At 63.5% G+C, this 111,002-nt stretch carries 121 protein-coding genes, 1 tRNA gene and 1 riboswitch (2 of these 123 cut by a window edge); of the genes, 48 read left to right on the top strand and 74 right to left on the bottom strand.

Going from position 1 to position 111,002, the window contains the following annotated elements:
- From FJ970_RS14870 to FJ970_RS14845, 6 genes are all read left to right on the top strand, one after another.
- A protein-coding gene (locus tag FJ970_RS14870; RefSeq protein WP_140759055.1) for an alpha-2-macroglobulin family protein crosses the window boundary here: on the top strand, positions 1-2,364 show its final stretch. Its footprint begins 3,135 nt before the window's first position; 2,364 of the gene's 5,499 nt are visible here — the last part of the coding sequence; its start codon lies beyond the left edge, outside the window; the stop codon is at positions 2,362-2,364.
- Positions 2,365-2,534: 170 nt separating this feature from the next.
- The gene (gene pbpC / locus FJ970_RS14865; RefSeq protein ID WP_140759057.1) at positions 2,535-4,625 is read left to right on the top strand and encodes a penicillin-binding protein 1C; all 2,091 of its coding nucleotides are present in this window, start codon (positions 2,535-2,537) and stop codon (positions 4,623-4,625) included.
- Positions 4,626-5,050: 425 nt separating this feature from the next.
- Positions 5,051-6,079: a sulfate ABC transporter substrate-binding protein gene (locus FJ970_RS14860; protein WP_140759060.1), complete on the top strand. Its 1,029-nt coding sequence runs from the start codon at positions 5,051-5,053 to the stop codon at positions 6,077-6,079.
- A gap of 23 nt (positions 6,080-6,102) precedes the next feature.
- Entirely contained in the window at positions 6,103-6,954 is an 852-nt protein-coding gene (cysT, locus tag FJ970_RS14855; protein WP_140759061.1) for a sulfate ABC transporter permease subunit CysT, read from the top strand.
- Complete coding sequence (gene cysW / locus FJ970_RS14850) at positions 6,947-7,831, top strand: sulfate ABC transporter permease subunit CysW (RefSeq protein WP_140759063.1); 885 nt, start codon at positions 6,947-6,949, stop codon at positions 7,829-7,831. The genes cysT and cysW overlap by 8 nt, the downstream gene beginning before the upstream one ends.
- 12 nt (positions 7,832-7,843) lie before the next feature.
- Complete coding sequence (locus FJ970_RS14845) at positions 7,844-8,884, top strand: sulfate/molybdate ABC transporter ATP-binding protein (protein ID WP_140759065.1); 1,041 nt, start codon at positions 7,844-7,846, stop codon at positions 8,882-8,884.
- A gap of 66 nt (positions 8,885-8,950) precedes the next feature.
- Here the strand turns inward: FJ970_RS14845 and FJ970_RS14840 are convergent, their stop codons facing one another.
- Together FJ970_RS14840 and FJ970_RS14835 are read right to left on the bottom strand one after the other, a co-directional pair.
- The gene (locus FJ970_RS14840; protein ID WP_140759067.1) at positions 8,951-9,427 is read right to left on the bottom strand and encodes a GNAT family N-acetyltransferase; all 477 of its coding nucleotides are present in this window, start codon (positions 9,425-9,427) and stop codon (positions 8,951-8,953) included.
- Positions 9,427-9,708: a DUF1778 domain-containing protein gene (locus FJ970_RS14835; RefSeq protein WP_140759069.1), complete on the bottom strand. Its 282-nt coding sequence runs from the start codon at positions 9,706-9,708 to the stop codon at positions 9,427-9,429. Before FJ970_RS14835 ends, FJ970_RS14840 begins: the two co-directional genes overlap by 1 nt.
- A 244-nt stretch (positions 9,709-9,952) precedes the next feature.
- Here FJ970_RS14835 and FJ970_RS14830 point away from each other — a divergent pair, with 244 nt between their 5' ends.
- The 3 genes from FJ970_RS14830 to FJ970_RS14820 all read left to right on the top strand — a co-directional run bounded on the left by FJ970_RS14830 (position 9,953) and on the right by FJ970_RS14820 (position 12,803).
- The gene (locus tag FJ970_RS14830) at positions 9,953-10,939 is read left to right on the top strand and encodes a sulfate ABC transporter substrate-binding protein (protein ID WP_140759071.1); all 987 of its coding nucleotides are present in this window, start codon (positions 9,953-9,955) and stop codon (positions 10,937-10,939) included.
- A 252-nt stretch (positions 10,940-11,191) separates the two neighbouring features.
- Complete coding sequence (locus FJ970_RS14825) at positions 11,192-11,641, top strand: RrF2 family transcriptional regulator (protein ID WP_140759073.1); 450 nt, start codon at positions 11,192-11,194, stop codon at positions 11,639-11,641.
- A gap of 10 nt (positions 11,642-11,651) precedes the next feature.
- Positions 11,652-12,803, top strand: coding sequence for a hypothetical protein (locus FJ970_RS14820; RefSeq protein ID WP_140759075.1), 1,152 nt, complete (start codon positions 11,652-11,654; stop codon positions 12,801-12,803).
- Here FJ970_RS14820 and FJ970_RS14815 read toward each other — a convergent pair.
- The 7 genes from FJ970_RS14815 to FJ970_RS14785 form a co-directional block, all read right to left on the bottom strand.
- Positions 12,798-13,346: a gluconokinase gene (locus FJ970_RS14815; protein ID WP_140759077.1), complete on the bottom strand. Its 549-nt coding sequence runs from the start codon at positions 13,344-13,346 to the stop codon at positions 12,798-12,800. The genes FJ970_RS14820 and FJ970_RS14815 overlap by 6 nt on opposite strands.
- A 2-nt stretch (positions 13,347-13,348) precedes the next feature.
- Positions 13,349-14,335, bottom strand: a complete 987-nt coding sequence (locus tag FJ970_RS14810; RefSeq protein ID WP_140759079.1) for an ABC transporter permease — start codon at positions 14,333-14,335, stop codon at positions 13,349-13,351.
- Entirely contained in the window at positions 14,332-15,312 is a 981-nt protein-coding gene (locus FJ970_RS14805) for an ABC transporter permease (protein WP_140759081.1), read from the bottom strand. Before FJ970_RS14805 ends, FJ970_RS14810 begins: the two co-directional genes overlap by 4 nt.
- Positions 15,309-16,856 (bottom strand): sugar ABC transporter ATP-binding protein, encoded by a 1,548-nt coding sequence (locus FJ970_RS14800; protein ID WP_140759082.1) that lies wholly within the window; start codon positions 16,854-16,856, stop codon positions 15,309-15,311. Before FJ970_RS14800 ends, FJ970_RS14805 begins: the two co-directional genes overlap by 4 nt.
- Positions 16,857-16,934: 78 nt before the next feature.
- The gene (locus FJ970_RS14795; RefSeq protein ID WP_140759084.1) at positions 16,935-18,062 is read right to left on the bottom strand and encodes a sugar ABC transporter substrate-binding protein; all 1,128 of its coding nucleotides are present in this window, start codon (positions 18,060-18,062) and stop codon (positions 16,935-16,937) included.
- Between the two features lie 290 nt (positions 18,063-18,352).
- Positions 18,353-19,381, bottom strand: coding sequence for a LacI family DNA-binding transcriptional regulator (locus tag FJ970_RS14790; protein ID WP_140759086.1), 1,029 nt, complete (start codon positions 19,379-19,381; stop codon positions 18,353-18,355).
- A gap of 161 nt (positions 19,382-19,542) precedes the next feature.
- Positions 19,543-20,772 carry an MFS transporter gene (locus FJ970_RS14785; RefSeq protein WP_140759088.1) on the bottom strand — a complete coding sequence of 410 codons (1,230 nt, stop codon included), beginning with the start codon at positions 20,770-20,772 and terminating at the stop codon, positions 19,543-19,545.
- Between the two features lie 172 nt (positions 20,773-20,944).
- On the opposite strand from FJ970_RS14785, the gene FJ970_RS14780 reads away from it, so the two are divergent.
- The gene (locus FJ970_RS14780) at positions 20,945-21,235 is read left to right on the top strand and encodes a DUF3175 domain-containing protein (RefSeq protein WP_140759090.1); all 291 of its coding nucleotides are present in this window, start codon (positions 20,945-20,947) and stop codon (positions 21,233-21,235) included.
- 91 nt (positions 21,236-21,326) lie between these two features.
- On the opposite strand, the gene FJ970_RS14775 is transcribed toward FJ970_RS14780, so the two are convergent.
- From FJ970_RS14775 to FJ970_RS14765, 3 genes are all read right to left on the bottom strand, one after another.
- Positions 21,327-21,770 (bottom strand): SRPBCC family protein, encoded by a 444-nt coding sequence (locus tag FJ970_RS14775; RefSeq protein WP_140759092.1) that lies wholly within the window; start codon positions 21,768-21,770, stop codon positions 21,327-21,329.
- A 161-nt stretch (positions 21,771-21,931) separates the two neighbouring features.
- Positions 21,932-22,708 (bottom strand): FadR/GntR family transcriptional regulator, encoded by a 777-nt coding sequence (locus FJ970_RS14770; protein ID WP_140759094.1) that lies wholly within the window; start codon positions 22,706-22,708, stop codon positions 21,932-21,934.
- A gap of 101 nt (positions 22,709-22,809) precedes the next feature.
- Positions 22,810-23,706: an NAD-dependent epimerase/dehydratase family protein gene (locus FJ970_RS14765; RefSeq protein WP_140759096.1), complete on the bottom strand. Its 897-nt coding sequence runs from the start codon at positions 23,704-23,706 to the stop codon at positions 22,810-22,812.
- Between the two features lie 118 nt (positions 23,707-23,824).
- Here FJ970_RS14765 and FJ970_RS14760 point away from each other — a divergent pair, with 118 nt between their 5' ends.
- Complete coding sequence (locus FJ970_RS14760) at positions 23,825-24,763, top strand: NAD(P)-dependent oxidoreductase (RefSeq protein WP_140759098.1); 939 nt, start codon at positions 23,825-23,827, stop codon at positions 24,761-24,763.
- A gap of 22 nt (positions 24,764-24,785) precedes the next feature.
- On the opposite strand, the gene FJ970_RS14755 is transcribed toward FJ970_RS14760, so the two are convergent.
- A complete protein-coding gene (locus tag FJ970_RS14755) occupies positions 24,786-25,568 on the bottom strand; it encodes a FadR/GntR family transcriptional regulator (protein ID WP_140759100.1) in 783 nt (260 codons plus the stop codon).
- Positions 25,569-25,753: 185 nt separating this feature from the next.
- Positions 25,754-26,743 carry a sugar-binding protein gene (locus tag FJ970_RS14750; RefSeq protein ID WP_140759102.1) on the bottom strand — a complete coding sequence of 330 codons (990 nt, stop codon included), beginning with the start codon at positions 26,741-26,743 and terminating at the stop codon, positions 25,754-25,756.
- Between the two features lie 64 nt (positions 26,744-26,807).
- Here FJ970_RS14750 and FJ970_RS14745 point away from each other — a divergent pair, with 64 nt between their 5' ends.
- The 12 genes from FJ970_RS14745 to FJ970_RS14690 all read left to right on the top strand — a co-directional run bounded on the left by FJ970_RS14745 (position 26,808) and on the right by FJ970_RS14690 (position 37,254).
- Positions 26,808-27,071: a hypothetical protein gene (locus tag FJ970_RS14745; RefSeq protein ID WP_140759104.1), complete on the top strand. Its 264-nt coding sequence runs from the start codon at positions 26,808-26,810 to the stop codon at positions 27,069-27,071.
- 121 nt (positions 27,072-27,192) lie between these two features.
- A complete protein-coding gene (locus tag FJ970_RS14740; RefSeq protein ID WP_140759106.1) occupies positions 27,193-27,936 on the top strand; it encodes an ATP-binding cassette domain-containing protein in 744 nt (247 codons plus the stop codon).
- Between the two features lie 52 nt (positions 27,937-27,988).
- On the top strand, positions 27,989-28,987 hold the full coding sequence (locus FJ970_RS14735) for an ABC transporter permease (protein ID WP_140759107.1): 999 nt from the start codon (positions 27,989-27,991) through the stop codon (positions 28,985-28,987).
- A 175-nt stretch (positions 28,988-29,162) separates the two neighbouring features.
- Positions 29,163-29,990: an AraC family transcriptional regulator gene (locus FJ970_RS14730; protein WP_140759109.1), complete on the top strand. Its 828-nt coding sequence runs from the start codon at positions 29,163-29,165 to the stop codon at positions 29,988-29,990.
- A gap of 115 nt (positions 29,991-30,105) precedes the next feature.
- Positions 30,106-30,549: an SRPBCC family protein gene (locus FJ970_RS14725; RefSeq protein WP_140759111.1), complete on the top strand. Its 444-nt coding sequence runs from the start codon at positions 30,106-30,108 to the stop codon at positions 30,547-30,549.
- Between the two features lie 11 nt (positions 30,550-30,560).
- A complete protein-coding gene (locus FJ970_RS14720) occupies positions 30,561-31,349 on the top strand; it encodes an FAD binding domain-containing protein (protein WP_140759113.1) in 789 nt (262 codons plus the stop codon).
- Between the two features lie 52 nt (positions 31,350-31,401).
- Positions 31,402-31,884: a (2Fe-2S)-binding protein gene (locus tag FJ970_RS14715; RefSeq protein ID WP_140759115.1), complete on the top strand. Its 483-nt coding sequence runs from the start codon at positions 31,402-31,404 to the stop codon at positions 31,882-31,884.
- An 11-nt stretch (positions 31,885-31,895) separates the two neighbouring features.
- Entirely contained in the window at positions 31,896-33,263 is a 1,368-nt protein-coding gene (locus tag FJ970_RS33620) for a xanthine dehydrogenase family protein molybdopterin-binding subunit (RefSeq protein ID WP_140759117.1), read from the top strand.
- A gap of 1 nt (position 33,264) precedes the next feature.
- Positions 33,265-34,266, top strand: a complete 1,002-nt coding sequence (locus FJ970_RS33615; protein ID WP_135919316.1) for a xanthine dehydrogenase family protein molybdopterin-binding subunit — start codon at positions 33,265-33,267, stop codon at positions 34,264-34,266.
- 8 nt (positions 34,267-34,274) lie between these two features.
- On the top strand, positions 34,275-35,156 hold the full coding sequence (locus FJ970_RS14700; RefSeq protein ID WP_140759119.1) for an AAA family ATPase: 882 nt from the start codon (positions 34,275-34,277) through the stop codon (positions 35,154-35,156).
- 92 nt (positions 35,157-35,248) lie between these two features.
- Positions 35,249-36,367 carry a vWA domain-containing protein gene (locus FJ970_RS14695; RefSeq protein ID WP_140759158.1) on the top strand — a complete coding sequence of 373 codons (1,119 nt, stop codon included), beginning with the start codon at positions 35,249-35,251 and terminating at the stop codon, positions 36,365-36,367.
- On the top strand, positions 36,367-37,254 hold the full coding sequence (locus FJ970_RS14690; RefSeq protein ID WP_181178626.1) for an amidohydrolase family protein: 888 nt from the start codon (positions 36,367-36,369) through the stop codon (positions 37,252-37,254). Before FJ970_RS14695 ends, FJ970_RS14690 begins: the two co-directional genes overlap by 1 nt.
- 45 nt (positions 37,255-37,299) lie before the next feature.
- Here FJ970_RS14690 and FJ970_RS14685 read toward each other — a convergent pair whose 3' ends face one another.
- The 12 genes from FJ970_RS14685 to FJ970_RS14630 all read right to left on the bottom strand — a co-directional run bounded on the left by FJ970_RS14685 (position 37,300) and on the right by FJ970_RS14630 (position 51,852).
- Entirely contained in the window at positions 37,300-38,565 is a 1,266-nt protein-coding gene (locus FJ970_RS14685; RefSeq protein ID WP_140759123.1) for an ABC transporter substrate-binding protein, read from the bottom strand.
- Between the two features lie 26 nt (positions 38,566-38,591).
- Complete coding sequence (locus FJ970_RS14680; RefSeq protein WP_140759125.1) at positions 38,592-39,422, bottom strand: carbohydrate ABC transporter permease; 831 nt, start codon at positions 39,420-39,422, stop codon at positions 38,592-38,594.
- Positions 39,419-40,342: a carbohydrate ABC transporter permease gene (locus FJ970_RS14675; RefSeq protein WP_140759126.1), complete on the bottom strand. Its 924-nt coding sequence runs from the start codon at positions 40,340-40,342 to the stop codon at positions 39,419-39,421. Before FJ970_RS14675 ends, FJ970_RS14680 begins: the two co-directional genes overlap by 4 nt.
- Complete coding sequence (locus FJ970_RS14670) at positions 40,335-41,492, bottom strand: ABC transporter ATP-binding protein (protein WP_140759128.1); 1,158 nt, start codon at positions 41,490-41,492, stop codon at positions 40,335-40,337. Before FJ970_RS14670 ends, FJ970_RS14675 begins: the two co-directional genes overlap by 8 nt.
- Positions 41,489-42,325: a metallophosphoesterase family protein gene (locus tag FJ970_RS14665; RefSeq protein WP_140759130.1), complete on the bottom strand. Its 837-nt coding sequence runs from the start codon at positions 42,323-42,325 to the stop codon at positions 41,489-41,491. Before FJ970_RS14665 ends, FJ970_RS14670 begins: the two co-directional genes overlap by 4 nt.
- A 144-nt stretch (positions 42,326-42,469) precedes the next feature.
- Entirely contained in the window at positions 42,470-42,880 is a 411-nt protein-coding gene (locus FJ970_RS14660; protein ID WP_140759132.1) for a carboxymuconolactone decarboxylase family protein, read from the bottom strand.
- A gap of 247 nt (positions 42,881-43,127) precedes the next feature.
- Positions 43,128-44,624, bottom strand: a complete 1,497-nt coding sequence (locus FJ970_RS14655; RefSeq protein WP_140759134.1) for a sugar ABC transporter ATP-binding protein — start codon at positions 44,622-44,624, stop codon at positions 43,128-43,130.
- Positions 44,624-45,679, bottom strand: a complete 1,056-nt coding sequence (locus FJ970_RS14650) for a hypothetical protein (protein WP_140759136.1) — start codon at positions 45,677-45,679, stop codon at positions 44,624-44,626. Before FJ970_RS14650 ends, FJ970_RS14655 begins: the two co-directional genes overlap by 1 nt.
- Positions 45,676-47,799 (bottom strand): ABC transporter permease, encoded by a 2,124-nt coding sequence (locus FJ970_RS14645; RefSeq protein WP_140759138.1) that lies wholly within the window; start codon positions 47,797-47,799, stop codon positions 45,676-45,678. The genes FJ970_RS14650 and FJ970_RS14645 overlap by 4 nt, the downstream gene beginning before the upstream one ends.
- A gap of 247 nt (positions 47,800-48,046) precedes the next feature.
- The gene (locus tag FJ970_RS14640) at positions 48,047-49,072 is read right to left on the bottom strand and encodes a sugar ABC transporter substrate-binding protein (RefSeq protein ID WP_140759140.1); all 1,026 of its coding nucleotides are present in this window, start codon (positions 49,070-49,072) and stop codon (positions 48,047-48,049) included.
- Between the two features lie 87 nt (positions 49,073-49,159).
- Positions 49,160-50,146, bottom strand: coding sequence for an ABC transporter permease (locus tag FJ970_RS14635; RefSeq protein WP_140759142.1), 987 nt, complete (start codon positions 50,144-50,146; stop codon positions 49,160-49,162).
- A gap of 278 nt (positions 50,147-50,424) precedes the next feature.
- Positions 50,425-51,852, bottom strand: a complete 1,428-nt coding sequence (locus FJ970_RS14630; RefSeq protein ID WP_140759144.1) for a DHA2 family efflux MFS transporter permease subunit — start codon at positions 51,850-51,852, stop codon at positions 50,425-50,427.
- A gap of 115 nt (positions 51,853-51,967) precedes the next feature.
- On the opposite strand from FJ970_RS14630, the gene FJ970_RS14625 reads away from it, so the two are divergent.
- Entirely contained in the window at positions 51,968-52,969 is a 1,002-nt protein-coding gene (locus FJ970_RS14625; RefSeq protein WP_140759145.1) for an ornithine cyclodeaminase family protein, read from the top strand.
- Entirely contained in the window at positions 52,966-54,483 is a 1,518-nt protein-coding gene (locus FJ970_RS14620; protein ID WP_140759148.1) for an HAL/PAL/TAL family ammonia-lyase, read from the top strand. The genes FJ970_RS14625 and FJ970_RS14620 overlap by 4 nt, the downstream gene beginning before the upstream one ends.
- Here the strand turns inward: FJ970_RS14620 and FJ970_RS14615 are convergent.
- From FJ970_RS14615 to FJ970_RS14550, 14 genes are all read right to left on the bottom strand, one after another.
- A complete protein-coding gene (locus FJ970_RS14615) occupies positions 54,448-55,248 on the bottom strand; it encodes a 3-methyl-2-oxobutanoate hydroxymethyltransferase (protein ID WP_140759150.1) in 801 nt (266 codons plus the stop codon). The two genes, FJ970_RS14620 and FJ970_RS14615, sit on opposite strands and share 36 nt — an antisense overlap.
- 51 nt (positions 55,249-55,299) lie before the next feature.
- Positions 55,300-55,611 (bottom strand): MocE family 2Fe-2S type ferredoxin, encoded by a 312-nt coding sequence (locus FJ970_RS14610; RefSeq protein ID WP_140759152.1) that lies wholly within the window; start codon positions 55,609-55,611, stop codon positions 55,300-55,302.
- A gap of 28 nt (positions 55,612-55,639) precedes the next feature.
- Positions 55,640-56,722 carry a fatty acid desaturase family protein gene (locus tag FJ970_RS14605; RefSeq protein ID WP_227792171.1) on the bottom strand — a complete coding sequence of 361 codons (1,083 nt, stop codon included), beginning with the start codon at positions 56,720-56,722 and terminating at the stop codon, positions 55,640-55,642.
- Between the two features lie 85 nt (positions 56,723-56,807).
- On the bottom strand, positions 56,808-57,989 hold the full coding sequence (locus FJ970_RS14600; RefSeq protein ID WP_140763372.1) for an aldose 1-epimerase family protein: 1,182 nt from the start codon (positions 57,987-57,989) through the stop codon (positions 56,808-56,810).
- A 10-nt stretch (positions 57,990-57,999) separates the two neighbouring features.
- The gene (locus FJ970_RS14595; RefSeq protein ID WP_140763375.1) at positions 58,000-58,782 is read right to left on the bottom strand and encodes an ATP-binding cassette domain-containing protein; all 783 of its coding nucleotides are present in this window, start codon (positions 58,780-58,782) and stop codon (positions 58,000-58,002) included.
- A 2-nt stretch (positions 58,783-58,784) separates the two neighbouring features.
- The gene (locus FJ970_RS14590; RefSeq protein WP_227792137.1) at positions 58,785-59,789 is read right to left on the bottom strand and encodes an ABC transporter permease; all 1,005 of its coding nucleotides are present in this window, start codon (positions 59,787-59,789) and stop codon (positions 58,785-58,787) included.
- Positions 59,790-59,847: 58 nt separating this feature from the next.
- Positions 59,848-60,792, bottom strand: a complete 945-nt coding sequence (locus FJ970_RS14585) for a substrate-binding domain-containing protein (RefSeq protein WP_140763381.1) — start codon at positions 60,790-60,792, stop codon at positions 59,848-59,850.
- Between the two features lie 56 nt (positions 60,793-60,848).
- Positions 60,849-61,763, bottom strand: a complete 915-nt coding sequence (locus tag FJ970_RS14580) for a sugar phosphate isomerase/epimerase family protein (RefSeq protein ID WP_140763384.1) — start codon at positions 61,761-61,763, stop codon at positions 60,849-60,851.
- Positions 61,764-61,798: 35 nt separating this feature from the next.
- A complete protein-coding gene (locus FJ970_RS14575; protein ID WP_140763387.1) occupies positions 61,799-62,887 on the bottom strand; it encodes a Gfo/Idh/MocA family protein in 1,089 nt (362 codons plus the stop codon).
- Positions 62,888-62,922: 35 nt separating this feature from the next.
- Positions 62,923-63,984: an ABC transporter ATP-binding protein gene (locus FJ970_RS14570; RefSeq protein WP_140763390.1), complete on the bottom strand. Its 1,062-nt coding sequence runs from the start codon at positions 63,982-63,984 to the stop codon at positions 62,923-62,925.
- A 3-nt stretch (positions 63,985-63,987) separates the two neighbouring features.
- Complete coding sequence (locus FJ970_RS14565; protein ID WP_140763392.1) at positions 63,988-65,079, bottom strand: ABC transporter ATP-binding protein; 1,092 nt, start codon at positions 65,077-65,079, stop codon at positions 63,988-63,990.
- Positions 65,076-66,032, bottom strand: coding sequence for a carbohydrate ABC transporter permease (locus tag FJ970_RS14560; RefSeq protein ID WP_140763395.1), 957 nt, complete (start codon positions 66,030-66,032; stop codon positions 65,076-65,078). Before FJ970_RS14560 ends, FJ970_RS14565 begins: the two co-directional genes overlap by 4 nt.
- Complete coding sequence (locus tag FJ970_RS14555) at positions 66,029-66,889, bottom strand: carbohydrate ABC transporter permease (RefSeq protein ID WP_015317068.1); 861 nt, start codon at positions 66,887-66,889, stop codon at positions 66,029-66,031. The genes FJ970_RS14560 and FJ970_RS14555 overlap by 4 nt, the downstream gene beginning before the upstream one ends.
- An 82-nt stretch (positions 66,890-66,971) precedes the next feature.
- Entirely contained in the window at positions 66,972-68,585 is a 1,614-nt protein-coding gene (locus tag FJ970_RS14550) for an extracellular solute-binding protein (RefSeq protein WP_140763398.1), read from the bottom strand.
- 358 nt (positions 68,586-68,943) lie between these two features.
- On the opposite strand from FJ970_RS14550, the gene FJ970_RS14545 reads away from it, so the two are divergent.
- Positions 68,944-69,972 (top strand): LacI family DNA-binding transcriptional regulator, encoded by a 1,029-nt coding sequence (locus FJ970_RS14545; RefSeq protein ID WP_140763401.1) that lies wholly within the window; start codon positions 68,944-68,946, stop codon positions 69,970-69,972.
- Between the two features lie 8 nt (positions 69,973-69,980).
- On the opposite strand, the gene FJ970_RS14540 is transcribed toward FJ970_RS14545, so the two are convergent.
- The 15 genes from FJ970_RS14540 to FJ970_RS14470 form a co-directional block, all read right to left on the bottom strand.
- Complete coding sequence (locus FJ970_RS14540; RefSeq protein ID WP_140763404.1) at positions 69,981-70,421, bottom strand: aconitase X swivel domain-containing protein; 441 nt, start codon at positions 70,419-70,421, stop codon at positions 69,981-69,983.
- The gene (locus tag FJ970_RS14535) at positions 70,418-71,668 is read right to left on the bottom strand and encodes an aconitase X (RefSeq protein ID WP_140763407.1); all 1,251 of its coding nucleotides are present in this window, start codon (positions 71,666-71,668) and stop codon (positions 70,418-70,420) included. Before FJ970_RS14535 ends, FJ970_RS14540 begins: the two co-directional genes overlap by 4 nt.
- Positions 71,669-71,741: 73 nt before the next feature.
- Positions 71,742-72,809, bottom strand: coding sequence for an ABC transporter ATP-binding protein (locus FJ970_RS14530; RefSeq protein ID WP_140763410.1), 1,068 nt, complete (start codon positions 72,807-72,809; stop codon positions 71,742-71,744).
- Complete coding sequence (locus FJ970_RS14525) at positions 72,809-73,597, bottom strand: ABC transporter permease (protein ID WP_140763526.1); 789 nt, start codon at positions 73,595-73,597, stop codon at positions 72,809-72,811. Before FJ970_RS14525 ends, FJ970_RS14530 begins: the two co-directional genes overlap by 1 nt.
- Positions 73,597-74,460: an ABC transporter permease gene (locus tag FJ970_RS14520; protein WP_140763413.1), complete on the bottom strand. Its 864-nt coding sequence runs from the start codon at positions 74,458-74,460 to the stop codon at positions 73,597-73,599. Before FJ970_RS14520 ends, FJ970_RS14525 begins: the two co-directional genes overlap by 1 nt.
- Before the next feature lie 64 nt (positions 74,461-74,524).
- On the bottom strand, positions 74,525-75,586 hold the full coding sequence (locus FJ970_RS14515) for an ABC transporter substrate-binding protein (protein ID WP_140763415.1): 1,062 nt from the start codon (positions 75,584-75,586) through the stop codon (positions 74,525-74,527).
- Between the two features lie 39 nt (positions 75,587-75,625).
- A complete protein-coding gene (locus FJ970_RS14510) occupies positions 75,626-76,603 on the bottom strand; it encodes a PfkB family carbohydrate kinase (RefSeq protein ID WP_140763528.1) in 978 nt (325 codons plus the stop codon).
- Positions 76,603-77,649, bottom strand: coding sequence for an ADP-ribosylglycohydrolase family protein (locus tag FJ970_RS14505; RefSeq protein ID WP_140763418.1), 1,047 nt, complete (start codon positions 77,647-77,649; stop codon positions 76,603-76,605). The genes FJ970_RS14510 and FJ970_RS14505 overlap by 1 nt, the downstream gene beginning before the upstream one ends.
- A gap of 3 nt (positions 77,650-77,652) precedes the next feature.
- Positions 77,653-78,378 (bottom strand): GntR family transcriptional regulator, encoded by a 726-nt coding sequence (locus FJ970_RS14500; RefSeq protein ID WP_140763421.1) that lies wholly within the window; start codon positions 78,376-78,378, stop codon positions 77,653-77,655.
- A 365-nt stretch (positions 78,379-78,743) separates the two neighbouring features.
- Positions 78,744-78,908 carry a DUF3309 family protein gene (locus tag FJ970_RS14495; protein ID WP_023768317.1) on the bottom strand — a complete coding sequence of 55 codons (165 nt, stop codon included), beginning with the start codon at positions 78,906-78,908 and terminating at the stop codon, positions 78,744-78,746.
- A gap of 381 nt (positions 78,909-79,289) precedes the next feature.
- On the bottom strand, positions 79,290-79,970 hold the full coding sequence (locus FJ970_RS14490) for a methyltransferase family protein (protein ID WP_415752034.1): 681 nt from the start codon (positions 79,968-79,970) through the stop codon (positions 79,290-79,292).
- A gap of 202 nt (positions 79,971-80,172) precedes the next feature.
- Complete coding sequence (locus FJ970_RS14485; RefSeq protein WP_140763427.1) at positions 80,173-81,189, bottom strand: ABC transporter substrate-binding protein; 1,017 nt, start codon at positions 81,187-81,189, stop codon at positions 80,173-80,175.
- Positions 81,182-81,949, bottom strand: coding sequence for an ABC transporter ATP-binding protein (locus FJ970_RS14480; protein WP_140763430.1), 768 nt, complete (start codon positions 81,947-81,949; stop codon positions 81,182-81,184). The genes FJ970_RS14485 and FJ970_RS14480 overlap by 8 nt, the downstream gene beginning before the upstream one ends.
- On the bottom strand, positions 81,946-82,749 hold the full coding sequence (locus FJ970_RS14475) for an ABC transporter permease (protein ID WP_181178767.1): 804 nt from the start codon (positions 82,747-82,749) through the stop codon (positions 81,946-81,948). The genes FJ970_RS14480 and FJ970_RS14475 overlap by 4 nt, the downstream gene beginning before the upstream one ends.
- 43 nt (positions 82,750-82,792) lie before the next feature.
- A complete protein-coding gene (locus FJ970_RS14470; RefSeq protein ID WP_140763433.1) occupies positions 82,793-83,401 on the bottom strand; it encodes a YkoF family thiamine/hydroxymethylpyrimidine-binding protein in 609 nt (202 codons plus the stop codon).
- Positions 83,392-83,505, bottom strand: a riboswitch (TPP riboswitch). (Overlaps the previous gene by 10 nt.)
- Between FJ970_RS14470 and FJ970_RS33795 the strand changes: the two genes are divergently transcribed.
- Complete coding sequence (locus tag FJ970_RS33795; RefSeq protein WP_321575742.1) at positions 83,500-84,099, top strand: hypothetical protein; 600 nt, start codon at positions 83,500-83,502, stop codon at positions 84,097-84,099. Its footprint overlaps the riboswitch before it by 6 nt.
- A 187-nt stretch (positions 84,100-84,286) precedes the next feature.
- Here FJ970_RS33795 and msrA read toward each other — a convergent pair whose 3' ends face one another.
- Positions 84,287-84,805, bottom strand: a complete 519-nt coding sequence (gene msrA / locus FJ970_RS14460) for a peptide-methionine (S)-S-oxide reductase MsrA (protein WP_140763436.1) — start codon at positions 84,803-84,805, stop codon at positions 84,287-84,289.
- Between the two features lie 176 nt (positions 84,806-84,981).
- Positions 84,982-86,550, bottom strand: coding sequence for a glycosyltransferase family 39 protein (locus tag FJ970_RS14455; protein ID WP_227792136.1), 1,569 nt, complete (start codon positions 86,548-86,550; stop codon positions 84,982-84,984).
- 176 nt (positions 86,551-86,726) lie between these two features.
- Between FJ970_RS14455 and FJ970_RS14450 the strand changes: the two genes are divergently transcribed.
- Complete coding sequence (locus FJ970_RS14450; RefSeq protein ID WP_140763442.1) at positions 86,727-87,434, top strand: hypothetical protein; 708 nt, start codon at positions 86,727-86,729, stop codon at positions 87,432-87,434.
- 201 nt (positions 87,435-87,635) lie between these two features.
- Here the strand turns inward: FJ970_RS14450 and FJ970_RS14445 are convergent, their stop codons facing one another.
- Both FJ970_RS14445 and FJ970_RS14440 read right to left on the bottom strand, forming a co-directional pair.
- The gene (locus FJ970_RS14445; protein ID WP_140763445.1) at positions 87,636-87,968 is read right to left on the bottom strand and encodes a hypothetical protein; all 333 of its coding nucleotides are present in this window, start codon (positions 87,966-87,968) and stop codon (positions 87,636-87,638) included.
- A gap of 4 nt (positions 87,969-87,972) precedes the next feature.
- Positions 87,973-88,353, bottom strand: a complete 381-nt coding sequence (locus FJ970_RS14440; RefSeq protein WP_140763448.1) for a hypothetical protein — start codon at positions 88,351-88,353, stop codon at positions 87,973-87,975.
- On the opposite strand from FJ970_RS14440, the gene FJ970_RS14435 reads away from it, so the two are divergent.
- The 3 genes from FJ970_RS14435 (at position 88,352) to FJ970_RS14425 (ending at position 89,784) form a co-directional block, all read left to right on the top strand.
- Positions 88,352-88,861 (top strand): hypothetical protein, encoded by a 510-nt coding sequence (locus FJ970_RS14435; protein WP_227792135.1) that lies wholly within the window; start codon positions 88,352-88,354, stop codon positions 88,859-88,861. The genes FJ970_RS14440 and FJ970_RS14435 overlap by 2 nt on opposite strands.
- A gap of 268 nt (positions 88,862-89,129) precedes the next feature.
- A complete protein-coding gene (locus tag FJ970_RS14430; RefSeq protein ID WP_140763451.1) occupies positions 89,130-89,399 on the top strand; it encodes a hypothetical protein in 270 nt (89 codons plus the stop codon).
- 79 nt (positions 89,400-89,478) lie between these two features.
- Complete coding sequence (locus FJ970_RS14425) at positions 89,479-89,784, top strand: hypothetical protein (RefSeq protein WP_127870393.1); 306 nt, start codon at positions 89,479-89,481, stop codon at positions 89,782-89,784.
- 52 nt (positions 89,785-89,836) lie between these two features.
- On the opposite strand, the gene FJ970_RS14420 is transcribed toward FJ970_RS14425, so the two are convergent.
- A complete protein-coding gene (locus tag FJ970_RS14420) occupies positions 89,837-90,262 on the bottom strand; it encodes a DoxX family protein (RefSeq protein WP_140763454.1) in 426 nt (141 codons plus the stop codon).
- A 629-nt stretch (positions 90,263-90,891) separates the two neighbouring features.
- Here FJ970_RS14420 and FJ970_RS14415 point away from each other — a divergent pair.
- The 4 genes from FJ970_RS14415 to FJ970_RS14400 all read left to right on the top strand — a co-directional run bounded on the left by FJ970_RS14415 (position 90,892) and on the right by FJ970_RS14400 (position 92,336).
- On the top strand, positions 90,892-91,071 hold the full coding sequence (locus FJ970_RS14415) for a DUF3606 domain-containing protein (RefSeq protein ID WP_140763456.1): 180 nt from the start codon (positions 90,892-90,894) through the stop codon (positions 91,069-91,071).
- A 202-nt stretch (positions 91,072-91,273) separates the two neighbouring features.
- Positions 91,274-91,717 (top strand): GFA family protein, encoded by a 444-nt coding sequence (locus FJ970_RS14410; RefSeq protein ID WP_140763460.1) that lies wholly within the window; start codon positions 91,274-91,276, stop codon positions 91,715-91,717.
- A 125-nt stretch (positions 91,718-91,842) separates the two neighbouring features.
- Positions 91,843-92,079, top strand: coding sequence for a DUF982 domain-containing protein (locus FJ970_RS14405; protein WP_140763463.1), 237 nt, complete (start codon positions 91,843-91,845; stop codon positions 92,077-92,079).
- An 11-nt stretch (positions 92,080-92,090) separates the two neighbouring features.
- Positions 92,091-92,336: a DUF982 domain-containing protein gene (locus tag FJ970_RS14400; protein WP_140763466.1), complete on the top strand. Its 246-nt coding sequence runs from the start codon at positions 92,091-92,093 to the stop codon at positions 92,334-92,336.
- Between the two features lie 69 nt (positions 92,337-92,405).
- On the opposite strand, the gene FJ970_RS33610 is transcribed toward FJ970_RS14400, so the two are convergent.
- Positions 92,406-92,540 (bottom strand): hypothetical protein, encoded by a 135-nt coding sequence (locus tag FJ970_RS33610; protein ID WP_263489072.1) that lies wholly within the window; start codon positions 92,538-92,540, stop codon positions 92,406-92,408.
- A gap of 92 nt (positions 92,541-92,632) precedes the next feature.
- The gene (locus FJ970_RS14395; RefSeq protein ID WP_140763539.1) at positions 92,633-92,929 is read right to left on the bottom strand and encodes a hypothetical protein; all 297 of its coding nucleotides are present in this window, start codon (positions 92,927-92,929) and stop codon (positions 92,633-92,635) included.
- 395 nt (positions 92,930-93,324) lie between these two features.
- Between FJ970_RS14395 and FJ970_RS14390 the strand changes: the two genes are divergently transcribed.
- The 7 genes from FJ970_RS14390 to FJ970_RS14360 all read left to right on the top strand — a co-directional run bounded on the left by FJ970_RS14390 (position 93,325) and on the right by FJ970_RS14360 (position 96,824).
- On the top strand, positions 93,325-94,233 hold the full coding sequence (locus FJ970_RS14390; RefSeq protein ID WP_140763469.1) for an alpha/beta fold hydrolase: 909 nt from the start codon (positions 93,325-93,327) through the stop codon (positions 94,231-94,233).
- Between the two features lie 392 nt (positions 94,234-94,625).
- A complete protein-coding gene (locus FJ970_RS14385; RefSeq protein WP_181178768.1) occupies positions 94,626-94,922 on the top strand; it encodes a hypothetical protein in 297 nt (98 codons plus the stop codon).
- 35 nt (positions 94,923-94,957) lie between these two features.
- Positions 94,958-95,031 (top strand) — tRNA-Gln (locus tag FJ970_RS14380).
- A 217-nt stretch (positions 95,032-95,248) separates the two neighbouring features.
- Complete coding sequence (locus tag FJ970_RS14375) at positions 95,249-95,494, top strand: hypothetical protein (protein WP_140763471.1); 246 nt, start codon at positions 95,249-95,251, stop codon at positions 95,492-95,494.
- A gap of 304 nt (positions 95,495-95,798) precedes the next feature.
- Entirely contained in the window at positions 95,799-96,089 is a 291-nt protein-coding gene (locus FJ970_RS14370; RefSeq protein ID WP_140763473.1) for a hypothetical protein, read from the top strand.
- A 174-nt stretch (positions 96,090-96,263) separates the two neighbouring features.
- Entirely contained in the window at positions 96,264-96,470 is a 207-nt protein-coding gene (locus FJ970_RS14365) for a hypothetical protein (protein WP_140763476.1), read from the top strand.
- A 108-nt stretch (positions 96,471-96,578) separates the two neighbouring features.
- Positions 96,579-96,824, top strand: a complete 246-nt coding sequence (locus FJ970_RS14360; protein WP_140763479.1) for a DUF982 domain-containing protein — start codon at positions 96,579-96,581, stop codon at positions 96,822-96,824.
- Between the two features lie 60 nt (positions 96,825-96,884).
- On the opposite strand, the gene FJ970_RS14355 is transcribed toward FJ970_RS14360, so the two are convergent.
- On the bottom strand, positions 96,885-97,961 hold the full coding sequence (locus tag FJ970_RS14355; RefSeq protein ID WP_140763482.1) for a sensor histidine kinase: 1,077 nt from the start codon (positions 97,959-97,961) through the stop codon (positions 96,885-96,887).
- Positions 97,962-98,052: 91 nt separating this feature from the next.
- Entirely contained in the window at positions 98,053-98,292 is a 240-nt protein-coding gene (locus FJ970_RS14350) for a hypothetical protein (RefSeq protein WP_140763485.1), read from the bottom strand.
- Between the two features lie 264 nt (positions 98,293-98,556).
- Between FJ970_RS14350 and FJ970_RS14345 the strand changes: the two genes are divergently transcribed.
- Both FJ970_RS14345 and FJ970_RS14340 read left to right on the top strand, forming a co-directional pair.
- Entirely contained in the window at positions 98,557-98,865 is a 309-nt protein-coding gene (locus FJ970_RS14345) for a hypothetical protein (protein ID WP_140763488.1), read from the top strand.
- A gap of 242 nt (positions 98,866-99,107) precedes the next feature.
- Positions 99,108-100,109, top strand: a complete 1,002-nt coding sequence (locus FJ970_RS14340; RefSeq protein WP_140763491.1) for an aldo/keto reductase — start codon at positions 99,108-99,110, stop codon at positions 100,107-100,109.
- Between the two features lie 65 nt (positions 100,110-100,174).
- On the opposite strand, the gene FJ970_RS14335 is transcribed toward FJ970_RS14340, so the two are convergent.
- From FJ970_RS14335 to FJ970_RS14310, 6 genes are all read right to left on the bottom strand, one after another.
- The gene (locus FJ970_RS14335; RefSeq protein WP_140763494.1) at positions 100,175-101,257 is read right to left on the bottom strand and encodes a D-alanine--D-alanine ligase family protein; all 1,083 of its coding nucleotides are present in this window, start codon (positions 101,255-101,257) and stop codon (positions 100,175-100,177) included.
- 23 nt (positions 101,258-101,280) lie between these two features.
- Entirely contained in the window at positions 101,281-101,898 is a 618-nt protein-coding gene (locus FJ970_RS14330) for a C39 family peptidase (protein ID WP_140763497.1), read from the bottom strand.
- Positions 101,895-102,458 (bottom strand): GNAT family N-acetyltransferase, encoded by a 564-nt coding sequence (locus FJ970_RS14325; protein WP_140763500.1) that lies wholly within the window; start codon positions 102,456-102,458, stop codon positions 101,895-101,897. The genes FJ970_RS14330 and FJ970_RS14325 overlap by 4 nt, the downstream gene beginning before the upstream one ends.
- A gap of 97 nt (positions 102,459-102,555) precedes the next feature.
- Entirely contained in the window at positions 102,556-102,735 is a 180-nt protein-coding gene (locus FJ970_RS14320; RefSeq protein WP_140763503.1) for a hypothetical protein, read from the bottom strand.
- Between the two features lie 37 nt (positions 102,736-102,772).
- Complete coding sequence (locus FJ970_RS14315; RefSeq protein WP_140763506.1) at positions 102,773-103,753, bottom strand: AraC family transcriptional regulator; 981 nt, start codon at positions 103,751-103,753, stop codon at positions 102,773-102,775.
- A 236-nt stretch (positions 103,754-103,989) separates the two neighbouring features.
- The gene (locus tag FJ970_RS14310; protein WP_140763509.1) at positions 103,990-104,418 is read right to left on the bottom strand and encodes a VOC family protein; all 429 of its coding nucleotides are present in this window, start codon (positions 104,416-104,418) and stop codon (positions 103,990-103,992) included.
- A 156-nt stretch (positions 104,419-104,574) separates the two neighbouring features.
- On the opposite strand from FJ970_RS14310, the gene FJ970_RS14305 reads away from it, so the two are divergent.
- Both FJ970_RS14305 and FJ970_RS14300 read left to right on the top strand, forming a co-directional pair.
- Positions 104,575-104,829 carry a hypothetical protein gene (locus FJ970_RS14305; protein ID WP_224593108.1) on the top strand — a complete coding sequence of 85 codons (255 nt, stop codon included), beginning with the start codon at positions 104,575-104,577 and terminating at the stop codon, positions 104,827-104,829.
- Between the two features lie 180 nt (positions 104,830-105,009).
- Positions 105,010-105,915 (top strand): protein-L-isoaspartate O-methyltransferase family protein, encoded by a 906-nt coding sequence (locus tag FJ970_RS14300; protein WP_140763515.1) that lies wholly within the window; start codon positions 105,010-105,012, stop codon positions 105,913-105,915.
- A 16-nt stretch (positions 105,916-105,931) separates the two neighbouring features.
- On the opposite strand, the gene FJ970_RS14295 is transcribed toward FJ970_RS14300, so the two are convergent.
- Both FJ970_RS14295 and FJ970_RS14290 read right to left on the bottom strand, forming a co-directional pair.
- Positions 105,932-107,131: a PLP-dependent aminotransferase family protein gene (locus FJ970_RS14295; RefSeq protein WP_181178772.1), complete on the bottom strand. Its 1,200-nt coding sequence runs from the start codon at positions 107,129-107,131 to the stop codon at positions 105,932-105,934.
- Positions 107,132-107,285: 154 nt separating this feature from the next.
- Positions 107,286-107,744, bottom strand: a complete 459-nt coding sequence (locus FJ970_RS14290) for a GNAT family N-acetyltransferase (RefSeq protein WP_140763521.1) — start codon at positions 107,742-107,744, stop codon at positions 107,286-107,288.
- A 216-nt stretch (positions 107,745-107,960) separates the two neighbouring features.
- Between FJ970_RS14290 and FJ970_RS14285 the strand changes: the two genes are divergently transcribed.
- The gene (locus tag FJ970_RS14285; RefSeq protein WP_140813756.1) at positions 107,961-109,151 is read left to right on the top strand and encodes an integrase core domain-containing protein; all 1,191 of its coding nucleotides are present in this window, start codon (positions 107,961-107,963) and stop codon (positions 109,149-109,151) included.
- A 194-nt stretch (positions 109,152-109,345) separates the two neighbouring features.
- Here FJ970_RS14285 and FJ970_RS14280 read toward each other — a convergent pair whose 3' ends face one another.
- Positions 109,346-109,837 carry a hypothetical protein gene (locus FJ970_RS14280; protein ID WP_227792133.1) on the bottom strand — a complete coding sequence of 164 codons (492 nt, stop codon included), beginning with the start codon at positions 109,835-109,837 and terminating at the stop codon, positions 109,346-109,348.
- Between the two features lie 58 nt (positions 109,838-109,895).
- Between FJ970_RS14280 and FJ970_RS14275 the strand changes: the two genes are divergently transcribed.
- The gene (locus FJ970_RS14275; RefSeq protein WP_227792132.1) at positions 109,896-110,534 is read left to right on the top strand and encodes a DUF922 domain-containing Zn-dependent protease; all 639 of its coding nucleotides are present in this window, start codon (positions 109,896-109,898) and stop codon (positions 110,532-110,534) included.
- A 52-nt stretch (positions 110,535-110,586) separates the two neighbouring features.
- On the opposite strand, the gene FJ970_RS14270 is transcribed toward FJ970_RS14275, so the two are convergent.
- A protein-coding gene (locus FJ970_RS14270) for an acid phosphatase (RefSeq protein WP_140765292.1) crosses the window boundary here: on the bottom strand, positions 110,587-111,002 show its 3' portion. Its footprint extends 1,120 nt past the window's final position; only the last 416 of its 1,536 coding nucleotides appear in the window; its start codon lies beyond the right edge, outside the window; its stop codon occupies positions 110,587-110,589.

Here is a 111,002-nt window from a genome sequence, read left to right as displayed (position 1 = left end):
GCCCGCGCAATCGGCGTGAAATGGCTGACGGTCGATCCGGGCGCCAAGAAGCTTGCCGTCACGCTCACGCCGCCGGACAAGACCGTGCCGCGCCAGCAGCTATCGATCCCTGTTTCCGTGGCCGGCGTGCAGCCGGGCACAAACGCCTATGTCATGGTTGCCGCCGTCGATGTCGGCATCCTCAACTTGACCAACTACAAGGCGCCGGATCCGGAGAACTGGTTCTTCGGCCAGCGCATGCTAGGCATGGAGATCCGCGACATCTATGGCCGCCTGATCGACGGCTCCCTGGGCACCACCGGCAAGCTCAGGACCGGTGGTGACGGCGCCAACATGCAGGCGCAAGGCAGCCCGCCAACCGAAAAGCTGGTTGCCTTCTTCTCCGGCATCGTCCAGCTCGATGCCGACGGCAAGGCACGGATCGACTTCGACATTCCGCAATTCAACGGCACCGTGCGCGTCATGGCTGTCGCCTGGACCAAGGAAGCGGTCGGCCATGCCCAGTCGGACGTGATCGTGCGTGATCCCATAGTGATCACCGCCGGCCTGCCGCGCTTCCTGGCGCCTGGCGACAACGCCGTCATGCGGCTCGACGTAGCCGACACCGACGGCCCCGCCGGCGACTACGCGCTGGCGATCGACACGACGGGCGACCTGTCGACAGGCGACAAGCCCCTGCCCCAGAAGCTGACGCTCGCCCAGGGCAAGCGCCAGACCTTGGCCGTGCCGCTGATCGCAAAGACGGCGGGCAATGCCTCGCTCACCATCAAGCTGGCGCACGCCGACGGCACCAAGGTCGAGCAGACACTCTATGTGCCGGTGCGCCCGGCTCAATTGCCGGTCACCACGCGTCTTGTGGTCGACCTCAAGGGCAATGGCGGCGCGTTGCGCGTCGACAAGGAACTGCTGGCGGCCAGCCTGCTTGAGGGCGCTTCGGTCAGCGTCGGCGTTTCGCAGGCGGCGGCCTTCGACGTGCCTTCACTGCTGATGACGCTCGATCGCTACCCCTATGGTTGCGCCGAGCAGACCACCAGCCGTGCCATGCCGCTTCTCTACGTCAACGAGATGGCATCGGGCGTCGGCATGGAAAACGACCCTGACCTGCACGGCCGCGTCCAGGACGCGATCTACAAGGTCCTGAGCTACCAGTCCTCGAGCGGCAGCTTCGGTCTGTGGGGACCAGGCTCCGGCGATCTGTGGCTCGACGCCTATGTCAGCGAGTTCCTGACCAGGGCGCGGGAGCAAAAATACGACGTGCCGGCTCTGGCGATGAACCAGGCCTTGAACAACCTGCAGAACTCGCTCGGCTACGACCAGAGCGTACAGGACCGCGGCAGCGAGATTGCCTACGCCCTCTACGTGCTGGCCCGCAACAAGAAGGCCTCGATCGGCGATCTGCGCTACTACGCTGACACCCAGCTCGAAGCCTTCTCGAGCCCTATGGCCGTCGCCCAGCTGGCGGCGAGCCTGGCGCTCTATGGCGACACGCAGCGTTCGGAGGCGACGTTCAAGACCGCGCTGCAGCTCGCCAGGTCGAGCACCGACTACGACTGGTACCGCTCCGACTACGGCTCGGCGTTGCGTGACGGCGCGGCGATGCTGTCGCTGGCGGCGGAATCGAAGCCGGTGTCGACGATCGTGCCCGAGCTGATCAAGCTGGTGACCAGGAAACGCGCCGAAGCCCGCTGGACCAGCACCCAGGACGATTCCTGGATGCTGCTGGCGGCGCGTGCGCTGAAGGAGGGCAACGATTCGATCGCGTTGACCGTCAATGGCGCGCCGCATTCCGGCGGCTATTCCAACCAGGTCAACGGCTCCGACCTGGTCGACAGCCCGCTCGAAATCGCCAACACCGGCAAGACTCCGCTGCAGGCCGTCGTCACCACCGTGGCCTCGCCGATCCAGCCTTTGCCGGCCGGTGGCGATGGTTTCACCATCAGCCGCACCTACTACAAGCTCGACGGCACCGAAGCCAATGTGACGGAGGCAACCCAGAACGAACGCTATGTCGTCGTGCTCAAGGTCACCGAGCGGAACAGCTGGCCGTCGCGCCTGCTGGTCACCGACCTGTTGCCGGCCGGCTTCGAGATCGACAATCCAGGCCTGGTCTCCAGCGCCCAGCTGTCGAACTTCTCCTGGCTGGCACAGACCGACGCCGCCCATCTCGAATTCCGCGACGACCGTTTCGTCGCGGCGTTCAACCCGGCCGACGGCGACCACGACCACAATCTGACGCTCGCCTATGTCGTGCGCGCCGTGACCCCGGGCACCTACGCCCATCCGGCGGCAACGGTTGAGGACATGTACCGGCCGCAATATTCGGCCCGCACCGCCACCGGCATGATGGAGATCAAGGCGCCGTAAGGCGCTGTGAAGATGAACAGGACGATCGCGCTGCCCCTCATTGCCCTGCCGGGCATTTCTCCCCGTATAGTGACGGGGAGAAAGGGGCTAGCGTCGACCGCCGCGACAGGTCCCTTCTCCCCGTCACTATACGGGGAGAAGGTGCCGGCAGGCGGATGAGGGGCAGCACCATGCTCTCCAGAAAATTCCTTCGCGGTGCAGCCATAACGCTGGCTTCCTGCGCCGGCGTCCTTGCCCTTTCCGTCGCTTCCCTCTGGGAACTCGACCGCGCTTTTCCGCCACCATTGCCGGCGACGCTCACTGTCTCGACCGAAGTCCAGGACCGCGACGGCCAGTTGCTGCGCGCCTTCGCCACGCCGGACGGCTACTGGCGGCTCGAAACCCGGCTCGACCAGGTCGACAAGCAGTTTGTCGACATGCTGGTCACCTATGAGGACAAGCGCTTCTGGGACCATGAGGGCGTCGATGTGCTGGCGCTGGCCCGCGCCGCCGGCCAGTTCGCCACCACCGGCCATATCGTTTCCGGCGGCTCGACCCTGTCGATGCAACTCGCCCGCCTGATCGAGCCGCGCGAGAGCCGCAGCGTCGGCTCCAAGATCAAGCAGATGTTGCGCGCCATCCAGATCGAGCGGCGGCTGTCCAAACGCGAGATCCTCGAGCGCTACCTGACGCTGGCGCCCTATGGCGGCAATCTGGAAGGCGTGCGCGCCGCTTCGCTCGCCTATTTCGGCAAGGAACCGAAGCGGCTGACGGTTTCAGAGGCCGCGCTTCTCGTCGCTCTCCCGCAATTGCCGGAGAAGCGCCGGCCTGACCGCAATCTCCAGATCGCCCATGCAGCGCGCGATCGTGTGCTGAGCCGCATGGTCTCGTCAGGCCTGATCGGCGAACGCGAGGCGGCACGCGCGGCACTCGACGATGTGTCGGGGCTGCGCCGTACCTTGCCGGCGCTTGCCGCGCATGCCGCTTATGCGATGCTGCCCAGGGCCGTTCCCGGTCAGCCGCTCAAGCTGACCATCCGCAAAAGCGTCCAGCAGGGACTGGAACAGGTAGCGCGCGACGCAGCGACAAAGCTCGGGCCGCGTCTGTCCGTCGCCATGGTGCTGGCCGACGCACGCACCGGCGACATTCTGGGCGAAGTCGGCTCGGCCAATTTCTTCGATTCCAGCCGTTCCGGCTGGATCGACATGACCAAGGTCGTGCGCTCGCCCGGCTCGACGCTGAAGCCGTTCATCTACGGCCTCGCTTTCGAGCAGGGACTGGTGGCGCAGGAAACGTTGATCGAGGACAGTCCGGTCGATTTCGGTGGCTATAGGCCGAAGAATTTCGACATGGGCTATCAGGGCGATGTCAGCATCCGTCAGGCGCTGCAATTGTCGCTCAACGTGCCGGCGATCCGCGTGCTCGACGCGGTCGGCCCGGCGCGGCTGACCGCGCGCTTCCGCCAGGGCGGCGTCAACCCGATCCTGCCGGTCAACGAAGCGCCGGGCCTGGCCATCGGCCTCGGCGGCGTCGGCGTCACGCTGCGCGACCTCGTCCAGCTCTACACAGGGCTCGCCAATGGCGGCAAGACGCACTCGCTGCGCGACGGCACCGAACCGGCCAGTGCCGCGAGTTCGACAACCACCATCCTCAACGACCAGGCCAACTGGCAGATCGTCGACATTCTGTCCGGTGTGAAGCCGCCCGAAGGCGCCTTGCAACGCGGCATTGCCTACAAGACCGGCACCTCCTACGGCTACCGTGACGCCTGGTCGGTTGGTTTTGACGGCCGCTACGTGCTGGGGGTCTGGGTCGGCCGGCCCGATGCCGGCGCGGTGCCGGGCCTCTCGGGCTATGTCTCGGCCGCCCCGATCCTGTTCGAGGGCTTTGTCCGCTCTGGCCTGGCAACCGTGCCGCTGCCAGGCAAGCCGCCTGGCGCCTTCACCCCCAAGCGCGAGGAACTGCCCGTGACGCTTGCCCGCTTCGGCGCCGGCGCGGATGGCCTGGTGCAGGCGACGCCGACCGAACCCGCGCCGACCATCATTTTCCCGCCGGATGGCGCCCGCGTCGATCTCGCCACCAACTCGGCCGACGCCTCGCCACTGGTGCTGAAATTGCAAGGCGGTCGCGCGCCGTTCCGCTGGCTGGCCAACGGCAAGCCGCTCATCGGCCTCGACCGTCGCCGCACCGCGACATGGCAGCCCGACGGCGCGGGTTACTCGACGCTGACCGTCATCGACGCAGCTGGACGGGCGGCGAGTGTGAAAGTGTTCGTTGAATAGAGTGGGACAGGCGATTCAGCGCATTGGCTTTTGAGACCTGGGATAGAAGGATGGTTCGCCAGATGCCCCGGCAGGGCAGACGGGGTGCCTCGCGCAATCCTCGATTGTCGGTAGCGTTAGCTGCGGCAGCGTTCGTTGTGACAATCTCTTTCGCTGCCTTCGCCGATCCCCTTCCTGCCGGCAGCGCTTCGATTTCCCGGTGACGGCCGAGTAAACCTGCCCAACGCAACCTTGCCCGGCAACCTCGCAACCCTAGATAGGCCGGTTGGCGGGCCGACCCGGCGCGGGGCGGCCGCGAGGAAAATATTTCCCGACGCCGGGGCAGGCCGCCGAAGATTTTCTCCAGGAGGACAAAAAAGGCAACATTCAATGCATCTTATTTCTATCAATTTGGTAGATTTGGCGCGGGTTCAACGGAGGCAGAAATGACCAAACCTCATTTCCGGAAACTGTTCGGCGCACTGGTCGCCACATCTGTCCAGTTCGGCACGCTCGGTTTCGCGTTTGCCGATACCACCATTCTCAACGTGTCCTACGATCCGACGCGCGAGCTCTACAAGGCCTATGACGAGGCCTTCGCCGCGCATTGGAAGACAAAGACCGGCGAGACGGTGACCATTCAGCAGTCACATGGCGGATCGGGCGCCCAGGCCCGCGCCGTGATCGATGGTCTGGACGCCGATGTGGTGACGCTGGCGCTCGAAGGCGACATCAACGCCATCGTCTCCAAGTCCAAGAAGATCAATCCCGACTGGCGCACCAAATTCGAAAACAATTCAGCGCCTTACACCTCGACGATCATCTTCCTTGTCCGCAAGGGCAATCCTAAGGGCATCCACGACTGGAACGACCTGGTCAAGGACGGCACGCAGGTGATCACGCCCAATCCCAAAACCTCGGGCGGCGCGCGCTGGAACTATCTCGCGGCCTGGGCCTATGCCAACGCCAATGATGGCGGCGACGAGGCCAAGACCAAGGAATTCGTCGGCAAGCTCTACGCCAATGCTCCCGTGCTCGACACCGGCGCGCGCGGCTCGACCGTAACCTTCGCGCAAAAAGGCCTCGGCGACGTGCTGATCGGTTGGGAAAACGACGCCTATCTGGCGCTCGACGAGTTTGGCGCCGACAATTTCGACATCGTCTATCCGCCGACCTCGATCCTGGCCGAGCCCCCGGTGGCCGTGGTCGATGCCAATGTCGACGGCAAAGGCACGCGCAAGGTGGCCGAGGCCTATCTGAGCTACCTCTATTCCAAGGAAGGTCAAACGATCATCGCCAAGAACCACTATCGGCCGTCCAAGCCCGAACTGGTTCCGCCGGATGATCTGGCCAAGCTTCCGCCGATCAAGCTGATCACCATCGACGACCCGCTTTTCGGCGGCTGGAAGAAGGCGCAGCCTTATCATTTCGGCGACGGTGGTATATTCGACCAGATCTACAGGCCGGCCCAGTGAGCTAAAATCCAGATCGGGACGACATGACCATAGCACCCGCGCAGGCAGGGTGGCGGTTCAGACAGCCGAGCGTCATTCCGGGTTTCGGATTGACGCTCGGCTTCTCGCTTGCCTACCTCACCCTCATCATCCTCATTCCCCTATCCGGGCTGATCTGGCGCTCGGCTGCCCTCGGCTGGACCGATTTCTGGGCCATCGCCACCGACCGCCGTACGCTCAACGCACTGGAAATCAGCTTCGGCACAGCTTTCATCGCGGCTGCCGTCAATGTCGTTTTCGGCACGCTCGTCGCCTGGGTGCTGGTGCGTTACCGCTTTCCAGGCCGCCGTATCGTCGATGCCATGGTCGACCTGCCGTTCGCGCTGCCGACGGCGGTGGCCGGCATCGCGCTGACCACGCTCTATGCACCGAATGGCTGGATCGGCAAATTGCTGATGCCGCTGGGCATCAAGGTCGCCTACACGCCGCTGGGCATCGTCATCGCGCTGATCTTCATCGGCCTGCCCTTCGTCGTGCGCACCGTGCAGCCGATCATGGAAGAGATCGACAAGGAAGTTGAGGAAGCCGCCGCCACGCTTGGCGCCAGCCGCTTCCAGATCATCACCCGCGTGCTGTTTCCGGGCCTGGCGCCGGCCATCATCACCGGTTTCTCGCTCGCCTTCGCGCGTGGCGTCGGCGAATACGGCTCGGTGATCTTCATTGCCGGCAACCTGCCCTACAAATCCGAGATCGCGCCGCTTTTGATCGTCATCCGGCTCGAGGAATACAATTACCCGGCGGCGACCGCGACCGCGGCGATCATGCTGGCGCTGTCGTTCCTCATGCTGTTGATCGTCAATCTGGTGCAGACATGGAGCCGCAAGCGCTATGGCTGATCCCGAGATCAAATCCTACGAACCGTTCCATGAAAGCCGCTCGCCAGCGGTGACCGAGAGCCGGCCGGCGCGGGCCGTGCTGATGGCCGTCGTCTTCGTCTTTCTCGCCGTCTTCCTGTTGCTGCCGCTGATCATCGTCTTCAAGGAAGCCTTCGCCAAGGGCGTTGGCACCTACCTGGAATCGCTGAGCGACGCGGACACGCGTTCGGCTATTCGCCTGACCTTGCTGGTGGCGGCGATCTCGGTACCGCTCAACATCGTCTTCGGCATCTCGGCCGCCTGGGCGATCGCCAAGTTCGAGTTCAAGGGCAAAGCCTTCCTGACCACGCTGATCGACCTCCCCTTCTCGGTCTCGCCCGTCATTTCGGGTCTGGTCTACGTGCTTCTGTTCGGCGCTCAGGGGTTGCTCGGCGAGTGGCTGAAGGCACATGGCATCCAGATCTTGTTCGCCGTGCCCGGCATCGTGCTGGCCACCGTCTTCGTCACCTTCCCCTTCGTTGCCCGCGAACTGATCCCGCTGATGCAGGAACAGGGCAATGGCGACGAGGAAGCCGCCCTTTCGCTTGGCGCCAATGGCTGGCAGACCTTCTGGTATGTGACCTTGCCCAATGTCAAATGGGGCCTGCTCTACGGCGTGCTTCTGTGCAATGCGCGCGCCATGGGCGAGTTCGGCGCGGTTTCTGTGGTGTCGGGCCACATACGCGGCCTGACCAACACCGTGCCGCTGCATGTCGAAATCCTCTACAACGAGTACAACGCCGCCGGCGCCTTCGCCGTCGCCTCGTTGCTTGCCGGGCTGGCGCTCGTCACGCTGGTCTTGAAAACACTGCTCGAGATGCGCTACGGCGCCGAACTCGCCGCGACGCGCGGGCATTAGAAGGTTCATTGCATGGAAGTTCGCGTTGCCAATGTGCGCAAGGAATTCGAGCGTTTTCCGGCGCTCCACGATGTCTCGCTCGACATCAAGTCGGGCGAACTGATCGCTTTGCTGGGCCCGTCCGGCTCCGGCAAGACGACCTTGCTCAGGCTGATCGCCGGGCTGGAGCGTCCAACGCGTGGAAAAATCTTCTTTGGTGACGAGGACGCTTCGCAGAAATCGATCCAGGAGCGCAATGTCGGTTTCGTCTTCCAGCACTACGCCCTGTTCCGCCACATGACGGTTGCCGACAATATCGGTTTCGGCCTCAAGGTGCGGCACGGGCCGACGCGGCCGCCGGCAGCGGAGATCCGCCGCCGTGCGTCCGAGCTTCTCGATCTCGTCCAGCTTTCAGGGCTGGAGAAGCGCTACCCCGCGCAGCTTTCGGGCGGCCAGCGCCAGCGCGTGGCGCTCGCCCGCGCCATGGCGATCGAACCCAAGGTGCTGCTGCTCGACGAGCCGTTCGGCGCGCTCGACGCGCAGGTGCGCCGGGAACTCCGCCGCTGGCTGCGGGAAATCCATGACGCCACCGGCCACACCACCGTCTTCGTCACCCACGATCAGGAAGAGGCGCTTGAGCTTGCCGACCGCGTCGTGGTGATGAGCCAGGGCCGCATCGAGCAGGTCGGTACCGCCGACGACATCTACGACACACCGAACTCGCCCTTCGTCTACGGCTTTATCGGCGAATCGAGCTCCCTTCCGGTCAAAGTCGAGAATGGCGAGATCTGGCTGGCCGACCGTCCGATCGGATTGTCGGCGCCGCACGCGTCCGAGGGCGATGCGATGCTTTACTTCCGTCCGCACGATGTCGAACTGCTGGACGGCTGCAGCGGCTGCATCGCCGGCACCGTGGCCGCCAGCCGCCGCGTCGCCGGCACACGGCGCGTCGAGCTTGAGATCGGCGGCGAGCGTCAGCGGGTCGAGATAGAATTGCCGATTGGTCATCCGGCGGCGCAGAAGAGCCGCGTGGCATTCCGGCCTGGGCGCTGGAAGCTGTTTCCGACTGCATAGCGATCGGACCACTGTGAAATCTCGTCACCAGGGAATATCCTGGTCCAGTAGCGGTCGCTTACCCTTTCACTGGCCTTTCAACGACAACAACAAGATCATGGGATTTTTCGGGGAAGCCGCAAAGCCGTAGTGCTCGTAAAAGGCTTTCGCTTCATCCGATATGGCGTGAACAAAAATTCCGCGAATCCTGAGGATCGTCGCGGCTTGACTGGAGCGCAGGACGGCGTCTTGCAGAAGCGCAGCGCCTAGCCCTTTCCCTTGCCAGCTTGCATCCACCGCGAGACGTCCGAGCACAACCATTGGAATGGGATCTGGCATGTTGCGGCGAATAATGCCGGGCGCTTCCGCCAGATCAAGCCCGCCCGAAGACAAGCAATAGTAGCCGACAACGCGTGTGCCTTCCGCCATCACATAAGTACGTGATGCGCCACTGACCTGGTTGGCCCGTGCCCGACGGCGAAGCCATTGGTCGAGGCTTTCTGTTCCGCTTTGGAAAAGTTCGAGATCGTGGTCTTCGGCCAGCGGCGTGGGCGCCGACGGCATCAGTCCCGCCACGGCCTGGGCACGTTCATAAGGCGTGCAAAACCTTCCCCGCTTGGCGGTTCATCGAGGATGTCGAGATAATGCCGGTAACTCTCGGGATCCACCTTGATCAATGTTTGGTCGAGCAGCGTATCCTCGGCCGCACGATAAGCGACGTCGATCATGAAGTCAGAGCGGGTTTTCCCGCGTATCTTTGCGGCACGGTCAATCAGTATGCGTACGTCCTCTCGGATGCGCAGATTGACAGGCTTGGCATGGGTTTCGGGTGCGGCTTTCGCCATGGAAGACTCCTTTCACTCGTCATAACATGCCGCATACACAATGTGTATCCATTTGTCGCCTCTCTTCGGAAGAGACTGAAGAGGACGGCCTCAAAAAGATGATTCTACTTGAAAGAAAAACCTACGATGTGCCTGTTTGGGAAACGGTTTTCTAGCAGCAGCCGCCAAGCCCTGAATCTATACCTCGCCGCACCCCGGCTATGGTCCGATAATGATAGTAGAGCATGACATCCGGAGCCTTTTCATGAAGCGATTTTTCATCGGCGTTGCCGTTGCCGCCGGCCTTCTCCTCGCATCCTCCCAAGCGTGGTCGGCCGACAAGCTGCTGAATGCCTCCTATGACGTCGGCCGCGAACTCTTCGTGCAGGTCAACAAGGCCTTCATCGCCAAGCACCCGGCTGTGAGCATCGACCAGTCGCATGCCGGTACGTCGGCGCAGGCGCGTGCCATCGCTGAAGGCCTCGGTGCCGATGTCGTCACCTTCAACCAGGTCACCGACGTCGACTTCCTGGTCAAGAGGGGCCTCGTCTCGGCTGACTGGCAGAAGGATTTTCCCGCCAACGCCTCGCCCTTCTATTCGCTGCCTTCGTTTCTCGTCCGCGCGGGCAACCCCAAGCACATCAAGGACTGGAACGATCTCGTGCGCGACGACGTGCAGGTGATCTTCCCCAATCCGAAAACGTCGGGCAATGCGCGCTACACCTATCTCGCGGCCACCGCCTACGCCAAGGAAGCCTTCAAGGGCGACGACGCCAAGGTGAAGGAATTCATCACCAAGCTGTTCAACAACGTGCCGATCTTCGACACTGGCGGGCGCGCCGCGACCACCACCTTCGTGCAGCGCGAGATCGGCGACGTGCTGATCACCTTCGAATCCGAGACGCGCGGCATCCGCAAGGAATATGGCGACGACAAATTCGAGCAGGTCACGCCTTCCGTCAGCCTTCTGGCGGAATTCCCGGTAGCGATCGTCGACAAGGTCGCCGACGAGCATGGCACGCGCGATCTGGCCAAGAGCTATCTCGACTTCCTCTATACGCCCGAGGGCCAGGGCATCGCCGCCGACAATGGCTTGCGCGCACGCGACGCGGCTGTCGCGGCCAAATACAAGGCAGATTTTCCGGACGTGCGCCTGTTGACGGTGGAAGACGTCTTCGGCGGTTGGGACAAGGTCCAAAAGGAGCATTTCGCCGCCGGCGGCCTGCTCGACCAGGCTTATGGCAGCCGGTAAGTCTCCGCGTCCAGATAGAAAGATCAGGAAAGCCGGCCCGGTGGCCGGCTTTCCTTGTTTATGCAGCTGATAGGGCAAATTCGGCGCCCTTCGTGCAAAACGTTACAAAGAATCAACGCGTTTGTGCCTAACCTGCCCTCCAATGGCTTTGTTTTCGCGAAACGGCAGTGTGCGAAGGCAATGTTGTCATCATTTGCACACAAACAACCGCCAGATGCGGGGTGGTTGGGGCTTCAATGGGTTGACTCGGGCATGCTGACGAAAAAAGGCAAATACGGCCTGAAGGCCCTCGTGCATCTATCCAGTCTTCCGCTTGGCCAATTGGCCTTCGTCAACGACATCGCCGTCGCCAACAACATCCCGAAGAAATTCCTGGACGCCATACTGGGCGAATTGCGCAACGCCGGCTTCGTCCAGAGCCGCAAGGGCAAGGAAGGCGGCTATCGTCTCGCCCGCCCCGCTTCCGAGATCAAGATCGGCCATGTCGTGCGCGTGCTCGACGGGCCGCTGGCGCCGATACCTTGCGCCAGCCGCACGCAGTATCAGCGCTGCGAGGATTGCGACGAGGCGACCTGCCAGGTCCGGCACATGATGCTGGAAGTGCGCCAGGCGATCGCCGAGGTACTGGACAACCGTAGCCTCGCCGCCATGCGCGATGCCGACAATGACGATTTCCCGGTCGAGTTGACATCCCAGATCTAGAGCCGGGTGGATGAGGCTGTCGAGGCTTACGAAATCCCGAAAAGCCGCCCGCAAGCGGCCATCGGCAGCCAGCTTTCGCATCGAGATCATCGCCGACGTCTTTGTCCCCGAATATGCCGAGGACGTGCGCTTTTTCAGCCGCAAGCTGGCTGATCCCGGCAGGCTCCGCCACTTCTCCACCAGGGACCTTCGCGAAAGCCTGGTTACCCTCTTCTACCTCGCGGTTGCGGCAGCGCTGCCGGTGCGCTGGTGGGCGCCGATCTGCGATTGGGCTTCCAGGTTTCGGTTGAAGCGCCATATGCGCAAGGATTTCCGCTTCTATGCCGCCGCAACGCGCGCGGTGCTCGGCGATGGCGTCGATACACGCAAGCTGTTCGAGGCATTGCTCACGGCGCGCCATCGCCGCCGCATGCAACTTGCCGCGCATCTGGTCGCCGGCCGTTGGACGCCGAAGGTCCGGCTGGAAGGGCTCGAGGGCTTGCAGGCAGCCCTGCAACGCGGCCACGGCGCGATCCTCTGGTGCGATCAATTCACCGCCCAGACGATAATCGGCAAGCGCGCCATATACGAGGCCGGCATCGAAGCGCATCAGGTCAGCGTCAACACGCATGGCGTGTCCGAGACGGCATTCGGCCAGCGCTTCCTCAACCCGCCAATGGTTCATGTCGAGAACCGGTTCCTGAAAAGCCGGATCGCCTTCGACCGTGACGATGCCTATCAGGTCACCATCCGCATTCAAAAGATGCTGAAGCAGAACGGCGTCGTGATGATGACCAACACCATCCACGCCGGCTCGACCTTCACCGAAACCGCCCTGGGCGAAAGCGGCTGGACGCACCTTGCCTCGGCACCGGCGAATTTCGCCGCTCGAGGCAAGACGGCCCTGTTTGCCATGTCGACTTTCGAGGTGGTGCCCTTCCGGGAATACCGCGCCGTCTTGAGCCCCGAACTGGTACCGGCGGCACCGGCGCTCCCGGCCGTGGACACAACCAGGGACGGAGCCAAGAACCTGGCCCTGCAGGCACACTACATCCTGCTGAAACGCGACCGCCTGCTGCAGGCGCTGAAGCTGTGCCCCGAGCAGATGATGTCCTGGTCGCGCCATGAGCGGTTGACAGAGGCTCAGGGCGGCGTCGGTGTTGGTTTCGAGGAAGGCTCATGACCGGCGCATCGAGCGCATTGCCTGGGCGACGAGTTCGCCGATCGGCCGCGTCGCGTCGAGCGTCAATGCCCGTTCATCTTGGCCCGGCGATTCCAGGATGGCGAACTGGCTGTCGACCAGGCTTGCCGGCATGAAATGGCCCTTGCGGCTGGCGACCCGCTGCCTTGCCATCGCCGGGTCGATCTCCAGGTAAAGGAAAGTGATGTCAGGGCAAAAGCCGTGCAGGCGCTCGCGATAGCCGCGCTTCAGCGCCGAGCAGGCTGCAACTACGCCCTGTCCTTTGCCGATAGAGACCGCGATGTGCTCGCCGATCGCGTCGAGCCAGCCTTCGCGCAGCTGGTCGGTGAGCGGTTCACCACGCGCCATACGCGCCACATTCTCCGGCGGATGCAGCCTGTCACCCTCGATGAAGACGGTACCCAGCGCGTCGGCCAGCGCGATACCGACGGCTGACTTGCCGCAGCCGGCGACGCCCATCACCACGATGGCCGAAGACGCCAAACCGGAAGCGCCCGTCGGCGCCTGCGCTACGTCTTCGCCCACTGTCAGCGGCTTGCCGGCGCGCGGCCGTAAAGAAGGAGCATGGCGACGATGACGACGCCATAGATGATCTGCCGTCCCGCCTCCGGCATCTGCATGACCGACAGGATGGATTGCAGCAGTGTGATCAGGATCACGCCGGCGACCGTGCCGAGATAGGAGCCGCGCCCGCCCAGGATCGAGGTGCCACCGAGCACGACGGCCGCGATCGACGGCAGCAGATAGGCGTCACCCATCGATTGCGCCGCCTTGGAGGCGTAGCCCGCCAGCAGCACGCCGCCAAAGGCGGAGAGCCCGCCGGAGACAGCGAAGGCGATCATCACCACGCGTCTTGTGTCGATGCCTGAGAGATAGGCGGCGCGCTCGCGGTTGCCGATGCCATAGACCGCACGGCCAAAACCGCTGCGGGTCAGCACGAACACCATCGCGGCCCCGATCAGCGCCCAGATGATGACTGCATTGGGCACGCCCGGAATGGTGAACCCGGTGGCGAGGTAGCGCATGGCGCCGGTGGCCGAATCCTGCGGCGAGAAGCCGCCGGTGTAGACCACCATCAACCCTTGCGCGACGGCGTTGGTGGCGAGCGTGATGATCATCGAGGGAATGCGCAGATAGGCGACGCCGATGCCGTTGACGATACCGATCAGCACGCCGCAGAAGATGCCGAACGGGATAGCCAGCGCCACGCCTGCCAGGCCGTAGGCGGCCGCCGCACAGGCCATCATCGCACCCGCCGCCACCGACCACGGCACCGACAGGTCGATCTGGCCGAGCAGGATGACCAGCATCATGCCGGTGGCGATGACGCCGAGGAACGAGGCCACCTTGAGCTGCTGCAAGAGATATTCAGGCGACAGGAAGCTGCGCGAATAGAGGCTGCCAACCAACAGCAGCACCACGATACAGGCAAAGGCGGTCAGCACCGCCGGATCGGCGCGGCGGATGAATTTCGGCATGCGGCCGGCAATGCCGCCCAAGGTCGTCTCGCTCACAGGAACCACTCCAGCCGGTTGCGGACCCGAAACAGGGCGAAGGCGCCGAGGCTGACGGCGACCAGCAGGATAACGCCCTGGAACAGCGGCTGCCAGAGCGGATCGAAGTCGAAGACGAACAACAGGTCGCCGATGGTGCGGAAGGCCAGCGCGCCGAAGATGGCACCGATGGCGCTGCCCTTGCCGCCGAACAGCGAAACACCACCCAGCACGACCGCCGCGATCGAGAACAGCGTATAGGCGTTGCCGCTGGCATAGGCGGCCTCCCCCGTATAGGTGAAAAACGTCAGGAACAGTCCGCCGATAGCGGCCAGCAGCCCCGCAAGCGTGTAAGCGGAGAACTTGCCGCGCCTTATCGGCACGCCCGACATATAGGCAGCCGTTTCCGAAGAGCCGGCCGCGTAGGCGGCGCGGCCGAGTACAGAGCGGCTGAACGGTACCCAGATCAGCAGAACGACCGCCAGCAGCACGACCAGGCTTGCCGGCACCAGGTCGAACAGACGTCCTGTCATAGCATCGGCCAGATCCTCGTTGACCGAGCCGCCCGGAAAGGGCCGCAGCAAAAGGCCGATGCCGTAGTAGACCGCGCCGGTGGCGATGGTCGCGACGATCGGCTGCAGCCTTCCATAGATCACGATGGCGCCGTTGATCGCGCCGCACAAAAGTCCCGCCACCAGCACGGCGACGACGCCGAGCGTCGTCTGCATCGGCGTGCCCACCACCAGCCAGGAGGCCAGACAGTTGGTGAGCAGGAATATCATGCCGACGGACAGGTCGATGCCGGAGGTGATCACGACCAGCGTCTGCGCCATAGCGACGAAGGCAAGCAGCACGCCCTTGTTCGCCGCCGTCTGCACGACATTGGCGGTGAAGCCCGCCGGATGGTTCGAGGTGTAGATGACGAACATGACGATGAAGATGCCGAGCGCCAGCAATGTTCCACGCTGCTCGGCCAGCCAGTAACGCCAATCCTTCACGCTTCCGCTCCCAGGCCCACCGGGCTCTCCTCGCCATGGATGTTAAGCGCGCTCGATATCAGCGCCCTTTCGGTGATCTCGGCGCCGACCAGTTCGCGTTTGACCGCGCCGTCATAGAGAACCAGCACCCGGTCGCAGCAGCCGATCAGCTCATCATAGTCGGTCGAATAGAACAGGATCGCCGCGCCCGCGTCCGCCAGCTTGCGCATCAGCTGATAGATTTCCTGCTTGGTGCCGACATCGATGCCGCGCGTCGGATCGTTGAGCAGGATGATGCGCGGCTGGCGCATCAGCCATTTGGCTATGACCACTTTCTGCTGGTTGCCGCCCGACAGCGCGCCAACCGGAATATCGAGGCCCGCCGTCTTGATCGCCAGAAGGCCGACCATGTCGTCGATCAGCCGCTGTTCGGCGGCGCGGTCGATAATGCCGCCTTTGGACAGCCGGTCGAGTGCGGCGAAGGACAGGTTTTCGCGCACCGTCATCGGCAGCATCAGGCCTTCGGTCTTGCGGTCTTCCGGGATGAGCGCCATGCCGATGCCGTCCTCGCGGGCCGCCGCCGGGCTGGTGATCGTCGCCGGCTTGCCGTCGATCAGCACTTCGCCGGAGAGGCCACGCAGCACACCGAAGAAAGCAAGCAGCAATTCGCGCTGGCCCTGGCCATCGAGCCCGCCGAGGCCGACCACCTCGCCTGCCCTGACCGTCAGCGAGATGTTATCCAGCCGGTCGGCCCAGGACAATTTGCGCGCCTCGAGCCTGGGGGCGGCGCTGGCCGGTGCCGCCGGCGGCTTGGGCGGAAAAATATGGCTGTACTCGCGGCCGATCATCAGCTCGACCACCTCGTTGTCGCTCTTCGAGCCGGCCTTGTAGCTGGCGACATTGCGGCCATTGCGGAACACCGTGCAATGGTCGGCCAGTTCGGCGATCTCGTTCATGCGGTGCGAGATGTAGAGCAGCGCCAGCCCTTCCGAGCGCAGCCGCTTCAGCACGCCGAAGATCTTCGCGACATCCGCTGCCGTCAGCGCCGACGTCGCCTCGTCGAGGATGAGAATGCGTGGTTTGCGCGCCAGCGCCTTGGCGATCTCCACCATCTGCCGGCGCGACAGCGGCAGGTCCTTGACCAGCGCCAGCGGATGGATGTCGGCGGCGCCCGCGCGGGCAAGCGCGTCGTCGGCGATGTGGCGCTGCGCCTTGCGATCGATCATGCCGAAGCGTTTGGGCGGATCCGAAATGACGATATTGTCGGCGACGCTGAGTTCGGGGATCAGCGACAATTCCTGGAAGATGCAGACGATGCCGGCCTTGTTTGCCGCACCGGGCGAAGCGAAGGTCACTTCGCGCCCATCCAGCATCATGCGGCCTTCGTCGGGCGCCACGACACCTGCCATGACCTTGATCAATGTCGACTTGCCGGCGCCGTTTTCACCGAGGATGGCGTGGATGCTACCGGTGGAAACCGTCAGCTCGGCCTTCTCCAGCGCCCGCACGCCGCCATAGCGCTTGGAAATGCCTTCCATGCGAAAGAGTGGAGCCGCACCGTCCATCAACCCTCCCCGGGGCAATCATGGGATTTCGGGGCTGGCGCCGCGGGTTAACCCGCGGCGCCAGCGATAGCAGTGAGCCTACTGGTTTTCCTTGGTCTGGCCCATGATTTCCTGGGCACTGAAATTGATGCCGCAGGTCGGGAAGGAGTTGCCGACGAAGAAATTGTCGGACTGGTCGGGGAAGAAATCCTGGCCTGCCTTGAAGTTCGGATCCTCCACGATGGCCAGCGGCAGCTTCACCGATTGCGGCACGACATTGCCTTCGAGGGCCGCGATTGCCGTCTTGATTGCCACGGCCACCTGGGCGGGGCCGGTGCCGGCGGAAGAGCACTTCAAGCCGTCGCCGGCATGTGCGGCGCAGAACTTGCGAAAACCGTTCTCCGTCTCGCCGCCGAACGGAACGAATGGATGCTTGGCATCCATCATCGCCTGCACGATGCCGGTGTCGCCGCCCTGCCCGGTGATGCCGTCGAAGGGTCCGTTGGTGGCAATCGCGTCCGCCGTAGCTTTCTGGGCAACGCCGTCGTCCCATTTGCCGACCACCTCGGTGACTTCCCATTTCTTGCCCGAGCCGTCGAGCACCTCGTGGATGCCGGCATGACGGTCCGTGTCGACGGAAGTGCCGGCGACGCCGCGCACTTCGAGCACCTTTCCGCCGTTCGGAACATGTGAGACCAACCACTTGCCCCACAATGCGCCAAGGCCCTTCTGGTCGACATTGACGTTGATGGCATCCTTGGTGTCGAGAATGTTGTCGAACGCGACCAGCACGACCCCGGCCTCCCTGGCGCGCTTGATGACTGGCCCGAAGGCGGTCGGATTCTGCGCATTGACGACGATCGCGTCGAAGCCGGAGTCGATGAAATTGTTGATCGCGGAGATCTGCGCCGGAACGTCCTCACCGGTCGAGACAACCTTGAATTCCTTCAACTTCTTGGCGACATCCGGCTGTGCGGCATAGGCCTTGGCGGTCTGCACCATCTGGATACGCCAGGTGTTGGCGATATAGCCGTTGGCGAGCGCAATGCGATATGGGCCGGCCTTCTTGGGGAACTTGAAGAATTGCGTATCGGCTGCCCATGGGGCGAAGCAGCCCGGCTCGGCTGCCGGCCCCTTGACGATTTCTGGGCCTGCGGCCATCGCCGCTGAGCTCAACATGACGAATGCAGTGGCGGCAACGATGCCACCAACGAGTGACTTGATCATCGATATTCCTCCCAGTTGCAGTTCTGACTTGTTTGTTTAGCTGCAGTACAATGACGTTCGCCCAAGCACCTCCTACCCTGGCTCGCCATGCATGTCAGGTGGCCAGCGCCGGCCTGATCCCTCCTTTGTTGCTTCCTTAAGCAGCGCCGAAAGTATCATATTATCAATAATAAACAAGGAAAATGCTGTCGCTTATGTATAATAAACAGCGGTTCGACTTCGCGCTGGCCCGAATGGTAGCGCTACCAAGAATGTCTGTAAAGGCTGATTTCAGCAGGTTCTAAAATGTTTCAACGTGCCGTGCTCTCGCGCTGCTTCAGCTCGAAACCGAGGTCTACGACCCGCTGCTCTGGCCTGTTGCCGCCAATTGCCGCCAGCGCCATGGCCACCGCGCGCCTGCCGATTTCGTAGCGATGGGTGCGGACACTGGTGATCGAGGGAAAAGCCACCTGCATCATGTCGAGATCGTTGAAGCCGACAATGCCGATGGTCTTCGGCACGTCGATCGAAGCGCGATGGCATTCGAACAGCACACCGAGCGCGATGTCGTCGTTGTTGCAGAACACGCCGTCGAGCGTCGGCATCTTGGCAAGGGCATCGCGGAACAGTTCGCGGCCAAGCGACACGCTGGAAAGCACCGGCGTGGTGGTAATCAGGCGCGGGTCCAGCAGCCCGGCCTTCTCCATCGCCACCCGGTAACCAGCAAGGCGCCGCTGCGAGCGCGGGTCCATGCGCGCACCGATGAAACCGATCCGGCGATACCCCGCCTCGATCAGGTGCTCGGTCGCCGTCCTGCCGCCGTCGAGATGCGAAAAGCCGACCATCATGTCCACGGGATCGGGCCCGGTCTCCATCACCTGGACCACCGGGCAACCGGCATTCTCCAACAGTTTTCGCGAGGTGGGCGTCTGGTCGATGCCGGCGACGATCAGCGCTGCCGGCCGCTGGGAGCCAAACAGCTGCAGCAGACGCTCCTCCTCCAGCCCGGAATAATGCGTGTTGCCGAGCTGGATGCGGAACGGGCTGTCCGACAGGCTGTCATAAATGCCGCGCACCACCTCCGCGAAGACATTGTTGGTCAGCGAGGGCACCAGCACACCGAACACCTCGGCGCGCGCCGAGGCCAATGCGCGTGCGTTGGGATCCGGCACATAGCCAAGCTCTTCGACGGCGGCCATGATCTGGCGGCGCAACTCCTTGGAAACGCGTTCCGGCTCGCGCAGCGCGCGGGAAACGGTGATGGCGCCGACGCCGGCCTTGTGTGCCACATCCGATAGGGTTGGGCGGCCACCGCCCCGGCGCGAGCGCGGCTTGATCAAGGCCTTGGCCCATGCGCATGGCCATCGAACCGCGCGCCCAATGCGATCTTTCCAGCTGTCGCCATCTCACCGGCCTGTTGCCGCACCCATCCGCCTTGGCGTCGCGCAGTGACTGCCTGTTGTCAAGCCGAGCCACCGAGTGGCTGTGCCAGACCTTCGCCTTAGGCGGCCGCGACAGCTCTGTGCCTCGCCTTCCACATGAACAACCCGATCGCCAGTATGTTCAACAGATTCCAGGCGATGCCGTTCAGGAACGCGGCGGCGTAGGAGCCGGTCAGGTCGTAGATCCAGCCCGACATCCAGCCGCCGATCGCCATGCCGAAAATCGTCGCCATCATCACGATGCCGATGCGCTGGCCGGCCTCCTTTGCGGGCAGATATTCGCGCACGATGATCGCATAGCAAGGCACGATACCGCCCTGCGACAGACCGAAGACCAGCGACACGACATAGAGCGAGGCGAGCCCGTCGAACGGGATATAGAACAGCAACGACAGGCATTGCAGCACGGAGCCGATAAGCAAGGTTTTGACGCCGCCGATGCGGTCGGCGACAAAGCCGGACGCAAGCCGGCTGACGACTCCTGCCGCCATCATGATGGACAGCATGTCGGCGCCATGCGCGATGCCGTAGCCAAGATCCATGCAGTAGGCGACGATGTGCACTTGCGGCATCGACATCGCCACGCAGCAGCCCAGTCCCGCGACGACCAGTAGGACCTGCATAGCCGCCGGCGACATTGGAATCGGCTGCACAGTCCGGCTTCCGGGCGAGCCGGCCACCGCTGCCTCCGGAGCGCCGCGACGCAGCAACAGCACAAGCGGCACCATGGTGACGAGGCAGAAGACGCCGATGCCCGCATAGGTGAAGCGCCAGCCTTCCGCCTTGATCAGCGTCGGCATGATCGTGGGCCAGATCGCTCCGGCAAGGTAGTTGCCGGCCGCCGCCGCCGTGACGGCGACGCCGCGGCGGCGATTGAACCAGTGCGAGATATCGGCGATCAGCGGCCCGAAGATCACCGATGTGCCGACACCGATCAGCACCCCCTGGGCAAGGGTGAATTGCAGGATCGATGTCGACAGCGCGGCGAGCACGAGACCGGCGGAGAGCGCGATCGAGGAGAACAGCGCCGGGATCCAATAGCCCATGCGGTCGATGGCGCGGCCGACCAGCACATTGCCGGCGGCGAAGCCCACCATGGTCGCAGTGTAGGGCATGGATGCCGCGGCGCGGTCGACGCCGAACTCGGCCTGCACCGCCGGCAGCACCACGACGACGGCCCACATGCCGACCGCGCCGATCGTCGCCAGCAGCATCGAGATTGCAAGGCGCATCCAGGCGTAGGAACTGTCGATACCGGGACCGGGCCGGCTCAAGTCGGTTCGCGTCAAAGGCGTTTCCTGTCGGCGGTCTCAACCGCTGCTGTTTTGACCATTATCGACGCAATCTCGGCGCACGGCAGCACCACAGCAGGCAAATCCGTGACTCCAGGCCGATACGAATGCGGGAACCGACGCCGATATCTGGAGTTTCCGATCAGCAACACCGCAAAGGAGTCCAGCCATGACCGCCACCAAGCAGAAATGGTCGGCCGAGGTGACCGAGCACAGCGATGCGATGGATCTCGAGGAGCACGTCTTCGAATCCGACGACGCCAAGAAGATCGCCGCCTCGCTCAAGCGTTCGGCCGAACACAGCCACCGCCGCAAGGCCGAGCCCTTCCAGTCCGCCATGTCGATGCTGAATTTCTACATCAACAGGGCCGGAAAAAACCTGCCCGCGGCGCGCAAGAAGATCCTCGAGGACGCCAAGGACGAACTGCGCGCCGCATTCGGGCGTCCAAAGGAGGATTAGCCACCCTCGCCCGCCAATGGCTCCTCAAGCTGTTTCTTCAGCCCTTCAAAACGAGGTGAGGAACGTGCCGGTTGTCCAGCCGGTCGGCGTCCTATTGGTTGATCTCGGGTTCGACGAGCTTGGCCAGGTTCCGTAGCGATTCCTGCCAGCCGAGATAGCAGGCTTCCGCGGGAATGACGTCCGGGATGCCGGCCTGGGTGATGTTCACTTCGGTGCCCACGGACACTTTCTTCAACGTCACCGTCACCTTGATCTCGCCGGGCAGGTTGGGATCGTCGAACCTGTCGGTGTAGCGCAGGAGTTCGCCCGCAACGAGCTCGACATACTCACCGCCGAACGAGTGGCTGTCGCCGGTGGTAAAATTGCGGAACGACATTTTGAACGTGCCGCCGACCTTGCCCTCGAAGTGATGAACCGTGCAGGTGAAGCCGTTCGGCGGAAGCCATTTGGCAAGCGCATCGGCCTCGAGGAACGCGCGGTAGACCTTCTCCGGGCTGGTGGTCAGAACGCGGTGCAGACGTACGGTGCTGGGCATGTCAAATTCTCCTTGCTGGTTTCCCGTTCGACACCCCAAGGACGGGTGCCACTCAGCCGATCCGACACTAGCTCTCGAATTTTTTGGCGGTGCCGGCCTGAATTGCTTCGACGGCCTGCAAGACGGAAACACCCGCGTGCCGAATGGCTTATCGGTGAATCCTACCGCGAACGGATGACGTTGTCGGTATTGGCCAGCAGCTTGCGCACGGCATTGCGCGCCGCATCGGGCCGTTGCAGGCGGATATTCTTTTCGATTGCCTCATGCATCTTCTGGGCGAGCTGCAAATCGTCGAGTTCCCGGGTCGTGTAGGTGAACAAATGATCGAAGGCGGATTCGATCAGCACGCCGAGCGGGACCAGTAGGTCGTTGCCGGAGGCACGCAGGATGGCGAGGTGGAAGCGGGTGTCGGCGCGGGTCCGTTCCTGCAGACTTTTCGCCTCGCCCATCTCGCGGCAGGCTTGGCTGATCTCGGCCATCTGCTCGTCGGTCCGGCGCATGGCGGCGAAGGCCGTCGCTTCCGGCTCGATGATGTGGCGAAATTCCTGCACCGTCCTCAGGAACACCTCGCGGTCGGGCGACGTCGCGTACCAGGCAAGCACATCGCGGTCGAGCAGGTTCCAACGTTCCTTCGGTTCGACCCAGCTGCCGATCTTGGGGCGCGATGCCAACAGGCTCTTGGCCATCAGCATCTTGATCGCCTCGCGCACCGCCGACCGGCTGACGCTGAAGGTCTCCGACCATTTGGCTTCATTGGGCAGGATGGTGCCGGGCGGATAGTCGCCGCGCACGATCCGCAGACCAATCTCGCTCGCCAGCGACGTATGCACGCTGGAGCCGGGAATGCGCGCCGCGTCGGGCCGGCGAACACCGACCGGGCGCTCGACAGCTACAGCCTTTTTGGGCGATTTTTCCTTGTTCGGTCTCGCGTCCCGCATGGGCTCCAGAAAGGCCGGTTTACGGAAGCTGTCAAGCGCGGTGCGGGCGTTGGGCCGCAAAGCCGGCTTCTATGCACAACCCAGCCGCGATTCGACCACGCTCAGGCGGTCTTGACGTATTTGCGCCAGCTATGCTCGGGCCGGAAGCCGAGCATGTCGCGCGCCTTGCGGTTCGACAGCAGCGTCTCGTATTCGCCGAGTTCGCCCTTGACCGGCACGCCGGGATAAAACCGCTTCAGGAGTTCGGCCGTCGGCAGATCGGACGAGGTGTCGTCATTGGCGGCGTTGAACGCCTGGTAGCCCAGCCCATCTTTCTCAATGGCGCGCTGCGTGATCTGGCCAAGGTCGCGCGCGTCGATGTAGCTCCAGGCGATCCGTTTGCGAAAGCCCGGATCGGCGAACCATTTCGGAAACAGCGAATACTCGTGCGGCTCGATGACATTGCCGATGCGCAAGGCATAGATGTCCGTGCCATTACGCTGCGCGAAAGCGCGCGCCGTCTTCTCGTTGACGATCTTGGACAGCGCATAGCTGTCCATCGGATCGACGTCATACTCCTCGTCGAGCGGGAAATGCGTGGGGTCGCGCGGCTCGTTGGCGAACACCAGGCCGTAGGTCGTCTCGCTGGAAGCGATGATCACCTTGCGGATGCCGAGCTTCACCGCGGCCTCGATGACATTGTAGGTGCCCATCGCATTGATGCGGAACACCTCGTTGTCGGGCGTGATCATGATGCGTGGAATGGCGGCGAAATGCACCACGGCGTCGACCTGCTGCGGCCGCAGCGACGGATCGAATTCGTGCAGCCCCATATAGCTCGACAGCGCGTTGAACACCTGGCCGCTGTCGGTGATGTCGGTGATCAGCGTGCGCACCTTAGGATTGTCGAGCGGCCTGGTGTCGATGTTGAGCACCTGGCAACCCTGCTCCACCAGATATTGCACGACGTGGCGCCCAGCCTTGCCGCTGCCGCCGGTGAACATGATCCGCTTCGTCATTCTGGTCTCCACGAAAGTCCTAGGATTGACGTGTATTGTCAGACAATATTGCTTTCTGCAACCGTATATGGCTAAAACGGCGGCGACATTATCGATAATCACAGACAGGACAGACAGCATGAACACGACCGCCAGCAGCGAGAAGATCGGCTTTGTCGGCCTTGGCCTGATGGGTCACGGCATCGCCAAGAACATCGTCGACAAGGGGTATTCCCTGACATTTCTCGGCCGCAAGAACCGCAAACCGGCGGAGGATCTTCTCGGCCGGGGCGCTCATGAGGCGTCGACCTCCCGCGACGTGGCGGCGGCATCCGATATCATCTTCATTTGCGTCACCGGCTCGCGCGAGGTCGAGGCCATCATTCGCGGCACCGGCGGGCTCAAGGAGGGTTTGAAGAACGGTTCGGTCGTCGTCGACTGCTCGACCTCCGATCCGGTCTCGACGGTGTCGCTCGCGGCAGAACTCAACGCGCTTGGCATCGATTATGTCGACGCGCCGCTCAGCCGCACCCCGAAGGAAGCCTGGGAAGGCACGCTCGACGCCATGGTCGGCGCGCCCGACGCCGTCTTCGCCAGGGTCAAGCCGGTGATCGACACCTGGGCCGGCCGCATCGTCCATATCGGCGACACCGGCGATGGCCACCGCATGAAGCTGCTCAACAATTTCATCTCGCTGGGTTATGCCGCGATCTATTCCGAGGCATTGGCACTGGCGGAGAAGGTCGGCATCTCGCCGCCGCGCTTCGACAGCGTCATCCGCAATGGCCGCATGGATTGCGGCTTCTACCAGACCTTCATGCGCTGGACGCTGGAAGGTGATCGCGACGCCCACAAATTCACCATCGCCAACGCCTTCAAGGACCTGACCTATCTGGAATCGATGGCGGGTGCGGCCGGCATCGCCAACCCGCTCGGCAACGCCACCAAGAACTCCTTCGCCGGCGCCCACGCAACCGGTCCGGCCGAGCAGTTCGTGCCGATGCTGGCCACGCACATCGCCAAAGTGAATGGTGTCGATCTGATGCCGATGAAGGATGGCAAGAAGCAGACGATCTGAGACCCGAACCGCCGGCGGGCCCTTACCGCCGGCCCCTTCCGATCCCCTCATCGGTGTCGGCGAGCAGCTTGTGCACGGCGCTACGCGCCGCGGCTGGCCGCTGCAGGCGGATGCTCTTTTCGATCGCCTCGTGCAGTTTCTGTGCCCGCCGCTGATCGCCGACCTGGCGCGTGGTGAAGACGAAGAGATGGTCGAGCGCCGATTCGATCAGCACGCCGAGCGGCACCAGAAGGTCGTTGCCCGAGGCCCGCAGGATGGCCAGGTGAAAGCGCGTGTCGGCACGGATGCGCTCGGGCAGGTTGGCCGCCTCGCCCATCTCGCGGCAAGCCAGGCTGATCTCGGCCATCTGCTCGTCGCTGCGCCGCATGGCGGCGAAGGCGGATGCCTCCGGTTCGATGATGTGGCGGAACTCCTGAACCGTGCGCAGAAACGCCTCGCGATCCGGAGCGGTCGCGTACCAAGCCAGCACGTCGCGGTCGAGCAGGTTCCAGCGCTCCTTGGGCTCGACCCAGCTGCCGATCTTGGGACGCGACGCCAAAAGGCTCTTGGCCATCAGCATCTTGATTGCCTCGCGCACCGCCGAACGGCTGACATTGAAGGTTTCGGCCCATTTGGCTTCGTTGGGCAGGATGCTGCCAGGCGGATAGTCGCCGCGCACGATCCTGAGGCCAATCTCGCTGGCGAGCGAGGCATGGACGCTGGAACCGGCAAAGTGCGCCGCTTCCGCCCTACGCACGGCTGCTGGGTCGCGACCGGCTTGCGCCTTGGCCCGGCCGGCTTTTCTTTTTGCCTTCTCGTCCGGCATCCACGTTCCAATAGGTCGGCCGCCCGTCACCCGCATTGATCTAAACCCGCGCGGCGCACCGATCCGTTGCCGAAAATCCAAACCACGGACGCGTCAAAGCCGGAGCCCGTTGCCCCAACCAAGGCGTCCTGTTGAAGAATTGGAGGAAACGGGGCGCTCGTTGGCGAGCGCCCCGAAATCGCGGCCTACTTCTGGATGCAGGTGTCGACCGTGTCCTTGGTGCATTCGTCGAGACCGGTGAACACCGGATCCGCGACCTTGTTGCCCTTGATGAGATCGATCATCACCGATGGCGCCTTGTAGCCCATTTCGAAGGGCCGCTGGCCGACCAACGCGGTGACAAGGCCATCCCTGGCGATCGCCACCTCGTCGCCGATCGTGTCGGCGGCGCCGATGACGAAGTCGTTCTTGGCCAGCCGGTCCTTCAGCGGTCCGACTAGGTCGCGATAGGGCTGCGGCGCGCCGAACAGCGGCCAGCCGCCCATGATGCCGAACGCGTCGAGCTTGGGATTGGCGGCGAGGATGTCGGTCATCGCCTGAACGCCCTTGGCGCCGTCGTCATTGGTGAACACCGGGCAGCCGGCGACTTCCGTCCAGCCGCCTTCGCCGGCAAGTGCCTTGAGGCCTTCCTTGCCAGTCAGCGCGTCGCGCATGCCTTGCGCGCGACGCAGGATGTTGTCCGCCGCGGGATTGCCCTCGATGGTGCAGATCGTGCCACCATTCGGCTTGGCCTTCTTGATGTACTCGCCGATCTTCTTGCCCATCAGATAGTTGTCGGTGCCGAGATAGGTCTTGCGCAGCGCCGCGTCTTCCTTGGCGAGGTCGGCGTCGACGGTCATGATCGGGATCGACGGATTGGCGCTCTTGATCGTCTGCGCGATCAGCGGTGCGTTGGACGGCGAGATCGCCATCGCCACCGTGTCGGCCTTGCTCAGCATATCCTGCACGATCTGCGCCTCGCCGGCCTCGTCGGAAGTCGAGGCCGGGCCGGTGTAGAAGCATTCATATTCCGAGCTGGCGTTTTCCTTGTTCCATTTTTCGCAGCCCTGGTGAATGGCTTCGAAGAATGGATTGTCGAGACCTTTCACCACGATGACGAGCTGCTTCTTGGCCAAAGCCGGCCCGGCGCCCAACGCCATGGCGGCGACGGCGGCGAGCAATACTGTTTTCCTCATGTCAGTCCTCCCTTGGAAACAGACGGACACGGCGTGCCCGCCACACAAACCAGCCAGATGCGAGATGACTGAGACGCGTGCGCTCATTCAATCCGGCCAGGCCGATAAGCATTTTCAGATGCGACCAGCCCGGCAACGACACTGGCAAGATCGCCAAAACCTTTGTGCCGGTGGCGTCGCCGATGGCGTCGTCAAAGCCGGCACGTCTTCCTCCGACGCTCAACTAATATCGGCTTGCCGCCAACGTCAATGCTATTTGTCCTACAAAACGGATTTTTCAAAAACAGCACGGCACTATTCGTCTGACAATTGCCTGTTCGACAATTGACGCCCGCGACGCCGTTCGCGTAAATGACGGCATCGCTGTCCCCGGGAGGAGCTGGGGAAAAGCCAATGGAAGCCGTCGCCTGTCCGCGGGCGGATGAGCCAAACATGGGAGGCAAAGACTGGTGGCGGTTCTCGAACTCACCAACATCTCGAAGCATTTTGGCGCCATCCAGGCTGTCAACGACGTGTCGCTGTCGATCGAACCGGGCCAGGTCGTCGGCCTGATGGGCGACAATGGCGCCGGCAAGTCGACGCTGGTCAAGATGATAGCTGGCAATTTCCGGCCGAGCCATGGCACGATGCGGATGGACGACAAGGAACTGATCCTGCACAAGCCGGTCGAGGCGCGCCAGCACGGCATCGAGATCGTCCACCAGGACCTGGCGCTCTGCAACAATCTGACGGCGGCGGCCAATGTCTATCTCGGCCGCGAACTGCGCCGCGGTGTCGGCCCGTTCCGCATCCTCGACTATGCCTCGATGTACAAGCGCGCCGGCCAGATCTTCGCCGAGTTGAAATCCGAGACCCGCCCGCGCGACCTCGTCAAGCAGATGTCGGGCGGCCAGCGTCAGGCGGTGGCGATCGCCCGTACCATGCTGTCGCAGGCCAAGATCGTGCTGATGGACGAGCCGACGGCGGCAATCTCGGTGCGGCAGGTCGCCGAAGTGTTGAACCTCATCCGTCATCTGCGCGACCAGGGCATCGCCGTTGTACTGATCAGCCACCGCATGCCCGACGTCTTCGACGTCGCCGACCGCGTCATCGTCATGCGGCGCGGCAGGAAGGTCGCCGACAAGGCGATCGCGTTGAGTTCGCCCGAGGAGGTTACCGGGCTGATCACCGGCGCTATCGAGCAGGTGGCATGAGAATGGCGAACCCGGATTTCACCGCGCGTGGGCAGCGCAGGAAAGGTCTATAATGGCAGTCACCCTTGACCAGACGATCGCGCAGAAGCAGCACAGCTTCCTGTCGCGCCTGTTCTCCAGCCAGACCTTCTGGGTGGTGATCGCCGTCATCCTAGCCTGTATTTTCCTGTCCTTCGCCACCGACGCCTTCGCCACCTCGAAGAACCTCTACAACATCACCCGCAACATCACCTTCGTCGCCATCGTCGCGCTCGGCATGACCTTCGTCATCATCACCGGCGGCATCGACCTGTCGGTCGGCTCGGTACTGTGCCTGTGCTCGATGGTGCTGGCCGTCACCATGCATGCCGGCTTTTCGATCGAGATCGGCATTCTGGCCTCGATCGCCACCGCGCTCGTCATCGGCGCCTTCAATGGCGTTTTTATCGCCTATCTGGGCTTTCCGCCCTTCGTGGTCACGCTCGGCATGCTGTCGATCGCCCGCAGCCTTGCCATGGTCGCCTCCAACAACACCGTCGTCTTCCAGTTCGGGCCGGACCACGACAAGCTTCTGGCGCTCGGCGGAGGCGCCTGGCTGTTCGGCATCGCCAATCCGGTGCTCTACATGATCCTGCTGGCCCTGATCACCGGTTTCATCCTGCGCTGGACAAAGTTCGGCCGCCATATCTTCGCTATTGGCGGCAACGAGCACGCGGCGACGCTGACCGGCGTCCCGGTGCGCCAGATCAAGGTCGCCGTCTACATGATCTCGGCGCTGTCAGCCGGCATTGCCGGCATCATCGAGACAGGCTGGCTCGGCGCCGTCACCACCAATCTCGGCAACGGCATGGAACTGCAGGTGATAGCCGCCACCGTCATCGGCGGCGCCAACCTCGCCGGCGGTATCGGCACCGCCTTTGGCGCCATCGTTGGTGCTGCCCTCATCGAGGTGATCCGCAACAGCCTCGGCCTGCTTGGCATCAACGCCTTCTGGCAAGGCACCTTCATCGGCGGTGCCATCTTGCTGGCGGTTCTGTTCGACCGAATCCGCAATTTCAGGCGCAGCGACTGAGAGCGCGTCGTCGGAGCGCTATTCGTTCTCGTTGCTATCGCTCAGTCTGAAAATCGGCTGAAGCCGACCGCCATTGGTACTGGCCAACAGCCGATGCCTTGACGGATACCGAAAACCAGCCGCACAATCCCCCTGCAGGCGAAGGGAGGCCAGTCGCTTGCGGGAGGATATACCCATGACGGAAGCGATCAGGCTCTACTGGGGCCGGTTCGGACATGTTTCTGTCCTGAATGTCGCGAGCGACTTCGTCACCCATGCCCATGTCGAGGCACATCTGATCATCTGGCTCGAAGGCACCGCCGGCGAAATGACCATAGGCCGTGAGACGGTCCGCCTCGGCCCGGGCATCGCCGCCGGCATCAACTCGCTGCAGCCGCACAGCCACGTCCTGTCCCAGGACGGCAGGCCGGGCCTGTTCCTGGCCTTCTACATCGACCCGGACTGGGCGCGCCGGCGCCGCGACCTGCCGTCCAGCGCCCCGCTATTCTCACAGGCGGCGATCGCGCTCGAGCCATGGCTGCACCAGGCCGCCGCCAGCCTGCTCGACCATCTCACCGACAATGAAAGCGTCGACGATATCGCCAATTACGAGATCGAGCGCTTCATCGACTCGGTGCTCGACGCCGCCGACGCCTCGGCGCCGCGGGAGGCGCGCGGCCGCATAAACACGATGCAGGATTTCCGCGTCCGCAAGGCGATCCAGCTGATGAAGGCCAATGTCTGCGAGCGCATCTCGTTCGACGATGTCGCCCGCGCCGTTGGCCTGTCCAGGCCGCATTTCTTCGCTCTGTTCAAGGAACAGACCAGTCTGACGCCCAACGTCTACTGGAACACGCTGCGCATGGAGGAAGCGGTGCGGCAGTTGCAATGGTCGCGGGAGCCGCTCATCTCGGTCGCCTGCAACCTCGGATTCACCACGCAGGGTAATTTCTCGCGCTTCTTCCGCGATCATGTCGGCGTGCCGCCGACGCTCTACCGCGAGGCCGCGCGGGCGACGGCCTGACCGGGCGGCCGTCTGTTTTTCAGACTGGTTGATACACGCTCGAGACGCATTGATAAGCGCTGCCCAATCAAGCGCCCTACCCTTGCCGCAACGATCATTCGGAAGGGAACATTTCATGGCGAAAGTCACCATCTCCAGCGTCATCGACGCGCCGGTCGAAAAGGTCTGGGCACGCATACGCGACTTCAACGGCCTGCCGGGCTGGCACCCACGCATGGTCGAGAGCCATATCGAGGACGGCAAGCATGCAAGCACGATCGGCTGCGTGCGCAACTTCCAGCTCGCCAGCGGCGCCCGCTTGCGCGAAAAACTGCTCGACTTCTCCGATGACGATTTCCTGGTCAGCTATTCCATCCTGGAAACGCCGCAGCCGCTCACCAACCACAAGGCGACTCTGCAGCTCAGGCGCGTCACCGATGGCGACCGCACCTATGCCGAGTGGACCGCCAGCTTCGACGCGGCCCCCGAGGAAGCGGACAAGCTGGCCGAGGGCATGGGAACCAATGTTTTTCAAGGCGGCTTCAATGCGTTGAAGAGCCATTTCGCCAGTCAGAACTGAAGGAGCGGGCCATGGCGCTGGCGCTGCAGACTTTTGCAACGGTAAAGGACGCGAATGCCGCGCTGAAGTTGGCCGGCACGCGCTATCTCGGCGGGGGTACACTTGTCGTCCGCGCGGCCAATGAAGGCGACGTCTCGGTCTCCGGCCTTGTCAGGTCGACCGATCCGGCCCTGTCGGCCATCGAGGTCCGCGGCGGCAAGGTCCGCGTCGGCGCCTCGGTGACCATGGCGGAGATCGCCCGCCATCCCGAACTCGGTGCCCTTGCCAAGGCCGCCCGCGCCGTCGGCGGCCCGGCGATCCGCAATATGGCGACCGTCGGCGGCAATCTGTTCGCGCCGGCGCCCTATGGCGATTTCGCCGTCGCCCTGCTGGCACTCGATGCAACGTTCGGCACCGATGACGGAGAAACACCCATCGAGACCTTCCTGGCCGGGCGAGACGATGGCCGCGCCATCGTCACGTCGGTCAGTTTCACGAAGGCCGGCAGCTTCCGCTTCCTCAAAGTGTCGCGGGTCAAGCCCAAGGGGGTCTCGGTGCTGAGCATCGCGATCGTTCTGGAACAGGCTGGAGGCGGGACCGTGTCCTCGGCGCGGATCGCGCTCGGCTGCATGGCCGATCGGCCGATGCGTGCCAAGGCAGCGGAAAAAGCGCTACTCGGTAGGACGCTCGACCCGGATGGCATCGCACCGGCGCTGGCAGCGGCGGGCGACGGCACTTCGCCCATCACCGATCCGATCGCCAGCGCCTGGTATCGCGCCGAGGTCCTGCCGGTCCATCTCGGCCGGCTGCTGCTCAGCTAATCACACTTGGGGGGCGCGCTTGCTCCTCGGGGCAGGCGCGCAAGGAGGAAGAATGGCGAAGGTCCCGGTTCAATTCACGCTCAATGGGTCTGAAAAGGCCGAATTCATCGACAGCGGCACGACGCTGCTCAACGCCTTGCGCGACAAGATCGGCGACACCTCGCCGAAGGGCGGCTGCCACCAGGGCACGTGCGGCGCCTGCTCCGTCATCATCGACGGCGAGTTGAGGCTCTCCTGCCTGACGCTGGCCGAGACCTGCAACGGTGCAATGATCACCACCACATCGGGCCTTGCCGAAGGCGGCGTGCTGCATCCGCTGCAACGAGCTTTCCTCGACACATTCGCCACGCAATGCGGCTTCTGCACGCCGGGCATGATCATGGCCGCCAAGGTGCTGCTCGACCACACCCCCAATCCCAGCCGCGAGGACGTCGTCGAGGCGCTGTCCGGGAACATCTGCCGTTGCACCGGCTACGAGCCGATCATCCAGGCGGTGCTCGCCGCCGCCCGCGCCAATTCGCAGAACGCGGCCTGAGGGACCAAGGAATGGAACTGCGCAAGAACTACTTCGCCGACGTCCGCAAGGACGGTCTGCATGAGATCGGCCAGCCCCGGCCACGTTCGGATTCGCCCGGCCACGTCACCGGCAAGACCGCCTTTTTCGCCGACCGTAATTTCCCCGGCATGCTGCACCTGAAGATGGTGCGCAGCCCGCACCATCATGCCCGCATCCGCTCGATCGACACCTCCGAGGCGGAGAAGCATCCGGGCGTCGTCAAGGTGCTGACGGCCAAGGATGTGCCGCACAATCTCTACACCATTCTGATCCTGATCCAGATCGGGCCGGAGGACGAGACGGTGCTGGCCGACGGCAAGGTGCGCTGGAGGGGCGAGGCCGTCGTGGCGGTGCTGGCCGAAACCGAGCGCGCCGCCCAGGAAGCCGCCGCCAAGGTCAAGGTCGACTATGAGGTGCTGCCCGCCGTCTTCGACATGGAGGAAGCGCTGAAGCCAGGCGCGCCCATCGTCAACGAATATCACGGCCAGAACTATTACCTCTATGACAGCGGCGCGTGCCGCAAGGTGCGTTTCGGCGATGTCGAGGCGGGCTTTGCTCAGGCCGATCACGTGCTGGAACAGAGCTACCAATCCTCGCCCATCGAGCACGCGCCGACCGAGACCACCGGCTGCGTGGTGGCGCCCGAAGGCAATGACCGCTTCACCTGCCATACCAACACGCAGGCGATGTTCTTCACCCTCGACAACACATCGATCATCCTGCAGATGCCGGGCAGCAAGCTGCATTTCGTCGGCGGCACGGTCGGCGGCGGTTTCGGCGGCAAGGTCGATGTCATCGTCGAGCCGATCGCCATCCTCGGCGCAAAATTAACCGGGCGACCGGTCTGTTTTGTCTACAGTCGTGAGGAGGAGATGCAGATCTCCTCGCCCCGCGCGGCCGAAAAAGTCGTCATCAAGGACGGCATCATGATGGACGGCCGCATCGTTGCCCGGAAAGTCACCGGCTACACCGATGCCGGCGCCTACTCGCGACACTCGCCCTATGGCGCGCAGAAGGGCGCCGGGCATTATCCCGGCCCCTACACCATCCCCAATGTCTGGATCGATACCTACTGCGTCTACACCAACCGCACGCCGTCGTCGGCCATGCGCGGCTTCGGCGTCACCATCGGCGACTTCGCGCTGGAGGTGCAGATGGACAAGCTGGCGCGGCTGATCGGAATGGACCCGCTCGAATTCCGTTTCATCAACGCCTATCGCGACGGCGACATGAAGGCGCATCGCCAGCCGACGGAGGGTGCGGCACTCATCGAATGCATGCAGGAAGCCTCGCGCGCCGCAAACTGGCCGGTGGCTGAGAAATACATGGCGATGTCCTCCTACAAGAACGGAGCTTGAGATGGCGATCAGGCGCGGACGCGGCGTCGCCGCGATCAACTATCCTACGGGCATGAACCTCGGCGGCGACCCGACGCAGGCGCTGGTGCATTCGACACCGACCGGCAATTTCATGGTCACGCTGTCGTCGGTCGATCTCGGCCAGGGCATGAAGCAGATCATGGCGCAGATCTGCGCCGAAACGATCGGCGTGCCGACCGACCGTGTCGTCGTCGACACCGCCGACACCGACACCGGCCCGCACTGCATGGGCACCTTCGCCTCGCGCGGCACCCACCGCGCCGGCAATGCCGTGATCCAGGCCGCCAAGGAAGCGCGCCAGGTGATGCTGGAAGTGGCGGCCGAGGAACTGGAGGTGAATGCCTCGGATCTCGAAACGGACGGCCAAGGCAACATACTGGTCAAGGGCGCACCGCAGAAGTCGATTTCGATCTTCGATGTCGCACTGTCGGCGCATTTCAAGCGCGGCCGTTCGATCTCCGGCCGCGGCATGTTTTTGATTCCACGCTCCTATCCGGAGAAAGAGACCGGCGCGATGAAGCCCTCGACCTGCTACGCGCATGCCTGCACGGTGGCCGAGGTGGAGGTCGACGACGAGACCGGCGAAGTGACGGTGCTCACCGTGAAGAACGTCTTCGAGATCGGCCGCGCGCTGAACCCGAAAATGGTCGAGCAGCAACTGGTCGGCGGCTCCTGGATGGGCATCAGCCATGCACTCTACGAGACGACCGAGCCCTATTATCCCAACCGCGACCATGGCGGCACCGACTTCAACCAGTATCTGATGCCTGGTCCCGGCGACCTCGCCGAGACCGAAATCATCGTGCTGGAGCGACCGTCGGCGGACGGACCGTATGGCGCCAAGGGGCCGGGCGAGATGTGCGCCAACCCGCAAATACCGGCGGTCGCCAATGCCGTCTTCGACGCCGTCGGTGTGCGCATCGACACGCTGCCGATCACGCCGGAGCGCATTTTGCGGGCGTTGAAGGCACAAGCGAACTGAGTGCCGAAATGCCCGAGGTGAACACCGAGACTGTCGCGACCTCGCCGGAGTCGGTGGCGCAGCATCTTGCCGCCTCGCGCTATCTCGCTGATGACAGCCTGGCCACCGCGATCTTTCTCGCGATCCGGCTCGGCAAGCCGCTGCTGCTCGAAGGCGCGCCAGGCGTCGGCAAGACGGAAGCGGCCAAGGCGATCGCCGAACTGCTCGGTCGCGATCTGGTGCGGCTGCAATGCTACGAAGGCATCGACGCCGCGCATGCGCTCTACGAATGGAACTATCAGCGCCAACTGCTCGCCATCCGCCATGCCGGCGAGCACGAGATCGACATCTATGACGACCGCTTCCTGATTGCCCGTCCGCTGCTGCAGGTATTGAAGGCGCCGCAGCAGCGCGTGTTGCTGGTCGACGAGATCGACCGCTCGGACCATGAATTCGAAGCGCTGCTGCTGGAGTTCCTCTCCGACTTCCAGATCAGCATTCCCGAGCGCGGCACCATCCGCGCCGAGGCACAGCCGATCGTCATCCTGACCTCCAACCGCACCCGCGAACTTGCCGAGGCGCTGCGCCGCCGCTGCGTCTATCACTGGATCGGCTACCCCGACGCCGAACGCGAGGCAGCCATCATCATGTTGCGCGCCGGCGATGTAGCTGAAGGCACCGCACGCGCGGTCGCGGCGGCCGTGCAGACCATCCGCGCCCGCCCGCTGGCCAAGCCTCCTGGCATCGCCGAGGCGGTCGAATGGGCAAATGCGGCGACCATTCTTGAAAAAGGCGGCAGCCCGTGGCCGGAAGCCTTCCGCCGCGCCATCGGCGTGCTGATCAAGGACGAGGAAGACCTCTCCTACATCGCGCCGGAGCTTGGCCGCATCGTCGAGGAGGCGCTGGCGTGAGCCGCGACCTTGACAATCCCTTCTCCCCGTTCACGGGGAGAAGGTGCCCCGAAGGGGCGGATGAGGGGCAGCGCGAACGGCGGCGGAAAAGCTTGCCCAGTGCCGCCGCACCCTTCCTCGGCTTCGGCCGGCTGCTGCGCCGCTACGGTTTCGCCATCGCCCCCGAACAAGTCTCCAGCTTCATGCAGGCGGTAACCTTGCTTGGCCCCCTCTCGATGGCCGATATCCGTGAAGCAGCCCTTGCCACACTGGCACCGCCGCCCGACCGACGCGACGAATTCGAGGCGCATTTCCAGAGCCATTTTTACGGCAACACATCAGCCGTGGCGGAACGCGACGCCGAGGAGGAAATCCGCATCAAGGACGATGGCGGCGCCGACGACGAGCGGATCGAGGCCGAGCAGCGACAGGAAGGCGGTGAGCTTTCCTCAGCACTGGAGCAGTTGAGCCGCCGCGACTTCCTGCGCGACAACGACAGGCTGACCGTCTTTCGCCGCCAACTGTCGAGCGCCTTGCCCGCGCGCCGCTCCTTCCGCACGGTGCGCACTCCTTCGCGTGGCAAGCTCGACCTGCGCCGCTCGCTCAGGGAAATCGTCAGCGCCGACGGCGATGTTCCCTCGCCCTTGTTGCGCCGCCGCCAGACCGTGCCGCGCAAGCTGCTGATCCTGATCGACGTTTCGGGCTCGATGAAACTGCACACGTCGGATTACTTGAAGCTCGCGCATGCCGCCGTGCAAGGCGCGGACCGCGCCGAGATCTTCACCTTCGGCACGCGGCTGACCCGCATCACCACGGCGTTGCGCATCCGCGACCGCGAGCAGGCGCTGGCGCGCGCGGCCGCCCAGGTCGATGACTGGGACGGCGGCACCCGCATGGGTCCGACGCTGCTCGCCTTCCTTTCAGTGCCGCGTTTCTCCGCCTTCGCGCGCGGTGCAGCGATCGTTATCCTCTCGGATGCGCTGGAGCGCGGCGACCATGCCGAACTGGAGACCGCGATGCGCCGGCTGAGCGCCCGCGCCTTTCGGCTGTCATTGGCGACACCTTTGGCCGGCGACCCGCGCTTCCAGCCGGCAACGGCGGCACTTCGCGCCATCCTGCCAGACCTCGACGATCTGGTCGACGGCTCGTCGGTGAACAGCCTCACCGATTTCATCCTGTCGCTCGCTCGCTCCGCCCCGGCGGCCGAGACAATCTGGAAAAGGGTATCGTGATGCAGAAGGCCATCGACGCGCATTTCCACATCTGGCGCCAGCAGGACCAGCCCTGGCTGGTCGGGCCGATGGTGCCGCGCATCTTCGGCCCCTACGAGCCGATCCGCCGCGACTATCCGATCGAGGAGTTTCTCGCCGACCAGCAAGGTTCGGGCGTCGAGAAGGCGGTCTATGTCCAGACCAACTGGGCGAAGGAGGATTTCGAGAGGGAAGTCGCCTTCCTGCAGAAAACGGCTGACGAGACCGGCTGGCCGCACGCCATCGTCGGCTACACCGACATGACGGTGGACGATGTCAGGCCCCAGATCGACCGCTTGAAAAAATATCCGCTGCTGCGCGGTGTGCGCATGCAACTGCATTGGCACGAGACGCCGGCCTTCCGCTTCGCCGCCTCAGCCGATCAGGTGATCGACCCGAAGGTGCGGGCCAATGTGGCGCGGCTGAAGGATTATGGCCTGTCCTTCGATTTGCAGCTCTTTCCTGCCCAGATGAAGGACGGGCTGACGCTGGTCGGCGAGAACCCCGAAATCAATTTCATTCTCACCCATGCCGGCATGCTGACCGGCATTGACGCGGAAACCACCGAAGCCTGGAAGGCCGGCCTGCGCACGCTGTCGGCGGCGCCGAATTTCTACGCCAAACTGTCCGGCCTCGGCACCTTCGTCCACCGCAACGACCCGGCGCTGATCGCCTATATCGTCGACAACGCGATCGAGATATTGGGCGCGGATCACCTGATGTTCGGCTCCAACTTCCCGATCGAGAAGTTGTGGACCAGCCACGCCGAGCTGATCAAGGCGCACCGGGAGGCTGTAGCGAAGCATGGTGCGGCAGCCGAGGCGGATATCTTCTGGAATACGGCGGAGAAGATCTATCGACCAGCTTGACCGCCCGGCACCGCCGCGCCATTGGCGCGGCGGCTTTGGCAGGCCTTACTGCGTCGGCAGCATGCCTTCGACGTCGCTTGCCGCGTCAGTGAGTGCTTCGTTCGGCGTTGCCGACTGGTCGACGATCCGCGACAGGTTGTCGACGATGGTCTGCGTCACCTTCACACCGTTGGTGCCGGGGAAGGCATACCACGGAACCATCAGCGGCATCTGGCTGAGTCCGGCCCGGAACAGCGGGTTCTTCTTGTAGAAATCGCCGAGATATTCCGGCGATTTCGCCGCGAGTTCATTGTTGGGGACATAGCCGGTGCCGGGCACGACGACCGACGCGCCATAAGGGCCGGCGGCGAATTTCGCGAATTTCCAGGCAGCGTCCTGCTTGGCGGCATCCTTGGTCAGGATGACCACGGCGTTGCCGCCGGTCGGCAGATGGCCGTTGGCCGGATCGATCAGCGGGATCTTGGCCGTGCGCAGCGTGAACTTGCCGCCGACATTCTTGATGGTGTTGACCAGCCCGCCGGTGGACTGGAATTCGAAGCCGACCTTGCCGGCCGCGAAAGCCTGCTCGCCAGCCGGCTTGGTGAAGACCGGCATGCCGCCCTCCTTCACCATCCGCTGCAGGATTTCCACCGCCTTCTCGCCTTCCGGCCCGTTGAAGGCGACCTTGCTTTCGTCCTCGTTCAGCATCTTGCCGCCGGCGCCGAACAGCAGCGCCGAGAACATCCAGTCGTCGCCTTGCCAGCGGAAGTCGATGCCGTCGACGCCATTGCCGAGCGCCTTGATCTTGCCGCCGAGCGCGATCACCTCGTCCCAGGTCTTGGGCGGATTGTCCGGATCGCCGCCGGCGGCTTTCACGAGGTCGGCATTGTAATACATGATCGGGTTCGAGGTGGCGAAGGCGAGGCCGACCTGCTTACCGTTGACCTGCGCCAGCTTCAGGATCGCGTCGGAAAAGCCGAGTTCCGCCATGTTGCCTTCCTTCTTGACCAACGGGCCAAGATCGACGGCAACGTCGCGCTCGTTGAGCATGCGGAGGCGATTGAGGCCGATGAAGGTGATGTCGGGCATCTCGTCGGTGCCGGCCTGGCGAAGGATGGTCTGGATACCTTCCTCATAGGTGGCGGACGGGCTGGCGAACTGTATCTTGATGTCGGGATTTTCTTCCATGAACTTCTTCGAGATCGTGTCCATCACGTTCTTGAAGAAGCCGGGCATCGGATAATGAACCGTCAGCGTCGTGTCGGCATAGGCCGGAAGGGCGAACGCCAGCGAGACCGCCGCCGCTGCGAGAATCCTGGGAAGTTGCTTCATATGCTGGTGCTCCTGGTTCGACCCGGTCAGCCTTTGAGACCGGTCATGGTGATGCCTTCGACGAAGCGCTTCTGTGCGAACAGGAAGGCGACGACGAGTGGAAGGGTGATGATCAGAGTGGCGGCCATCAGCGCGCCGTAGTCGTCGCCTGCCTCGGCGGCACGGAAATACATCAGGCCGAGCGGTGGCGTGGCGTAGGCCTGCTTGCTGACGGCGATCAGCGGCCAGTAGAGATCGTTCCAGTGCGCGACAACCGAGAAGATCGCGAAGGCGGTGACTGCCGGCCACGCGTTGGGAACGATGACGCGCGCCACGATCCCAAGCTCGGACATGCCGTCGAGCCGCGCCGCGTGGATGAGGTCGTCGGGCATGGCGCGGAAGAACTGCAGGAACATGAAGATCGCGAACACCGAGATGGTGAACGGCGCGACCAGCGCGGTGTAGCTGTTGAGCAGCGACATCCTGTCGAAGGCGACATAGAGCGGCAGCGCCGTGGCATGGATCGGCACCAGCAGGCCGAGCATGACGAGCACCATCATCAGCCGGGCGGCGCGGAACTTCAGCTTGGCCATGGCGTAGGCGCAAGGAATGGCGACCAGCACCTGGAAGAAGAAGATGAGGGCGCACACAAGGACGCCGTTCCACAGCAACGTTGCCATCGGCACCTTGCTCAGCGCCTTGGCGAAATTCTCGGCAAAGTAGAAATGCTCGGGGATGAGCGACAGCGACGAGGTGAAGATGTCGCTCTGCGTCTTGCCCGCCGTCGAGATCATGAAAATGTAGGGCGCGAGGATCATCAGCGCGCCGAGCGAAAGCAGGGCGAAGCGGATGATGCGGCCGGCCGGAATGCTGGTCATGTGTAATGCACCCGCCGGTCGAGCACGCGGTATTGGAGAAGCATCAGCACGACGAGGATAGCCAGGAAGACCACCGTCATCGCCGAGGCATAGCCGACGCGCAGATAGACGAAGCCTTCCTGGTAGATGGTGAACAGCAGCACTTCGGAGGCCTTGTTAGGCCCGCCGTCGGTCAGCATCTTCACAGTCTCGAAGACCTTCACCGCATTGGTGATGCTGATGGTGACGACGAACAGAGTCGTCGGCCCGAGCATCGGCCAAGTGACCAGGAAGAACCGGTCGAGCGCCGATTTCGCGCCGTCGACGTGAGCGGCGGCATAGAGCTCGCGCGGGATTGCCGTCAGGCCCGCCAGGAACAGCACCATGTTGAAACCGACCGACTGCCAGACGCCGATGATCGACAGGCTGAAGAGCACGGTATTCGAGGCGCCGAGCCAGTTCGGGCCGGGAATGCCGGCCAGTGCAAGCAGTGCGTTGAGCGGTCCGATCGTCGGATGGAAAAGATATTGCCAGACGGTCGCCATGGCCACGATCAGCGACGCCACCGGCAGGAAATAGACGGTGCGGAAGAAGCCACGCGCACGCGGTTCGCCTTCGATCAGCAAGGCAACGCCGAGACCGAGCACGATCGAGACCGGTGCGACGATCGCCGTATAGACCGATGTGTTCCACAGCGATCTGCGGAAGGTGCGGTCGGTCAGGAGATGCGCGTAGTTCTCGAAGCCGACCAGGCGAAATTTGCCATAGCCGAGCTCGAAGTCGGTGAAGCCGAGGAAGATGACGGCAACAACCGGCAACAGCACGAACAGCAGCAAAAGCACGATCGCCGGAGCCGCCAGCAGCCAGGCGATCCGGTCCTCGCTGCGCCTGTGAAGTGCCGCGGCGCTCGGGACATTGCCCGCCAGCGCGATGCTAGACATAGGCCGGCTCCTGGTGTGCGGGCGCCGCACTCGCCGTGCGCAGCCGCTTTCCCTCCGGCCCGAAGACCATGGCCTGTTCGGGTGACAGAAGGACACCCACCGGCATTCCCGCAATCAGGTCCCTCGCCACGTGCGGCACCAGCTTGGCGATGACGTTGTCGCCGGTTGCATCGAGCCGGCAATAGGCAACGACCTCCGACCCGAGGAATTCCAGACGCTCGATCCGCCCGGCAAGGCCGCTTCGCCCGCTGGGAGACAGTTTGACGAATTCGGGCCGGATACCGAGGCTGACCGGGCCGTTCGCCACTTTCTCCAGCAAGGCCAGCCGGATGCCCTCGAAACTGATTCGACCGTTTTCGGCGAGCGCCGGTATGATGTTGATCCTCGGCTGGCCGACGAAACGGGCGACCTCGATATGGGCGGGATCGTTGTAGATCGCCTCGGGCGCGGCGAGTTGCAGCAGATTGCCGCCGATCATCACCGCGACGCGGTCGGCCATCGAAAGCGCTTCGGCCTGGTCATGCGTCACATAGAGCGTCGGAACGCCGGCGCGGCGGTGAAGTTCGACGATCTCGCCGCGGGCATGGACGCGCAGATTGGCATCGAGGTTGGAGAGCGGTTCGTCCATCAGGAAGATGCTGGGATGGCGCACCATGGCGCGCGCCAGGGCCACGCGCTGCCGCTGCCCGCCCGACATCTGACCAGGCTTGCGGTCGAGCAGATGGTCGATCTTGAGCACGGTCGCCATTTCGCGGACATCCCGCGAAATCCCGGCGTGGATCTCTTTCTGACCCGGCAGGGCCGAGCCGACCAGCGGCAGACGCTGCGTCCGGCTCAGCCGCTTCATGGCCAGCGGAACCGCGATGTTCTGGCCGGCGGTCAGATGCGGATAGAGCGCGTAGGACTGGAACACCATAGCGATGTTGCGATCGGCTGCGGCGACCGCCGACATGTCCTTGCCACCGACGAAAATCTCGCCGCTGTCGGCATGATCAAGCCCGGCGAGGATGCGCAGCAAGGTGCTTTTGCCGCAGCCCGAGGGACCGACCAAAGCAATGAACTCGCCTGCTTCCACATCGAGGCTGACGCCGTTCAGGACTGCATTGCCGCCAAAGGACTTGTTCAGATCGCGAAGCGAGAGCGCGCTCATGACGCGACCTTCCTGCGAACCTTGTGCGCCTCGTGCGGATAAACCTCCTCGACCACGTCGTCGAGGACATGGACGCTCATGCCGGGGATCGCGACGATCTCGCTGATGACTGTGTCGCCGAATTCATGCACGATCGCGCCGAGCAGCCGCTCGCCCGGCATGTCGCGCTCCATGTCGCCGACGACGAAGGCCGCCGACGGACCCCATACCAGAGCGGTGTTTTCGTATTTGCCTTGCCATGCCCGGTGCAGGTGGCCGCTCGCAAACAGCGCCACATCATGGGCAGCGATCAAATCGTAGAGACGCTGCCTCTGTGCCGGGCGGATACTCCAGTAACCGGTATCGCCCTCCCCAGGTTCATCGATGAACAGCGGCTTGTGCGCGAACAGCGCGGCGCGCCGGCCGCCACGGCTTTCCAGCTCGGCACGCAGCCATTCGAACTGGGCCTCTTCCTCAGCATCATCGAAGCCCATCAGCAGGCTGTCGAGACCGATAAATCGCCAGTTTCCGGCGTCCTCCGTCCAATAATCAGGGCCAACCAACCGGCGCCAGCGCTCGAGCCGCCCCGCATTGACTGGCTGCAGCGAGCCGGGCAGATGGCCGACATCGTGATTGCCGGGCACCAGCAGCATCGGGACCGAGATTTCCCGCATCAGCTCCATGCAGAAGCTGATATCGGCGTCCTTGTCGGCGCCGTCGACACTGAGGTCGCCGGTGTGGATGACGAGGTCGGCGCCGCTTTGCGCGATCCAGGCGGCGAGCGGCTCCCAATTGCCGTTGAAATGCGGCTTGGTCGGACTGAAATGGGTATCGGTGATCTGGACGATTTTCATGCCGGCTCCACTGCGAGAGCCGGCTGCCGGAGAACCACCGGCGCGACTTCGCGTGGGGTCTCCTTAGTGCCGTTACATGTCACTTCCTTAACAGGCTGGGGACAAATTTTCCTCCCACGCCGATTGGCCGGCTGGCTCCTAGACCTAGCTCTTCACCTCGAATTGCGGATCGACTGGAATCTGCATGGCCGTGACCAGATGGTTGGTCTGGCCAGCGAGACCGATGATCGACACCAGTTCGCCATGTTGCGCGTCGGTCATGCCCTTTGCGCGGGCGGCGGCCGTGTGCGAATGGACGCAGTAGGAGCAGCCATTGGCGGTCGACACCGCGATATAGATCATTTCCTTGGTCAGCGGGTCGATGGCGCTGTCCGCGACCATTACCACCTTCAACTGCTCCCAGATCCGCTTCAGCGCCGCCGGATCATTGGCCAACCCGCGCCAGAAATTGTTGACGAAATCCGATTTGCGTGTCGCGCGGATATCGTCGAACACCGCCTTCACCGCCGGGATTTTCTCCACCTCGGCATCAGTAACGAGTTTTGTGGTGGCCATGGTCAGGTCCTTTCGCTTGTTCCTTGAACCGGGCGACTAATAACCACCGCCAATCCATTCACTTGATTCACGTTTTCGCCTTCCGCCGTTGTCGATGGACGTGACCGGGGTGTGTCGAGATTCAGGTCAGGCCGAGTCGAAACGACGGGTTCCGAGAACCGGAGCGGAGCGTACTTTTCGTACGTGAGCACCGGAAGCGCAGGAAGCCGCCGTTTGCAGGCCGGCCTCACCTGAATACCGACACACACTAATGCACCGCCGCGTACATAATCTTCTCCTCCGTCGCCTCCGCCGGCGAAAACTCCTCGACGATACGGCCCTGCCGGCACACGAGAATGCGATCCGACAGGTTCATGATCTCCGGCAAATAGGACGAGATGACCACCACAGCCAGGCCCTCGTCGGCCAGCCGGTTGATGATCTGGTGGATCTCGGCGATGGCGCCGACATCGACGCCGCGCGTCGGTTCGTCGAAGATGACGATACGCGGCTGCTGCACCAGCCCCTTGCCGATCACCACCTTCTGCTGGTTGCCGCCGGACAGCTCGACGACACGGGCATTGTCGTTGATCGCCTTGATATTCAGCGTCTTGGTCCATTCCGCCGAAAGCTGGCGCATCTCCTGCTGGTTGATCACCCAGGCCTGTTCGCGGCCCGCCGCCAGCAGCCCGCCGAACAGGTTTTCGGCAATACCCATCGTCTCGAAGATGCCTTCGCTCTTGCGGTCCTCGGTGACATAAACGATGCCGTCCGCCACCGCTTCGCTAGGCACGAGGTAGCGCACCGGCCTGTCGTCGAGTTCGATCGCCCCACCGCGCAGAAAATCGCGCTTGTAGATACCCGACACGATCTTGAAGGTCTCGGTGCGGCCGGAGCCGATCAGCCCGAACACACCGGTGATCTGGCCCTCGAAGATCGAGAAGGAATTGTTGCGCACGACATTGCTCATCGAGATATCCTGCACCGACAGCACCTTCTTACCGGGCATGCGCAGCCTGGCCTCGTCGCGCTGGCGGTAGATCTGTCCCGACAAAGTGCGCCCGACCATGGCGGCGACGATCTTGTCGCGGTCGAAGGCCGACGTGTCGTCGGTGATCACCAGTTCGCCGTCGCGCAGGATGGTGATGCGGTCGGCGATCATCAATGCCTCTTCCAGAGCATGGCTGATGAAGACGATCGAGACACCGTTCGCCTTCAGCCGCCGGATCAGCGCGAAGAAATGCCGCTTCTCCTCCGGCGTCAGCGTCGCTGTCGGTTCGTCGAAGATGATGATCTCGGCATTGTGGTGCACGGCGCGCGCGATCTCGACCATCTGCCGCTTGGCGGCACCCAGCGTCGCCACCATGGCGTTCGGATCGACCGGAAAATTCAACGACTGCAGGAACTGCTGTGCTGAAATATACGTGCCGCGCAACCGGTTGAGGAATTTTTCGGTACCGAGATAGAGGTTCTGCGCCACTGTCATCGACGGCACCAGGCTGGTCTCCTGGAACACCATGGCGATGCCGGCCTCGAGCGCGGCATGCGGCGAGGCGTAGGCGATCTCCTGGCCCTTGTGCAACATCTTGCCCGACGTGGCGTCGACCACCCCGGCAATGATCTTGGTCAGCGTCGACTTGCCGGCACCATTCTCGCCAAGAAGCGCATGGATTTCGCCCTTGCGTAGCTCGAAGGTGACATTCTTGACCGCTGGCACGCCACGGTAATTCTTGGTGACATTCTCGAGGCGAACGATCGGCTCCATCAGAAACCTCCCGAGGCGGGGTCGACGGCCAGCACGCAATCGCCGCCCCTGGAAGCGATGAACAGTTCGCCGCCTTCCTCCGCCACGCTGCAGATGCCATGACGCGTGCCGTTGGCGCGGCTGTGCAGGCTGAATTGCGGCTGCATGTCTCGGTCGAGCCGGACCACCAGCCCGTAGGAACGACTGGGCGACCACGGCTTGTGAATGCCCATGGTGCGGATGCCGCCGCATTGCAGCGGCTCGAGGAAACTGCGGTTGGATGCCAGCGCCGGGGCGATCCAGTAGGCCGGCGGTACCTGGTCGATCATGTCCTGGCGATAGTGCGTTTCCTGCAGCACGAATTCGATCAGCCGGTTGCGTGGAGCGAACAGGGTCAGCCACGCCCCGCCATCGCCGGCCGGCGACAGCCGCGCGGGATAGCCGGGCAGATGCGTCAACGCAGTCGAGCGGCTGCCGGTCGCGGCATCGAAGCGCACGAGTTGATGGCGCCAGCTTTCGCTCACCAACAAATCGTCGCCAAGAATGTGAAGCCCATAGGGAAAGGCGATGTCGCCGGCCACCTTGCGGAACTTGTCACCCGCCGCGTCCCGTTTCCAAAGCGAACCGGACGCGCCCTTCGTCATCAGGTCGGCGGCCCATTGCGACGACGCGAATTCGGCCGAACCATTGGCCAGCCACAGCGCACCGTCTCCTGCATAGGCAAGCGCGGTAATGCAGCGGACCCCTGCCGGCATGGGCACCTCTCTGCCCGCGATCGACAGCTTGCCGCTCTCCAGCCCCACCGTCAGTTCGCCTGAAGGCGAAAGCGCCAGCGCCGTGATGGGAGACGGAAAGGTCTCGACGACGACAGGTTCCACACCAGCAACAAGCGAATAGACGGCGTTGCCGCTGGAGGCCAGCAGCCGGCCATCGGCAACCAGCAGATTGTCCGGCTCGGTCAGCTCGGCGAAAGCCGGCGCGTCATCGAGCCGCGTGTTGGGACGGAAGGCACCGTCGAGCGGTGGGATGGTCACCGCCTTGCCGCGAAACATATCCAGGATCGGATCTAGGATCATGGCTGCGCGCCCCAATAGGAAGCGGGGCTGGTCCAGTTCGGATCGGCGCCGGCAATTTTGTAGCGGCCGATGCGGTTGTTGAGGATGCCGCCGACGAACAGACATCCCTTGTGTTCGCGCATCGAGGTGACCATCGGATGCGCGCCGCCAGAGAGATCGCCCATTGCCTCGACGATGCCGCCCTTCTCGTTGAATTTCACCACGCCGCCGGTGTTGATGTTGGGGAACAGCCATTCGTCCTGCGGCAGCCGGCGCGTCATGCGCTTGCGCATGTCGGGGTGGCGCAGCGAGAGATCGAAGCTCGGCGTGCGCATGCCCAGCCACGCCATCCAGTAATTGCCGTCCGACGCCCGGTTGATGTTGTCGGGATAACCCGGCATGTCGCGGATGGCGCATTCGGCGGTGCCGGCCTTCGGCCCTTCCAGCCAGTAGCGGTGCACACGGCAGGCCCAGCTTTCGGCGAAGAACAGCGACTTGCCGTCATGCGCCATGCAGACACCATTGGTGTAGCGGTAGCCGTCGAGCAGCGTCTTTGTCGAGCCGTCCCTGGGGTCGTAGACCAGCAGCCGGCCGGTAGCGCGGTTCTCGATCGAATCCAGCGCCCAGTCATGCGCGTCATAGCGCTTGGTCGAGTCCGTAAAATAGATGCGGCCGTCCGGCGCGATATCGCAATCATTGGGATCGCGCAGCCGGGCATCGTCGACGATAGAAGTCCAGGAGCGCGACGTCTCAGCGGACAGACGCTTCACCTCGCGCTGCGGCGAAACCGAATACAGCCCCATGGCGCCGACGCAGCTGATCAGATTGCCCGACTTGTCAAAGGCGAGCCCCAGCGGAAAGCCGCCAATATGGGCGAACACTTCCGATCTGGCATAATCGGGCGCGAAGAAGCGGACGATCTCGCCATGGCGGGTACCGCAATAGAGATTGTCGTCGCGGTCGAGGATGACGTCTTCCGGCCCCTCGAGCTCGCCAAGTCCGATATGGTCCGCCCCCGACAACCGGTTGTCGAGTGCGTAAGGCGTGCCCGAGCCCGGCACCGCGGACTGTGTTTCGCCCATCTTGAGATAGACCGGCGCGACATAGACCTCGTTCAGCACCTTGTGGCGATTCTTCAGCCAACGGATGTCGATGGTCACCGCCACAGCAAGCATGATGCCGAGCACCATCTGGTTGGTGCCGGTGCCGTAGCCAAGCCGGATCAGCCCGTTGGTCATGGTCAGCACGATGATGGCGCCCATCAGGCCCTTGATCACCGAGCCGCGCCCGCCGCCGAGGCTGACGCCGCCGACCACCGCCGCCGTCAGCGCCATGATCTCGAGATTGAGGCCGGTGCCTGGCCCCGCCCCGCTCAAGCGGCAGGCGATGAGAAAGCCGCCGATCGAGGCGCAGAAACCGGAAAAGACATAGGTCATGAACACGGTGCGGCGCACCCGGATGCCGGCATTGTGCGCCGAGCGCCGGGAGCCGCCCACCGCCAGCACATGCCAGCCCGGCCGCGAGCGTGTCAGCGCGATATGGGTGACGATGGCCAGGATGATCGCCAACCACACCGAGACGGACAGGCCCCAGAAAGTGCTGTCGCCGATGAAATCGAGCACGTCGGACGTAGCGGTCGAAAGCTGCACGTCGGCGGCATAGGTGGTGACGAGGATGTCGAACAGGGCCCGGCCGAAGATGAAGGTGACGAGCGTGGTGAGGAAGGCACGCAGCCGCAGGTACCCGACCAGGTAGCCGTTGATGGCGCCGAAGACGAGGCCGGTGGCGAGCGAGGCGGCAAGCGCCAGCCAGATCGACTGTTCGAGGATGAAGAAGACATAGACCGCGGAACAGCAGGATAGCGCGAAGATCGAGCCGACCGACAGATCGATGCCGCCGCCCAGCATGACCACCGTCATGCCGGTGACCACCATCGAGAATTCGCCGAGCTGGCGGGTCGATTCCTGCAGCGAGGTCAGCTTGAAGAAGCCCGGAATGATCGAGCCGAACACGCCGAGCGTCGCCACCAAAGCCAGGAAGGGAATGGCGTTGTCGGTCCAGCGCTTGGTCAGGATCTCGCCGACCAGATGGTCGGGCACGAGATTGTAGCGCCAGGACTGCAGGCGTTCGCGAAAAGTCATCAGGTCACTGCTGCAAGAGAAAAAGAAAGATGTGGTCAGCTTCCGAAGGGCATTTATTCAAGGTTTGCGCTGCCCCTCACCCTTACCCTTACCCTCTCCCCGTGAAGGACGGGAAGAGGGGGTCGCCAACGTTGCGTCTAATCCCTTCTCCCCGTCCCTATACGGGGAGAAGGTGCCGGCAGGCGGATGAGGGGCAGCACCAACGTCGGAAGAAGCGGCCGCCATTAGCGCATCGAAAAAGGCCCGCCTACTTCGCCGCTGCTTCGGCCTGCAGCGCCTTCAGGTCCCAGCAACTGTCGGGCTTGAGGTCGGCCTTGGTCGTCGCCTTCTCCAGCGTGTAGATGTAGGTGTGCGAGGTGCCGGCCGGCTGGCCGCTCTGCAGCAGGAATTTGATGATGGCATTCATGTCGCCCGACTGCCGGGCAAGTTCTGTCATCACCACAGCGCCATAGGTGCCGTCGTTCAGCTTGTCGCAATCGGCCGCTTTTTCGCCGCCGCCAGTGGTGACCAAAAACACCTTGCCGTCGAGCTTGGCGTCGCGGATCGCGGCCGATGCGCCGGTGGCGTCACCATCCCAGAAATCAATGATCGAGCAGATGTCCGGGTTCTGCTGCAGCATGGTTGTCGTCACGTTGCGCGAGGTCGTCGCGTCCCAGTTGGAGTCGGGCTTGGCCACGACCTTGAAATCGGGATGCTTGTCCAGCACCTTCATGATGCCGGCATACTGGTAGAGGCTGGAAGAGTTGGCCTGGTCGCCCTGCACCAGCCCGATCTTCTTGGACGAGTTCTCGCCGCAGCCCTTGATCGCGGCTTCGGCCTCGAGCTGGCCGAGCCGGTCCCAGTCGCTGCCGACGAAGGCGTCTGCGGGGAAGTTGGCCGGATTGTCGACGAGGATCACATAGGTGCCGGCGGCCTGCGCCTTCTTCATCAGCTTGGAATAGGAATTGAGGTCCGGCGCATGGATGATCAGCACATCGGGCCTGGTGTCGGACGAGATCGCGTCGGTGATCGCCTGCGCGCCGGCATCGACAACCCAGTTCGGATCGCGCGTCTCGAACGTGCCGCCCCAGGCCTCGACTTCCTTCTTCAGATAATGCGCCCAGCCCTGCGCCAGGTCGAAGCCCATCGCCAGCGGCACCAGCATGACGCGCTTGCCTTTCAGCGCTTGTGCATAGGCAGCGGGGCCCGGATCGTCAGCGGCGAAGGTCGGCGCCACGAAGGCGGTGACGGCAAGCGCCGTGGCCGCCGCCATGAGTGTTCTGATCAGTTTCATGTCTCATCCTCTGGTTCGGTTTTCATTGCCGGCGGATCGTCCCGATCGCACCGGGTACCCCGAGCAAGATGGGCTAGCCCATCTGCTCTAAATGTCGCCCTGCTGCGCGGTCTGTTCGTCACGCGGATTGATGATCCCGTCGACGATGATGGCGCCGAGCAGGATCGCCGCCTTGATCAGGTTCTGGTAGAGCAGCGGAATGTCGATGATGGTCATGGCATTGAGCAGGATGCCGATCAGTGCCGCCCCGACCAGCACGTTGCGCACCCCGCCCCGTCCGCCCGACAGGCCGATACCGCCGATCACCGCCACCAGCACGATGTCGTAAAGCAGCGTCGAATTGACGACACGCGTATTGATCGAATGCAGGCTGGCCGCTGTCAGCAGGCCGGCGACCAGTGCCACGAAAGCGGAGAGCACATAGCGCAGCACCAGCATTGGCCGCACCGGAATGCCGATGTTGCGCGCCGCGACCGGATTGTCGCCGGCGAAATAGATATAGCGGCCCCATTTGGTGTAGCGCAGGAACAGGAAGAACAGGAAGGCGAGCCCCGCGAAGACGAACACCTCGATCGGGACGTCGAGGAAGCGCAGGCCGCCTAGCAGTTCCACCCAATGGCCCTGCGGCACCGGCACCGCGTCCTGGGTGATCAATTGCGAACGGACATAGCCGAAGACGAAGGAGCCGGTCGCCAGCGTGACGAAGATCGCCGGCACATCGGCATAGGCGACGAGATAGCCGTTGAGCAGTCCGATGGCGAGCACGCCGGCCAGCACATAGGCGAAGGCCAGCCCATCCGAGGTCCCGGTGTTGAGCAGTTGCAGGTACCAGGCGACCGACATGGCCATGATCGCCACCGCCGACAGGTCAATGCCGCGGCCGATGATGACGACCGCCATGCCTAGCGCCAGAATACCCAGCACCGAGACCGAGCGGACGATGGCGACGAGATTGTTGGGATCGATGAAGCCAGGCAGGCCAATAGCCGCGGCAACGAACAGCACGACGGCTATGGCAAAGACGATGCCTTCCTGGTTCAGGCTCCTGAAGTTCAGCCAGCCAGCCATGTTCATTGTCTGCATTCACCCCGCTGGCAGCGCAGCCACCCCTTGGAGAGAAAGCTAATCGGCCGAGCGCCGCTTCGTCAAATGAATCCGCGTTCAAAACGCGGGCTGGCGGCGAGATTCGCAAAGTGGACGCATTGATTGCCGAATCTGGCGCAATGCCCGGAAACTCCTGCACTTTTGGCAATTGTTTGCGTCATTGTCCGCGCCTGCGGATACACAGCACCAAGCCGAAAGGCGAAGACGGAATTTAACCCTGCGATCGGCGGGAAAATTCGATTTCAGTTTCAGGCAATATGGCCCGAGACCTCGGCGCCGGCGGTCTTCGGCAACACCAGGAAGCGGAACGACGAAACCAGTCCGATGACGCCGATCACCAGGAAGGCTGCTCGAAAATCGACGAGATCGAGCGCCGGCCGGCCTCTCGCGATCTGCGACAGGTTGAGGATCGCCGCCGCCACCGCGACGCCGAACAGCATCGCGACCTGCTGTAGCATCGAGGACAAGGTCGCCGCTGAGCTGCGCTGCCCGGCGGCGATATCGGCGAAGGCCAGCGTGTTGAGCGCGGTGAACTGCATCGAGCGCGTCAGGCCGGCAATCAGCATCAGCGCCACCACCAGCGCTTGCGGCGTCTGCGGCGAGATCGCCGCGCAAGCCATGATCGATGCGGACGCGATGATGCCGTTGAAGACCATCACCGAGCGAAAGCCGAAACGGCGCAACGTCGGCGTCGTCACCGTCTTCATGCCGAGATTGCCGAGAAAATAGGCCAGGATCATCATACCGGCATCCACGGGGCTGAGCCCGAAGCCGACCTGGAACAGAAGCGGCAACAGGAACGGCGTGGCGTTGATCGCCACCCGGAAGATGGTGCCGGCGGCGAGCGTCGAGATGGCGAAGGTCAGCACCTTGAACGAGGAAAGGTCGAGCAGCGGATGCGGCGCGCGACGGAGATGCCGCACTGCTACCCAGCCGACGACGATCCCCGCCGCGATCAGCCCCACCGTCGGCAAGGCGCCATCCTCCGGATGCGCGATGCGCTCGAGACCATAGAGCAGGCAGGCGAGCCCCAGCGACGTCAGGAAAAAACCCGGCCAGTCGAGCGGCTTGGGATCGGCTTCACGGTCACCCGGGATGAAGCGGGCGACCAGCGCCAGCCCGACAATGCCGAGCGGGATGTTGATGAAGAAATTCCAGTGCCAAGAGAGGTAAGTGGTGATGAAGCCACCAAGCACCGGCCCGACGACAGGCGCGAACAGCGCCGGCCAGGTGATCAGCGCCGTGGCGTTGAGCAATTCGGATTTCGACGCGTTGCGCAGCACCAGGATGCGGCCGACCGGCGTCATCAAAGCGCTGCCCAGGCCTTGCACGGCACGGGCAATGACGAATTCGGTCAGGGTCTGCGAAAAACCGCAGGCGAGCGACGCCAGCGTGAACAGCGCGATCGCGACGAGGAAGATGTTCCGTGCACCGAACCGATCGGCGAGCCAGCCCGACAGCGGCACGAACACCGCCATGGTCAGCATGTAGACGGTAATGCCGATGCTCATCGCCACCGCCGGCACGCCGAACGATTCCCCCATCTGCGGCAGCGAGGTCGAGATGATCGTCGAGTCCAGCAGTTGCATGAAGAAGGCGATGGCGACGATCAGCGCCACACGCCGCGAATTCCTGGCTGGGTCGGCTGAAGCTTCGGTCTCGGAAACGGCAGTCATGACGGACCGCTTTGAACAGCATTTGGCCGACGGCGTCCAGACAAGAGCCAACAAACTTTCGTGTCGCGTCGCGGCCTGTTATGGATGAGCGGGGTGGCCGAGGAACAGCGTGCTCATGAAGCCCATCTATATCGACTATCTCAATGCCCTGGACATCGAAGCCCTTGCCATGACTGATGGTGAAATCATCGGCGCGGTCGAGGCCGGGCTCGTTGCGCAAGGCAAGGGCCAGACCGTGATCGAGCCGCGTGTCCACCTCGAACCCGACCCGTCCTTCCATGGCCATTTCAATGTCTTGCGCGGCTACGTGGCGCCGCTCGACGCGGCCGGCGTGAAGATCGTCGGCGACTATGTCGACAACTATCTGCACGGCCTGCCCTCTGAATTCGGTATCCTCAATCTATTCGATCCGCGCACCGGCACGCCAGGCGCCATCCTCGACGCCACCGTCATAACCGACATGCGCACCGGCGCCGTCACCGCCATCGGCGCCAAACACCTGGCGCGCAAGAACTCGAAGGTGCTCGCCCATATCGGCGCACGCGGCACCGCCTACTGGAACGTGCGCCTGCTCGACCATCTCTTCGATTTCGACGAAATCCGCGTCCATTCGCGCCGACCGGAAAGCCGCGACGGCTTTGCCGCCAAACTCTCCGCCGACCTCGGCAAGCCGGTCAAAGCGGTGGCCGATTGGCAAAGCTGCGTCGAAGGCGCCGACATCGTCGTCGAAGCCTCGCGGCTGCCCGAGCCGCAGCCGCTGCTCAAGACGGAATGGATCAAGCCCGGCGCGCTGGTTGTCCCCTATGGCACGATGAGCGCGGTGGAGCTGTCACTGACCGACATCATGCAGAAGATGGTGGTCGACGATTGGGGCCAGTGCAGAGGCGGCAAATTCGGTTCGCTGCGCGCCCATGTCGAGACCGGGAGGCTGAGCGAAAGGACGCTGCATGCCGAACTCGGCCAGATCGCCGCCGGCCTCAAGGTTGGTCGTGAACGCGACGACGAGACCATCCTGTTCTGGCATCGCGGCCTGTCATTGTCCGACATTGCGCTCGGCAAGGCGATGCTGGCCAAGGCACAGGCGCAAAGCATCGGCCAAAGGTTGCGCTTCGCATGAGCGCGCTCGTCCTCACCGGGGCCGGCGTCAGTGTCGGCGATGTCGCCGCCGTCGCCCGCGAAGCGCGCAAGGTGGAGATCGGACCCGATGTTATCGGCAGGCTGGAGAAGGCGCGAAAGGTGCTCGACCAGGCCGCTGCCTCCGGCCAACAGATTTACGGCCTGAACACCGGGCTCGGCGCCAATCTCGGCACATCGGTCGAGGGTGACGCCAGCGCCTTCCAGCGCCGGTTGCTGGAAGGCCGCAGCGGCGCGGTCGGTGAAGCGCTGCCGGTCGAGGCCGTGCGGGCAACCATGCTTGCCCGCCTGACAATGCTGTCGGCCGGCGGGTCCGGCCTTTCGCCGTCAGTCTTTGTCGCTTTGGTCGATACGCTCAATGCCGGCGTCCATCCGGTTATGCCGTCGCTGGGCTCGATCGGCGCCGGCGACCTGGTGCTGATGACCGCGATCGCCCGCCTGCTGATCGGCGAAGGCGAAGCCGAGTATCAGGGAAGGCGCATGCCGGCAGTCAAGGCGCTGATGATGGCCCGCCTCGGCCCTATCGGCCTGGCGCCCAAGGACGGGTTGTCGCTGATCAACGCATCCGCCGTATCCGCCGGCAGCGGCGCGCTTGCGGTCACGGACGCGCTGTCGGCTCTTGCCCAGCAGCAGCAGGCCGGCGCGCTGACCATGGAAGGTGTTGGCGCCAACCGCACCATCCTCGATCCCCGCCTGCACATGGCGCGGCCGGCCGCCGGCCAGCAGGAAGCCGCCAAGGCGCTGCACGATCTTCTCGCCCGCGACGAAGCGCCGGCGCCCACCACCATACAGGATCCGCTCTCGATCCGCTGCATGCCCTCGATCCATGGCGCGCTGATCGAGGCGATCGGTCAGGCAAGACGCGCCGTCGAGATCGAACTCAATGCCACCGCCGACAATCCGTTGGTACTGGGCGATGACGGCGTGGTGATGTCCACCGGCAACTTCCACACGGCGGCGCTCTCGCTCGCCTTCGAGACACTGGGCCTCGCAATAGCGCAATGCGCCGCCGCAAGTGCCGCCCGCTTCATCCAGCTCACCGGCTCGGGCCGCAACGGCTTGCCCAAGTACCTGTCGCCGGTCGGTGGCGCCTCGGCCGGTTTCGTGCCGTTGCAGAAGACGGTGACGTCGATCCTGGCCGCCATCCGCCACAAGGCCAATCCGGTGATGCTCGATTTTCTCCCGGTTTCGGAAGGCGTCGAGGACCACGCCACGCAGACGCCGCTGGCAATATCAAAATGCGCTGATATGATCGCACTGTGGCGCCGGCTGATCGCTTTCGAACTGATGGCAGCGGCGCAGGCAATCGATCTGCGTGAAGGATTGACGCTGGCCCCACGCACATCGGCTGTCCACATGGCGATACGCGCGCTCGTTCTGACGTTGAAGGATGACCGGCCGCTCGGCGTCGATGCGGAAGCACTCCACGCCGCACTTGCCGGCAATGCGTGGCAGCCGGCCTTATCCCCGGCCGACCTTGTCGAGGAACAGGCGTAGCTCGGCCGGGTCCATGTGCACGATGTGCCTGTCCTCGGGATAGGCGCCGCTGTTGACGTCGGCGACATATTCGGAGAACGCCGCCACCCGCTCCGCCTGCAGCCGGTCATACTCGGCGGCGAAGTTGCGATAGACCTTGGAGTGGCGGGGCATGTGGCCTCTGTTCTGGCCAAGAATGTCGTCGGCGAACAGATATTGCGCGTCGCAGCCCGTGCCCGCGCCCATCGACAGCATGATCAGCGAGGTGCGCTCCGAGATCGCCTTGGCGACCTCGACCGGCACGACCTCGATCTCGGCGCCGATGGCGCCAGCCGCCTCCAGTTGCTTCACCGCCTCGAAGACCTGCATCGCCGTGTCGGCGGACTTGCCGACCGCCTTGAAACCGCCGGTCCAGGTCGCCCGGGAAGGAATGAGGCCGACATGGCCGATGACGGGAATGGCATCGTCCGCCATCCGCTTGATGGTTGCGTAGCCGGCGCTGCAATAGACCGCGTCGGCACTTGCCTTATAGAGCCGGAAGGCCCAGCGGACGAAATCATCCGCGGTGCCGATTTCGAAGAAATTGTCGCCCGGCATGGTGAACAGGCTGGGTGCCGCGTCGCGGTATTGCGGGTTGAGCACCAGTTCGGGAGGCACCGAGACAATGTCGACCCCTGCCCGTTCGGCGGCTTCCGCCTCGTCCAGCGTCAGCACGCGCAGCATGGTCAGCTGCCGCTTGCCCTTCATGGCGCGCAAATCGGCGACGGTCGGTCTCTTCCGGCTCATTAAAACGTCCCTCTGTTGGTTACCATCGCGATGCCGATCGGTTGATCCGCTTCAGATCTGGATCATCACCTTACCGGCCTCGACCTTCACCGGATAGGTCGCGAGGTTGACACAGACGGGTGCGCCCTTGGCCTGCCCAGTCTTGTAGTTGAAGCGGCCATTGTGCTTGGGGCATTCGATGATGTCGTCCATCACCAGCCCATCGGCCAGATGCGCCTTTTCATGCGTGCAAAAACCATCGGTGGCGAAGAATTCGTCGTCCGGGGAGCGATAGATCGCGAAGGTCCGCCCATCATGGTCGAAGCGGATGACATCCTCTTCCTCGACATCGTCCACCGCGCACGCCTCTACCCAATCCGCCATCTCAATCTCCTGCAACCGTTCGCGATCGCTATTCGGCCGCCGCCGACATATCGACCTCGTGGAACTCGCCGCGATAGGGCCTGGCCGTCGGCGGCAATTCGCGCTTGAGGTAGTAATCCTCATATTTCAGCTGCCTGAGCAGAACCGGCCAGACCTCGCGGTAGGCGTGCCAAATCGACGGGTTCGGCTCGGGCAGATCATGCTTGATCAGTTCATGCAGTCTCGGCAGTGCATGATACGGCACCATCGGGAACATGTGGTGCTCCACATGGTAGTTCATGTTCCAGTAGATGAACCGGCTGATCGGGTTCATGTAGACCGTGCGGGTGTTGAGCCGGTGGTCGACGACATTGTCGGCCAATCCGATATGCTGCAGCAGGCCGGTCATCACCATGTGCCAGGTGCCGTAAAGGCGCGGCACGCCGATCAGCACCAGCGGTATCCATGACCTCAACGCGATCGCGAGGGCGATCGTCGCGACATAGATCGCGACGTGCCAGCGGGCCGCGACCACGGCCTTATGCTGTTCCATCTCGGGGATATAGCTCTTCTCCTCGTCCGACAGCGTGCCGAAGGCCTGGCGCACCAGCGTCGGCAGCGAATAGCGGAAATCGAGAATTCCGGTGAAGGCAAGCGCGGCCTTCAACAGGTCCGGCGGACGCATGACGGCGATCTCGGCATCGCGCCCGACGATGATGGTGTCGGTGTGGTGCCGGGCATGGCTCCAGCGCCATTGCACGGGATTGCGCATCAGCATGAACGAGGCGATGTGATAGACGACATCGCTCATCCAGCGCGTGCGGAAGGCCGTGCCATGGCCGCATTCATGCCAGCGCGAGTCGCTCGACGAGCCGTAAAGCACGCCGTAGATGAACAGGAACGGCACCGTCCACCACGAACCCCAGAACCAGACGATACCGGCGGCCGAACCCAGGATCGCGACAATCCAGATGATGGTGTCGCGGATCGCCGGCCCATCGGAACGCTGCATCAGTTCCTTCATCGCCTTGCGCGAGACGTCGGTGTGATACCACTCGGCCGAGGCAAGACCGGTCTCGATCGCCGCCCTGGTGCTTTCGCCGACAAGGCTGTAGTCGCGCGTTTTTGCCATCGTCGTCACACTGACCTCCAATCGTCGCGCACCGCTGGCAATCCGGTCCGCCGGCCGGAGGGCTTGCTTTGGATAAATGTCGCGCTCATGTCCTGCCGGCCAGTCTTGGAAAGTTTCCGGAAGGCTGAGGATAATCCGGCTCGGGCTGTCGGGCGATAGCAGCGATCCTGGCTTCGGCCGCTGCGATCTCACCGGCGCCATTGAGGACCCGGAACACCGCGTCATAGGCCCGGCTTTCGCCATGCTCCAGCCAGATCATCTCGCCGCGCTCGCGGGCGGCGAGATCGCCGAGCACATGGTGGGTCGAAGGCTCTATCCCCAGCGCATACTGCCCGGCCTGGAAATTCTGCCATTGATAGGCGCAGGGCAGCTGGTCTTTGCGCGTCACCAGTTCGAGACCGAGCCCAATGCGGTCGTTGACGACGGCCACCGGCACCTCGCCATGGGCATCGGCGGCCATCTCGTGCTGCCATACCTGCTCGCTGAAGCCTGGTTGCGGCGCCGGCGTCGTGCGATAGCCGACCCCCTGAGCCTTGTAGCGGTCGCCGGCATGGCCGGCCCAGACGACGTCGCGGATCGGTGCCAGATAGCGCGAGCCCTCGTCCAGTAAGGGATGGCTGACATTGACATGGTAGAAATACATATGCGGCGTGCGGTTGAAGCCGTGGTTGACGACATGGTCGGAAAGCCGGATCTCGTTGCCACCGACATCGGCCTCGATGCGGCGGATGAGATGCAAATCCTCGCCAAAAACCGTCGACTGCTGGACGATGCCTTCGGCCCACAGCACGCAGCGGTCGCCCTCCCAGCGCTCGCCATAGCCGGTCAGCCGTGCCGGGATCGTACCGACACGGCCATGCAGCGAATGCAGCACAGTCTTCTTGCCAGGATAGTTGTAGTTGTCGGCCGGCACGTCTTCGCGCCCCAGAATGTGGTCGAGCCCGCAGGTGACCAGCAGGCCGGAGAAAGAGCGCGCCCAGGCCAGCCCCCCTTCCCCTTCATACTCATGCAGGCCGGGGTTGCGAAAACCGCTCGGCGAATGCCAGCCGATCGCCTGCCCCCTATAGTCGCAATCGGCGATGTCGAGCGCCCGGTCGACCAGCGCGGTGAAGCGCAGGCCCGAGCCGGTGCGGAATTCGAGCATGCGGATGCCGCGCTCCACACCGTCGCCGAGCGTCATCAGGCGCACGCCGGCGAATTGCGACAGCTGGCCTGACCGCTCGGCCACTTGCCGGCGCGACAGCGTCTTGCCGTAAAGCTCTACCATTCGACGCCCTTCACTTTGCCCTCGTCTCCTTGAGCAAGGCCGACATGTCGGCGCCGGTGATGATGCTTTCCACGGTCAGCAGGTCGGTGTCGGCGACCGTCTGTTCGGCGACGATCTCGCCCCGCCGCATGACGACGATGCGATCGGCGACCTGGAACACATGGTGGATATTGTGGGTGATGAGCAGCACCGAATGGCCGGCGTCGCGCACCTCCTTGACGAAGCGCAGCACGCCATGGGTTTCCTCGACGCCGAGATTGTTGGTCGGCTCGTCGAGGATGATGACCTTGGCGGCAAACTGCATGGCGCGCGAAATGGCGATCGACTGACGTTCGCCGCCCGAAAGTGTGCTGACCAGCGCGTCGGCGTCGAGCTTTTTCGAGATGCCGACCCGCTTGAGCAGTTCGGAGGCGGCCTTGCGCAGCTTCGCGAGATCGAGCGGCGCGAACACGCCGAGCCAGCCGAAATTGACCGGCTCGCGGCCGAGGAAAAGATTGCGCGCGATGCTGAGGTCCGGCGCCAGCGAGGTGTCCTGGTGGATGGTCTCGATGCCGAGGTCCATCGCATCCCTGGTCGAACGGATCGAGACCTTCTCGCCACGCACATAGATATCGCCGCGATCGACCGGAAACACACCCGAGATGGCCTTGATCAGAGTCGATTTGCCGGCACCATTATCGCCAAGCAGCGCCACCACCTCGCCTTCCCGCAATGTCAGCGAGGCATTCTTCAGCGCGCGCACGCTGCCGAAGGACTTTTGCAGGTTCTGCAGCCGAAGGACTTCCTGCATCATCATCAGCCCCTTGCGGCGTTCTTCTGCAGCAAAGCGTGCAGGATGAGCATGGCGAGGATGATGAGGCCGACAAAGATGTTGTAGGCGAGCCCCGGCACGCCGATCAGCACGATGCCGTTACGGATCGCACGCAGCATCAGCGCGCCGACGATGGTACCGAGGATGGTGCCGCGCCCGCCGGTCAGCGCCGTGCCGCCGACCACCACCATGGCGATCACTTCAAGCTCGTAGCCGGTGCCGGCCACCGGCGAGGCGGCGGAGATGCGGAAGGCGCTGATCATGCCGGCAAGGCCGGCCAGCACCGAGGTCGCGATGAACAGCCAGATCTTGACAGTGTCGGCCGGCACGCCGCGCGCCACCGCCGCGTTGCGATTAGAACCGATCGCACTGATCCAATTGCCGAGCTTGGCGTAGCGCAGGATATAGATGGCAAACAGCGAGAGGCCGATGAACCACCAGAGCGAGGTGTAGAAGCGGAACGAGCCGATGTTGAAGCTGCCGGCGAGCAGCGTCACGAAGAACCCAGGCTGGTCCCAGGATTTCAGCGGAAAGCCTTGCGTGATGTAAAGCGCTGCCCCGCGTACGACGAGCAGCATCGACAGCGTCACCAGGAAGGACGAGATGCCGATCTTGGTGACGATCAGCCCGTTGATCGCGCCGATCGCGATGCAGAGTGCTAGTCCGGCCAGAAGCGCGACACCGATATCCACCCCGCCATTCTGCACCAGCAGCATAACCACCACCGGCGCCAGTCCAAACACCGCGCCGACGGAAAGGTCGAATTCGCCTGCCGTCAAAAGCAATGTCATGCCGAGCGCGATGATGCCGAGTTCGGGCAGGAACGCCATCATGTTCGAGATGTTGAGCGGCGACAGGAAGTTGGCGTCGGCGACAGCGAACACCGCCAGCAAAATGATGAGGATGACGAAGGAGGAGAATTGCGGCGAGCGCATCAGGCGCGATCTGCCTTTCGCCAGCGGCGCGTCGTCTTCTGCGGCAATTGTCATGACGGCTTGGACCATGCTTGAAAAAACGCCCGCCGCCTTCGCAGCGGGCGCTGGTTTCTCATTTCTTGTCGTAGAGTTTCAGGATCGGCTCGACGCTGGAGGCGTCGTAGAGACCGAAAGTGTGAATGTCGTAGCCGATCGGTTCGCCCGAGGCGGCGAGCCCGAGCAGCGCCACCGGCATGAAGCCCTGCGCCGAAGGGTACTGCCAGGCGGCGGCGTTGACGAAGCCATCCTTGACGGCTTGCGCCGTCTCCTTGGAATTGCCCCAGCCGACGACGGGGATCTTGCCCGCCGGCGCACCGGCGCCGTCGAACACGCGCTTGACGCTGGCCGCCACGGAATCGCCGAGCGCAATGATCGCCGGCGGATTGTTGGCGACCATGTAGTCGGTCATCTTGGCGATGATGCCGGCCGGATCGGTGCCGCAATCGACCACGTCATATTTGATCCCCAAAGGATCGAAAACGCTGGCAATGCCCTCGGTCTCGAGCTGCTGGTAGCTGGCGCCGGGAACCTCGACCGGCAGGAAGACCTTGTCGCCCTGCTTCACCATCTTGTGGTCGACAAGGTATTTGGCCCAGATGACGCCCGCTTCTTTCAGGTCCGCGCCAACATAGGCCTGCCGCCCGGTCGCCGGATCGTCGGTGTTGAAGAACACGATCGGGATCCCGGCCGCCTTTGCCGCTTTCACCTCTTCGGTCCACAGGCCCGGCTGCGCCGATGTCGTGGCGATGCCGTCGGGCTTGGCGGCAAGCGCCGAATTGAAGGCCTCCTTCTGCGCCGCCATGTCGCCGCCACTGAAGGAGATCTTGCAGGTCACCTTGAGCTGGTCGCAGGCCTTGGTCGCGCCGGCGTTCCAGTCGATCCAGAACGCATCCGACGGGCCGCCATGCGACAAGAGATAGAAGGTCTTCTGGCCGTCCTGCGCCTGCGCAGTCGTGCCAAGGGCGATGCCGGCGAGCAGTGTCGCGGCGGCCGCCAATTTCCAAGCGAATTTCAGCATTCTTTCCTCCCTTTTTTGAAGCCGCGCCGCCAATGCACCGGCGGCGCGGCCGGCAGTCACAGGCCGTTGGCGCGGAACTTCCCATCGAGGAATGTCTTGGCGCGCGGCACGTCGTCCTCCGACAGATGCTCGATGATGACCGGGATGTTCGGATGCTTTTCGGCCAGCCGCTGGAGGTAGAGGTCGTAGTTCAGCGAACCGAGGCCGGGCGCCGGCAGTTCGATTTCGCCAACGCCGCGGAAGGTGTGGCTTTCCATCGCGTCGGCATCGCCGATGTCGGCATGCTTCTCCGACTTGTCGTCGCCCGAGCGCTTCACATCTTTGGCGTGCGCAATCCTGATCTTGTCGGTCAGCGTGTCGAACACCTGGTTCAGGATCTGATCCATCCGGTCGATGTTATGGGTCTCGAAATAGTTGGTCGGGTCCATTAGCAGGCCGAGACCGGGATGATCGACCTGCGCGAACATCTTCACCGTCTCCTCGACCGAGCCGACGACGTTGTTGACATAGGTTTCGAGCAGGAAGACCGCGCCATGGTCATAGGCCGTCTGGGCGAGGTCGGCGATCACCTTGCGGCACTCCTCGAACCCTTCCTCGGTCTTGTTCTTGGGGTGATGTACCCAGTCGGATTCGGTGTTGTAGGTGCCGGTTTCCGAAATCACGTAAGGCGAGCCGAACTCGCGCGCATTGCGGATGATCTCCTTGAGATAGCCGACGCGCTTCTCGCGCTCGGCCTTGTCGGGATGAATGATGTTGGTGTAGCCCGACACGCAGCAGACCGGCAGATTGTGATCGCGGAAGATGTCGCGCACCTTCTTGGCCTTGTCCTTGGTGATCTGGCCGGTCGACAGGTCCACATCCCTGAAATGCAGATCGAGCTGCACCGTGTTGAAACCGAGCCCGCGGATCTTCTTCGCCGTCTCTTCGAGGCCGTACGGGAAATAGCCCGTGAAAATACCTGCCTGCATCATGATGTGAATTCCTCCCTGTAAGCGATTCAGTTGATTCAGTTTGTGGAGATTTCGGAGAGCTTGACCGTGCGGCCGGAAGCGATGGAGCGATAGCCCGCCTCGACCAGCGCCATGGTCTTGACGTTGTCGGCGACGGTGAGCGCCGGCGGCGTGCCGGTCTTCACCGCGTGCTGCAGTTGCTCCATCACTCCGATGAAGGCATGCGGGAACCACATCGTCTCCCAGCTTGGGCTGACCCATTCGCCGCCTGTCGTCTCGGCCGAGGCGTAAGTCAGTGTCGAGGCGGCACCCGTCGGCCAGCCGATCGTGCCCTTGGCGACGCCCTTGGTGCCGTCGACACGCCAGTTGATATGCTGGTCGTCGCGATAGCCCTCCTGGCGCGGACCCGACCACACGTCCTCCAGCGACACGGCGAGCACGCCTGTGGGGAAACGCAGCGTCGATACGGTGATCCCGTCGGAATGGTCGAATGTCGTGCGCGGATCCTTGCGCGTCACCGTCGTGATCTCGTCGGGATCGCCGAACAGGAAGCGCAGCACATCGAGGTGATGCACGCTCATATTGGCAAGCGTCAGCCGATCGTAGCCCTGAAGGAAGGTCTGCCAGTGCGGGATGGCATGCATATCGATCTGCGCGAAGACGATGTCGCCCAGCGCGCCGCTGTCGATGATCTGCTTCAACACGCGCATCGACTGGTCGTAGCGCATGTTCTGGTTGACCGAGAGGATCTTGCCGGCCTTCGCCGCCTCGTCGCGCAGCTTGACGGCTTCCTCGACCGACAGCGCCAGAGGCTTCTGCGCCAGGATCGCCTTGATGTGCTTCTGTTTCAGCGCATGGCGGATCAGCGCCGGCTGCTGGTCGGGCGGAAAGGCGAGGTCGATAATCTCGACATTTGCGTCCTCGATCAGCTGTTCCGGCGTGTCGTGGACGGTCGGGATGCTCCAACGGTCGGCGACCTTTTGCGCATTCGCCTTGGTGCGCGAAGCGATCGCCACGACCGGAAATCCGGCTTCCTTGTAGGCGGCCAGATGGCACTCGGCCATGATCATGCCGGCGCCGACGCAACCGATCCTGTATTCCTTCGTGCGGACCTTCACGTCCGGCTCGAAGCCCTTGCCTGTCATGCCTTCCTCCCGAAATTCTGTCCTCGCGGCCGCATTCATCTTGCCAACGCGCCTCCGCCCTGTCCGAAATAATGCACGCGGGCCGACTCGCAGAATATCGCCACCATCGCGTCGGGTCTGATGTCAGGCTGGCCGCGCAGCAAGGCCTTCAGCCGCGCCTGCCCGGCGGCGAGCGTCACCACGGTGTAGCCGCCAAGCGGCTCGACCTCGAACACCCGCGCCGGGCGGCCCGAGCCGCCTTTCACCCACGGCTTGACCTTGATATCTTCCGGCCTGAGTCCGATCTCGACGGCATCGGCGGGAGCCGTCTTGTCGGCGATGCGGATCACGCCTTCGGCCGCCTCGACGCCGCCCTCGCCGCGCGCTGATTTCAGGATGTTCATGACAGGCGACCCGAGCAGCCGCGCCACATAGGTGTTGGCCGGACGGTCATAGATCTCGGCCGGGGCGCCGATCTGCCGGATCCTGCCATTGCCCAGGATGGCGATGCGGTCGGCGATCGACATCGCCTCTTCCTGGTCATGGGTGACATAGATCAGCGTCTTGCCGAGATCGCGCTGGATGCGCTTCAGCTCGACGCGCGTTTCCTCGCGTAGCCGCGCATCGAGCGCCGAGATCGGATCGTCCATCAGATAGGCATTGGGGTCGCGCACCAGCGCCCGCGCGATCGCCACGCGCTGCCGCTCGCCGCCCGAAAGCTGCGCCGGCGGCTTGTGCAGGATATGGCCGATATGCAGCTTGGCCGCGACATCGGCGACGCGCTTCTTGATATCGAGCTCGGCGACCCGGCGCTCGACCAGCGGAAAACGGATATTGTCGAGCGCGCTCATATGCGGGAACAGCGCCAGGTTCTGGAATACCATGGCGACGTTGCGCTCGGCCGGCGATAGCGTGTTGACCGGCTTGCCGCCGATCAGGATTTCTCCGGCGTCCGGGGTCTCCAGCCCGAGCACCAGGCGCAGGATCGTCGACTTGCCCGACAGCGGCGGCCCGAAGAAGCAAAAGAACTCGTTGTCGTTGACGGTGAACGAGGCGTCATCCACTGCGAGCGTCGTGCCGTAGCGTTTCGTGACATTGCGGAAGACGATATCGGCCATGGCTCAACCCGCCCTCATCGCAAGGCCGCTGGCGGCGTCGAAGACCCGCACCGACGCCGCCGTGGGCGCAACGATCGCGGTTTCTCCGATCGACAACCCGACATCATTGTCGAACACCGCTTTCACGGCGCCATCGTCCTGACCGAGATGAACTATGGTGCGCGCGCCGATGCGCTCGACGAAGGTGACCGGCATGGCCAGCCCGCGCCCGTCCTGCGCCAAGGCCACCTCTTCCGGCCGGAAGCCGTAGAGCACCTCGCCGCGGGCGCCACGCAAGACGGCCGCCAGCTTATCCGGCAAAGGCAGCGTGATGCCCAGCGGCCCGAGATCGACGACCAGACCCCGGTCGCTCTCCGCCGGCCTGCCCTTGAGCAGGTTCATGCCGGGCGCGCCGATGAAGCGGGCGACGAAGACATTGGCCGGATTGTTGTAGACCTCGAGCGGCGTGCCGACCTGCTGCAGCACGCCGTGATCCATGACGGCGATGCGATCGGCCATGGTCATGGCTTCCAACTGGTCGTGAGTGACGTAGACCATGGTCTGCCTGAACTGGCGCTGCAGTTGTTTCAGCTCTGTGCGCATGACCGCACGGAAGGCCGCGTCGACATTGGACAGCGGCTCATCGAGCAGGAAGATCGCCGGCTCCATGATCGCGGACCGGCCGATCGCCACGCGCTGCAATATGTTGACCGACAGCCGGTCAGCCTTGCGGTCGAGCAGCGGCGTCAGTTGCAGCAGCTCGGCGATAGCGCCGACGCGGCGGTCGATCTCTACCTTGGCGGCGCCCCGCATCCTCGGCCCGTAGGCCAGGTTCTGGCGCACGGTCAAATGGGTGAAGATGGCATAGTTCTGGAAGACGAAGCCGACGCCGCGCCGGCCCATCGGCACGCCGGCCATGTCGCGTTCGCCGAACAGTATCTTGCCGCTGGTCGGCTCTTCCATCCCGGCGATCATGTTCATCGTCGTCGACTTGCCGCAGCCGGACGGCCCAAGCAGCGCCATGAACTCGCCGTCTGATATGTCGAGGTCCATCGTCTTCAGCGCCGTGAAGTCGCCGAATGTCTTGGTGAGGTGCTTGAGCTGGATCGTGCTCATGCCGGCACCTGTCTTGCCCGCGCCATGCGCTTCATGGCGAAGACGGCGACGATGGAGAGCACCACCAGGATCGCCAGCGCGATCGCGGCCACATAGCCCCAGATCAGATCCTGCGTGGTGACCTTGTAGATGTAGACGGAGATCGTCTCGGTGGCGACGCCGGGGCCGCCGCCGGTCATGATGTAGAGCGTGTCGAAGATCTTGAAGTTCTCGATCACCCGGATCGCCAGCGCGATGACGATGATCGTTTTCATCTTCGGCAGCACGATGGTGGTAAAGCGCTGCCAGGGATTGGCGCCGAGCAGCGTTGCCGCCTTGATCTGGTCCTCCGGCACGCCGACCAGGCCGGCCAGCAGGATCAAAAACATCAGCGGCGTCCACTGCCAGATGTCGGCGATCATCACCGCGATCAGCGCCAGTGTCGGGTCCGACAGCCAGGCGATGGTGACTTGCGTGCCCGTGATTGCCGACAGGATATCGTTCACCGGGCCGCCCGACTGGAACAGCATGAAGAACATGTAGCCGGCCACCGCCGGCACCACCATCATCGGCATCAGCAGGATCGAATAGAAAATGCGCTTGCCGGGAAAATCGTCGGCGAACAGCGTCGCCAGCGCGAGGCCCAGCAGGAATTCCGCCGGCACGCAGACGACCATGACGATAACAGTGCGCTTCAGCGCGCTCCAGAAACGCGCATCGGCCGCGAGATCGGTGTAGTTGGCAAAGCCGTTCCACATCTCCCACGCATTCCACCAGCCGAGGCCCGAGAGCGGCGACCAGTCGGTGACGCTGATGTAGAGCTGCATCAAGAGCGGAAAGGCCGAGATGAACAGCACGAGGATCTGCGCCGGCAAGGTCAGGCGAAAGCCCAGCCGCGTGCCCTCGTCGCGCGGGGCCGGCCTGCCGCGCACGCCCGTCCCATCCTCCGAAATCGTTGCCGTCAGAGCGCTCATTGCTTCAGCGCTCCAAAAGTCAGGCCACGCACCAGGTGGCGCTGGATGGCGATGCCCATGATGACCGGTGGCACGGCGGCAATGAGCCCAAGCGCTGCCTTGGCGCCGTAGAGCTGTCCGGTCATCGAGGACGACAGCGAGGCCATGTAGACCGGGATCGTCACCCATTCACGCGTCGTCAGCAGCAACGCGATCAGATAGTCCGACCAGTTGAGGATGAAGACGAAGAGGGCAGCGCTCGCCAGCGGAGCACGCATCATAGGCAGCGTGATGCGGGTGAAGACGCGCAGCCGCGAACAGCCCTCGACCAAGGCGGCTTCCTCGATCTCGCGCGGCATGTCATCGAAGAAGGTCTTCATCAGCCAGAAGGCGAACGGCAGCGTGACGATGCCGTAAATCAGCGCCAGCCCCCACCAACTGTCGGTGAAGTTGAGGAAGGCCCACATGATCATGACGGGGATCATCACAGCCATCGGCGGAAACAGCCGGAGCTGGATCAACGCCAGCGGCAGGTTCTGGCCCGAGCCGAAGCGCGACAAGCCGTAGGCGGCGGCCGTGCCGGCAGACATGGCGATCGCGGTGCCGAACACCGCCGACAGAAGCGACGACAGGATCGGCTTCAGCGCTGTGCGGTCGAGCGCGACGATCAGATTGTTGGTGGATTCGCCGAACACGAACTGGAAATTGCTGAGCGTCGGGTTCTTCGGCCACCATGTCAGGTCCGCACCCGTCGCCGACCATTCTGCGATCGGCTTGAAGGCCATCGAGACCATCCACAGGATCGGCACCAGCGTGACAGCCATCGCCGCGAGGATCGCGGCGTAGCGGAATATCTCGAAGGGGACGGAACGCTTCATCTGGCTGCTTTTGCTGGTGGCGTCGGTTGCGGAGGAGAAGAGCTTTCGCCCCTCCCCTCAAGCTGTGATCCAGGGAGATGGATCAGCTGATCGGATCGAGAACGGTAGGCCAGGCCTCCTTGTTGGTCCTGATGGCTTCGAGCAATTTGTCCTCGCCGATGCGCCTTGCGATCTTCTTCCACTCGGCTTCCGTATCGGCCATCGCCTGCTCCGATGTCTTGGCCTTGGTCAGCGAGGCCATGAGGTTTTCGTCCAGCGCGTTGTGGAAGGCGGTGGCGCCCGGATAGTTGATGGTCGGCACCGTGCGGGCGACCGTCTCGCGCACCACGTCCATGTGGTAGGCATGATAGGTCTGGCGCACCAGCGGATCGGAAAAATCCGAAAGCCGGAACGGATCGAGATAGCCGCCGGGGTTGGCGCTCATCCAGGCATAGATGCGGGCCGAACCCAGCCATTGCAGAAGGAGATAGGCAACCTCCTGGTTCTTCGACTGCGACGAGACCATGCCGGTCAGCGAGAACCAGAGCACCGAGCGGCTGATCAGCTTGCCGTCGATCTCGCGGCCGGGCGGCAGCATCGAGCCGATCTTGCCGGTGACCTTGGAGTCCTTGTTGCCGGCATTGTCGAGGAATTTCGGCAGGTTGGAAAAGGCGCAGGTCATCGCCGCGCCGCCCTTGGCGAAATTGCCGTACTGCTCCGGCCAACCCCACGAGATCGCATCCGGCGAATGATGGGCAAGCGATTCGACATATTCGTTGGTGGCCGCGATGCCGTGTTCGGAATTGATCAGCGGCTTGCCGTCATCGCCGAACAGGAACTGGTTGGGCGAGGCCATCGAGACATAGCGCTGGTACCAGTTGGTGTAGCCCCAGCCCTGGTTGCGCAGATCGGTGGAGCCGAACAGGCCCTTTTCCGGGCGTTGGAAAAAGGCAGCGATATCGCCGTGCTGCTTCCAGGTTTTCGGCGGCGCCAGATCGTAGCCGTATTTGTCCTTGAAGGCCTTCTTCTCGGCTTCGTCGCCGAACAGGTCGGCGCGGTAGACCCAGGTCTGGAAATCGCCGTCCAGCGACACGCCATAGTTCGAGCCGCGATATTTGTTGAGCAGCGACACACCCTTGGCACCGTCGACATAGCCTGTCTTGGGATCGTCCCATTCGGGCTTGTACTGGGCGACGAAATCGTCGAGCTTGGCGATGCCGCCGGTCTCGGCGAGATCGCCAAGGCGGTTCCACTCGGTCGAATAGATGTCGTAGGCCCCACCCTTGGTGGAGATGTCCTGCATCGTCTTGGTGAATTCCTGACCGTTCGGCAGGCCGACGATCTCGATCGGGATCCCGGTTTCCTTCTCCCAGAGCTCCTTGATCGACGGCGCGCCGGCCGGGAAAGGCTGGGTGAGCTGGCCGATCGAGCCGTCCGACAGGCCAAGCACGATCTTGGCCGGCGCCTTGCCGGCACCCTTCAGCGCCTTGGCGGCCTCGACGGCGCGGCCTTCCGGCGTGTCGGGACCGTATTGATAACGCTCGGCGCCGTAGAAGCCGGTCGGCCCGCCGATCATGCCGGGCGCCAGTGCGTCGGCTGCATAAGCACGGCCGGGACGAATGAATTGTGGCGCGATACCTGTAGCGGCTACGAACACCGCTGCCTTTCCTCCGGACGCCAGCAACCGGCGCCGCGAGATGCGGATCAGATCAGACATTGGAATTCCTCCCTCAGGCCCAATGTTTCCTCCACGAGCCCATGAGGGATATTGACGGCAGGATCGGAAGGCTGTCAACATCATAAATAATCAAAATACCTCACAACATCGCAACGAGGCGGAGAAATGCGTCATACCGGGGTTCAAATACCTCTTCAGATGCCTCGATTTGATGGGAAATGTGCTTTCCCCTTCCCGGCACGATCATGCCGGGCGACTTGTTTTAGCCTGGCGGCTTGCGCATCGGCCAAGGCCGGATACATCATTTCCCATCAGAATCGCGGATAGCGAGGCGCTGGGACCATCAGGCTGGCAGCCGGCATTGCGTGATCTTGATGCATTGAGGAGATGAAAGACGGTGCGTTCCACCCTGACTGACGTAGCCCGGGAAGCCGGCGTCTCCGCCGCCACCGTCGACCGCGTGCTCAACAACCGCCCCGGCGTGCGGGCACGCACGCGCGAGATCGTGCTCGAAATGGCGCAGCGCCTCGGCTACATCGCCGAGAGCCCAAACGGAGCGCCGGCTAGGCCCCTGCCCGGCGAGATTATCCGGCTCGACTTCGCTCTGCCGGCGGGCACCAATTCCTTCATCAAGATGCTGCATCGCCACATCGAGGCGCAGGCCCTGGCGCGCCCCGATCTCGACGTCCACATCGCCACCATAGAGGGCTTCAATCCCGACCGGCTCGCCCGCCTGCTGCAGGATCTGCGTGGCCAGACGCAAGGCGTCGGCGTCATCGCGCTCGACCATCCGACCGTGCGTGAAGCGATCCGCTCGCTGTCGGCCAACGACGTCAAGGTGGTGACCATCGCCTCCGACATCCTGCATGTGCCCAGGGTCGCCTATATCGGCATCGACAACCGCGCCGCCGGGCGGCTGGCCGGCTATCTGCTCAACCGTTTCATGGGTTCTGGACGCCCCGGCAAGGTGGCGCTCTTCGCCGGCTCGCTTTCCTACCGCGGCCACGAGGAACGCGAGATGGGCTTCCGGCACATATTGACCGAGGAATCACCCAATCTCGAGATTGTCGAGATGCGCGAGATGCTCGACGACCGCGAAAAGGCCTATTCGGAGGCCTCGGCTCTTCTGGAACGGCACCCGGACCTTGCCGCGATCTACAATGTCGGCGCCGGCAACACCGGCATAGCGCGTGCGCTCAAGGAGCGCGGCCGTGCCCAGTCCATGGTTTTCCTCGGCCACGAGGCGACCGACGGCACCAAGGAGCTGCTGCTCGACGGCACGCTCGACGCGGTCATCGACCAGAACCCGCGCGTCGAGGCCCGCGAGGCGCTCAACATCCTGACCCATGCCGTACGGGGGCTGCCCTACGAATTGCACCAGCCAAGGCTGCAGGTGATCTTCAAGGAGAACATCCCGGAGATTTGAAGCAATCTTCAGATCTTGCGGACGATCGCCCGACCATCCCCGCGAATGCCTATCGCAAGGCGTTCGCCGGAGACGAGACCTGCTATGTCGCATACGACCAGCGGCATGCTGATTCCGTAGAGAAATTCGGCAACGATAGCGCCGACGGCAAGGATCGGGTCCGGCCGCTCCAAGAGAATGCCCGCCGGCGCGGTGCCACTGCGGATCGCCTCTGCCAAGACCGAGGATGAGGACGACGAGCCGCGCCCGCTCGGCATGACAAGGATCCTGCCGGCCACATTCTGCCCAAGGCCTGGATGCGAATGATCTGTTATGCCACCTGTCTCGGCGTCGATGCCGCCCCAGAAGCTGAGCGGCTGCGAAAACACCAAGGCCTGCCCTTCGGCGGCGCCGGCCTGTTGGAAAGTGCCCAGCCTTTCAGCCGCGTCCGTTTCAATCCGCTGCGTCATGACGCACTCCGCACGACGTGCCCGATCGTGGCGGACCGGATGCAGTCCCTCATATCGGCGAAGGCGACGGTCACGCCGATATTGCCCGGCGCGTAATGCGCCCATTTGCCGGAATTGGTCATCACCACGCCGTCGAGGCGTTCCAGGATCGAGGTGACATAGGTGCAGGTGTCGGCAACCGCGATCAGGCCGAGTGCTTCCATGCCGTCGAGCGCACCCTCCTCCTGCAGCCGCATCAGCGTCGCGCGCCCGGTGTTGACGTAGATCGGGATCCCCTTGCCTGGCGCTGCCTCTCGCAGCAGCGGCAACAGGCGCATCCACTCCTCATGCGAGAAATGCGGCGTACCCAGTGAGACGGCCGAGAGCGGCGCGCCATCGGGCACTCCAGACAGCCTGGAAAGCGCATGATCAATGTCGGCGCGACTGATGCGAAACGTCTCCTCAGGGGCGTGACCGTGGAACGCCTCTGCAAGCGTCCCCGCCTCGGGCGTGATGCCAGCCGCATGGAACAATGCCACCGCGCCTGTCGTTGCCGCCGCCGCGCCCAGCGCCTTAAGCTGGTCCTCGTCACGCGGTTCCGGCAGGCCCGCGATCACCGGAACACGATCGCCACAGGTTTGCCCAATGATCAGTCCGACGCCGACGAACAGACTGTCGCTCGGCTCTGAACCTGCGATGTCCAGTTCGAACAGGATGCGGCCGCGCCGGTTCTCGCTGAGATGCAAGCCCCAGGCCGGTGCGCGCCCGGTCATGGCGCAGCACAGATCGATGAAATCGCCATAGCGGTTGGTGCGCGCGCCGATCACCGAATTGGCGAAAACGATGGCATTGGATTCGCCCCAGGCGATCTGCTGGCCTAATTCAGGCCGGAAGCGTGTCTGATAAGGCGCGCAGGTGAAGGTCGCCTGGCAGCCAAGCTCCAGATGCGCCTTCATCAACCGCCGCGCCGGCACTTCTTCAGCCACCGGCATCTTGACCATGCCGGGATGGATGAGGTCGAACGAGCCGACATTGAGCGTCGTCGGCACACGTACACGGCCACCGCCCTCGACCAGTCTCTCTACGAAATCGAGCCCTGCCTTGCCGTGATAGAGGCAGCCATCGATATGGGCACCGGTGATGTCGAGCAGGCTGCCCGCGCCGATCGCGTTGGAGAAGGCGACGAGGATTTTCATGGCGGCGGCGGCGGCCGGCCCGTGGTCGCCCTGCAACATCGACTGGTCGTCAGCAGTCAATTCCAGCGTCATCAGTGTGCTCCGGACTTGTGGCCGGATATGCTGTTCCTCATCGCCTGCTGTCTGGCAAGAGCCGAAGCAAGGATCAACCCGCCGTGATCAGCACCGTGCTCTCCGGCGACCACCGCAGCACCACATCCTGCCCCTCCGCTAGCCTGTCAGCGCCAGTGTTCTGCACAATGACCTTCAGCGTCTGTCCGGCGCGTTCGACGAAATAGGTGCTGTTGTTGCCGGCGAAGATGCGCTTCGACACCTGCCCCTTGAGCATGTTGGCGTTGGCGGTATCCATGACTCCGGCATCGGTACCAATGCGGATGCGCTCGGGCCGCACGGCGCAGCTTGCCTTAGCGCCGGCGGCAAGCGTTTCGCCTGCCCCCGCTGCGATCGCCGTGCCATCCGCCAGGCGGATGCCATTGCCGGTCGCATCACCGCGAAAGATGTTCGCGTCGCCGAGGAAGGTGGCGGCGAACTCGCTCTTTGGCCGGTCATAGATCTCTTCCGGCGGCCCCTCCTGCACGAGCCTGCCGTCGCGCAATATGCCGATGCGGTCGCTCATCGTCAGCGCTTCTTCCTGGTCGTGGGTGACGAAGATGGTGGTGATGCCGATCTCGCGCTGGATGCGCTTCAATTCGATCTGCATGTCGACGCGCAGCGCCTTGTCGAGCGCGCCGAGCGGCTCATCCAACAAAAGCACGCGCGGCTTGGTGACGATGGCGCGGGCGAGTGCCACGCGCTGGCGCTGGCCGCCGGAGAGCTGGTGCGGACGCCGCCCGCCGAGCTTGCCCAACTGCACGAGGTCGAGCGCACTCTGCACCTCCGTGGCGATCACCGCCTTGCCCTCGCCGCGCACCGACAGGCCGAAGGCGACATTGTCAGCGACGCTCATATTGGGAAACAGCGCATAGTTCTGGAACACCATGCCGATGCGCCGCTTCTCCACTGGCACCCGCTCGACACTCTCGCCGCCGATGGCAATGCGGCCACTGTCGGGAAAGTCGAAGCCGGCGATTTGCCGCAACAGCGTGGTCTTGCCGCTGCCCGACGGCCCAAGCAGCGCATAGAAGCCGCCATCGGCGAAATCGATGGAGACATCGTCCAGCGCCTTGTGCGCGCCAAAGCTGCGCGAGACGTTCGATACCTGCACTCCGGCCATTATTTCTCTCCGCCGAATTTGAAGAACCGCGCCGTCAGCAGCATCAGCGCCATCGACACGACGATGATGATGGTCGAGACCGCATTGATCTCGGGCGTGAAACCCTTGCGGATCGCGGCGTAGATTTCGACCGGCAACGTCGTCTGGCCCGGCGTCGCCAGGAAATAGGAGACGACGAACTGATCGAACGACACGGCAAAGGCGAACAGCCCGCCGGCAATGACGCCAGGCATGATCCAGGGCAGCGTCACGCGATTGGTCATCTGCCACTGGTTGGCGCCGAGCGAACGAGCCGCCTCTTCCAGTTCAGGTGCAAAAGTCTGCAGCCGGGCCGAGACGACGACGATGACATAGGGCAACGCCAGCGCGACATGGCCGAGCAGGATGGCGAACAGGCCGCGCCCGATGCCGACGCCGAAGAAGAAGATCAGCATCGCCGTGCCGGTGATCAGCCACGGAATGGCGATCGGCGGAAACAGCAGCGCCTGCAGGAATTTCTTGCCGCGAAACTCGTAACGAAAGAGCGCCAGCGACGCCGCCGAGCCGAGCACGGTCGAAATAACAGTGGTGATAACCGCGATCTCGATGCTGTTCCAGGTCGCCGCGATCAGCTGGTCGTTCTGCCACAGCGAGGCGTACCACTCGGTCGTCCATTCGAATGGCAATTGGTAGAAGGGCGAAACATTGAACGACATCAGCGCCATGATGATGATTGGCAAATAGAGGAAGGCGAGCAGCAGCCCGACATAGAGGCGACCCAGCCATTCCAGGATGCGTGTCGTCGCCATCATGCCGCCCTCCGCAGCACGGGCGAAGCGACCCCCAGGATGACCAGCACGACGGCGAGCAGGATGAAGGACAGTGCCGCGCCGAGCGGCCAGTTGAATACGGCGACGAACTGGTCCTCGATGATCGTCCCGTAGAAGGTGCCGGTGCGGCCGCCGAGAATGCGCGGCTCCATGAACGAGCCGACCACCGGCACGAAGATGAGCGCCGCGCCCGCCACCAGCCCTGGCAGCGACAGCGGAATGATCACCCGCTTCAGCACCTGCAGCCGAGAAGCGCCGAGCGAGCGCCCGGCCTCGATCAGCGAGTCGTCGATGGCCTGCAGCGTTAGATAGCAGGTCAGCACCATGTAGGGCACGTAGGAGTGCACCAGCCCGATGATGACGGCCGGATAGGAATACATCAGGTCAATGTTGATCTTGAACGGCAGCACCGCGTTGAGCGCGGTGTCGAGAATGCCGCCTTCACGCAGCACCATCGCCCAGGAGAAGATGCGTACCAGCCCGTTCGACCAGAACGGCAGGATGACCAGCAGGAAGATCGCCTCGCGGCTGCGGCCCTTCAGCACCTTGGCCAGCACATAGGCAGCAGGATAGCCGATGACCACGCACCAGAGCGTCACCTCCAGGCCTAGCCGGAGCGAAGCGAGCAGCAGCGTCAGATAGAGGCTTTGCGAAAAGAAGGCCGCATAATTGCCAAGCGTGAAGGCCCATGGCTTTCCCGTCAGCGGCAGGTCGGTCATGAAGGAGAAGAAGACCATGGCCGAGAGCGGCAGGAAGATCGCCACCGTCAGCCAAAGATAGGCCGGCGCCAGCAGCGGCAGCGCCGATCTCAGCCCGCTGCGCGACGCGACCGCACCTGCCATGATACCCACCTCCCCAGGATTGAAGAACCAGCCGGCGCGAACCGCCGGCTGGTCCCGAAGCTCGTTACTTCACGTCGACCTTGAGCTGCTGCCAGAGCGCCAGATAAGCCTTGCGTTGCGCGTCGGTGATCGGCGCCTGGAACTGGATGCGCTTGGCAACCTCGGGATCGCCCATGACCTTGCGGTTGAAGGCATCCTCGGGAAGCGCGTCCACCGCCTTGGTGTTGGCTGACACCGGCGCGCCGACCTTGGTCACCCATTCGACGTAGAATTTCGGGTCGATCATGTAGTTGATGAAAGCCTCCGCACCGGCAACGTTCTTGGAGCCGACGGGAATGGAGAAGGCGTCGAGCCAGGCAACGGCGCCCTCCTGCGGGATGACCAGCGAGACCGGCAGCTTGAAATGCGTCTTGGCGCGGTCGGCCGAACCGCTCCAATAGGTGCCGATGTCGATCTGGTTGGAGGCAACCATCTGGTTCCAGTCGTTCTCCGAGCTCCAGAAGGTCTTGATCTGCGGCATCAGTGAGGTGAGCTTGGTCTTCACCGCATCCATGTTCTTGATGTCGTTGATGTTCTGGCCCGTAGCGATGGCGCCGAACTGAACCGCCTCGACGGCGTCGTCGCGGATGACGACGCGACCCTTATGCGCTGGATTCCACATTTCGGCGATCGAGGTCGGCGGCTTGTCGAAGGATTTTTCGTTGATGGCAAGCGCTGTCAACCCCCACACCCACGGCACGCCATAGACCTTGCCGTCATGGTCAAGCATCGGCGAACTTGCCTTGTCCTTGCTGATATCGGCATAGTTCGGCAACTTGGAGGTATCGATCGGCTGGATCAGCTTTTCCGCCATCGCCTGATCGTTGAAGGCGGCGTTGATCATGACCACGTCGTAGAGCCCGGGATTGGTCCGGATCTTGGTCAGCATTTCCTGTTCGGAATTGAAGAAGTCGTTGACGACCTTGTTGCCGGTAGCCTTCTCGAAAGCGGCGATGGCCCACGGCTCGTCGGCGCCGTAGCCCTTCCAGTTGAGCACATGCACTTCGTCGGCCTTGGCGGCGAAGGCGAGTGCGGAGGTGAAGAGGGCGGTCGCCGTCAAGAGTGCAGTCAAGTCGGGCATGCGCATGGTTCGTTCCTCTCTGTGTTTGCCCGCTTCTCGGGCTTGTCAGGCTGTTTGATGGGCCTTCTGTGTCCGGCCTGGCCCGCCGGTCGCGGCGGCTTGGCTCAGGAAAGTCTGGATTTCCGCGTCGGTCGGTGCCGATGAGCCGCCGTGGCGTGTCACCGAAATGGCCGCCGCCGCGTTGGCATAGGCCGCGGCATCGAAGGGAGGCACGCCGCGCGCCAACGCGCTGACGAAGGCGCCGATATGCGTATCGCCGGCGCCATTGGTATCGACGGCCGCCACCTTGAAGCCGGCTATGGTCCGTGCAGTGCCGTCGGCCAGCCGGACGAGGCATCCGCCTGCGCCAGCTCGGATGACCACGCCATCGGCCTTCGCGCAATGATCCGTCAGAAGCCGCGAGGCGAGAGCCTCGGCGTCGCCGGTGCCGGCAATCTCGGCCGCCTCCGTCGTGTTGCAGCTCAGCCAGGTCGTGCGGGCAAGCACACGATCGAGAATGGCACGTGGGATGTCCGCAATAACCGGCGTCGGATCGAAGACGAAGGGAACAGCTGCCGGCAACGCCTCGATCCATCCGGTCAGCGCATCGCGGCTCCCAGGATAGCTCAGCGTGTAGCCTGACGTGAACACCCAGTCGTCAGACCCGATCGCCACCGGCGCCATCAGATCGAGGCTGAGAGCGCTCTCGGCGCCTGGCCACGAGACGAAGGTGCGTTCGGCATCGCTCGATATCATGACGACGCAATTGCCGCTGTCCATCAGAGGCGACGGCGGCGTCAGCGTCTCGATGCCTTCGGCGGCGAAGGCGGCACGTAGGAAGTCGCCATTCAGGCCGCTGCCGAGCTGGCCGCCAAACACCACCTTCATACCGGTGCGGGCCGCTGCGGCCATCATGTTGAAGCCGCCGCCGGCGACCTGCGCATAGCTCGACGCCGTCTTCTCGCTGCCGGGCGCCGGCAAGGCGTCGATGCGGTAGACATAGTCGACCACCGCGCTGCCGATATGGACGAGACGCCCGCTCATCATGCCGCATCCTTGCCGGAACCGGCGTTGCCGACGCGACCGTTCGACATCCGCGCCGCGACAAGATCGGTGGCCAGCGCCCGAACCTGCGCCATGTCGATGCCCTTGAGATCGGCGATCCGATCCTGCGGCAGATACGAAAAGCCGGTGCAGGCGCCGGCCATACCGGCCGCGATGGCGCCGATCGTGTCGGTGTCGCCGCCAAGATTGGCGCTGATGATTGCCGCCTGCCATGGATCGCCGTCGGCGACTTGCAGCACGGCGAAGGCAGCCGGTACCGATTCCTGGCTGGCGACGCCGGTGCCAACCAGATCGACAATCAACCGGGTCGCGTCCCTCTTCACCTTGCCGCGCACCAGATCCTGCGCCCAGGCGATGCGCGCGGCTATGTCGCCACCGGTCACCCAATGGCCTAGCGTCGCGGCTCGCCGCGCCGCCGCGACCGCGCTGTCGGAGGCCGCACGCCAGTCGCCACCGGCAATGCCACGGCTGACGGCGGCCGCGACCGCTGCGGCGGAGGCGATCGCAATCGAGGTGTTGTGCGTCGCCCGGCAGGTCTCGGCCACCTTGGCGACAAACGCGTCCAGCGGCTCCAGCGGCATCATGATACCGACCGGCGCGATACGCATGGCGGCGCCATTGGTGTCGCCGCTACGCCCCGCCTCTCCCGCCGGCACACCATTGTTGATGGCGTCGATGGCGCGCTTGGTCGACGGCCCCAGGAGATCGTAGCTGCCGCGCGCCTTGACCTCACGCTCCCAGTTGAGCAGCGCGTTCACCCAACGCGCGTGGTCGAAGCTGTCGCCGGACTCAATCAGGATGCGGCCAAGCAGCAATGCCTGTTCGGTATCGTCGGTGATGGTGCCGGCCAGCAACCCCTTCGAAACCGGATGGTCGGCGAAGGGCGCGACGAAATCCTCGACATGACCGTAGAGTTCGGCAATGCGGACCGGCGACAGAAGCTGCGTCGGCATGCCGAGCGCGTCGCCCAGCGCTCCGCCGACAAGCGCGCCCATGGCGCGGTCAAGCGTGGTGTCGTCCTGCATCGCTCAGAACCTCATATGCAGCGCGAAATGCGCGGGGTTGAGCAGGCTGGTGACATATTCGATCGGCCGCTCGTCGGCCGCACGCGTCAGCCGGCGGCCGCGCAGGAACGGCGTGCCTTGCGGGCAGCCGAGGATGGCGGCGTCACCGGCATTCAGCATCTCGATGTCGACCCACTCCTCGCCGTGATCAGGAATGAGCCCGGCGCCGCGTAGCGTCTGGTGCAGCGAACCCTCGCGCAGGCCACGCAGCGGCACGTCCTCCAGTTCGGGCGACAGCGGCAAGCGGCTGCGCTCGATGGAGATGGCGTGACCGTCACTGGCATTGGTGCGCACCCGGTCGACCGCGATGAAGAACGGGCTTTCGACGTCCAGCAAGCTCGCCAGTTCGGCATCCTCGATGACCTCCAGCCGCAGCGTCCGGGTTTCGGCATTGGCGCCCGCATTGGCCAGCGCCCGCGACCAGCCGATGGCGTCATCGACCGGCTTGCCATCAAAAGTGACGAAAGAGCCTATACCGCCCTTGGTGGTGATCAGCCCGCGACTGGAGAGCTCCTCGAGACCCTTGCGGACGGTATTCCGGCTGACGGAGAAGCGCTGGACGAGCTCGTTCTCGCTCTGCAGCCTGTCACCGAAACCAAGAACGCCGGAGCGTATCTCGTGCTCGAGAACGGTCGCGATCTGCTCGGGCTTGCCCGTGCCGGGAGACAGTTGAACCGCGCGCCGCTTCATATACGTACCTGTTCAGTGAACCTGTATAATCCTGTTCAATATCTTGCTATGTGAACTCTGTCAACGATCGGCGCCCACGGACGCTTCACCGCAAGTCGCCCCGCGTCCGCCCGGCGGCGACCCGGCACTTCGAGGCAATCGCTTTGCTAAAAAGAAAGCCCGCTCCGGGGACACCGGGGCGGGCCTTGGAGGAGAATGAAGGGGTGGGACCCTCTCCTCTTGTTTCCACGGGGGGTGTGGACCGCAATCACCATACGCGAGTCCCGCGGAATGCCGGATCACAAGGCGGCTTGCTTGCATCACAATTCGGTGCCCGGCGACGTGAGCGTGGTCACGCGATTGCGATTGCCGCCGTGATCGAACTGCTAAATGCGTCCCAGAACCACAAGGATGATGACGATGAGCAACACAAGTCCGAGACCGCCACCACCATAATAACCGGTTCCATAGAACGGGCCGCCGCCGAGACCGCTGAAGCCGCCTAGCAGCGCGAGGATTAGAATAATGATAAGTATCGTTCCAAGACCCATAGCCTTCCCTGCTCCTGAATGCGCGCTCTCGCGCGGGTTCAACATCGCGCCATTTCGGATGTTGCAAAGGTATGAACGTTTTAGGGAGGTTGGCGTTCCGCCGGACCATCGCGGCTACGGAACGCTCGGGCCGCAACGCGGAAAGCCGCCTGGACGGCCGGCTTTCCAACCGGCCGGAGGCCAGGAGAGTGCGGTCAAAGCCCCACGGCTGGTTCCGCGGCCTGCTTCAGCCTCAGCGGCGTGAAATTTGCGGGAATCTCGCTATTGTCTGAATGCAATCCTGTCCGGATTCCCGTTGACGAACCTCAAACCGCGTCAGTGCGATCCGTTGGCCTATCCCAGAAAAATTGGATTGGCGGCAGTGCCTTGGCGATCTTGCTCTCAGAAGACCCGGTAGCACAACCTGTAGCGCACGCGTTCCATGTAGGCGCGATACTCCGGCACGGCGGCCAACAGCGCCTCCTCGCGCAAGATGCGGTAAAGCTGGAGATAGGTGATCACCGCATAGACCGCGAGATTGTGGAAGGAAAAGGCCGACAGGAGGTAGAGCACATGGCCGGCGAGGTAGCCGGCATAGATCGGATGCCGCACCAGCCGATAGGCACCGCCCGTCATCACACCGCGATTGGCGGGCAGGATCGCAAAAGAGCGCCCCAGCGATATCTTGCCCCATATAACGAACAACAGTGCGATGACCTGTAACGGCGCGGCAACATAAAGGGGGATGAGTGCAATGCCTGGCTGGAGGCTGATCAACGCAACGCCAAAACTGGCCGTCACCGAAACGATGACCGTAAGCGGATTCCAGTCACGCGTCACCGGACGCCGCGACAGAAGCAGCCAGGTGAAGGTGAGTATCTCGGAAATCGCCACCAGCGCGACATTGAGCCGAGTCGGATCCTCGACAAGCTGATAGACGCCGCGATAGACGAACAGCCCCGCGCACAGCAGCGCACAGGCGCGAAAGAAGCCTTCGCGCAGGTCGAGCAGAATCTCGTGCTTGCGCGCCGCGGACAAAAGCCTGTTGTCAGCCGCACGCGAAAGTGTGTCACTTTTTGACATGAGCAAGGCAAGCATCCCGATGATCCCTCGGGGCGACCTTTGCACGCAACCATTGCCGGGCCGTTAACTGGGAAGATCGGATCGGCATCAAACAGGATCGAAGGTGAAGGCCGTACCCGCGGTTTGTCGGGCTGCGACCTGGCCACATCCTCGCGTCCGGCGTCGGACGATACGACCTTTTTCGCGGTTTCCGCGTCGGTGCCTATCTGAGGTACCCGTTGCTGAAATATCCCGCGAAATCCGGACGTTGCGCGACAATCTTGCCATCGGCGTCGTGCAGGATGCCGGTGGCGAGGAGATAGGAGCCGATCGCTTCCATCTTGGCCGGATTCATGATGCCGATGGCACCGTCTTGTCCGCGCAGATAGTGCCCCTCGATCAGTGTCTTCAACGAGGCATGGATCAACGCCGGATTGGTCAGGGCGTCCTTGTTGGCCGCGATCAGCAGCCTGGCGGCTTCCTCTGGATGATCGACCGCGAACTGATAGCCGCGCCGCGTTGCCTGGATGAAGGACGACGCCAGTTCTGGGTTTGCCTTGAGATACGCTTCGCTCGAAGAGATGAGCGTGGTGTGCTCGTCGGGGACGCCATAGTCGGCGTAGACGAAGCTGCGCTGCTTGACGCCTTTGAGTTCGGCTTCGACGCCCTCCCAGGTCGATACTTCGAGCGTGAAGTCGACCGAACCGTTGGCCAGCGCCTCGTAGGCGGAAGTGCCGAGCGTCACCGTCTCGAAATCGCCCTTGCCGCCATCATGTCGGATGATGGTCGAAATCAGCGCGTTCTCCCAGGCACTGCCAAAGCCGCCATAGGTCAGGCCATCCAGATCCTTCGGGCTTTTGATCGCGCTGCGCGCCGCATTGAACACCAGCCGACCTGTTTCGGACTGCACGACGGCATAGACGGCCTTCAAGTCGGCGCCGGCGGTCTTCTGGGTGAACAGGCTAATGGTGCCGTTGATGCCGAAATCGGCGACGCGGTTGGCAACAAGCGTGCCGGCGCTGGTGTCGCTGTAAGGCACAATATCGACCTCCAGACCGGCCTCGCGATAAAACCCCTTGTCGCGCGCGACGAACAGCCCGATGTGGTTGGTGTTGACCGTCCAGTCGAGGGCGACGGTCACCTTCCGCGTCGCCGCGAAGGAGCGGCTCGATCCGGTGATCAGCGGTACGCTGCCGGCAAGTGTGAGCAGCAGAGCTTGCCTGCGCGTCAAGTCAGTCATGATCATGTCCTTTGGATGGCGGGAGGTTGAGCAAAATATCGAGGATCTCGGCCTCGAGTGCCCCGGCCTGCCGTGTGGCAGCGCTGGTTGGATCGCGCGGGCGCGGCAGTGGCACCTTGATCTCGCGCACGACACGGGCCGGCCGCGCGGACAGCACATAGATGCGGTCGGATAGGAACACGGCTTCGCGTACATCATGGGTGATCAGCAACGCCGTCCAGCGATGATGCCGCCACATCTGTTCGAGCCAGCGCTGCATGGCCGCGCGGGTCAGTGCATCGAGCGCGCCGAACGGCTCGTCGAGCAGCAACATGTCGCGTTCCTGCACCACGGTACGCAGCAGCGCCGCGCGCTGGCGCATGCCGCCCGAAAGCTGCGCCGGGAAATGCCGCTCGAAGCCGGCAAGCCCGAACTCGGCAAACAGCGGCGCGACCCGCGTCTGCGCCGCCTTGCGGCTGACGCCTTGCACCTCGAGCCCAAGCGTCGTGTTGTCGAGGATGCGCCGCCACGGCATCAGCGCGTCGCGCTGCGGCATGAAGGCGAAATGCCTGCCATGATCGTCGAGCGGCGCGCCGTCGAAGAACATCCCACCCTCGCCATGCTCGGCGCCGGTCAGAAGCTGGAACAGCGTCGACTTGCCGGCACCCGAGGGCCCAAGGATGGAGACGAATTCGCCGGCATCCACGCGCAGCGAAATGTCGGCGAGCACTTCGAGCCCGCCAAAGGCCTTGCGCATGTGCCGCAATTCGAGCCGGCTCATGCTTGCGGGCCTTTTCCAGCGGCTCGTTCCCAGGGCATGGCAAGACGCTGCAGCAGCACCGTCAGCCCGAACAGGACGAGGGTGAGCGCTGCGCTGACGCCAACGGCGGCGAGCACCAGGTCGGGACGGAAATTGTTCTTGGCGTTGAGCATGTAGATGCCCAGCCCCTTGGCCGCGCCCGCATATTCGGCGAAGATGGCGCCGACGACGGCGTAGGTGATGGAAATCCTGAGGCCAGCGAAGAAATAAGGCAGCGCCGAAGGCAACCGTGCCAGCATGAAGACCCGCCAGCGCCCTGCTCCCATGGCGCGCAGCATCTGCCCGATCTCGACCTCGGTAGCCTCGTAGCCCTGCACCAGGGCCACCAGCATCGGGAAGAAGGTGACCAGCGCCACCAGCATGATCTTGGGCATCAGCCCGAAACCGAACCACAGCACCACCAATGGCGCGATGGCGACCAGCGGCAAGGTCTGGCTGACGATGAACACGGGAAACAGCGCGCGCCGCAAAGGCTGGAAGAAGTCGACCAGCATCGATAGCGCGAAGGCGGTACTGAGCGAACAGGCAAAACCGATCAGCGTGGCGCGGATGGTGGGAACGGCGTTGTCGAGCAGCGCGTCACGATTGAGCACCGCCTGTTCGAAGACGCGCGAGGGCGGCGGCAGAACCGTCGGCTTGATGCCGGAATGGTTTGCGTAGAGTTCCCACGCCACGAACACCAGACCGATCGATATCACGGCCGGCGCTGCCTGGGCGAAGAAGCCCGCGAGGTGACGCGGGTTGAATGACGATGAAACCACGAGAGGATGACCTTGACGGCGCTCGCGCGTCGGCGCGAGCGGTTCAGACGGCAGTGGGACTGTTGGCCGAAACCGTGACGTCGAGGGTTACGTGACCTGCGCCTGGCCCGAAGCGGCAGAAGGCTTCGTCGAGCGCCGAGAAGATCGCTCCGGCATCGCCGCGCAACTTGGTGCAGAAATTCTTGGAGCGATCGTAGACGCCGGACTGCTTCAGGAAATCGATGCAGCCATAAATCTCGTCCATGTGGTCGTCCGTGCCCATCACATAGAGCGAGAACTGCGCCGCCGCTGGCTGGCCGGTGGCGGGCGCACCGCGCACGGCGGCAATGGCGGCTTGCTTGCGCGGGCCGAGTGGCCCGGCAGGTCCGCCGAACGTGTCGGAGCGGCAGATCGGATCGTCCGGCTCACCTGGGCAGCCACGCGAAATGGTGGCCGACAGCACGCAATGCTTGCCGCTGCCGGACGCAGCCACGAAGAGGTCGCGCAGCGCCGGGAACAACACCTCTGGGGGGCCGACCAGCAGGGTCGAGATATCGTCGGTCTCGATCCTGAGCCTGTCGCGATACGGATCGAGCGCGCCGAGCGCGCCCAGGATGACGCCGACAAAATCGTCGGCCATGGGATATAGGGAAACCTGTGCGCCTGAAAACATCGCCCGCCTCGCTCCGCTGGTATTACCCAGATCAGCTTCTAGGGTCTGTGGGCTTGCCGCCCCCGTCTCAGCCCCGACCGTACGGAGCACCCCTGTGGATGGCGGCGTTAAAGCACCATTCGATCGGTTGGGAAAGCTATTTTTTCAGCAAGCTGCGACAAAAGCATTGCGCCAGCGTGGCGGCAATCGGGTGCCCGCCGGCTCGGAAATCTGTCTGGAACCTTCGCGATGCCGAGAGGTTGTCCCACCAGTCGCCAGACGCAATCGCAGGAAAAGTGCGAAGCGGTTTTCCTGCCGGAATGCGTCAAAACAAAAAGATAGAGCGGTCAGTTGCTTCCGTGAAGCCTGTGAACCGCTCCGGCGACGAATTCACAGAATGGAGACAAGCCATGCTCACGAAAATCCTCGCGGCTTCGGCCTTCACCATTGCCCTTGCAACATCCGCCATGGCGCAAAGCAATAGCGCGGCCGGCGCGGATGGGTCGGGCGGCAGCGGCAAGTCGGTCACCGTAGACCCAAGTACCCCGGCTTCGCCCAATACAATCGATCCGGGCGCAACCAACAGCATAACCATCATGCCGGGAGACATGAATTCCAACGCGGATCAGAATTGCCCGACCAATCCGCAGGGCGCGCAGACGGATGCCAATGGCAACGCGACTGCGCCGACCGTGAACGACAAGACCTGCGGTAAGTAGTTTCGCGGCATGGAAAGCGCGGACGCAAGTTCCGCGCTTTCCATGCGCATTGGTTTTAGTATCCGTCACGACCGGCCGGCGGCTCGCGCCGATTCGAACTGTCAACCACCGGACGACGTTGACAGCCGCGATTGATATGGTCTTGCGGCAATCGGTGGGCGCTTATACCTGCCAACTGCCAAAAAACTCATGAAACTGCCTTTTCGCGGACCGGCAGCTTCCAGCCTGGCCTGACGAAATGGCAGGTGTAGCCATTGGGATATCTCTCCAGATAATCCTGGTGCTCCGGCTCGGCCTCCCAGAACGCTCCGGCCGGCGCGAGTTCGGTGACGACCTTGCCGGGCCACAGGCCGGAGGCATCGACATCGGCGATGGTGTCCTCCGCCACGCGCTTCTGCTCCTCGCTGGTGTAGTAGATGGCCGAGCGATAGCTCATGCCGACATCGTTGCCCTGGCGGTTGCGCGTCGTCGGATCGTGGATCTGGAAGAAGAATTCCAGAAGCTGGCGGAAGCTGATTTTCGCCGGATCGAACGTGATCTCGATGGCTTCGGCATGCGTGCCATGATTGCGATAGGTGGCATTAGGCACGTCGCCGCCGCTGTAGCCGACACGCGTGGCGAGGACGCCCGGGAAGCGCCGGATCAGATCCTGCATACCCCAGAAGCAGCCACCGGCAAGCACTGCACGTTCGCTCGAAGTCGCCATGTAAGGTCTCCTCAAAAGGCAATCCCGGGGAAACTGTAGCGGCTTTCAATCGGGAATTGCGCGACAACAAATTCGGATATTCCCGTAAATGGGCATTGTCGCCTGCTTCGTCCAGAGCGGCCATTCGGTTGCACCCGTGAAAGACGCCTCAAAGGGAATGGGTTGCATGACGCCGCTCAGATGCGCGGATGCCTGGTCCGGCTGCTGGCGGCAACCGGCAGATATCGCGTACCAGGCGGAATGGCGGCAAAACTGATCGCCACCGGCGGCGCCGCGCGCGACCAGTTGAAAAGAACGGTCTTGACCGGGATGTTGCCCAACCATGCCCGCAGCCATGACGGCACGCCGGGACCCCGCCAAACCATCAGCATGCCATGGTCGCGCAACCGCTGCCTCGAGATCCAGGGTGCGAACCGCATATCGAGGTCGGTGAAGATCGACGGCTTGTCATAGGCACTGAGGCCCGCCAGCATGGCGAGATTGGTGTCGCCACCGACGATGTCGAGCCGGCCAGGCGCCGCCGCGTGCCAGATTGCCTCTGCCTCGTCCGAGATCGGCTGCGCCGGCCAGCAGACGGCGTCCATGCGTCCGCGCACATTGCAGTTCGTCCAGCGGATGGCCGCATAGGCGCCCGACATGGTGACGATGCAGATGAACGCGCAGACCGCCAGCCTTCGCATCTCAAGGGCACTGAGCCGGTGGCCGAGGAAGGCGAGCACCACCACGCCGACAAGATTGTACATCGGCGCGCCCCAGGCTTCGCCGGCGCCGGTGAACAATGAGGCGACCATGATCAGCGTCGCCGGGCCAAGCCCCATCCACGTGAGATAGACCAGCGTAGCGCGCTCGACGGGCTCTTGCGGAGCAGGCGTGCGCCGCAGCAGCCCTGATATCGCCAGCACTAGGAGCAAGCCGCAGAACCCGGCCAGTTGGACACCGATATAGTAGAGGCGCGCACGGTGTTCGCTCACCCAAGCGTCGCGGTCGGCGAAATAGGTTAGCGGCAGGAAATCCATGCGGTAGAGTGCGACGGCCAGCGGCGCGGCGACCGCGAGAAAAACGGCCAGGCCAAGCCATGGCCAGGGTGTCGCCAGCCGGCTCCGCGCGCGCGGCTCGTAGAGCAGCCAGAGGCCGCCGAAGGCAAGCAGCAGGCCGGTGGAGAACTTGGCGTAGAGCCCGATGCCCGACACCAGTCCGAGCGCCAGCCACCAGCCTGGCCCACCGCCGCGGCCGGCGCGCCACAACAGCCAGCAGATCGCGGCCCAGAACGGCATCTGCGCATAGTCGTGATTGAATTGCGGGGTTGGCCAGCCGAAGAAATAGATCGATGGCATCAAAAGCACGGCAGCCAGCGCGCGGCGTTGTCCGAGCATGTCGCGGGCCAGCAGATAGACCAGGACGAAGGTGGCCGAGATCGTCAGTTGGGAGAGCAGATATTGCGGCCAGCGGAACGATCCGGTCAGAAGATGGCTGGTCTCGAGCAGCCAGCCGGGGAGCTGCGGATGCTTGTAGGTCAAAAGCACCCACTCGCGGCCCCACATGAAACCTTCCACGACATCGCCGGGCGGCGCGGGATCGATGAGTGCTGGCACCACAGTCCAGCACAGGATCTGCATCAGGCACAAAAGCGCCAGCAGATACCAGGGGTGCCGAAGCAGGGCGGACCAGACGGACGACGAATCCAGCCCAACGGCAGGCAGCCCTGCCGGCACCCAACGATCGATGGAGTCGTCAATTCCCGCCATGCGGCGCTTAGACCACATCGCCTGGTTTGCCGAACAGCCCCAACATCAAAGCTTACCAAAAAGTATACTTGCAGGTCATTGCAAGGCCAAGATTGAGCGGGAATTTCGGCCTCTCACTGCCCTTACTGGGCAGAACAGCCCGCACGCTGATTCCACTTGAACATCCCGGATACTCGATGCGTCACCAGCATGCCGTCATCCACCACCGCGCGCTCGACTTCTGGCTGGCGCGCGCGGCGGTTCTCGTCATCATCTGCCTGCAGCTTCTGGTGATCAACGATCTTTCGTTCGGCCCCCGCTGGCTGGCGCCTACGCTGGAGGCAGCCCTGCTCGTACCCCTGTCCGTGGCCACCGCCTGGACGCAGGCCGCCACCCAGAAAGCGGTCGAGGAGGAGCACTGGTATCTGGTTGGCCGGTTTCGCGTCATGATCCGCAGGACGGCTCTGGTGATGACCGGCGTCGTCAGCGTCATGAACTGCGGCTCCCTGGTGTTCCTGGTGCGTGCCTTGCTGGCCGGCCACGCCGGCTCCAGCGGTCAGACGCTGCTGGTCGACGCGCTCAACATCTGGATAACCAACGTCATCGTCTTCGCCTTGTGGTTCTGGAGCACCGACCGCGGCGGGCCGCCGACCTGCGGCCTCGTCACACGCGCCCATGCCGATTTCCTGTTTCCGCAAATGACCTTGAGCGACCGCGAAATCCGCGACTGGCTGCCGGGCTTCGTCGACTATTTCTTCCTCGCCTTCACCAATGCGACGGCGTTTTCGCCGACCGACACGTTGCCGCTCTCCCAACGCGCCAAGCTGCTCATGATGGGCGAGGCCATGATCTCACTGCTGACGATCGCGCTTGTCGCGGCTCGAGCCGTCAACATTCTGGCCTGAGGCATGTCACGCAAGCCCGCCGGGCACCGGGAGAACGTCAGGCATGAAGATGAAGACTGAGCGCGCGTCGCCTCGTTCCATTCAAACGCGCCTTGGGCCACCTCAGAAGCCACAAACGCAAAAAAGCCCGCCCCGGCGCGAGCCAAGGCGGGCTTTGGCTCGACCGAGCCGCAGATTCTCAACGCCAGGCAAGGCCCAGAATCATTCCTCCCCAGCTGGCCTGAACTTCCGCACGATCACCTCGAACAATATATCCGAGAGCATGTCCAGTTGGTTGATGGCGACATCGATGTCCTTGGGCAGCACCGAAAGCACGATCTTCAGATATTGGTCCGGCTTGTCGGCCCGCACCTCGGCGAGGACGCCGGCGCCGTGGGCGCGAAAATCGGCGCGCACGGCGGCGAGGAAATCATCGCCCAGTGTCTTCTTCATCCGCTTCGGGCGAGGTCTCTTCGCGGCTGCCGGGCTGGCGGGTTTGCGCCTCGCCGACCTTACCTTGGCGCGCGACGGCTCGGCATCGGTTTCGTCGGCCATCGGCTTACCCCAGGGCATCGCCGGCCGCCGCCTTCGGCGACGCCGATCTGGTTTGCCGGACCGCCTTCTTCGAGCGAGCGGACTTCTTCCCGGCCCGCTTGGCGCGCTTCGGCCTTCCGGCAGGTTTTGCAGCGCTTGATGGTTTTGCAGCATTGGCCCGCGCCTTGAGCCTGGCTATGACAAGACCGACAGCGCGGCTGTCGATGCCTGCCAGCGGAAAGTTGAACCCGCCGGCCTCGTCCCGCACCATGCCGATCAGCACGCCGGGCGCCACTTGCTCGACACGGCCGAGCCGCGCCTGCGGTCCCGCGCCCTCGAATTCGCCGATGGCGCTGACGACCTCAAGGCCGTCATCGCCGGTGATGATGGTGGCGTAGCGTGCCATGGGATTGTCTCTTGAAGGTTCGCAAAATAGGGTTCAGTCACAAAGGCTGCGTCGCCATGGCCAAGTGCAAAGCCCGGATAGAAAGCACCAATTGCCTCGATACCATCCTATCAGCGTGACCCCGGAAATAGATTGCGTCCAAAGCGACCTGCGCGAATTGCGCTGGACAGATGACACGGTCGTCGCGGACTTCACAATCCCCGGCGACGAACACAATGTCTTGCGTGTGCTGTTCGCCAATCATTCGGTGATCATCCGCATTCTCGATGAAATGCCCCTGAATACCGAGAATGAGGGCGCGCCCAAGGAAGGTCTCGTTCCCCACCACTTCGCATATCGGGTCGAAGGAGCTACCTTTGAGAAGACACAGTCGGAGACGTGGAAGTTCACGCAGCACCCGGCGACACACTATCGCTTCTTGACCGGCTGGACATGCCTTGATGTCTTGTCGGCCAAGGAACCGGTTTTTCAGGTCGTCAAGCGAATCCCGATCTTAACCTTCGACTGACGACCGGGACGTCTCGAAGTACGGAAAATAGCAGGCCAAAAAAACCCGCCTTGGTGGCGGGTCGTTGGCGCAAATCAGCACCATGGACGAATATGTAGCATGGCTGCCCTCACCGGGTCAACGCGTTTCTAGGAAAAAATTCACATTCGACCGAAAGAGCATGACGCCGGCCCTGACATCCACCCGGCTTTTCATCAGCCGGTTCCTGTGAAATCATCAGCGCCAGCTCATGGAATGATTCCCGTCGCACGGCCTTGTGGAGAGGACGATGGACAGACCAGCCATGGCATCCGTCTTCAGGATGCGGCACGCTCCGGCTACGGTTTCCGGTGTGCGCAGCACTGGCCAGGGCCAGGCGGATCCGATCATCCGGGTGCACTCGCTTGGCGAAGCGATCCGCTTCGTCGCCCACGCTTACCCCAACTACGACATCGGCACCGTTGCCATAGACTGCGGCGACCCTTCGATCCCGCGCCTCGGCAGCCTGGAGGTCAGGGCGCTGTGGCGCGAATATGGCGAGCGCCTGACGCAGGAGTAGACGCTTCCGGCCGACCGGCGTCCTGGGATCGGAAACGCCGCTGACGCGTTTCCACTGCGATCAATGGAGGGAGCAATCCATGAATGTCGCCAACCTGCAACTCGAAGGCCTGCTGATGGCCGTCGCCTCGATCAACCATGTCCTGGTCAAAAAGGGGGTGCTCACATCGGAGGAGATCGATATCGCCCTGCGCAAGGCCGAGGCCTCGGAAACCGGCGAGGAGCGGTCCGGAGGCATGTCGGCGTCGAGCCGCGACGCCGTCAATTTTCCGATCCGGCTACTGGAACTCGCCAACCAGTGCCAGCCGGAGGCGGACATGCCGTCCTTTTCGAAGCTGGCCCGCATGGTCGGCCAGATGAAGGAGCCTTATAACGATCAGATGTAAGGCCCTCCTTACGCCCTGCCCCGGCGAGCGTCATGCCCTGCCCCGGGCGGGCCTACGCCCTGCCCGGCCATCCCAGGTTCAGCGCCAGAATCCTTCCCGGTCCGTGGACCGCCGCGAACAGCAGTCCGGCCAGGAACGAGAAATGGTCGACGAAGAAGCCGAACTCGGCCTGGTTGCCGGTCCAATGGCTGGGTCCGTGGAAGGCAAAGGCCAGGAACAGCACATAGACGGCGGCGACCAGGGCGGCCTGCGAAAAGAAGGCGCCGCTGAGCAAACACAGCACCAGCGCCACCTCCAGGATCGCCGCGCACCAGGCGAGGAAGAGCGGGAACGGGAAACCGGCGGCCGCGATATAGCCTGCCGTGGCCTCCATGCCCATGAACTTGAAGGTCACCGCCATCAGGAAGACGGCGGCGAAGATCACGCGGGCAACGAGAAGGGCCGCGGTCTGCCACGGCGATTCTGCGATTTGAGACATGGTTGTATTCCTCCAGTTTCATCAGCCCCAAGGACGCGCCGCCGAGCGCGGATCCGACATCTGCCAGTGATTTTTCATGGCCAGCGATTTTTCATGGACCCGCGATTTTCCTCCCGGTTTGCCGGCCGCCGCGACACGCGCCAGGCGTTCACGAACGATTAACGATGCTGAAACTTGTCCGTAACCAGCAACGTGATATCGTTAGCCGGGGCTAATGCACGGCGTGTCCTGTGCAGTAATTTTGGGCGGGTTGAGTTTGGGCGCAAGTATCAGCTTGGGGACGAAGTCCTATCTGGTCAGGTCACCGGTTCTGGAGTGCGATGGCTGCGGCGGCACCGGACAGGTTTTCCAGTGCCCGCGCTGGACGAGTTCCAACGGCCTTTGCTGTCCCGCCGGCACGCATTACCGCGGCTGCACCGGCGCCAGCGCGCCCTGCGCCGAATGCGGCGCGACCGACAGCCACAGCGCCGACCCGGCCCCTCCATCGGCCTGAACCGGGCCGGCGGTAAGGGCTGGCGGTCACCGCCACCCGCCATGGAACCAGCATGGCCGATCCGTGTTATGTCTGACCGCGACATCTAGGCTAGGCGTCCGCGCGACCATGCGGCTTACAGAAAGTGAGGCCCGACATGCCCGACGACAAATCGAAGACCAAACAGGACCGCAAGCTGGTCTCGAGCGAGGAGACTTACGAGGTCGCCGACTTCGCGCGCAAATACGGCATTCCGCAGAGCGAGGCCCAGACCATCATCAAGCGCTACGGTCCTTCCCGCAAGAAGCTCGACAACCACATGGCCGCGCGCGGATAGAAAGGGCCGCGAGGCGGCAACCATTTCGCCGGCGTCGCGTTGGGGATGCCGTGGGCCGCGTCAACGGGGCCCGGCGGTAAGCTGAACAGGATGTCGTTTTCCCGGGTCCTCATCCTGGCCAACGAAATGGCGGACGAACATCTGTCGGCTCGTGGCATGCCAAACTGACAAAGCCATGCAGGCGAAAACGGAGGGCGCAACCATGTCCGAGACAACACGCAGGACCGGTAGCTGCCTGTGCGGCGGCGTGCAGTTCGTCGTCACCGGCCAGCCGTCGCGGGTTGGTCTTTGCCACTGCAAGGACTGCCGCAAGGCGGGCGGTTCGGTCTATTCGGCCTTTGCCATCTGGCCGCGCGATGCCTTCGAGACATCGGGCGAAGTGGCCAGCTACGGCACACGCAGCTTTTGCCCGACCTGCGGCAGCCGCCTCGCCTGGGTCGACGACAACGAGGCCGAGGTGATGCTCGGCAGCCTCGACGTCGCACCGACGGACCTGGCACCGCAATATGAATTGTGGACCGGCCGGCGCGAACCCTGGCTGCATGCCTTGCCCGACGCCGAGCAGTTCGAGCATGACCGGCCACAGGCGCAGGGCGCGGATTTGCCCGTGCCCAGGCAGTTGTCGGACGCCGCCGCGCGCGACTGAAAGCAGATTGAAAATTGATCGTTCGGGCTTGGAACCCTGCCCTGGCGGCGACGTTATCCGCCGCTTCCTCTGTGCATGGTCCTGCCCGGGTCTTGGCCGACATGCACGATTCATGGAGACGACCGTTGAACGACAAGATGTTTCCCCGACCGATCCGCTTGAAGTTCTTCCACGGGCGGGAGCGCGTGGTGCGCAGCGCCTGGGAGGGGCTGGAATGCCTCGGTGATTGGCCGGCCGGCCGAGGCCGGCGTTACAGGGCGGCACTGCGCAGCTGCCGCGATGCGCTGGATGGCTGGGCGCCGCCGGAAAAGGCGATGCGGGCGATGATCGACGCCGCGCGCGAGGCGCGCATCCTCCAATAGCGGGAAAAACAATGGCCGATTTGATGCTGTCGACACCGCTGCGAGTCAAGCCGCATGGCTCGGACACGATCCGTGAGGTGGCCACGCTTCAAGACGCCAGTGAAATCCTGATCGACTGGCCACAGGCCAAGCGCGGCCCTTTCTACCAGGCCGCGCGCGAAAAGATCGAGTCGGCGCTGGAGAACGATGAAAGCGCGGCGCAGGCGCAGGAGGACTTCACCGCGCTGTGCGAGCACGCCGGCCTTCTGGTCAGGTAAGTCAAGCAAGCCCACAAAAAGCAGGCGTACTCGCCTGCTTCGCAGAACTGGGTTCGATCCCAGCTTCGATCATTGTGTGGGCAGATCACCGTCCACGATCGGGTGGGAACTCTCGAAGCCGACGCTCTTCGGCGCCATCAGCATCAGGACGATCACGGCGGCAATAGAGACAAGCAACGTAGCGATCCTGGCAATATCTTTCACATTCTCATCCTTCCCGGATCCGGTTTTGCCATAGAAACGTCTCCTGATCTGCGAGGTTCCGCTGCCGCGATGGCAATGTTGCCTGACAAGCTCTACTGCTTCGGGGGCTGGGGCGGCACTTCGCCCGGCTTGATTATCGGCGTCTTGCCTTCGTCGGGCGCCGGCGCGGCCATGCCCTGATCGCCAGTGGCCGGCGGCTTCAACACGCCGCCGCAATCGTTGAGCTTTTCGCTCAGGCCGCCGCCGCCGGGCTGCTGCTTGCCGCCCTGATCCGTTTGTGCCCGGCACTTGTCGGCCTGCTGGTCCGGCGCCTGCTGAGCCGTCTGTGCCATAGCCGGCACCGCCAGGGCCAGCATCGCGGCGCATGACGCAATGGCGAGGGGTTTCATCTCGGCCTCCTTCGTTGAATGGCCGCCCGCGGCGGCCTTTCCCTTCATGGGGACAACGCCCGTCGGCCCAAAAGGTTGGCCCCAAGGGTTGGCCCCAAGGGTTGGCTCCAAGGGTTGGCTCCAAGGGTTGGCTCCAAGGGTTGGCCCCAGGGGTTGGCGAAGAGAGGCCTGTTCGCGGGAGCGGCCGTTGGAGCCGGTGCGGCTTTCTTGTCGCCCTCTTCCGAAAGCTCTGCCTGGGTTCGAGCCGGTGCAGAAGCCCTACCACGATCAGCACGATCAGCGTGGCGCCCGGCTCAGCCGGGACCACTTGTCGGCGGCGCAAATAGCCGTCGCTTGCGCAAAAGGCGCTGCAACCAACCCCGTTCTCCAACCGTTGCCTGTGCCGGAGGCCGGCCATGTTCGAGCATTTCCAAGCCATGGACGTCGACATCGGGGACGCCGACATCTTCGTGCGCAGCGCGGGTGGCGGACCGGCGGTGCTTTTGTTGCACGGCTTTCCGCAAACCCATCTGATGTGGCGCGATATTGCGCCGGTGCTCGCCGAGCGTTTCACCGTCATATGCGCCGACCTGCGCGGCTATGGCCGCAGCGCCTGCCCGGCATCGAGCGCCGATCATGCGCCCTATGCCAAGCGGGCCATGGCGTCCGACATGGTGGCGATGATGGCGGAACTCGGCTTTACCTCCTTCATGGTCGCCGGCCATGACCGCGGCGGGCGTGTCGCCTACCGCCTGGCGCTCGATCATCCAGATCGTATCGAGAAACTCGCCGTGCTCGACATCGTGCCCACGGCCGACGCCTGGGACCGGGCCGATGCCCGGCTGGCCCTCGGCTACTGGCCGTGGTCGTTGCTGGCGCAGCCCGAGCCCTTGCCGGAAAAGATGCTGGCGGGCGCCGCCGATGCCATCATCGACAATGCGCTGGGCGGCTGGGGTTCGTCGCCCGATGTCTTTCCCGCCGGCATCCGCCAAGCCTATATCGATGCCTTGCGCGATCCCGCCCATATCCACGCGATCTGCGAGGAATACCGGGCGGCGGCAACGCTCGACCGTGAACACGACCGGGCGGACAAGGCCGCCGGCCGACGCATCGCCTGCCCGGTTCTGGCCTTGTGGAGCGGGCAAGGCGCGCTCGCCGAATGGTATGCCGGCGAAGGCGGACCGCTGGCGCTATGGCGGAACTGGGCTGACGACGTGCGTGGCCACGCGATGTCAGGCGGACATTTCTTTCCCGAAGAAGCGCCCGGGCAAACGGCTGCCGCGCTGATCGATTTCTTCGGCAAGGTCAAGGCGGGGGCCGGTTAGCCACCGCCACGGCCACCTCGGATCAGCCGGCTGATTCCTCCGATGTAGACTCGCCGTCGGGTTCACCAGGCCGGAAAGGATCGGCTCTTCGCGGACACTCCTCGAAACCATGGTCTCGGCCGCCGCAGAAGGAACAGCACATCGCCTCACGGCCCTCGTTTCCGGGCCGCCATTGCGGTGTTTCGTAAGGCTTCCTGCCGTCCATGCCCAGCAATGCGCGACGCCCGATTTGGTTGCGCGGCCGCCGGCGCCGCGCCCGAAGGCGCACGCCGCACGGCCTGTCGCGGAACCAACGGACACGATGCGGGTTGTGTGCGACAATGGATGCGGTCATTCCAGCGCGAATCCGGACCGGCCGCGCGCGCAATCGTGTCAAACCAAAGAGAACCTCCATGTCCGCTCGTATTCCGACCCTGTTGACGGCCATGGGCGTCGTGCTCGCGGCGACCGGTCTGGCCGATGCCCGGCCCGACAGCCGCTCCATGAACTGCGGCGAGATCCGGGCCATGATCCAGAGCCACCGTGCCGTGGTGCTGACCACCGGCGCCAACACCTATGACCGCTATGTCAGGCAGTTCGGCAACGAGTGCGACTGGCCTGAAGTGCCGATGTCGGCCTATGTCCCGTCCCGCGACGGCGACTGCCCGGTCTATCGCTGCGAAGAGCCGGTCAACAATTTCCCGAATTGACCGCAAGCTGCCTGGGCGCCATAACGTCCTGCTTCTCCCGCTTCGTCTAATGGTAGGACAGCGCCCTTTGAAGGCGTGAATCGTGGTTCGAGCCCATGAGCGGGAACCAAGCAGATGATCTCAATCAACCTAGCGTGAACGGAATCTGGTCGGGTCGCTCCCGATCCTCTCCCATCAATTCGGACACAATCCGGGACAGGTAAGAACCGGCCGTGATCCTGCCGGGCAGGAGGAAGGTGGCTTCCGCCCAGGACCTCGCTCGCGATTGACGGCAAGTTAACGTTACGTTAACTTTAAATTCGCCGATACTAAAATAGGAGATCCTGATGAAGATCGCCTTTGTTTGCCTGGCGCTAGTCCTCGCCGGGTCGAGTGTCGCTGCGGCGCATGGAAAAAAGGCAAGAGTCACCGCTGACAAGGCATGTGCTCGTCTGTCGATCAAGGCGGCAGTGGCGGCAAAATTGGACTGCACCGCAACGGGAACCGCCACATCAACCCAGACTGACGCAACGCATGCTAAGCCGCGTCTTGGCTACGACAACGGTTGGACGATATCCTCGTTTGGCCTTTAACGTTCCCAACATTTCCTCTACCCAAAAGGCCCGGACCGAAGCGCTGGGCCTTTGTAGAACGTGAGTGGCGCTGTCAGATCTCGTCCTTGACTCTTCCCAGCCCCCTGGCTTCTCGACAAATCAGACCTACTGATTGAGGGTCGACCGCTTCCATGAGCGGGAACCAAGTTGTTTCGATTGCAAACGTTAAACGCAGCCGAATGCCCGGAACCTGCAATCGGTCTAGCCATCGCGAGCGCTCGGTCCTGATCAGCATGAAACCTCGCGGCCTATTGCGCGTTCATTCTGCCAACAGGAGAATTCCATGGACCCGGCAACCGCGGCGGTGATGATTATGCTTTCATGCAGCGCATCGCTCTGTCGGCCCACGGAGTCGCGCCCGGCCGTCTACCCATCGATGGAAGAATGCCAGGCGGCACTTGAAGTCAGATTGGCACCGTGGCCGAACGGCGAAATGATCGGTCGATGCAAGCAGATCGACCAGACGGCGACCGGCTCGATTCCACCGGAAGGCTACGCCGCGGTTCAAGTCACGCGCGGAGTCGGCAGCGATGCGGTCACCACCAACTACTTCGTTCCGAGAGCCAGCAACTAGAAGCCCGGCAGCAACTACAAGCCCGGATGCCGAAGCCGCCGCGGCGTCGACAAGGTCGCCAGCTGGCGAACCAGCCAGACATCGACGGGCTCTCGGGTTTGGCCCGACCCTCCTGAAACCATTTCAGGGACCCGGCGTTAACGGCCGGCATGGCCAGACACAGGAGACATTCCCATGACCGTCAATTGCCGCATATCCATCGACAACCGGCCTGACGCGACCAACGCCACTTTCCAGGCTGTGCCGCGCATTGGCGAGACGGTTTCCCTGTCGGTCGACGGAAGCCCGCAGGATCTCAGGGTCTCGCGTGTCGTGCATGTTCCCAACGGCGGACTGGAAGGCGCCGCGATCATCGTCGAAGTGACGACCAACATCCTCTAGACATTGTTTCGCCGCGAGATGCCCGGAGAGTTCACGCTACAGTGATCGGCGCGATGAAACCTCGCGCGGCCAAACGCGTTCCATGCCTGCAACAGGGTCCAGGTTCCAATGCAAACCGCGTGGTTCTCCAAGCCCGTCGTGGTTTCGGTCGGCGTTACCGGAGCCACCCGCAACCTGTCCAACACACAACAGGCCATCGAATTGCTGACGACACATTGGCGCGATGCCGGCAGCCTGAAACATCAGTCCGCGCTGCGCGCCTGCCGCCGGGCAACGAGCGGCGACGTGCCCCCCGACATCGCCAGGGAGGCTTTTGTCGAGGCCGCGCGCGAGGCGCATATCCTGGTCGAGTAGGTCGAGCTGATACGATTTTGGGCACGGATTTGGGCGGCGTTCCAGACCGGCAGATTTATCCTAGATGCCGAAACCCGGCGAAACGTCGTCGGCCTCACTGCCGGCGTGCGCCACGATGATGGATGCCAAGGGCGCGCTCAGCCGCCATTTGAGATGGCCGGGCGACCGCTCCAGAATGGCGGAGCCGCCTAGCGACTGCGGCGCCACGCGCTGCAGCACGACGGTGCCGAACCCCTTGCGCGTGGTCTGGTCCCGCCGGTCGCCGGGATGCGGCGTCGACGTCTCCTCCCAGGTCAACTGGAATTCACGCTCGCCCGCTGAGCCGGGGTCTTGCGCCCCGGAGTCGATTGTCCAGGTGATCTCCACCCGGCCGCCTTCGCTGCCCAGCGCGCCATATTTGGACGAGTTCGTGCCCAGTTCGTGGAAGGCCATGCCAAGGTTCTGCACCGCATTCGACTGCAGCGTCAGGACCGGGCCGGAAAGCAGGATCTGCTCCTCGCGGCCAAAAGGCTTGAGATGTTCCTGGATCAGGTCGAACAGACTCGCGCCCGCCCATTCCGAGGTGACGAGCAGATCGTGCGAGCGCGACAGCGCCATGATACGGGCGCGGATCAGTTCCTCGAACTCATGCGGATCGCTCGAACGTTTGCTGGTCTCCCGGACCATCGACAGGATGACCGCGAACTGGTTCTTGACGCGATGGTTGACCTCGCGCATCAGCAGCCTGATGCGGCGCTCGCTCTCCTTCGCGGTGGAAATATCGCGGGCGATTTGCGAGGCGCCGACGATCTCGCCATTGCTGTTCTTGATCGGCGAAATCGTCAGCGAGACGGAAATCGGCACGCCATCCTTGCGCCTGCGCGTCGTCTCAAAGCTCGCCACGCGGTCGCCGCTGCGAATCTTGCTGATGATCTCGATCTCCTCGTTCTTGAGGTGATCGGGGATCAGCATCAGGATGGATTGGCCGATCGCCTCCTCGGCGGTGTAGCCGAACATGCGTTCCGCCGCCTGGTTCCAGCTTTGGATGATGCTGTTCAGGTCCTTGCTGATGATGGCATCGAAGGAGGAATCGACAATTGCCGCGAGCCTGGCGTCGGCAGTCGCCCCCTGTCTGTCGCTGCCGTCAATGTCGTTCATCGCCATCCGCAATTGCATCTTCTCCCAATCAGATAAGGCGCAAACCGGTCAAGGCAATCGCAGGCGCGAGAATGGACAACTTTATCCCGTTTCACTCCGCCTGTTCCGGCGGCGCCTTGCCGTCGCCACTGGGCATGAGCACGCCGAACTCCTGCGACTTGGCGCCCATCTCCGCCGTCAGGAAGCCGTCGGAGGCAAGACCACGGCGCAGCAACTCGCGCACCGCCGCCGAACGGCTGGGCATCCGCTTGTCGAAACGCCAATTTTCCAGCGCTGCCAGTTCATCCTGGGTCAACATGACCTGCAATCGTTCCGGGCGTTCCAGTTCCATGTGCGCCTCCCCGCGCGAGATTTGCCGAGTTAGTAACTATCTCATTCCACTTACAGTTAGGAATTCCCTCATCGTACGTCAAGTGTGGGCAATGAGCGAATGCAGCGTTGTATCAACGATGAGGATCGAGCGCAGGTTGCGTATTCGCATAACTCTACTAACTACCTGATTTTGTTTACGGATTTTTCAGTTTTAACTTGCCAGGCCCCGATATCGGGCGCATCTTGCAGACTTGAGGAAACCAACTCGCTTTGGGAGGTTTCGATGCGATACGACTATTCCACCATGCTGCGTGAAGACGTCTATTCGACCGTCTGCACCGCATTCAAGACAGTGGGCATCATCAACGTGTCTGTGGTGGCGGAAAGGATCAGGATCAGGAATCTGGCAGAGAATGTCGCCCTCGAGGACATTGAGCATCTGGTCCTGCAGGCTGCCCAATTGATTGGAGCGGCAATCGAATTCGATGCTTGGTCCAATGGACTAGCTTGGCCTGGAAACGATGGCGTCGAGAATGGCAAGGAGAGTGCCAACCTCCCGCCCGATCTTGGTCGATCGGCCTCGATGCAATAGCCAAAGCCGCCCTCCTCCCGCGACGTCGCTTCAAATATGTGAGCACGGTGCGCTTATAGTCAGACTTGGCCGAGCGGTCCCGGCGTGACCGCGACGCCGCCGATGAGCTGATGGCGAAGCCGGCGCGTAAAGCGTCATGCCCGATGCTATCCGTCGAGACCGCGCCGAACACCCTGTGGGAATTGAGCGAGCGCCTTATATGATCCTGGTCATCTCCTTCCTTCCCTCTCGGAGCTTCACCCATGACCCTCAACACACGCAAGCTCGGCAGCCAGGGGCTGCAAGTCTCGGCCATTGGTCTCGGCTGCATGGGCATGAGCCAGTCCTACGGCCCGGCTGACGAAGCCGAATCCATCGCCACGCTGCATCGCGCCATCGAACTCGGCTGCACGTTCCTCGACACCGCCGAGGTCTATGGCCCGTACACCAACGAGGCCCTGCTCGGCCGGGCGTTGAAGGGCAAGCGCGACAAGGTGACCCTCGCCACCAAGTTCGGCTTCCTCATCGAAAATGGTAAACAGGTGGGGGTCGATAGCCGGCCCGGGCATATTCGCGAGGTCGTGGAAGCCTCGCTCGGCCGTCTCGCCACCGATCATATCGACCTGCTCTACCAGCACCGCGTCGACCCCGCGGTGCCGCTGGAGGATGTCGCGGGCGCTGTCGGCGAGCTGGTCGACCAAGGCAAGGTGCGGTTCTTCGGCCTGTCGGAGGCAGGTGCCGCCAACATCCGCCGGGCGCACGCCGTGCATCCGGTGTCGGCGTTGCAGAGCGAATATTCGCTCTGGGAGCGCAATCTGGAGCCGGAGATCATCCCGCTGCTCGGGCAACTCGGCATTGGCCTGGTGCCGTTCTCGCCACTCGGCCGCGGTTTTCTCACCGGCGAGGTCAAGCGCGCGGAGGACTACGCCGAGGGCGACTACCGCCGCAACGACCCGCGCTACCAGGGCGAAAACTACGACGCCAATGTCGACGCGGCGGCCAAGGTGCGCGATATCGCCACGGCCCGCGGCGTCAAGCCCGGCCAAGTCGCGCTGGCCTGGCTGCTGGAGAAGGGCAACGGCTTTGGCGTCGACATCGTGCCCATCCCTGGCACCAAGCGGATCAGATATTTGGAGGAAAACGTCGCCGCCGCGTCATTGAAACTCGACGCCGCCGAAATGGCCGCGCTCGACGATGCCCTGGCGCCGGGAAAAATCTCCGGCCCGCGCTACACCGAGCGCGGCATGGCGATGGTCGATCGGTAGGCGCTCGGAGCGCAAAGATCCGAACACCGGGATCATCCTGGCTTGTATCTCGATCGGCGAAGACTTCAGACTGTGCGCATCGCATGCCTCGCCAGCGCGTGCTCGATCAGCGCGTCGATGACCTCGCTGTAGCCGATGCCGTTCGCCGCCAGCGCCTTGGCGTACATCGAGATGTCGGTGAAGCCGGGCAGCGTATTGACCTCGTTGATCAGCAGGGAGCCGTCGGCGCGCAGGAAGAAGTCGACGCGCGCCATCGCCTCGCAGCCCAGCGCCTTGAAGGCTTGCCCCGCCATGTCCCGCGCTCTGTCGGCGATCGCGGCGGGGACGTCGGCGGGCACTTTGACCACCGCGCCGTCCGCATCGAGATATTTGGCCTCATAGGTGTAGAAGCCATGCTTGCCGGCCGGGATGATCTCCCCGGGCAGCGAAACCGTCAGCGAGCCATCGGCCCGTTGCAACACCGAGCACTCGATCTCGCGGCCCTCGACGAACTCCTCGATCAGCACCTTGCCGTCAAAGCGGAAAGCCGTTTCGACGGCCTCTGTGAAGCCATCCCTGTCGTCCACCTTGCTCACTCCGAAGGACGAGCCCTGGCGCGCCGGCTTGGCGAAGAAAGGCAGCCCAAGCGCCCCGGCGATTTCCTGGAACGAACCGACATCGCCTCTAAGCGCGGTGACCGAGCGGGCGACGGCAAGGCCGGCCTCGCGCAGCAGTCGCTTGGCGACGTCCTTGTCCATGGCGGCGGCCGAGGCGAGGATGCCGCAGCCGACATAGGCGACATCGGCAACCTCGGCATAGCCCTGCACCGAGCCGTCCTCGCCGAACGGACCGTGCAGCACGGGAAAGACGACATCGACCGGCGTCAGGTCGGTTGCCTCGTGCGACGCTGAGATCAGCCGGCCCTTGCCGCCGGGCAGCAGGGCGACCTCCACGCCGTCCTCCGACACTGGAGCCCCTGCCCCTTCGCCTGCGGCCTCTGACGTCGGCTGCTGAAGCAGCCATCTGCCGTCCCTGGAAATGGCGATCGGCACCACCTCGTAGCGGCTCCGGTCGATCGCCTTCAGCACATTGGCCGCCGACAGCCGCGACACGTCATGCTCGGCCGAGCGACCGCCATAGAGGATGGCAACCCTGATCTTTCCGGTCATCGAAATCCCTCAACTGTCGAAAATCAAATGCTGACGGCAATGCCGCGATTGGCGAAGAAACGATCGAAATCGGCTGGCGCCAACACTGCGTTTGCTTGTGTGGCGCTGGTATGGCCGGATGGGTTGTGAAAGCGAAAACCGTCGTGCGACGCCGCCGTGACCAGCACCAGATGACCGCCCTTCGACGGCGGCTCGCGCTCCGGCCAGCGGATCGAACTGCTGACCGAAGCGATGAAGAAGCGCGACCCCGCCAGGATCGCCGGAATGTCGGTTGCCGCGACATTGGTCATCACCTCGGCCTCGATGCCGAATTCCTGCTTCACGAAGGTAACGAAGGGCGCGTAGATCAGGCCCTTGATCGAGCCTTCATTGACGACATAGCCGCCATATCCGGTGCACCGCCTTGCCAGCTCGATCGTCGGCACGACCTGGCCACGCGTCGCCAGGATCATCTTGAGACACGCCATGCCGCAGACATTGGCGGCCCAGACCGCGTATTCGTCGAGCGTGCCGGCGCCCGATCCCTGCCACAGCGGATCCCGCCGTAACGCGGCGTCGGCGCCATCGGCGAGCACCGCCAGCGTCATGTCGGGCGTCTCCCACTGACTGAAAAACGGCACGACTTCAGGCGGTGAACTCATGCGGACTCCTCGGGCAGCCGATCCATCTTCCGCCTTCTTTCGACAGCGAGGAGATTGGTCGGCGCGCCGTGCAGCATCACCTCGCCTTCGAAGCGAAAGCCGCATTTTTCCAGGACGCGTCGCGAGGCGGCATTGGCCGTCCGCACCAGTCCTATGACCCGTTCGGCATGCAGGTCGTCGAAGGCGAAAGCCAGCGCCGCGCGGACCACCTCGGTGGCATAGCCATGCCCCCAGCTTTCGGGGTGCAGATGATAGGACAGATTGAGCCCCTCGAATTCCTTGGACACCGTGACGCCGCCGAAGCCGACCGGCGCGCCGTCGGTCTCGATCGCCCAGCGCCCAAATCCATGCTCGCGCCAATGGCCGATGTCGCGCAGCAGCCGGTCGGTGCTTTGCCGCGCCGTGTCGGGGCTGGGATCGGGCCGATGCGCGACCAGTTCCGGCCGGGCGAACAGCCGCGTCACGAACGCAAGATCGTCCGCCGCCGGCTGGCGCAGCAGCAGGCGGGCGGTGCGGAGGCTGCCGGTTTGCCGGGCGTCACCGCGATAATTCTCGGGCATGGGCTGTCATCGCTTGTGCTGGCCGGAATGAATTGCCTCCAGTCATGCAGCCAATTGCGATGCGATCATGGCAGCGCCTTCCAGCCGTGCCGCCATCCTACTTCGTGTTGATCACCGAAGCCGGCCAGTAGGTGTCCATGGTCGCCCCGTTGCGGTCCTCGTCTAAGAGGGAGTCGCTGCCGAAGCTGGCGCGCAGCCCGATGACGAACTTGTTGGCCCTGATGTCCTGGGTAGACGTTTCGAACTTCCTCCGCTCGAATTCATAGCGTCCGAACACCGCCCACGCCGCGACCTGCTGTAGAGCGGTCAGCGATTCAATGAAGCAATGAATCGCTCCTGGCGCCACTCGGCGTCGAGCCGAAGCGACGGCGAAAACAGCGGTTGAAATAGGAGACGTCGGAAAAGCCGCTCAACAGCGCGATCTCGCTGACCCGCATGCGGTCGTTGCGCCGGTCGCGCAGCATGCGATGGGCCCTCTGCAGGCGCAGTTCGAGAATGTGCTCGGCGAAACTGGAGCCCGTCTCCTGCAGGAGATCATGGACATAGCGCGCGGAAAGCCGCAAATGCTGGGCGATGTGCTGGGCCGAGATGGCGGGATCGGCGAAGTTGTCCCGCATCTTCTGCAGGATGGCCTGCAGCCTTGCCGCGCGCAGGCCGCGCACGCCCGCCAGCTCGGCGATCTCGCCCTTGGCGCCCGTCGCCAGCCCGATCAGGTCGACGATCGTCTCGGTGGCGTGGGCGACAAGATCGGGCGAGAGCAATGCCGGTCCCGCTTCCAGGAAGCCGCAATAGCGCTTGAGCATGTCGAGCGCTTCATTGTCGGCGCCGATGGTCAGCGCCAGGCGATCCTCGACATGGGCGAAGGCATTTTCCAGGATTTCGCGAGGCACCACGACATTGGTCCAGACATTACGGTCGCCACCTGTCATTTCCAGCGCTTCCGAAGCCGAGACCAGCGCGCCTTCGCCCCTGCCTATGCCGTAGTCGCGACCGGCCTGCACACCGCTCAGCCTGGTGTCGCCGTCGTTGACCAGCAGCAGATAGCCGTCGCGGCCGTCATCGGCGATGTTGCGTGTCCTGCGGCTGGCATGCCTGATCGTCCCGGCCATCCGCCGCCCCAGCACCAGCGGGCCGATGGCGGTGGCTTCGATATCCGCCTGGAACGGCACGTTTCCGGAGATGGCGTATTCGACCGACCATATCTCCGCGACATGGATGTCCTGCCAGAGCGCGAAGCGCGCGCGGTCGTCGAGATGCGGCGGCAGGTCGACCGATGAGAAGACGTTCTTTTTCAACGAGCAACCGGCCTTTCCCGCGCACGCGTCTTCCCTGAAGCCGCACCGTATGGGACCGATTTGCCTCTTGTCCAGAGACGGCGACATCCATACCTTGCAGGACAATTTCAGTGCCGCCCAGGTCAAGAATCCGATCGGATTCGCCGGCCCGGCGTCCGATTTCCAAACCACGCGGAATGCGGCATGGGAATCACCCGGCCTCGCCTGGCGCGGTGGCGCCAGCCGGCCGAGTGCACCTAGAATGTGATCTTCACGGAGGCCGCACTCCGGTTGGCCGGACCGTGGTGGACGGCCTCGATGTTGTTGCCGTCCGGGTCGAGCAGGAAGGCGGCATAATAGCCGGGATGATAGGGCCGCTCGCCCGGCGCGCCATTGTCCGTGCCGCCGGCCGCCAACCCGGCTTCGTAGAAGGCATCGACCATGGCGTGATCCCTGGCCTGGAAGGCCAGATGATGCCGGCCGGTCAGCTTTCCCAGTGCCGCCCGGCTGTCGGCGCTGGAGACGAACAATTCGTCGGCCCAGAAATAATCCTCGCCGGTGCCGCCGATCGGGACACCAAGCGCCTGGAAGAGCGCCTCGTAGAAACGCCGGCTGGCGGGGAGATCCCGGACCACGAGTTGGAGGTGGTCGATGAGCCGGCCGCGATGCAATTCCTGGGTTTCCATGAAAAGCTCCTCTTCGCAAGGCCTCGAATTTAGGCCCGGGCGGCAGGGCGTCAACGCGGGGCGCGTGCATCTGCTGACAACCGGCGACAAATCTTCGGGCCCGATGGAACTTTTCGGCTGACGGCAAGTTTGGTGGCGCGGCGGGAGGAATTGCGATTGGATTGTTTTCAGAAGCTCGAAGCACTGATCGACAGTGCCGGTGTCGACGATATCGATGAGGCGAACGCTTTGCTGCGCCGGTTCAAGGACAGGTCCGAACAGACCACGCGGGCCATCGACGAGTTCATGCTGGACTTCAAGACATTGGTCTTCGTCGTCGAAACCGGCGAAGAGGGTTTCCAAAAGCCGATCCGCAAGCTCGCCCGCGCCAGGCTTGCGACGCTCGAGCAGCTGGTGAACGTGCCGGCGTAGTGGAACACGCGCAAGCTGTCGCGGCCCGCATCAGCGCAAAGCCGCGCTCACCTTTCGCGCCGTACCTTACCGAAATGTATGGGCCGACCGGTTGTCAAACCGTCGAACCGGGTCGATGCTTGGTTGAGCCTGTAACGATTTTCGGCCGCGCACTCACGGCCATGAAGGATCGACCGACAGATGCGTTTCGTGATCAAGTCCGGCGACGCATGCTTCGGCCCGGCGCGCCGGCAATTCCTGCTCGGCGCTGCCGGCGTGCTGCTGGCCGGCCTTCGGCCGGCCGCCGCCAACGTCCCTGTCGCCCATGACCCCAACGCGATCCCGCCGATGGACAGCCGCGTCGGTTTCATCGACTGGATGAAGAAGAACCGCGGCGAGGATGCCGGCTTCCTCGGCCAGCGCTGGGATCGCTTCCAGGCACTGGTTACGCACAAGGATGTTTGGGACAAGCGCGACATGCGCGCCTATCTGATGACGCCGCGCGAGGAGTTCGTCACCGGCCCCAACCGCGGCCGCGCCTATGAATGGCACTATCTCGACATCGGCTACGGCGTCACCATCACAGGCCCGCACAGCGTCGCGCGTATGACCAATTCGCTTGAGATACACCCTGGCGACAAGGTGCTCGAGATCGGCACCGGCTCCGGTTACCAATCTGCCTATCTGTCCAACCTCACCGACAAGGTGTTCTCGATCGAGATCATCAAGCCGCTGGCGGCGAGGACTCGCGCGCTTTACGACAGGCTGATCACGGAAGGTTATTCCGAGTACAAGGCGATCACCACTCGCAATGCCGACGGCTATTATGGCTGGCAGGAAGAGGCGCCGTTCGACAAGATCATCGTCACCTGTGGCATCGATCACATTCCGCCGCCGCTGCTGAAGCAGTTGAAGGCGAATGGAATGATGGTCATCCCGGTCGGTCCACCCGGTGCGCAGCATGTGCTGAAGATAACCAAGCACCAGGAAGCGGACGGCACGTTCAACGTCGTGCGCGCCGACATCTACAATGGCGGAACGCTGTCCTTCGTGCCCTTTACCAAGCTGGAAGGAGGCGCCATAAAAGGCACCCACAACGGCCCTTGAGCGCGGGACAGGGAGGCTACCCCTTCAGCAGCGCAGCCAGCCTTGGAATGCCCTCGCTCACCGCGCGGCGGTCGGCCAGCGTGAACGACAGCCGCAAAGTGTTGCGCCCGGTGCCGTCGGCATGAAAAGCATTGCCGGGCACGAAGGCGACGCGCGCCTCTTTCACCGACCGCGCCAGGAGTTCGGTGGCATCAGTGCCTTCCGGCAGCGTCATCCAGACGAACATGCCGCCTTCCGGGCGGCTCCAGCTCACGCCCTGCGGCATGTTGGCTTCCAGTGCGCCAAGCAGGCCGTCGCGCCGCCCGCGATAGGCGCCGATGAGCTTTTCCACCTGGCCGTCGAACACGGATTCGGCGGCGCGGTGCATCACCATCTGGTTGACCGACGGGCTGTGCAGGTCCGAAGCCTGCTTCATCAGCACCAGCTTTTCGATCACGTGGCGCGGCGCGCAGACCCAGCCGACGCGCATGCCCGGCGACAGAATCTTCGAGAACGAGCCGCAATAAAGCGTGCGCGCCTTGTCGATGCCACCGGAGCGCGCGCAGTCGAGCGCCAGGATCGGCGGGACGCCCTCGCCGTCATAACGCAGCGCCCGGTAGGCGGCATCCTCGATGACGGCGATGTCGAGCTCGCCGGCAAGGTCGAGCACGGCCTCGCGCTGCTTCCGGTCCAGCGTGTCGCCGGTCGGGTTGGCGAAATCGGGCACCAGATAGGCGAATTTCACTCGGCCGCCATTCGCGGCGGCAGCGGTGTGGTAGGCTGCCGGCGTCATGTTGCCACCGTCGGGCCGCAGCCGGTCGTAGCGCGGCTCGTAGGCGTTGAAGGCCTGCAGCGCACCGAGATAGGTCGGCCATGTCACCAGCGCGGTATCGCCCGGCGACAGGAACAGCTTGCCCAGATAATCCAGCGCCTGCTGCGAGCCGGAGGTGATGAAGATGTTGGCCTCGTCGCAGGCGATGCCGAGCTTGCCCATCTGCCCGGCAAGCCAGCGCCGCAGCGGCAGATAGCCTTCCGAGACCTGGTATTGCAGTGCTGCCCCCGCCTCCGCACCGCCGAGCACATCGGCATAGGCCTCGCGGATGGCATCGGCCGGAAACAGCGACGGATCGGGAATGCCGCCGGCAAACGAGATGATGTCGGGCTGGTCGAGCAGCTTCAACAGCTCGCGGATTTCCGAGGCTTTCATGCGCGACGAGCGCGAAGCCAGGAGGTTCATAAGGGTCACGACACGCCTCCCCAGACGTTTTTACAATAGGTCAATCTAGCTGACCTATATCCGCTTTGCCGTGCGATTTGAATAGTGCCTGAAAGGCTTCCGCTATACGCCAGTCGCCGCCAGGCCGGAACCGGCGACGGCGCGCGGGCGTCCGTTAAAGGCTCTTCTTGTAACCGATATGGCTGGCGGTGAAGCCGAGCCCGTCATAAAAGCGGTGCGCGTCCGCCCGGCCCTTGTCGGTAGTGAGCTGTACAAGGCCGCAGCCCCGCGCCCGGCATTCGTCGATCGCCCATTCGAACATCTTCTTGCCGACGCCGTCGGAGCGCCTGCCGCTGGCAACGCGAACCGCCTCAATCTGCCCGCGCCAGCCGCCCTTGCGCGAAATGCCGGCAAGGAAGGTGATCTGCAAGGTGCCGATCACCTCCGCGCCGTCCACAGCCACCGCCAGCAGCTGGTTGGGGTCGGCGTCGATGGCGTTGAAGGCATCGAGATAGCCCTGCGCCAACGGCAAGGAGGCATCCTCGCGGGCAGCCCCCAGCGGATCATCGGCGAGCATGGCGACGATGGCCCGCAGATCGGAGGCTTGCGCCTTGCGGAATTGGATGTTGGTCATGGGCGGATGAGATACGGCCGGCAGTACACCAGGGCAAGCCGCTAATGGAATGGAGATCAATGGGCGGAAGCTTGCGCTGCCCCTCATCCGCCTGCCGGCACCTTCTCCCCGTATAGGGACGGGGAGAAAGAACCACTTGTCCGAACCGGATAGATAGGTAACAGAATGGACCGATAGCATGGGTGACAGTTTTCTTGTCCGCCGGGAGGACCGGCGATGGTTTGGCGAGCGACTGGCATCATGGACGAGCGGCTTCGGTTTGTAGTGGATTGCCTGGCCGGCGAGGAGACGATGAGCGCGCTTTGTGGGGCCTACGGCATATCGCGCAAGAGCGGCTACAAATGGCTTGGTCGCTATCGGGAGTTTGGCCCGGAAGGTTTGCATGATCTGCCGCGGGCGCCGCTCGAGCACGGCCGAGCAACGGCAGCGGAGCTGGTGGATCGGATTTTGGCGGAGAAGCAAGCGCATCCGCTGTGGGGTCCAAAGAAGATCATTGCGCGCCTGAGACGCAGCGAGCCCTGCTGCGACTGGCCGGCGGTCTCGACGGCAGGCGAGATCCTGAAGCGGCACGGTCTTGTGGGACGCCGGCGCAGGCGCTGGCGGGCTGAGGGCAACGGGCCATGGCCGGAGCCTGCGGAGCCGAATGCGGTGTGGACGGCAGACCACAAGGGGTGGTTCCGGACCCGTGACGGATGGCGCTGCGAGCCGTTGACGGTGATGGATGCATTGAGCCGCTATCTGCTGGGGCTCGAGGCGACGGGCTCGACGGCCGACGAGGAGGCGTGGCCGGTGTTTGAGCGGCTGTTTGAGGAGAACGGTCTGCCGGATCGCATCCGAAGCGACAACGGCCCGCCATTTGCGTCGGCCGGCGTCACAGGGTTGACGCCGCTTGCGGTGCGCTTCATCAAGCTCGGCATCGCTCTGGAGCGCATCCAGCCAGGCAAGCCGCAGCAGAACGGACGTCATGAGCGTTTCCACCTGACCATGCTGCCGATGGCCAAGGAACCGGCGGCCGACAGGGCGGCCCAGAGCCAGGCTTTCGAGGACTTTCGGCGCAGCTACAATGAGGAGCGTCCGCACGAGGCGCTTAGCATGGACACCCCGGCGCAGCACTACCGTCCCTCGACCCGGCCGATGCCGAAGACAGCTCCTGAACCCGACTATCCGGCCGAGGCAGCGGTGCGCGGCGTGCGCCAGAATGGCGCCGTCAAATGGCGAGGCACAGAGATCTATGTCTCGGCCACGTTGGCCGGCGAACCGATCGCCATTGAGGAGACCGAGAACGGCAAGTGGGCCATGCGTTTCTACGCCCATCCGCTCGGCTTCATCGACGACAAGCACATGAAACTGGTTCGCCGCAGCGCCGCGCCAACCGGACCGCTTGGCGCTGCGGCAACCGCATCTTAGGGGGAGAAAACTGTTACCTATGTATCCGGTTCATTCTGTTACCCATCTATCCGCTGGACACTGTGCCGTCCCTCGGCGCCTATTCCTCAGCGTCGGCAATTGGCGAAATCGCCGGCGACAGCGTCTTACTCCCCGTCCCTATACGGGGAGAAATGTCCGGCAGGATAATGAGGGGCAGCGCAACCTCTCGAGGCTCAATCCCCGTCACCTGCCGGCTTGGCCTTGCCGCATTGCGCCAGCACCTTGCCGATGGCGCCGCTCGAGCCCTTCAGCGGAAAACTGATAGCGCCATATTTGGCCGCGCTGACCGACAGATCCCCCTTCGAACGCAGCAGGTCGAGCAGCGGGTCGGCCTTGGTCAAGTCCGCCACGAAATAATTGTACATCTCCTCCAGTTGCAGCGTCTTCGTCACCGTCTTGCCGTCGGCCTTGAAGTCGAACGCGCCGCTGGTGCCCGGTTCCAGCTGCGGGCCGCTGGCACCAAGATCAAAGCTCAGCACCGGATTGTCGAAACAGGTCAGCATCAGATACGCGTCACCTTTCGGCCCGCCGCAGACGGAAGCGGTCAGCACGCTGCCGCCCTCGTCTTCTTCCATCTTCGCGCTCCAGCCGCAGGACGCGGCAAAAACCGGCTGCGCGCCGAGCAAAGCCGCCAAGGCACCGGCGGCAACGAGACATCTTTTCATGACTTCCCCCTCCGGGCATTTGCAGCACCCGCCGGCAGCATATAGGAAAAGCCGTTGAATGGCATTGCTTGTCCAGCAAGGCCGCGCCTTGGAGAGAGCGGTGTTGAGAGTCCGCCTGTGTCTTCTGACAGCCGCCTTGATGGCGTCGCCGCTCGCCGCGCACGCCGAATGGAAGCCGGTCGAGAAGGTCGAGACCTACGCCATTTCAGGCCAGTCCGGGCTCGAGCTCTACCGGTCGATCGGCCAGAACGGACCGAATGTCGGCATTGCCCGCGCCATTGCGTTCACCAATTTCAAGCTGACCTGGGGAGTCAGGGACTACAAGCCCAGGGGCAAGGGCTGCGTGCTGACGGCGGCGAAGCCGAAACTGATCATCACCTACACATTGCCAAGCCCCTCCGCGCCGCTGCCGCCGGCCGTCCAGAAGAGCTGGGAGGTATTCATCGCCGGCGTCAGTGCCCACGAGAAGGTCCACGGCGCCAGTATGATACAAATGGTCCATGACATCGAAGCCGCGACAGACGGCCTGACCGTTGCCGATGATCCCAAATGCAGCAAGACCAGGGCCGAGGTGGTCCGTCGGCTCGACGCAATCTCGAAGGCGCGGGTGCAGGCAAGCCGCGATTTCGACCGCGTCGAACTCGGCCAGGGCGGCAATCTGCAGAAGCTCATTCTTGCGCTTGTCAATGGCGGCTGAGAAGGCCACCGCGCGCTGCGGCGCGACGGCATATCGGCGTTTCGCCCGGTCCCTATCGGCTCAGATCGAGCGCCGCTGAGAGATCGCCCATCGGCGGCTGGTCGTTGTTGCGCAGTGCCTTGTCGCGGGCGACGATGCCGGTCAGCACCGGCAGATCGAAGCGCGCGGTGATGAAGCGCAGGATCGAGGTCGTGTCGTATTGCGTGTGGTCGACCGTGCCCATCCTGGCATAGGGCGAGATGATGAAGGCCGGGATGCGGTTGCCCGGGCCCCAGCGGTCGGCCTTGGGCGGCGCGACATGATCCCAGAAGCCGCCATTCTCGTCATAAGTGACGACGACCAGCATGTGGCCCCATTGCGGGCTTTTCTCCAGATGCGAAACGACGTCGGCCAGATGCTGGTCGCCGCTCGCCACGTCGGCATAACCGCCATGCTCGTTGAGATTGCCCTGCGGCTTGTAGAAGGTGA

It is taken from the genome of Mesorhizobium sp. B2-1-8 (assembly GCF_006442545.2).
In the GTDB taxonomy this organism is placed as follows: domain Bacteria; phylum Pseudomonadota; class Alphaproteobacteria; order Rhizobiales; family Rhizobiaceae; genus Mesorhizobium.
This window is presented reverse-complemented; position numbering and strand designations above follow the sequence as displayed.

Bases quoted from the DNA above. Each gene is read 5' to 3' on its own strand.
- FJ970_RS14795 (WP_140759084.1), bottom strand. From the start codon at position 18,062: ATGATCAAGTCACTCGTTGGTGGCATCGTTGCCGCCACTGCATTCGTC.
- FJ970_RS14500 (WP_140763421.1), bottom strand. From the start codon at position 78,378: ATGAAGCGGCGCGCGGTTCAACTGTCTCCCGGCACGGGCAAGCCCGAG.
- FJ970_RS14535 (WP_140763407.1), bottom strand. From the start codon at position 71,668: ATGACGCTGGAATTGACTGCTGACGACCAGTCGATGTTGCAGGGCGAC.
- FJ970_RS14720 (WP_140759113.1), top strand. From the start codon at position 30,561: ATGGCGCTGGCGCTGCAGACTTTTGCAACGGTAAAGGACGCGAATGCC.
- FJ970_RS14285 (WP_140813756.1), top strand. From the start codon at position 107,961: ATGGTTTGGCGAGCGACTGGCATCATGGACGAGCGGCTTCGGTTTGTA.
- FJ970_RS14670 (WP_140759128.1), bottom strand. From the start codon at position 41,492: ATGAGCGCGCTCTCGCTTCGCGATCTGAACAAGTCCTTTGGCGGCAAT.
- FJ970_RS14620 (WP_140759148.1), top strand. From the start codon at position 52,966: ATGAGCGCGCTCGTCCTCACCGGGGCCGGCGTCAGTGTCGGCGATGTC.
- FJ970_RS14555 (WP_015317068.1), bottom strand. From the start codon at position 66,889: ATGAAGCGTTCCGTCCCCTTCGAGATATTCCGCTACGCCGCGATCCTC.
- FJ970_RS14360 (WP_140763479.1), top strand. From the start codon at position 96,579: ATGCAAACCGCGTGGTTCTCCAAGCCCGTCGTGGTTTCGGTCGGCGTT.
- FJ970_RS14290 (WP_140763521.1), bottom strand. From the start codon at position 107,744: ATGACCAACATCCAATTCCGCAAGGCGCAAGCCTCCGATCTGCGGGCC.
- FJ970_RS14680 (WP_140759125.1), bottom strand. From the start codon at position 39,422: ATGACCAGCATTCCGGCCGGCCGCATCATCCGCTTCGCCCTGCTTTCG.
- FJ970_RS14835 (WP_140759069.1), bottom strand. From the start codon at position 9,708: ATGGCGAAAGCCGCACCCGAAACCCATGCCAAGCCTGTCAATCTGCGC.
- FJ970_RS14385 (WP_181178768.1), top strand. From the start codon at position 94,626: ATGTCCGCTCGTATTCCGACCCTGTTGACGGCCATGGGCGTCGTGCTC.
- FJ970_RS14580 (WP_140763384.1), bottom strand. From the start codon at position 61,763: ATGATGCAGGCAGGTATTTTCACGGGCTATTTCCCGTACGGCCTCGAA.
- FJ970_RS14595 (WP_140763375.1), bottom strand. From the start codon at position 58,782: ATGATGCAGGAAGTCCTTCGGCTGCAGAACCTGCAAAAGTCCTTCGGC.
- FJ970_RS14350 (WP_140763485.1), bottom strand. From the start codon at position 98,292: ATGGAACTGGAACGCCCGGAACGATTGCAGGTCATGTTGACCCAGGAT.
- FJ970_RS14820 (WP_140759075.1), top strand. From the start codon at position 11,652: ATGAGGCTGTCGAGGCTTACGAAATCCCGAAAAGCCGCCCGCAAGCGG.
- FJ970_RS14445 (WP_140763445.1), bottom strand. From the start codon at position 87,968: ATGGCCGACGAAACCGATGCCGAGCCGTCGCGCGCCAAGGTAAGGTCG.
- FJ970_RS14600 (WP_140763372.1), bottom strand. From the start codon at position 57,989: ATGGTAGAGCTTTACGGCAAGACGCTGTCGCGCCGGCAAGTGGCCGAG.
- FJ970_RS14335 (WP_140763494.1), bottom strand. From the start codon at position 101,257: ATGACCGGAAAGATCAGGGTTGCCATCCTCTATGGCGGTCGCTCGGCC.
- FJ970_RS14495 (WP_023768317.1), bottom strand. From the start codon at position 78,908: ATGGGTCTTGGAACGATACTTATCATTATTCTAATCCTCGCGCTGCTA.
- FJ970_RS14845 (WP_140759065.1), top strand. From the start codon at position 7,844: ATGGAAGTTCGCGTTGCCAATGTGCGCAAGGAATTCGAGCGTTTTCCG.
- FJ970_RS14370 (WP_140763473.1), top strand. From the start codon at position 95,799: ATGGACCCGGCAACCGCGGCGGTGATGATTATGCTTTCATGCAGCGCA.
- FJ970_RS14340 (WP_140763491.1), top strand. From the start codon at position 99,108: ATGACCCTCAACACACGCAAGCTCGGCAGCCAGGGGCTGCAAGTCTCG.
- FJ970_RS14655 (WP_140759134.1), bottom strand. From the start codon at position 44,624: ATGGAGCCGATCGTTCGCCTCGAGAATGTCACCAAGAATTACCGTGGC.
- FJ970_RS14630 (WP_140759144.1), bottom strand. From the start codon at position 51,852: ATGACTGCCGTTTCCGAGACCGAAGCTTCAGCCGACCCAGCCAGGAAT.
- FJ970_RS14690 (WP_181178626.1), top strand. From the start codon at position 36,367: ATGCAGAAGGCCATCGACGCGCATTTCCACATCTGGCGCCAGCAGGAC.
- FJ970_RS33615 (WP_135919316.1), top strand. From the start codon at position 33,265: ATGGCGATCAGGCGCGGACGCGGCGTCGCCGCGATCAACTATCCTACG.
- FJ970_RS14765 (WP_140759096.1), bottom strand. From the start codon at position 23,706: ATGACGAAGCGGATCATGTTCACCGGCGGCAGCGGCAAGGCTGGGCGC.
- FJ970_RS14685 (WP_140759123.1), bottom strand. From the start codon at position 38,565: ATGAAGCAACTTCCCAGGATTCTCGCAGCGGCGGCGGTCTCGCTGGCG.
- FJ970_RS14560 (WP_140763395.1), bottom strand. From the start codon at position 66,032: ATGAGCGCTCTGACGGCAACGATTTCGGAGGATGGGACGGGCGTGCGC.
- FJ970_RS14715 (WP_140759115.1), top strand. From the start codon at position 31,402: ATGGCGAAGGTCCCGGTTCAATTCACGCTCAATGGGTCTGAAAAGGCC.
- FJ970_RS33620 (WP_140759117.1), top strand. From the start codon at position 31,896: ATGGAACTGCGCAAGAACTACTTCGCCGACGTCCGCAAGGACGGTCTG.
- FJ970_RS14700 (WP_140759119.1), top strand. From the start codon at position 34,275: ATGCCCGAGGTGAACACCGAGACTGTCGCGACCTCGCCGGAGTCGGTG.
- FJ970_RS14550 (WP_140763398.1), bottom strand. From the start codon at position 68,585: ATGTCTGATCTGATCCGCATCTCGCGGCGCCGGTTGCTGGCGTCCGGA.
- FJ970_RS14585 (WP_140763381.1), bottom strand. From the start codon at position 60,792: ATGCTGAAATTCGCTTGGAAATTGGCGGCCGCCGCGACACTGCTCGCC.
- FJ970_RS14645 (WP_140759138.1), bottom strand. From the start codon at position 47,799: ATGACTTTTCGCGAACGCCTGCAGTCCTGGCGCTACAATCTCGTGCCC.
- FJ970_RS14660 (WP_140759132.1), bottom strand. From the start codon at position 42,880: ATGGCCACCACAAAACTCGTTACTGATGCCGAGGTGGAGAAAATCCCG.
- FJ970_RS14330 (WP_140763497.1), bottom strand. From the start codon at position 101,898: ATGAGTTCACCGCCTGAAGTCGTGCCGTTTTTCAGTCAGTGGGAGACG.
- FJ970_RS14760 (WP_140759098.1), top strand. From the start codon at position 23,825: ATGAACACGACCGCCAGCAGCGAGAAGATCGGCTTTGTCGGCCTTGGC.
- FJ970_RS14750 (WP_140759102.1), bottom strand. From the start codon at position 26,743: ATGAGGAAAACAGTATTGCTCGCCGCCGTCGCCGCCATGGCGTTGGGC.
- FJ970_RS14430 (WP_140763451.1), top strand. From the start codon at position 89,130: ATGGACAGACCAGCCATGGCATCCGTCTTCAGGATGCGGCACGCTCCG.
- FJ970_RS14860 (WP_140759060.1), top strand. From the start codon at position 5,051: ATGACCAAACCTCATTTCCGGAAACTGTTCGGCGCACTGGTCGCCACA.
- FJ970_RS14310 (WP_140763509.1), bottom strand. From the start codon at position 104,418: ATGGAAACCCAGGAATTGCATCGCGGCCGGCTCATCGACCACCTCCAA.
- FJ970_RS14400 (WP_140763466.1), top strand. From the start codon at position 92,091: ATGGCCGATTTGATGCTGTCGACACCGCTGCGAGTCAAGCCGCATGGC.
- FJ970_RS14395 (WP_140763539.1), bottom strand. From the start codon at position 92,929: ATGAAACCCCTCGCCATTGCGTCATGCGCCGCGATGCTGGCCCTGGCG.
- FJ970_RS14840 (WP_140759067.1), bottom strand. From the start codon at position 9,427: ATGCCGTCGGCGCCCACGCCGCTGGCCGAAGACCACGATCTCGAACTT.
- FJ970_RS14725 (WP_140759111.1), top strand. From the start codon at position 30,106: ATGGCGAAAGTCACCATCTCCAGCGTCATCGACGCGCCGGTCGAAAAG.
- FJ970_RS14770 (WP_140759094.1), bottom strand. From the start codon at position 22,708: ATGCGGGACGCGAGACCGAACAAGGAAAAATCGCCCAAAAAGGCTGTA.
- FJ970_RS14520 (WP_140763413.1), bottom strand. From the start codon at position 74,460: ATGGCAGGTGCGGTCGCGTCGCGCAGCGGGCTGAGATCGGCGCTGCCG.
- FJ970_RS14355 (WP_140763482.1), bottom strand. From the start codon at position 97,961: ATGAACGACATTGACGGCAGCGACAGACAGGGGGCGACTGCCGACGCC.
- FJ970_RS14510 (WP_140763528.1), bottom strand. From the start codon at position 76,603: ATGAGCGGGCGTCTCGTCCATATCGGCAGCGCGGTGGTCGACTATGTC.
- FJ970_RS14450 (WP_140763442.1), top strand. From the start codon at position 86,727: ATGCGTCACCAGCATGCCGTCATCCACCACCGCGCGCTCGACTTCTGG.
- FJ970_RS14470 (WP_140763433.1), bottom strand. From the start codon at position 83,401: ATGTTTTCAGGCGCACAGGTTTCCCTATATCCCATGGCCGACGATTTT.
- FJ970_RS14780 (WP_140759090.1), top strand. From the start codon at position 20,945: ATGACCGCCACCAAGCAGAAATGGTCGGCCGAGGTGACCGAGCACAGC.
- FJ970_RS14825 (WP_140759073.1), top strand. From the start codon at position 11,192: ATGCTGACGAAAAAAGGCAAATACGGCCTGAAGGCCCTCGTGCATCTA.
- FJ970_RS14410 (WP_140763460.1), top strand. From the start codon at position 91,274: ATGTCCGAGACAACACGCAGGACCGGTAGCTGCCTGTGCGGCGGCGTG.
- FJ970_RS14365 (WP_140763476.1), top strand. From the start codon at position 96,264: ATGACCGTCAATTGCCGCATATCCATCGACAACCGGCCTGACGCGACC.
- FJ970_RS14515 (WP_140763415.1), bottom strand. From the start codon at position 75,586: ATGCGCATGCCCGACTTGACTGCACTCTTGACGGCGACCGCCCTCTTC.
- FJ970_RS14435 (WP_227792135.1), top strand. From the start codon at position 88,352: ATGGGATTGTCTCTTGAAGGTTCGCAAAATAGGGTTCAGTCACAAAGG.
- msrA (WP_140763436.1), bottom strand. From the start codon at position 84,805: ATGGCGACTTCGAGCGAACGTGCAGTGCTTGCCGGTGGCTGCTTCTGG.
- FJ970_RS14530 (WP_140763410.1), bottom strand. From the start codon at position 72,809: ATGGCCGGAGTGCAGGTATCGAACGTCTCGCGCAGCTTTGGCGCGCAC.
- FJ970_RS14650 (WP_140759136.1), bottom strand. From the start codon at position 45,679: ATGATCCTAGATCCGATCCTGGATATGTTTCGCGGCAAGGCGGTGACC.
- FJ970_RS14640 (WP_140759140.1), bottom strand. From the start codon at position 49,072: ATGAAACTGATCAGAACACTCATGGCGGCGGCCACGGCGCTTGCCGTC.
- FJ970_RS14390 (WP_140763469.1), top strand. From the start codon at position 93,325: ATGTTCGAGCATTTCCAAGCCATGGACGTCGACATCGGGGACGCCGAC.
- FJ970_RS14730 (WP_140759109.1), top strand. From the start codon at position 29,163: ATGACGGAAGCGATCAGGCTCTACTGGGGCCGGTTCGGACATGTTTCT.
- FJ970_RS14485 (WP_140763427.1), bottom strand. From the start codon at position 81,189: ATGACTGACTTGACGCGCAGGCAAGCTCTGCTGCTCACACTTGCCGGC.
- FJ970_RS14615 (WP_140759150.1), bottom strand. From the start codon at position 55,248: ATGAGCCGGAAGAGACCGACCGTCGCCGATTTGCGCGCCATGAAGGGC.
- FJ970_RS14420 (WP_140763454.1), bottom strand. From the start codon at position 90,262: ATGTCTCAAATCGCAGAATCGCCGTGGCAGACCGCGGCCCTTCTCGTT.
- FJ970_RS14605 (WP_227792171.1), bottom strand. From the start codon at position 56,722: ATGGCAAAAACGCGCGACTACAGCCTTGTCGGCGAAAGCACCAGGGCG.
- FJ970_RS14345 (WP_140763488.1), top strand. From the start codon at position 98,557: ATGCGATACGACTATTCCACCATGCTGCGTGAAGACGTCTATTCGACC.
- cysT (WP_140759061.1), top strand. From the start codon at position 6,103: ATGACCATAGCACCCGCGCAGGCAGGGTGGCGGTTCAGACAGCCGAGC.
- FJ970_RS14300 (WP_140763515.1), top strand. From the start codon at position 105,010: ATGCGTTTCGTGATCAAGTCCGGCGACGCATGCTTCGGCCCGGCGCGC.
- FJ970_RS14665 (WP_140759130.1), bottom strand. From the start codon at position 42,325: ATGAAAATCGTCCAGATCACCGATACCCATTTCAGTCCGACCAAGCCG.
- FJ970_RS14425 (WP_127870393.1), top strand. From the start codon at position 89,479: ATGAATGTCGCCAACCTGCAACTCGAAGGCCTGCTGATGGCCGTCGCC.
- FJ970_RS14280 (WP_227792133.1), bottom strand. From the start codon at position 109,837: ATGAAAAGATGTCTCGTTGCCGCCGGTGCCTTGGCGGCTTTGCTCGGC.
- FJ970_RS14745 (WP_140759104.1), top strand. From the start codon at position 26,808: ATGACTGAGACGCGTGCGCTCATTCAATCCGGCCAGGCCGATAAGCAT.
- FJ970_RS14575 (WP_140763387.1), bottom strand. From the start codon at position 62,887: ATGACAGGCAAGGGCTTCGAGCCGGACGTGAAGGTCCGCACGAAGGAA.
- cysW (WP_140759063.1), top strand. From the start codon at position 6,947: ATGGCTGATCCCGAGATCAAATCCTACGAACCGTTCCATGAAAGCCGC.
- FJ970_RS14570 (WP_140763390.1), bottom strand. From the start codon at position 63,984: ATGGCCGATATCGTCTTCCGCAATGTCACGAAACGCTACGGCACGACG.
- FJ970_RS14295 (WP_181178772.1), bottom strand. From the start codon at position 107,131: ATGAACCTCCTGGCTTCGCGCTCGTCGCGCATGAAAGCCTCGGAAATC.
- FJ970_RS14525 (WP_140763526.1), bottom strand. From the start codon at position 73,597: ATGGCGACGACACGCATCCTGGAATGGCTGGGTCGCCTCTATGTCGGG.
- pbpC (WP_140759057.1), top strand. From the start codon at position 2,535: ATGCTCTCCAGAAAATTCCTTCGCGGTGCAGCCATAACGCTGGCTTCC.
- FJ970_RS14800 (WP_140759082.1), bottom strand. From the start codon at position 16,856: ATGGACGGTGCGGCTCCACTCTTTCGCATGGAAGGCATTTCCAAGCGC.
- FJ970_RS14635 (WP_140759142.1), bottom strand. From the start codon at position 50,146: ATGAACATGGCTGGCTGGCTGAACTTCAGGAGCCTGAACCAGGAAGGC.
- FJ970_RS33795 (WP_321575742.1), top strand. From the start codon at position 83,500: ATGGCGGCGTTAAAGCACCATTCGATCGGTTGGGAAAGCTATTTTTTC.
- FJ970_RS14415 (WP_140763456.1), top strand. From the start codon at position 90,892: ATGCCCGACGACAAATCGAAGACCAAACAGGACCGCAAGCTGGTCTCG.
- FJ970_RS14480 (WP_140763430.1), bottom strand. From the start codon at position 81,949: ATGAGCCGGCTCGAATTGCGGCACATGCGCAAGGCCTTTGGCGGGCTC.
- FJ970_RS14735 (WP_140759107.1), top strand. From the start codon at position 27,989: ATGGCAGTCACCCTTGACCAGACGATCGCGCAGAAGCAGCACAGCTTC.
- FJ970_RS14590 (WP_227792137.1), bottom strand. From the start codon at position 59,789: ATGACAATTGCCGCAGAAGACGACGCGCCGCTGGCGAAAGGCAGATCG.
- FJ970_RS14675 (WP_140759126.1), bottom strand. From the start codon at position 40,342: ATGTCTAGCATCGCGCTGGCGGGCAATGTCCCGAGCGCCGCGGCACTT.
- FJ970_RS14505 (WP_140763418.1), bottom strand. From the start codon at position 77,649: ATGCAGGACGACACCACGCTTGACCGCGCCATGGGCGCGCTTGTCGGC.
- FJ970_RS14440 (WP_140763448.1), bottom strand. From the start codon at position 88,353: ATGGCACGCTACGCCACCATCATCACCGGCGATGACGGCCTTGAGGTC.
- FJ970_RS14455 (WP_227792136.1), bottom strand. From the start codon at position 86,550: ATGGCGGGAATTGACGACTCCATCGATCGTTGGGTGCCGGCAGGGCTG.
- FJ970_RS14375 (WP_140763471.1), top strand. From the start codon at position 95,249: ATGAAGATCGCCTTTGTTTGCCTGGCGCTAGTCCTCGCCGGGTCGAGT.
- FJ970_RS14540 (WP_140763404.1), bottom strand. From the start codon at position 70,421: ATGACGCAGCGGATTGAAACGGACGCGGCTGAAAGGCTGGGCACTTTC.
- FJ970_RS14775 (WP_140759092.1), bottom strand. From the start codon at position 21,770: ATGCCCAGCACCGTACGTCTGCACCGCGTTCTGACCACCAGCCCGGAG.
- FJ970_RS14830 (WP_140759071.1), top strand. From the start codon at position 9,953: ATGAAGCGATTTTTCATCGGCGTTGCCGTTGCCGCCGGCCTTCTCCTC.
- FJ970_RS14625 (WP_140759145.1), top strand. From the start codon at position 51,968: ATGAAGCCCATCTATATCGACTATCTCAATGCCCTGGACATCGAAGCC.
- FJ970_RS14325 (WP_140763500.1), bottom strand. From the start codon at position 102,458: ATGCCCGAGAATTATCGCGGTGACGCCCGGCAAACCGGCAGCCTCCGC.
- FJ970_RS14275 (WP_227792132.1), top strand. From the start codon at position 109,896: ATGGCATTGCTTGTCCAGCAAGGCCGCGCCTTGGAGAGAGCGGTGTTG.
- FJ970_RS14610 (WP_140759152.1), bottom strand. From the start codon at position 55,611: ATGGCGGATTGGGTAGAGGCGTGCGCGGTGGACGATGTCGAGGAAGAG.
- FJ970_RS14565 (WP_140763392.1), bottom strand. From the start codon at position 65,079: ATGAGCACGATCCAGCTCAAGCACCTCACCAAGACATTCGGCGACTTC.
- FJ970_RS14490 (WP_415752034.1), bottom strand. From the start codon at position 79,970: ATGTCAAAAAGTGACACACTTTCGCGTGCGGCTGACAACAGGCTTTTG.
- FJ970_RS14755 (WP_140759100.1), bottom strand. From the start codon at position 25,568: ATGCCGGACGAGAAGGCAAAAAGAAAAGCCGGCCGGGCCAAGGCGCAA.